119 protein-coding genes, 1 tRNA gene and 1 pseudogene (1 of these 121 only partly in view) are annotated in these 109356 nt (G+C 60.1%); 49 read left to right on the top strand and 72 right to left on the bottom strand.

All coding sequences use genetic code 11. The features are described 5' to 3' along the window. Positions 1-103: 103 nt before the first annotated feature. The 5 genes from AC1Q6D_RS02930 to AC1Q6D_RS02950 form a co-directional block, all read right to left on the bottom strand. Complete coding sequence (locus AC1Q6D_RS02930) at positions 104-1522, bottom strand: ABC transporter substrate-binding protein (protein WP_103404806.1); 1419 nt, start codon at positions 1520-1522, stop codon at positions 104-106. A gap of 215 nt (positions 1523-1737) precedes the next feature. Beyond that, positions 1738-1983, bottom strand: coding sequence for a 4Fe-4S dicluster domain-containing protein (locus AC1Q6D_RS02935; protein ID WP_008060065.1), 246 nt, complete (start codon positions 1981-1983; stop codon positions 1738-1740). 26 nt (positions 1984-2009) lie between these two features. Further along, the gene (locus AC1Q6D_RS02940) at positions 2010-3740 is read right to left on the bottom strand and encodes a fumarate reductase/succinate dehydrogenase flavoprotein subunit (protein ID WP_103404805.1); all 1731 of its coding nucleotides are present in this window, start codon (positions 3738-3740) and stop codon (positions 2010-2012) included. After that, positions 3737-4489, bottom strand: coding sequence for a GntR family transcriptional regulator (locus AC1Q6D_RS02945; RefSeq protein WP_103404804.1), 753 nt, complete (start codon positions 4487-4489; stop codon positions 3737-3739). Before AC1Q6D_RS02945 ends, AC1Q6D_RS02940 begins: the two co-directional genes overlap by 4 nt. A 164-nt stretch (positions 4490-4653) precedes the next feature. Continuing rightward, entirely contained in the window at positions 4654-5541 is an 888-nt protein-coding gene (locus tag AC1Q6D_RS02950; protein WP_103404803.1) for a Dyp-type peroxidase, read from the bottom strand. Positions 5542-5867: 326 nt separating this feature from the next. Between AC1Q6D_RS02950 and AC1Q6D_RS02955 the strand changes: the two genes are divergently transcribed. After that, positions 5868-7493, top strand: a complete 1626-nt coding sequence (locus tag AC1Q6D_RS02955) for an NADP-dependent glyceraldehyde-3-phosphate dehydrogenase (RefSeq protein ID WP_103404802.1) — start codon at positions 5868-5870, stop codon at positions 7491-7493. Between the two features lie 44 nt (positions 7494-7537). Next, entirely contained in the window at positions 7538-8581 is a 1044-nt protein-coding gene (locus tag AC1Q6D_RS02960; protein ID WP_178083138.1) for an FUSC family protein, read from the top strand. A 7-nt stretch (positions 8582-8588) separates the two neighbouring features. Here AC1Q6D_RS02960 and AC1Q6D_RS02965 read toward each other — a convergent pair whose 3' ends face one another. Continuing rightward, positions 8589-9482: a DMT family transporter gene (locus AC1Q6D_RS02965; RefSeq protein WP_103404801.1), complete on the bottom strand. Its 894-nt coding sequence runs from the start codon at positions 9480-9482 to the stop codon at positions 8589-8591. Between the two features lie 136 nt (positions 9483-9618). Between AC1Q6D_RS02965 and AC1Q6D_RS02970 the strand changes: the two genes are divergently transcribed. After that, positions 9619-10056: an Lrp/AsnC family transcriptional regulator gene (locus AC1Q6D_RS02970; RefSeq protein WP_010461024.1), complete on the top strand. Its 438-nt coding sequence runs from the start codon at positions 9619-9621 to the stop codon at positions 10054-10056. A 66-nt stretch (positions 10057-10122) separates the two neighbouring features. Here the strand turns inward: AC1Q6D_RS02970 and AC1Q6D_RS02975 are convergent, their stop codons facing one another. Further along, on the bottom strand, positions 10123-10794 hold the full coding sequence (locus tag AC1Q6D_RS02975; RefSeq protein ID WP_103404800.1) for a Bax inhibitor-1/YccA family protein: 672 nt from the start codon (positions 10792-10794) through the stop codon (positions 10123-10125). Between the two features lie 123 nt (positions 10795-10917). On the opposite strand from AC1Q6D_RS02975, the gene AC1Q6D_RS02980 reads away from it, so the two are divergent. Next, a tRNA-Ser gene (locus AC1Q6D_RS02980) sits at positions 10918-11005 on the top strand. 492 nt (positions 11006-11497) lie between these two features. Here the strand turns inward: AC1Q6D_RS02980 and AC1Q6D_RS02985 are convergent. Together AC1Q6D_RS02985 and AC1Q6D_RS02990 are read right to left on the bottom strand one after the other, a co-directional pair. After that, positions 11498-14017: a DUF4214 domain-containing protein gene (locus AC1Q6D_RS02985; RefSeq protein ID WP_103404799.1), complete on the bottom strand. Its 2520-nt coding sequence runs from the start codon at positions 14015-14017 to the stop codon at positions 11498-11500. Between the two features lie 523 nt (positions 14018-14540). Further along, entirely contained in the window at positions 14541-14741 is a 201-nt protein-coding gene (locus tag AC1Q6D_RS02990) for a DUF2514 family protein (protein ID WP_103404798.1), read from the bottom strand. A gap of 36 nt (positions 14742-14777) precedes the next feature. Here AC1Q6D_RS02990 and AC1Q6D_RS02995 point away from each other — a divergent pair, with 36 nt between their 5' ends. Beyond that, positions 14778-15551, top strand: coding sequence for a hypothetical protein (locus AC1Q6D_RS02995; RefSeq protein WP_103404797.1), 774 nt, complete (start codon positions 14778-14780; stop codon positions 15549-15551). Positions 15552-15706: 155 nt separating this feature from the next. On the opposite strand, the pseudogene AC1Q6D_RS03000 reads toward AC1Q6D_RS02995, so the two are convergent. Further along, a pseudogene (locus AC1Q6D_RS03000) lies at positions 15707-15882 on the bottom strand (cell wall hydrolase); the annotation flags it as partial. Between the two features lie 680 nt (positions 15883-16562). Here AC1Q6D_RS03000 and AC1Q6D_RS03005 point away from each other — a divergent pair. The 5 genes from AC1Q6D_RS03005 (at position 16563) to AC1Q6D_RS03025 (ending at position 20929) form a co-directional block, all read left to right on the top strand. Beyond that, the gene (locus AC1Q6D_RS03005; protein WP_047538758.1) at positions 16563-16766 is read left to right on the top strand and encodes a hypothetical protein; all 204 of its coding nucleotides are present in this window, start codon (positions 16563-16565) and stop codon (positions 16764-16766) included. A 279-nt stretch (positions 16767-17045) separates the two neighbouring features. Beyond that, positions 17046-18905 carry an ABC transporter ATP-binding protein gene (locus tag AC1Q6D_RS03010; protein WP_103404796.1) on the top strand — a complete coding sequence of 620 codons (1860 nt, stop codon included), beginning with the start codon at positions 17046-17048 and terminating at the stop codon, positions 18903-18905. A 232-nt stretch (positions 18906-19137) separates the two neighbouring features. Continuing rightward, positions 19138-19659, top strand: coding sequence for a cupin (locus tag AC1Q6D_RS03015; protein WP_047529870.1), 522 nt, complete (start codon positions 19138-19140; stop codon positions 19657-19659). A 208-nt stretch (positions 19660-19867) separates the two neighbouring features. Further along, positions 19868-20539 (top strand): class I SAM-dependent methyltransferase, encoded by a 672-nt coding sequence (locus AC1Q6D_RS03020; RefSeq protein WP_103404795.1) that lies wholly within the window; start codon positions 19868-19870, stop codon positions 20537-20539. A 189-nt stretch (positions 20540-20728) separates the two neighbouring features. Next, entirely contained in the window at positions 20729-20929 is a 201-nt protein-coding gene (locus tag AC1Q6D_RS03025) for a hypothetical protein (protein ID WP_146041502.1), read from the top strand. Positions 20930-21128: 199 nt separating this feature from the next. Here the strand turns inward: AC1Q6D_RS03025 and AC1Q6D_RS03030 are convergent, their stop codons facing one another. The 4 genes from AC1Q6D_RS03030 to AC1Q6D_RS03045 all read right to left on the bottom strand — a co-directional run bounded on the left by AC1Q6D_RS03030 (position 21129) and on the right by AC1Q6D_RS03045 (position 24613). Further along, complete coding sequence (locus AC1Q6D_RS03030) at positions 21129-22178, bottom strand: NAD(P)H-dependent flavin oxidoreductase (protein WP_103404794.1); 1050 nt, start codon at positions 22176-22178, stop codon at positions 21129-21131. A gap of 106 nt (positions 22179-22284) precedes the next feature. Then, positions 22285-23802: a CoA-acylating methylmalonate-semialdehyde dehydrogenase gene (locus AC1Q6D_RS03035; RefSeq protein ID WP_103404793.1), complete on the bottom strand. Its 1518-nt coding sequence runs from the start codon at positions 23800-23802 to the stop codon at positions 22285-22287. A gap of 139 nt (positions 23803-23941) precedes the next feature. After that, entirely contained in the window at positions 23942-24364 is a 423-nt protein-coding gene (locus AC1Q6D_RS03040; protein WP_256590282.1) for an MOSC domain-containing protein, read from the bottom strand. Between the two features lie 27 nt (positions 24365-24391). After that, entirely contained in the window at positions 24392-24613 is a 222-nt protein-coding gene (locus AC1Q6D_RS03045; protein ID WP_256590281.1) for an MOSC domain-containing protein, read from the bottom strand. Between the two features lie 113 nt (positions 24614-24726). On the opposite strand from AC1Q6D_RS03045, the gene AC1Q6D_RS03050 reads away from it, so the two are divergent. Continuing rightward, on the top strand, positions 24727-25614 hold the full coding sequence (locus tag AC1Q6D_RS03050) for a LysR family transcriptional regulator (RefSeq protein WP_103404792.1): 888 nt from the start codon (positions 24727-24729) through the stop codon (positions 25612-25614). 129 nt (positions 25615-25743) lie between these two features. Here AC1Q6D_RS03050 and AC1Q6D_RS03055 read toward each other — a convergent pair whose 3' ends face one another. From AC1Q6D_RS03055 to AC1Q6D_RS03075, 5 genes are all read right to left on the bottom strand, one after another. Beyond that, positions 25744-26745 carry an NAD(P)H-dependent flavin oxidoreductase gene (locus AC1Q6D_RS03055; protein ID WP_103404791.1) on the bottom strand — a complete coding sequence of 334 codons (1002 nt, stop codon included), beginning with the start codon at positions 26743-26745 and terminating at the stop codon, positions 25744-25746. 3 nt (positions 26746-26748) lie between these two features. Beyond that, a complete protein-coding gene (locus tag AC1Q6D_RS03060; RefSeq protein ID WP_103404790.1) occupies positions 26749-27303 on the bottom strand; it encodes a cytochrome b in 555 nt (184 codons plus the stop codon). Positions 27304-27362: 59 nt separating this feature from the next. Further along, complete coding sequence (gene actP / locus AC1Q6D_RS03065) at positions 27363-29036, bottom strand: cation/acetate symporter ActP (RefSeq protein ID WP_103404789.1); 1674 nt, start codon at positions 29034-29036, stop codon at positions 27363-27365. Further along, entirely contained in the window at positions 29033-29347 is a 315-nt protein-coding gene (locus AC1Q6D_RS03070; RefSeq protein ID WP_103404788.1) for a DUF485 domain-containing protein, read from the bottom strand. Before AC1Q6D_RS03070 ends, actP begins: the two co-directional genes overlap by 4 nt. A 128-nt stretch (positions 29348-29475) precedes the next feature. Beyond that, positions 29476-30729, bottom strand: a complete 1254-nt coding sequence (locus tag AC1Q6D_RS03075; RefSeq protein WP_103404787.1) for an MFS transporter — start codon at positions 30727-30729, stop codon at positions 29476-29478. Positions 30730-30977: 248 nt separating this feature from the next. On the opposite strand from AC1Q6D_RS03075, the gene AC1Q6D_RS03080 reads away from it, so the two are divergent. After that, positions 30978-32006: a D-cysteine desulfhydrase family protein gene (locus AC1Q6D_RS03080; RefSeq protein WP_103404786.1), complete on the top strand. Its 1029-nt coding sequence runs from the start codon at positions 30978-30980 to the stop codon at positions 32004-32006. Between the two features lie 214 nt (positions 32007-32220). Here AC1Q6D_RS03080 and AC1Q6D_RS03085 read toward each other — a convergent pair whose 3' ends face one another. Continuing rightward, the gene (locus AC1Q6D_RS03085) at positions 32221-32682 is read right to left on the bottom strand and encodes an HvfA family oxazolone/thioamide-modified RiPP metallophore (RefSeq protein ID WP_047529891.1); all 462 of its coding nucleotides are present in this window, start codon (positions 32680-32682) and stop codon (positions 32221-32223) included. Positions 32683-32978: 296 nt separating this feature from the next. Beyond that, the gene (locus AC1Q6D_RS03090) at positions 32979-34031 is read right to left on the bottom strand and encodes a metallophosphoesterase (RefSeq protein ID WP_256590280.1); all 1053 of its coding nucleotides are present in this window, start codon (positions 34029-34031) and stop codon (positions 32979-32981) included. Positions 34032-34404: 373 nt separating this feature from the next. Between AC1Q6D_RS03090 and AC1Q6D_RS03095 the strand changes: the two genes are divergently transcribed. Beyond that, the gene (locus AC1Q6D_RS03095) at positions 34405-34965 is read left to right on the top strand and encodes a lipid-binding SYLF domain-containing protein (RefSeq protein ID WP_103404784.1); all 561 of its coding nucleotides are present in this window, start codon (positions 34405-34407) and stop codon (positions 34963-34965) included. Positions 34966-35049: 84 nt separating this feature from the next. Here AC1Q6D_RS03095 and AC1Q6D_RS03100 read toward each other — a convergent pair whose 3' ends face one another. From AC1Q6D_RS03100 to AC1Q6D_RS03110, 3 genes are all read right to left on the bottom strand, one after another. Beyond that, on the bottom strand, positions 35050-35922 hold the full coding sequence (locus AC1Q6D_RS03100; protein WP_103404783.1) for a DNA/RNA non-specific endonuclease: 873 nt from the start codon (positions 35920-35922) through the stop codon (positions 35050-35052). A 350-nt stretch (positions 35923-36272) separates the two neighbouring features. Further along, positions 36273-37214, bottom strand: coding sequence for an AEC family transporter (locus tag AC1Q6D_RS03105; protein WP_103404782.1), 942 nt, complete (start codon positions 37212-37214; stop codon positions 36273-36275). Positions 37215-37324: 110 nt separating this feature from the next. After that, the gene (locus AC1Q6D_RS03110; protein ID WP_103404781.1) at positions 37325-38431 is read right to left on the bottom strand and encodes a mandelate racemase/muconate lactonizing enzyme family protein; all 1107 of its coding nucleotides are present in this window, start codon (positions 38429-38431) and stop codon (positions 37325-37327) included. Between the two features lie 261 nt (positions 38432-38692). On the opposite strand from AC1Q6D_RS03110, the gene AC1Q6D_RS03115 reads away from it, so the two are divergent. Next, entirely contained in the window at positions 38693-39427 is a 735-nt protein-coding gene (locus AC1Q6D_RS03115) for a FadR/GntR family transcriptional regulator (protein WP_103404780.1), read from the top strand. 94 nt (positions 39428-39521) lie between these two features. Here AC1Q6D_RS03115 and AC1Q6D_RS03120 read toward each other — a convergent pair whose 3' ends face one another. From AC1Q6D_RS03120 to AC1Q6D_RS03130, 3 genes are all read right to left on the bottom strand, one after another. Beyond that, positions 39522-39755, bottom strand: coding sequence for a hypothetical protein (locus AC1Q6D_RS03120; protein WP_103404779.1), 234 nt, complete (start codon positions 39753-39755; stop codon positions 39522-39524). A gap of 259 nt (positions 39756-40014) precedes the next feature. Continuing rightward, complete coding sequence (locus tag AC1Q6D_RS03125; protein ID WP_103404778.1) at positions 40015-40359, bottom strand: hypothetical protein; 345 nt, start codon at positions 40357-40359, stop codon at positions 40015-40017. Between the two features lie 122 nt (positions 40360-40481). After that, positions 40482-41018, bottom strand: coding sequence for a winged helix-turn-helix transcriptional regulator (locus AC1Q6D_RS03130; RefSeq protein ID WP_103404777.1), 537 nt, complete (start codon positions 41016-41018; stop codon positions 40482-40484). A 97-nt stretch (positions 41019-41115) separates the two neighbouring features. Here AC1Q6D_RS03130 and AC1Q6D_RS03135 point away from each other — a divergent pair, with 97 nt between their 5' ends. Together AC1Q6D_RS03135 and AC1Q6D_RS03140 are read left to right on the top strand one after the other, a co-directional pair. Continuing rightward, complete coding sequence (locus AC1Q6D_RS03135; RefSeq protein WP_103404776.1) at positions 41116-41739, top strand: cysteine hydrolase family protein; 624 nt, start codon at positions 41116-41118, stop codon at positions 41737-41739. Positions 41740-41749: 10 nt separating this feature from the next. Continuing rightward, positions 41750-43315 (top strand): aldehyde dehydrogenase (NADP(+)), encoded by a 1566-nt coding sequence (locus AC1Q6D_RS03140; RefSeq protein WP_103404775.1) that lies wholly within the window; start codon positions 41750-41752, stop codon positions 43313-43315. A 21-nt stretch (positions 43316-43336) separates the two neighbouring features. Here the strand turns inward: AC1Q6D_RS03140 and AC1Q6D_RS03145 are convergent, their stop codons facing one another. From AC1Q6D_RS03145 to AC1Q6D_RS03160, 4 genes are all read right to left on the bottom strand, one after another. Next, positions 43337-44401, bottom strand: a complete 1065-nt coding sequence (locus AC1Q6D_RS03145; protein ID WP_256590279.1) for a GGDEF domain-containing protein — start codon at positions 44399-44401, stop codon at positions 43337-43339. An 82-nt stretch (positions 44402-44483) separates the two neighbouring features. Further along, on the bottom strand, positions 44484-45389 hold the full coding sequence (locus AC1Q6D_RS03150) for a hypothetical protein (protein WP_103404774.1): 906 nt from the start codon (positions 45387-45389) through the stop codon (positions 44484-44486). A 222-nt stretch (positions 45390-45611) separates the two neighbouring features. Further along, on the bottom strand, positions 45612-45809 hold the full coding sequence (locus AC1Q6D_RS03155) for a YbdD/YjiX family protein (protein WP_103404773.1): 198 nt from the start codon (positions 45807-45809) through the stop codon (positions 45612-45614). Positions 45810-45823: 14 nt separating this feature from the next. Then, positions 45824-47881 (bottom strand): carbon starvation CstA family protein, encoded by a 2058-nt coding sequence (locus AC1Q6D_RS03160; RefSeq protein ID WP_047529912.1) that lies wholly within the window; start codon positions 47879-47881, stop codon positions 45824-45826. 345 nt (positions 47882-48226) lie between these two features. Between AC1Q6D_RS03160 and AC1Q6D_RS03165 the strand changes: the two genes are divergently transcribed. Continuing rightward, positions 48227-49588, top strand: coding sequence for a cache domain-containing protein (locus AC1Q6D_RS03165; RefSeq protein ID WP_047529913.1), 1362 nt, complete (start codon positions 48227-48229; stop codon positions 49586-49588). Between the two features lie 33 nt (positions 49589-49621). After that, positions 49622-50254, top strand: a complete 633-nt coding sequence (locus AC1Q6D_RS03170; RefSeq protein WP_047529914.1) for a response regulator — start codon at positions 49622-49624, stop codon at positions 50252-50254. Between the two features lie 70 nt (positions 50255-50324). On the opposite strand, the gene AC1Q6D_RS03175 is transcribed toward AC1Q6D_RS03170, so the two are convergent. After that, the gene (locus tag AC1Q6D_RS03175) at positions 50325-50540 is read right to left on the bottom strand and encodes a TOBE domain-containing protein (protein ID WP_003173733.1); all 216 of its coding nucleotides are present in this window, start codon (positions 50538-50540) and stop codon (positions 50325-50327) included. A 265-nt stretch (positions 50541-50805) separates the two neighbouring features. Here AC1Q6D_RS03175 and AC1Q6D_RS03180 point away from each other — a divergent pair, with 265 nt between their 5' ends. After that, positions 50806-50967: a hypothetical protein gene (locus AC1Q6D_RS03180; protein WP_178083135.1), complete on the top strand. Its 162-nt coding sequence runs from the start codon at positions 50806-50808 to the stop codon at positions 50965-50967. Then, positions 50964-51611 carry a helix-turn-helix domain-containing protein gene (locus AC1Q6D_RS03185; protein ID WP_103404772.1) on the top strand — a complete coding sequence of 216 codons (648 nt, stop codon included), beginning with the start codon at positions 50964-50966 and terminating at the stop codon, positions 51609-51611. Before AC1Q6D_RS03180 ends, AC1Q6D_RS03185 begins: the two co-directional genes overlap by 4 nt. Positions 51612-51681: 70 nt before the next feature. Here the strand turns inward: AC1Q6D_RS03185 and AC1Q6D_RS03190 are convergent, their stop codons facing one another. The 3 genes from AC1Q6D_RS03190 to AC1Q6D_RS03200 form a co-directional block, all read right to left on the bottom strand. Next, positions 51682-52191, bottom strand: a complete 510-nt coding sequence (locus tag AC1Q6D_RS03190) for a hypothetical protein (RefSeq protein WP_178083134.1) — start codon at positions 52189-52191, stop codon at positions 51682-51684. A 574-nt stretch (positions 52192-52765) separates the two neighbouring features. Then, positions 52766-53107 carry a hypothetical protein gene (locus AC1Q6D_RS03195; protein WP_103404771.1) on the bottom strand — a complete coding sequence of 114 codons (342 nt, stop codon included), beginning with the start codon at positions 53105-53107 and terminating at the stop codon, positions 52766-52768. 89 nt (positions 53108-53196) lie between these two features. Further along, positions 53197-53415 (bottom strand): hypothetical protein, encoded by a 219-nt coding sequence (locus AC1Q6D_RS03200; RefSeq protein ID WP_103404811.1) that lies wholly within the window; start codon positions 53413-53415, stop codon positions 53197-53199. A 163-nt stretch (positions 53416-53578) separates the two neighbouring features. Between AC1Q6D_RS03200 and AC1Q6D_RS03205 the strand changes: the two genes are divergently transcribed. Continuing rightward, positions 53579-53821 (top strand): hypothetical protein, encoded by a 243-nt coding sequence (locus AC1Q6D_RS03205; protein WP_047529928.1) that lies wholly within the window; start codon positions 53579-53581, stop codon positions 53819-53821. A gap of 13 nt (positions 53822-53834) precedes the next feature. Beyond that, on the top strand, positions 53835-54185 hold the full coding sequence (gene osmE / locus AC1Q6D_RS03210; RefSeq protein ID WP_090462424.1) for an osmotically-inducible lipoprotein OsmE: 351 nt from the start codon (positions 53835-53837) through the stop codon (positions 54183-54185). 59 nt (positions 54186-54244) lie between these two features. On the opposite strand, the gene AC1Q6D_RS03215 is transcribed toward osmE, so the two are convergent. Beyond that, the gene (locus tag AC1Q6D_RS03215) at positions 54245-54436 is read right to left on the bottom strand and encodes a hypothetical protein (RefSeq protein ID WP_047529932.1); all 192 of its coding nucleotides are present in this window, start codon (positions 54434-54436) and stop codon (positions 54245-54247) included. 216 nt (positions 54437-54652) lie between these two features. Here AC1Q6D_RS03215 and AC1Q6D_RS03220 point away from each other — a divergent pair, with 216 nt between their 5' ends. Further along, positions 54653-55015: an NUDIX hydrolase gene (locus AC1Q6D_RS03220; RefSeq protein ID WP_103404770.1), complete on the top strand. Its 363-nt coding sequence runs from the start codon at positions 54653-54655 to the stop codon at positions 55013-55015. Positions 55016-55026: 11 nt separating this feature from the next. On the opposite strand, the gene AC1Q6D_RS03225 is transcribed toward AC1Q6D_RS03220, so the two are convergent. From AC1Q6D_RS03225 to AC1Q6D_RS03260, 8 genes are all read right to left on the bottom strand, one after another. After that, positions 55027-55800, bottom strand: coding sequence for a 1,6-dihydroxycyclohexa-2,4-diene-1-carboxylate dehydrogenase (locus AC1Q6D_RS03225; protein ID WP_103404769.1), 774 nt, complete (start codon positions 55798-55800; stop codon positions 55027-55029). 183 nt (positions 55801-55983) lie between these two features. Next, a complete protein-coding gene (gene benC, locus AC1Q6D_RS03230; RefSeq protein WP_047529938.1) occupies positions 55984-56997 on the bottom strand; it encodes a benzoate 1,2-dioxygenase electron transfer component BenC in 1014 nt (337 codons plus the stop codon). A gap of 10 nt (positions 56998-57007) precedes the next feature. Beyond that, on the bottom strand, positions 57008-57496 hold the full coding sequence (gene benB, locus AC1Q6D_RS03235; protein ID WP_103404767.1) for a benzoate 1,2-dioxygenase small subunit: 489 nt from the start codon (positions 57494-57496) through the stop codon (positions 57008-57010). Beyond that, complete coding sequence (benA, locus tag AC1Q6D_RS03240; RefSeq protein WP_103404766.1) at positions 57493-58857, bottom strand: benzoate 1,2-dioxygenase large subunit; 1365 nt, start codon at positions 58855-58857, stop codon at positions 57493-57495. Before benA ends, benB begins: the two co-directional genes overlap by 4 nt. Positions 58858-59131: 274 nt before the next feature. Continuing rightward, positions 59132-60091: an AraC family transcriptional regulator gene (locus AC1Q6D_RS03245; RefSeq protein ID WP_103404765.1), complete on the bottom strand. Its 960-nt coding sequence runs from the start codon at positions 60089-60091 to the stop codon at positions 59132-59134. A gap of 181 nt (positions 60092-60272) precedes the next feature. Beyond that, the gene (gene catA / locus AC1Q6D_RS03250) at positions 60273-61202 is read right to left on the bottom strand and encodes a catechol 1,2-dioxygenase (RefSeq protein ID WP_103404764.1); all 930 of its coding nucleotides are present in this window, start codon (positions 61200-61202) and stop codon (positions 60273-60275) included. Between the two features lie 55 nt (positions 61203-61257). Beyond that, complete coding sequence (catC, locus tag AC1Q6D_RS03255) at positions 61258-61548, bottom strand: muconolactone Delta-isomerase (protein WP_007978984.1); 291 nt, start codon at positions 61546-61548, stop codon at positions 61258-61260. A 10-nt stretch (positions 61549-61558) separates the two neighbouring features. Continuing rightward, on the bottom strand, positions 61559-62707 hold the full coding sequence (locus AC1Q6D_RS03260) for a muconate cycloisomerase family protein (protein WP_178083133.1): 1149 nt from the start codon (positions 62705-62707) through the stop codon (positions 61559-61561). A gap of 127 nt (positions 62708-62834) precedes the next feature. On the opposite strand from AC1Q6D_RS03260, the gene AC1Q6D_RS03265 reads away from it, so the two are divergent. Next, entirely contained in the window at positions 62835-63722 is an 888-nt protein-coding gene (locus tag AC1Q6D_RS03265; RefSeq protein WP_103404762.1) for a LysR family transcriptional regulator, read from the top strand. Between the two features lie 43 nt (positions 63723-63765). On the opposite strand, the gene AC1Q6D_RS03270 is transcribed toward AC1Q6D_RS03265, so the two are convergent. The 3 genes from AC1Q6D_RS03270 to AC1Q6D_RS03280 all read right to left on the bottom strand — a co-directional run bounded on the left by AC1Q6D_RS03270 (position 63766) and on the right by AC1Q6D_RS03280 (position 66124). Further along, positions 63766-64005 (bottom strand): DUF1652 domain-containing protein, encoded by a 240-nt coding sequence (locus AC1Q6D_RS03270; RefSeq protein ID WP_103404761.1) that lies wholly within the window; start codon positions 64003-64005, stop codon positions 63766-63768. 113 nt (positions 64006-64118) lie between these two features. Next, positions 64119-65018 carry a polysaccharide deacetylase family protein gene (locus AC1Q6D_RS03275; protein ID WP_103404760.1) on the bottom strand — a complete coding sequence of 300 codons (900 nt, stop codon included), beginning with the start codon at positions 65016-65018 and terminating at the stop codon, positions 64119-64121. Positions 65019-65176: 158 nt separating this feature from the next. Then, positions 65177-66124, bottom strand: coding sequence for an ABC transporter substrate-binding protein (locus tag AC1Q6D_RS03280; RefSeq protein WP_090462434.1), 948 nt, complete (start codon positions 66122-66124; stop codon positions 65177-65179). A gap of 287 nt (positions 66125-66411) precedes the next feature. Here AC1Q6D_RS03280 and AC1Q6D_RS03285 point away from each other — a divergent pair, with 287 nt between their 5' ends. The 5 genes from AC1Q6D_RS03285 (at position 66412) to AC1Q6D_RS03305 (ending at position 69924) form a co-directional block, all read left to right on the top strand. Continuing rightward, positions 66412-67398 (top strand): aliphatic sulfonate ABC transporter substrate-binding protein, encoded by a 987-nt coding sequence (locus AC1Q6D_RS03285; protein WP_103404759.1) that lies wholly within the window; start codon positions 66412-66414, stop codon positions 67396-67398. A 64-nt stretch (positions 67399-67462) separates the two neighbouring features. Beyond that, complete coding sequence (locus AC1Q6D_RS03290) at positions 67463-68299, top strand: ABC transporter permease (protein WP_103404758.1); 837 nt, start codon at positions 67463-67465, stop codon at positions 68297-68299. A 3-nt stretch (positions 68300-68302) separates the two neighbouring features. Continuing rightward, positions 68303-69016, top strand: a complete 714-nt coding sequence (locus AC1Q6D_RS03295) for an ABC transporter ATP-binding protein (RefSeq protein ID WP_103404757.1) — start codon at positions 68303-68305, stop codon at positions 69014-69016. An 81-nt stretch (positions 69017-69097) separates the two neighbouring features. Next, positions 69098-69778, top strand: a complete 681-nt coding sequence (locus AC1Q6D_RS03300) for an SOS response-associated peptidase family protein (protein WP_103404756.1) — start codon at positions 69098-69100, stop codon at positions 69776-69778. Then, positions 69775-69924: a hypothetical protein gene (locus tag AC1Q6D_RS03305; protein WP_158249396.1), complete on the top strand. Its 150-nt coding sequence runs from the start codon at positions 69775-69777 to the stop codon at positions 69922-69924. The genes AC1Q6D_RS03300 and AC1Q6D_RS03305 overlap by 4 nt, the downstream gene beginning before the upstream one ends. 63 nt (positions 69925-69987) lie before the next feature. Here the strand turns inward: AC1Q6D_RS03305 and AC1Q6D_RS03310 are convergent, their stop codons facing one another. The 3 genes from AC1Q6D_RS03310 to AC1Q6D_RS03320 form a co-directional block, all read right to left on the bottom strand. Next, a complete protein-coding gene (locus AC1Q6D_RS03310; protein ID WP_178083132.1) occupies positions 69988-70143 on the bottom strand; it encodes a hypothetical protein in 156 nt (51 codons plus the stop codon). 66 nt (positions 70144-70209) lie between these two features. Further along, entirely contained in the window at positions 70210-70521 is a 312-nt protein-coding gene (locus AC1Q6D_RS03315) for an AzlD domain-containing protein (RefSeq protein ID WP_178083136.1), read from the bottom strand. Then, positions 70521-71219 (bottom strand): AzlC family ABC transporter permease, encoded by a 699-nt coding sequence (locus tag AC1Q6D_RS03320; protein ID WP_103404754.1) that lies wholly within the window; start codon positions 71217-71219, stop codon positions 70521-70523. Before AC1Q6D_RS03320 ends, AC1Q6D_RS03315 begins: the two co-directional genes overlap by 1 nt. A 161-nt stretch (positions 71220-71380) precedes the next feature. Here AC1Q6D_RS03320 and AC1Q6D_RS03325 point away from each other — a divergent pair, with 161 nt between their 5' ends. The 4 genes from AC1Q6D_RS03325 (at position 71381) to AC1Q6D_RS03340 (ending at position 74898) form a co-directional block, all read left to right on the top strand. Further along, entirely contained in the window at positions 71381-72316 is a 936-nt protein-coding gene (locus AC1Q6D_RS03325; RefSeq protein WP_103404753.1) for a sensor domain-containing diguanylate cyclase, read from the top strand. A gap of 285 nt (positions 72317-72601) precedes the next feature. Continuing rightward, positions 72602-73477, top strand: coding sequence for a 4-hydroxy-tetrahydrodipicolinate synthase (gene dapA / locus AC1Q6D_RS03330; RefSeq protein ID WP_103404752.1), 876 nt, complete (start codon positions 72602-72604; stop codon positions 73475-73477). A gap of 60 nt (positions 73478-73537) precedes the next feature. Continuing rightward, a complete protein-coding gene (locus AC1Q6D_RS03335) occupies positions 73538-73912 on the top strand; it encodes a DUF2784 domain-containing protein (protein ID WP_103404751.1) in 375 nt (124 codons plus the stop codon). A 68-nt stretch (positions 73913-73980) separates the two neighbouring features. Continuing rightward, the gene (locus AC1Q6D_RS03340; RefSeq protein WP_103404750.1) at positions 73981-74898 is read left to right on the top strand and encodes a LysR family transcriptional regulator; all 918 of its coding nucleotides are present in this window, start codon (positions 73981-73983) and stop codon (positions 74896-74898) included. 3 nt (positions 74899-74901) lie between these two features. Here the strand turns inward: AC1Q6D_RS03340 and AC1Q6D_RS03345 are convergent, their stop codons facing one another. Together AC1Q6D_RS03345 and AC1Q6D_RS03350 are read right to left on the bottom strand one after the other, a co-directional pair. Continuing rightward, the gene (locus AC1Q6D_RS03345) at positions 74902-76455 is read right to left on the bottom strand and encodes a GGDEF domain-containing protein (protein ID WP_103404749.1); all 1554 of its coding nucleotides are present in this window, start codon (positions 76453-76455) and stop codon (positions 74902-74904) included. A 36-nt stretch (positions 76456-76491) separates the two neighbouring features. Further along, positions 76492-77019 (bottom strand): DUF3087 domain-containing protein, encoded by a 528-nt coding sequence (locus AC1Q6D_RS03350; protein ID WP_103404748.1) that lies wholly within the window; start codon positions 77017-77019, stop codon positions 76492-76494. A gap of 214 nt (positions 77020-77233) precedes the next feature. On the opposite strand from AC1Q6D_RS03350, the gene ppnN reads away from it, so the two are divergent. Next, positions 77234-78607: a nucleotide 5'-monophosphate nucleosidase PpnN gene (gene ppnN, locus AC1Q6D_RS03355; RefSeq protein ID WP_047529980.1), complete on the top strand. Its 1374-nt coding sequence runs from the start codon at positions 77234-77236 to the stop codon at positions 78605-78607. 460 nt (positions 78608-79067) lie between these two features. Continuing rightward, positions 79068-80000 (top strand): cation diffusion facilitator family transporter, encoded by a 933-nt coding sequence (locus AC1Q6D_RS03360; RefSeq protein ID WP_103404747.1) that lies wholly within the window; start codon positions 79068-79070, stop codon positions 79998-80000. 696 nt (positions 80001-80696) lie between these two features. Here the strand turns inward: AC1Q6D_RS03360 and AC1Q6D_RS03365 are convergent. From AC1Q6D_RS03365 to AC1Q6D_RS03415, 11 genes are all read right to left on the bottom strand, one after another. Beyond that, a complete protein-coding gene (locus AC1Q6D_RS03365) occupies positions 80697-82127 on the bottom strand; it encodes an FAD/NAD(P)-binding protein (RefSeq protein ID WP_103404746.1) in 1431 nt (476 codons plus the stop codon). A 14-nt stretch (positions 82128-82141) separates the two neighbouring features. Then, positions 82142-82909, bottom strand: a complete 768-nt coding sequence (locus AC1Q6D_RS03370; protein WP_103404745.1) for an ABC transporter ATP-binding protein — start codon at positions 82907-82909, stop codon at positions 82142-82144. A 3-nt stretch (positions 82910-82912) separates the two neighbouring features. Next, a complete protein-coding gene (locus AC1Q6D_RS03375) occupies positions 82913-84253 on the bottom strand; it encodes an ABC transporter substrate-binding protein (RefSeq protein ID WP_103404744.1) in 1341 nt (446 codons plus the stop codon). Between the two features lie 27 nt (positions 84254-84280). Continuing rightward, complete coding sequence (locus AC1Q6D_RS03380) at positions 84281-85330, bottom strand: branched-chain amino acid ABC transporter permease (protein WP_103404743.1); 1050 nt, start codon at positions 85328-85330, stop codon at positions 84281-84283. A gap of 4 nt (positions 85331-85334) precedes the next feature. Beyond that, positions 85335-86216, bottom strand: a complete 882-nt coding sequence (locus AC1Q6D_RS03385) for a branched-chain amino acid ABC transporter permease (protein ID WP_103404742.1) — start codon at positions 86214-86216, stop codon at positions 85335-85337. Further along, a complete protein-coding gene (locus AC1Q6D_RS03390) occupies positions 86213-86992 on the bottom strand; it encodes an ABC transporter ATP-binding protein (protein ID WP_103404741.1) in 780 nt (259 codons plus the stop codon). Before AC1Q6D_RS03390 ends, AC1Q6D_RS03385 begins: the two co-directional genes overlap by 4 nt. Further along, positions 86989-87894, bottom strand: a complete 906-nt coding sequence (locus AC1Q6D_RS03395) for an AMP-binding protein (protein ID WP_103404740.1) — start codon at positions 87892-87894, stop codon at positions 86989-86991. Before AC1Q6D_RS03395 ends, AC1Q6D_RS03390 begins: the two co-directional genes overlap by 4 nt. 109 nt (positions 87895-88003) lie before the next feature. After that, positions 88004-89407, bottom strand: a complete 1404-nt coding sequence (locus AC1Q6D_RS03400; RefSeq protein WP_103404739.1) for an LLM class flavin-dependent oxidoreductase — start codon at positions 89405-89407, stop codon at positions 88004-88006. Continuing rightward, positions 89407-89883, bottom strand: coding sequence for an acyl-CoA dehydrogenase (locus tag AC1Q6D_RS03405; protein WP_103404738.1), 477 nt, complete (start codon positions 89881-89883; stop codon positions 89407-89409). The genes AC1Q6D_RS03400 and AC1Q6D_RS03405 overlap by 1 nt, the downstream gene beginning before the upstream one ends. A 10-nt stretch (positions 89884-89893) precedes the next feature. Then, entirely contained in the window at positions 89894-91096 is a 1203-nt protein-coding gene (locus tag AC1Q6D_RS03410; protein ID WP_103404737.1) for an SfnB family sulfur acquisition oxidoreductase, read from the bottom strand. Positions 91097-91253: 157 nt separating this feature from the next. Beyond that, complete coding sequence (locus AC1Q6D_RS03415; RefSeq protein WP_047530003.1) at positions 91254-91817, bottom strand: helix-turn-helix domain-containing protein; 564 nt, start codon at positions 91815-91817, stop codon at positions 91254-91256. Here AC1Q6D_RS03415 and AC1Q6D_RS03420 point away from each other — a divergent pair. From AC1Q6D_RS03420 to AC1Q6D_RS03450, 7 genes are all read left to right on the top strand, one after another. Then, a complete protein-coding gene (locus tag AC1Q6D_RS03420) occupies positions 91812-92837 on the top strand; it encodes a DMT family transporter (protein WP_103404736.1) in 1026 nt (341 codons plus the stop codon). The genes AC1Q6D_RS03415 and AC1Q6D_RS03420 overlap by 6 nt on opposite strands. Positions 92838-93061: 224 nt before the next feature. After that, on the top strand, positions 93062-95980 hold the full coding sequence (locus AC1Q6D_RS03425) for a monovalent cation/H+ antiporter subunit A (RefSeq protein ID WP_103404735.1): 2919 nt from the start codon (positions 93062-93064) through the stop codon (positions 95978-95980). Further along, positions 95980-96324 (top strand): Na+/H+ antiporter subunit C, encoded by a 345-nt coding sequence (locus tag AC1Q6D_RS03430; protein ID WP_007986256.1) that lies wholly within the window; start codon positions 95980-95982, stop codon positions 96322-96324. Before AC1Q6D_RS03425 ends, AC1Q6D_RS03430 begins: the two co-directional genes overlap by 1 nt. Then, positions 96321-98003 (top strand): monovalent cation/H+ antiporter subunit D, encoded by a 1683-nt coding sequence (locus AC1Q6D_RS03435; protein WP_103404734.1) that lies wholly within the window; start codon positions 96321-96323, stop codon positions 98001-98003. Before AC1Q6D_RS03430 ends, AC1Q6D_RS03435 begins: the two co-directional genes overlap by 4 nt. Continuing rightward, on the top strand, positions 98000-98488 hold the full coding sequence (locus tag AC1Q6D_RS03440) for a Na+/H+ antiporter subunit E (protein ID WP_047530014.1): 489 nt from the start codon (positions 98000-98002) through the stop codon (positions 98486-98488). Before AC1Q6D_RS03435 ends, AC1Q6D_RS03440 begins: the two co-directional genes overlap by 4 nt. Next, entirely contained in the window at positions 98485-98763 is a 279-nt protein-coding gene (locus AC1Q6D_RS03445) for a K+/H+ antiporter subunit F (RefSeq protein ID WP_047530017.1), read from the top strand. Before AC1Q6D_RS03440 ends, AC1Q6D_RS03445 begins: the two co-directional genes overlap by 4 nt. Next, positions 98760-99122, top strand: a complete 363-nt coding sequence (locus AC1Q6D_RS03450; protein WP_103404733.1) for a Na+/H+ antiporter subunit G — start codon at positions 98760-98762, stop codon at positions 99120-99122. The genes AC1Q6D_RS03445 and AC1Q6D_RS03450 overlap by 4 nt, the downstream gene beginning before the upstream one ends. Positions 99123-99178: 56 nt before the next feature. On the opposite strand, the gene AC1Q6D_RS03455 is transcribed toward AC1Q6D_RS03450, so the two are convergent. From AC1Q6D_RS03455 to AC1Q6D_RS03470, 4 genes are all read right to left on the bottom strand, one after another. Next, on the bottom strand, positions 99179-99616 hold the full coding sequence (locus tag AC1Q6D_RS03455) for a DUF3995 domain-containing protein (RefSeq protein WP_103404732.1): 438 nt from the start codon (positions 99614-99616) through the stop codon (positions 99179-99181). Between the two features lie 117 nt (positions 99617-99733). Further along, positions 99734-100747 (bottom strand): ABC transporter substrate-binding protein, encoded by a 1014-nt coding sequence (locus AC1Q6D_RS03460; protein ID WP_103404731.1) that lies wholly within the window; start codon positions 100745-100747, stop codon positions 99734-99736. Between the two features lie 125 nt (positions 100748-100872). Continuing rightward, positions 100873-101070, bottom strand: coding sequence for a hypothetical protein (locus tag AC1Q6D_RS03465; RefSeq protein ID WP_047530026.1), 198 nt, complete (start codon positions 101068-101070; stop codon positions 100873-100875). Further along, positions 101070-101540: a hypothetical protein gene (locus tag AC1Q6D_RS03470; RefSeq protein WP_047530027.1), complete on the bottom strand. Its 471-nt coding sequence runs from the start codon at positions 101538-101540 to the stop codon at positions 101070-101072. Before AC1Q6D_RS03470 ends, AC1Q6D_RS03465 begins: the two co-directional genes overlap by 1 nt. Between AC1Q6D_RS03470 and AC1Q6D_RS03475 the strand changes: the two genes are divergently transcribed. From AC1Q6D_RS03475 to AC1Q6D_RS03490, 4 genes are all read left to right on the top strand, one after another. Next, entirely contained in the window at positions 101514-101639 is a 126-nt protein-coding gene (locus AC1Q6D_RS03475) for a hypothetical protein (RefSeq protein WP_256590283.1), read from the top strand. The genes AC1Q6D_RS03470 and AC1Q6D_RS03475 overlap by 27 nt on opposite strands. A 312-nt stretch (positions 101640-101951) precedes the next feature. Then, positions 101952-102176 (top strand): hypothetical protein, encoded by a 225-nt coding sequence (locus tag AC1Q6D_RS03480; RefSeq protein WP_103404730.1) that lies wholly within the window; start codon positions 101952-101954, stop codon positions 102174-102176. Positions 102177-102335: 159 nt separating this feature from the next. Then, positions 102336-102566: a hypothetical protein gene (locus tag AC1Q6D_RS03485; RefSeq protein WP_090462473.1), complete on the top strand. Its 231-nt coding sequence runs from the start codon at positions 102336-102338 to the stop codon at positions 102564-102566. 139 nt (positions 102567-102705) lie between these two features. Further along, positions 102706-102945 carry a DUF2789 domain-containing protein gene (locus tag AC1Q6D_RS03490; protein ID WP_047530030.1) on the top strand — a complete coding sequence of 80 codons (240 nt, stop codon included), beginning with the start codon at positions 102706-102708 and terminating at the stop codon, positions 102943-102945. Here the strand turns inward: AC1Q6D_RS03490 and AC1Q6D_RS03495 are convergent. From AC1Q6D_RS03495 to AC1Q6D_RS03505, 3 genes are all read right to left on the bottom strand, one after another. Continuing rightward, a complete protein-coding gene (locus AC1Q6D_RS03495; RefSeq protein WP_047530032.1) occupies positions 102942-103157 on the bottom strand; it encodes a hypothetical protein in 216 nt (71 codons plus the stop codon). The two genes, AC1Q6D_RS03490 and AC1Q6D_RS03495, sit on opposite strands and share 4 nt — an antisense overlap. Before the next feature lie 252 nt (positions 103158-103409). Beyond that, a complete protein-coding gene (locus tag AC1Q6D_RS03500; protein ID WP_103404729.1) occupies positions 103410-105014 on the bottom strand; it encodes a methyl-accepting chemotaxis protein in 1605 nt (534 codons plus the stop codon). Between the two features lie 239 nt (positions 105015-105253). Continuing rightward, positions 105254-105658 (bottom strand): TraR/DksA family transcriptional regulator, encoded by a 405-nt coding sequence (locus AC1Q6D_RS03505; protein WP_047530036.1) that lies wholly within the window; start codon positions 105656-105658, stop codon positions 105254-105256. A 351-nt stretch (positions 105659-106009) separates the two neighbouring features. Here AC1Q6D_RS03505 and AC1Q6D_RS03510 point away from each other — a divergent pair, with 351 nt between their 5' ends. Continuing rightward, positions 106010-106621, top strand: a complete 612-nt coding sequence (locus AC1Q6D_RS03510; protein ID WP_103404728.1) for a glutathione S-transferase family protein — start codon at positions 106010-106012, stop codon at positions 106619-106621. Positions 106622-106796: 175 nt separating this feature from the next. Here the strand turns inward: AC1Q6D_RS03510 and AC1Q6D_RS03515 are convergent, their stop codons facing one another. Continuing rightward, positions 106797-107729, bottom strand: coding sequence for a hypothetical protein (locus AC1Q6D_RS03515; RefSeq protein ID WP_103404727.1), 933 nt, complete (start codon positions 107727-107729; stop codon positions 106797-106799). Between the two features lie 184 nt (positions 107730-107913). After that, entirely contained in the window at positions 107914-108216 is a 303-nt protein-coding gene (locus tag AC1Q6D_RS03520; protein ID WP_103404726.1) for a YdcA family protein, read from the bottom strand. 178 nt (positions 108217-108394) lie between these two features. On the opposite strand from AC1Q6D_RS03520, the gene AC1Q6D_RS03525 reads away from it, so the two are divergent. Together AC1Q6D_RS03525 and AC1Q6D_RS03530 are read left to right on the top strand one after the other, a co-directional pair. Beyond that, positions 108395-109078, top strand: coding sequence for a response regulator transcription factor (locus tag AC1Q6D_RS03525; protein ID WP_047530042.1), 684 nt, complete (start codon positions 108395-108397; stop codon positions 109076-109078). Next, positions 109056-109356, top strand: partial view of a sensor histidine kinase gene (locus tag AC1Q6D_RS03530; RefSeq protein WP_103404725.1) — the 5' end (the start) only. It continues 1094 nt past the right edge of the window; the window shows 301 of its 1395 coding nt (coding positions 1-301); the start codon lies at positions 109056-109058; the stop codon falls past the right edge of the window. Before AC1Q6D_RS03525 ends, AC1Q6D_RS03530 begins: the two co-directional genes overlap by 23 nt.

Here is a 109356-nt window from a genome sequence, read left to right on the forward strand (position 1 = left end):
CCCCCCCCCCCCCCCCCCCCCCCCCCCCCCCCCCCCCCCCCCCCCCCCCCCCCCCCCCCCCCCCCCCCCCCCCCTCCTACAGGGGGACTGCGGTGTTGGTGGATTAGCGCACGGCCACCGCCTGGGTGGTGGCATCGGTGAAGTCGAACACCTTGCCGCCCTGGGCCGTGGCGAACTGTTGGGCCTGGCCCTTGAGCAGGAACGCGCTGAGGCGCCCTTTCGCATCACTGGCAAACAACGCCTGATCCGCCAGCAACTTGATGCCGCTGTCGCTGGCCTGGGCATACACCGCGCGGATGTTCCTGCCTTCCTGCTTGAGGCTGGCCAACGCGGTGAACGCGGCTTCGGCCGATGCGTACTGACGGACTTTCGGTTCGCCACGCACCCAGATCTCGGCCACATGGCTGAAGTCGGTGATGGCTTTGCCGGTGGATGCATCGACCGCTTTGAGCGGGGTTTGCGCGTAGTTGGCCAGTTGCGCGGCGTAGTCCAGGTTCGAGGCCTTGAAGGCAGCGCGGATGTACTGGTCGTCGATGAAGGTATTCAAATCGAGCCCGCGATCAGCCTTTTTCAGCAGCTTGAGGGTGTCAATGGCGGTGCCGACAGCCTGGCGATATTCCGGTTTCCAGCTCAGGTCGCGGGTCTGCACGCCCAGCGGGCCATGGAACAGGTAATTGACCTCGGCATCGACCCCCGTGACCTTGGCGATCAGTTCGCTGTACTTCTCTGGCTCGGCGGCCAGCAACTGATTGGCCTCGAGGCTGGCGCGCAGGTAGGCGACGACGATCTCCGGGTATTTTTTCGCGTAGCTCTGATCGACCAGCGCGCCGTGGAAAGTCGGTGCCCCGGCCTGGGAGCCGTCATAGATCTTGCGTGCGAAGCCCCGGCTCGGGAACAGCTCGGCGAACGGCACGAAGTCGGCATGGGCGTCGATCTTGCCGGCCTGCAAGGCGGAGCCGGCGACTTCCGGTGGCTGGGCAATGATGTTCACGTCTTTGAGAGGGTCCCATCCCTGGGCCGCCACGGCACGCAGCAACATGCCATGGGCGGTCGAGGCGAACGGCACGGAAATGCTCTTGCCCTTGAGCTCGGCCAGCGACTGCACGCCCGAGGCGCTCGGCACCACGATGCCGTTGCCACTGCCCTTGATGCTGCCCGACAGCACGCTGATGAACAGGCTGTGCTTGCCCGCCGTTTCGAACGCCACACCGTTGAACGAACCGGGGAAATCGGCCATGGCGCCGAAGTCGAGTTTGCCGGCAACCATCTCGTTGGTCAGGGGCGCGCCGCTGGTGAAATTTTTCCACTCCACGTCGTACTTCGCGTCCTTGTATTGCCCGTCGTGGGGCAGGTATTTGTCGAGCAGGCCCAATTCGCGGATCAACAGTCCGCCAGCGGCGCAGTTGATCGTGGTGTCCTGGGTGCCGATGGCAATGCGGATGGTTTCGGCCGAAGCCGACAAGGTGAATGAGGCCAGTACCAGACCGGCCAATGCTGCACGCAGCGATGTTGGCAAAACCATGATGAATCCCCTCGAATCATTTATAGGATGTTCGTCTCCGCCACGATCAGGGCGTGGTGGGAAACGAGGGGTGTTTGAAACAGGCGTCCGGTGGTTGCCGGATGGCTTTTGGGTTGTTTGTACCGGCCTCATCGCGAGCAAGCTCGCTCCCACAAGTTTCGTGGGTGCAGACAGAGACACTGTGTGCGAGCTTGCTCGCGATGGCGTCCTGTCATTCAGCGCAACAAATAAGGGATGTCCACTTTCACCGCCCCGGTCGGGCAGTCCTTCTCACAGGGCATGCAGTACCAGCATTCATCGAAAGCCATGTAAGCCTTTTGCGTGGCCGGGTTGATGGCCAGCAAGTCCATCGGGCAAACGTCGACGCACACGGTGCAGCCTTTGTGGGCGATGCAAAGATCCTCGTCGACGGTGACCGGCGCGTTGGAGCGGAAGAAGATTTCCTGGGGTTGATAGGCCATGTTCGGTCTCTCTTTTGTTGACGGCATCAAGCCGCGTCGGCACCGACCCGCAAGCGGTCGTAGGCCTGCATTTCATCGGCGTCGAGCGGGATGATGTAGGGCTCGACGGCTTTCTTGAAACTGGTCATCAGGCCGTTTTCATCCTTCTTCAGGTGGCAATGACAGAACCAGTCGTTGTCGTTGCGTTGCGGGTGGTCGACCCGATAGTGGTAAAGCCCCCAGCGACTTTCGGCGCGGAACAACGAGGCCCGGGCGGCCATTTCGGCGCAGTCGCGGATCATGCTGACTTCCATGGCACGCATCAGTTCGTGGGCGTTGTGGGCCTTGATCTGATCGAGGTCGCGCTGGATATCGCTGAAGCGCTGCAGGCCGATTTGCATCTTCTTCGTCACTTTCGGCGGTTGCAGGTAGTCGTTGACGAAGCGCCGTAATTTGTACTCGACCTGGGCCGGTGGCAGGCCGTGTTCGCGGTCCAATGGCGCGTAGACCCGTTGTTTCTCGGTTTCGATCTGCGCGGCATCCAGCGTCGAAAACTCACGCCCGGCGACGAAATCCGCCGCATTGATCCCGGCAAACCAGCCGTATGTGAACGCGCCGAGCATGTAGTTGTGCGGCACCGCGGCCATGTCCCCCGCCGAGTACAACCCCTTGACCGAGGTTTCGGCTCGCTCGTTGACCCAGACACCCGACGCCGAATGCCCGCTGCAAAAACCGATTTCGGAAATGTGCATCTCGACCATCTGCGTGCGGTAGTCGGTGCCGCGATTGGCGTGGAACTGACCGCGACTCGGGCGCTCGTTGCTGTGCAGGATCTCTTCGATGTTCTGGATGGTTTCCTCGGCCAGGTGATCGAGTTTGAGGAACACCGGGCCGTTGCCGCTTTCCAGTTCCTGGTGGAACTCCCACATCATCTGCCCGCTCCAGTAGTCGCACTCGATGAAGCGTTCGCCCTTGTTGTTGGCGGTGTAGCCGCCCAGCGGGCCGGTGACATAGGCGCAAGCCGGGCCGTTGTAGTCCTTGATCAGCGGGTTGATCTGGAAGCATTCCAGGTTCGCCAGTTCAGCCCCGGCGTGATAGGCCATGGCGTAGCCGTCGCCGGCATTGGTCGGGTTTTCGTAGGTGCCCATCAAATAGCCCGAGGACGGCAGGCCCAGACGTCCGGCCGCGCCGCACGCCAGGATCACTGCTTTGGCCTTGATCACATGGAAGTCGGCCGTGCGGCAGTCGAAGCCCATTACACCGTTGACCGCGCCCTCTTCGTCCTTGAGCAAACGGGTGCAGACCAGGCGATTGGTGATGCTCACCCGCGCCCGCTTCAACTGGCGATACAGCACTTTCTTGATGTCGTGCCCTTCCGGCATCGGCAGCACGTAGGCGCCCATGTGGTGGACCTTTTTCACCGCGTAGTCGCCGGTTTCGTCTTTCTCGAACTTCACGCCCCAGCGGTCCAGTTGCGAGAGGGTTTCGAAGCTGTGGGTCGCATAGGCGTAGACCGCTGCCTGGTTGACGATGCCGTCGTTGGCGATAGTGATTTCCTTGGTGTACTGCTCCGGCGTCGAGTGGCCGGGGATGATCGCGTTGTTCAGGCCGTCCATGCCCATGCTGATCGCGCCGCTGCGCTTGACGTTGGCCTTGTCGATCAACAGCACCCGCAGATCACGGTTGCGCTCCTTGGCCTTGATCGCCGCCATGGGCCCGGCGGTGCCACCGCCGATCACGACGATGTCGTATTCCTGCTCCAACGTGTTTCGGCTCATGCCTGCTCCCCTTTTAGCCGGTCAATCCGCAGGCGGTACTGGAACGCGTCGCCTCGGTAGTAAAGGTGTTCGAAGTCCAGTGGCCGGCCTTCAGCGTCATGGGTCAGACGCTCGATGCGCATGATCGGCGAACCGGGTTCGACGTTCAGCGCCTGGGTCAGGTCGCTGTCGGCCAGCACCGCATCGATGGCCAGATCGGCGTGACCGAGGGCCAGGCCGCAGTCGTTTTCGAGGATCAGGAAGATGTCGCGGGTAACCAGGTCGGCCTTCTCCAGGCGCTCGCCGATGGCTTTGGGCAGGTAGGTGATTTCCAGCGAAATCGGCTCGCGATTGATCAACCGCACCCGTTTGATCTGCGCCACGGTTTCACCCTCGGCGACCTGCAACCGCTCGGCCACCCGTTTGTCGGCGGCAATGAACTTGAAACTGCGCAGGCGGTTGATCACCTCGTAGCCGCGACCGGTCATGGATTCGGCCAGGCCTTGCAGGGTGCTGACGTTCTGGAAGGTCTTGGGCTTGGCGACGAAAGTGCCTTTGCCGTGAATCTTGAAGATCAGCCCTTCCTTTTGCAGGTCACCGAGGGCCTGGCGCACGGTGATGCGGCTGACCTTGAACAGCGCGCCGAGCTCGCTTTCCGAAGGCATCTGGCTGTCTTGCGGGTATTGGCCATCAAGGATGCGGGCGCGCAGCACATCACGCAGCTGGGTGTGCAAGGGAACGCTACTGAGGGATAGAACGTTATCGGTCATGAAGATCACTTGTCATAACGAGTTATGACGTGATCTTAGAGTTCTAAGGAGAGGACTGAGAAATACTGTTTGGGAATAAGGTTAGAGCGCACGATCAATCGTGCGGTGAAACATTTGTAGCGAGGGAGCCAGCTCCCTCGCTACAAAAGCCAGCTCGTGATCTGTCAGTCGATCCGCAGTGCACGCAGGTCCAGTCGACCGTCCTTGAGCGGCGGGCACCAGTAATAGCCGCCGGTAATCGGCCGGCTGATGCGGTACAAACCGTCGGTGATGCCGTCTTCCAGGCCGCTCATGCGCCGCAACTGGACTTCAAAGGCGTCAAGGGAAAAACCGAACGCGAGGAACATCAGGCCAGCGCGGTCGCCTTCGATCCACGGCATCGAGCGACGCACGATGAACGCCTCGGGAGCGAAGCTTTCCTGGGCAGTGCGCTTGACGTGGGCGGAGATCGGCGCGTCATCGAGTTCTTCGTTGTCGCTCAGGCGTCGGCCCATGATGTGGTCGGTTTCGTGGGAAGGCAGCGCGTGGAAGCCCTTCAAATCGTGCTGCCACTGCTGGATCGCGGCAAAGCTGCCACCGACCGTGCCGTCAGCGCCTTCAGCCACCAGCGCGGCAGCCGCAGCGGCCTCATCCTGGGGGTTCTCGGTGCCGTCTTCGTAGCCGGTCAGGTCGTGGCCATCGCGATGGCGGAAGCCTTCGGTCATCTGCACCAGGCGCAAGGCCGGCGCCAATGCCGCTTCAAGGGCGTTGCTGCGATTGAGCAGTTCACCACGGTCAACGCCATGCAACCAGCACCACAGCGCGTGTTGGGTCGACGGGTTATCAACGCCCACGCCGGTCAGCGCCGGGAACACCCGCAGCCCTTCAATGTTGCCGTTCAGGGCCTTGACCAGGGACTCACCGAAGCCGACCACAGCCGACTTGCCGTCCACCAGTTGCATCAAATTGTCGAGCGCCGCCGGCAACGCAGCGGCGGATTCGAGGGCGAAGAACATATGACGAGCTTGAGGCGGAACAGGGGTGGCGAGAATGCCCGGCTGGTAATGACTCATATGAACTCCTTATGAAAGAGCGCGAAGTTTAACCGCAGCACCGGCCCTTGTGTGTGCTCAGGTCAATGTCCATGTACAAGAACTGCGCAAAGCGGTCTACGCTAGAGACACAATATCCAGACCCTCAACCCCTCTACTCTGCCTGTCGCCGCGCGATCGACTCAAAATCCGGGGCATTGAACGTTGAATGTAGGAGCGAGCTCGCTCGCGAAAACCCATAACCGCCGCGGGGCGCCTGATTTTACGCGTTATCGTTCACGACCTTCGCGAGCGAGCCCGCGCCTACCGTGGCCCGGGCTCGCCAACATCTGATACGGGGTAGCGACATGACCACAGCGAATATCCTTGGCAATCTGTTTCCCGAGCCCGGCAGCATCCCGGAAAAATACCGCCTCGACGGCCCGACCGAGCAGCGTGAATACCTGGTCGATGGCGTATTGAGGACCTGGCCAGGCCCCCTCGCCCAGGTCCGCAGCCCGGTGTATATCAGTGGCCCGAATGGCGATGAGCAAGTCATCCTCGGCAGCACGCCGCTGCTCGATGCCGAGACCGCATTGACCGCCCTCGACGCCGCCGTCCGCGCTTATGACCGCGGCCAGGGGTTGTGGCCGACCCTGCGTGTGGCCGAGCGCATCCAGCATGTCGAGACCTTCCTCAAGCACATGCGCCAACAGCGCGAGGCGGTGGTCAAGTTGCTGATGTGGGAAATCGGCAAAAACCTGAAGGACTCGGAAAAAGAATTCGACCGCACCTGTGATTACATCGTTGACACCATCAACGCCCTCAAGGAGCTCGACCGCCGTTCCAGCCGTTTCGAACTGGAGCAGGACACCCTCGGCCAGATCCGCCGCGTACCGATGGGCGTGGCCTTGTGCATGGGACCCTACAACTACCCGCTGAACGAAACCTTCACCACGCTGATTCCGGCGCTGATCATGGGCAACACCGTGGTGTTCAAACCGGCCAAACTCGGCGTGCTGTTGATTCGTCCATTGCTGGAAGCCTTCCGCGACAGCTTCCCGGCCGGGGTGATCAACGTGATCTACGGCAGCGGTCGCGAGACCGTGAGCGCCCTGATGGCCAGTGGCAAGATCGATATCTTTGCCTTCATCGGCACCAATAAAGCCGCCAGTGACCTGAAAAAACTCCATCCAAAACCCCACCGTTTGCGCGCGGCGCTGGGCCTGGATGCGAAGAATCCCGGTATCGTCTTGCCGGAAGTGGATCTGGACAATGCGGTCAATGAAGCGGTCACCGGGTCCCTGTCGTTCAATGGCCAGCGCTGCACGGCGCTGAAAATCCTCTTTGTCCACGAAGACGTGGTTGAGCGCTTCATCGAGAAATTCAACGCCAAACTCGCCACGCTCAAACCCGGCATGCCGTGGGAAAGCGGCGTAGCCCTGACGCCGTTGCCGGAGTCGGGCAAGGTCGCTTATCTGCATGGGCTGGTGGCGGATGCCGTTGAAAAAGGCGCGCAGGTGGTCAACCCCAATGGCGGCGAGACCCGTGCGTCGTTCTTCTATCCCGCGGTGCTGTACCCGGTGACGCCGCAAATGCGCGTCTATCAGGAAGAACAGTTCGGCCCGGTGGTACCGATCGTGCCGTACCGACATCTGGATACGGTGATCGATTACGTCCTGGAGTCGGACTTCGGCCAGCAGTTGAGCATCTTCGGCACCAACCCGGTGGCGGTCGGACGTCTGGTGGACACCTTTGCCAATCAGGTCGGACGCATCAACCTCAACGCCCAATGCCAGCGCGGCCCCGACACCTACCCGTTCAACGGCCGCAAGAACTCGGCCGAGGGCACATTGTCGGTGCATGATGCCCTGCGGGTGTTTTCGATCCGGACGCTGGTCGCCACCAAATTCCAGGAGAGCAACAAGGAACTGATCAGCGAGATCATCAGCGGCCGCAGTTCAAGCTTCCTGACCACCGATTACATTTTCTGAGGAGTGCCGACCTGAGCCAGTCCAGAGCCCTTCAATTGCCACCGCTGCTGCGCCGTTTACTGCGTCCGCTGCTGGACCCGTACCGACGCTATCGTCATGCCAGGGTCATCCACGCCGTACGGGTGTCACTGGGGTTGCTGGCGTCGATCCTGCTGACCACCGGCATCCACCTGCCCCACGGCGAGTGGGCGTCGGTGACGATGCTGGTGGTGATCGGCGGCTTGCAACACCACGGCAACATCGGCAAAAAATCCGCCGAGCGGGCCATCGGCACCCTGGTCGGGGCGGCGATCGGCCTGGTCCTGGTGGTGCAACAGGCGTGGCTTGGCATGCCGTGGCTGACCTATTTCGCCATGGCGGTGATTTGCGGCTTTTTCTCGTACCACGCCATCGGCAAGGGCGGTTATACGGCATTGCTGGCCGCCATTACCGTGTTCATTGTCGCCGGCCATGGTGATAATCCGGTTTCCGATGGGCTGTGGCGCGGGGTCGATATCCTCATCGGTATTGCCCTGGCCCTGGCGTTTTCCTTCGCCCTGCCGCTGTACGCGGTCTATTCCTGGCGCTACAACCTGGCCGATGCCTTGCGTGATTGCGCAACGATCTATGGACGCATCATCAACGGTCAACCGGTCACGGCGGACGAACATCTCAAGCTCATGGGGCGCCTGAACACGGTGATGGTGCAGTTGCGCTCACTGATGCCCTCGGTGTCCAAGGAAGTGAAGATTTCCATGACCGAACTCGATGCCATCCAGCGTCACTTGCGCATGTGCGTCAGCACACTGGAAATTCTTGGCAATACCCGGCCGGATGCCAGTGATCCGGACGCCATGGCCCATCTGCAATCAGCGCTGAAAGCGGAGCACCGGTTGATTCGGGTGCAACTGATCGGCATGGCCCGGGCACTGAAGTCCGGCGTGTCCCAGCGGCTCGGGCGGCCTGTTGAAGGGCTGCCGGATTCAAGCCTGGATACACCGGTCTATAGCTCGCTGGACGGCTATCAATTGCTGGTCCGGCAGTTGGCGGCCAACATCGGCGAGATGCGCCAGCGACTGGCGCAGACTGCGCCGCGCTGGAACATTTGACGCCTGATTACTGGGCAACCGTGCGACGCAACTTCAAGCCCCAGCCCTGTTGCATCCCCGCTGCCGCCAGAAGAATCGCGGCCACGCCGATCCATTGCAGGGGTGCCAGGCGATGACCGAAGGCAAACCAGTCGACAAAAATCGCCGCGATCGGATAGATGAACGACAGCGCGCCGGTCAGTGCGGTGGGCAGTTTCTGGATCGCGCCGTATAGCAGCACGTACATCACGCCGGTGTGCACGATGCCCAGCGTGACCAGGCTGGCCCAGGCACTCGGTGCCTGCGGCAGCGCCGAAAAGTGCGCGAACGGCGCCAGCAGGAGCACGCCGGTGCTGACCTGAATCAGTGCGATCAAATGCGGCGGCGTGCCGGTCAGGCGCTTGATGATCAACGCGGCAATTGCATAAAGAAATGCAGCGCCCAGCGCCAGAACAATGCCGATCAGGTACTCGTTGCCGCTCTCGCCCTGCCCGCCATGGGCACTGACAATCGCCAGCATCCCGAGAAACGAGACGCCCAGCCAGGCCATTTTCTGCAGCGTGATCTTCTCGTTGAGGAACAGCGCGGCCAGGCCCACCAGCATGAACGGCTGCACGTTATAGACGGCGGTGCCAATGGCAATCGAAGCCCGGGAATAAGAGGCGAACAACAGCACCCAGTTGCCGACAATCGCCACGCCGCTGAGCACCGCCAGCAAGAAGGTGGTACGGGTCAGGATACCGCGGCGCAGGAAACCGAATGCGGCGCAAATCAGCAGCAAAGTGCCGGCCCCGAACAGGCAGCGCCAGAACACCACATCCAGTACCGGTTGCCCGGACACCAGCACAAACCAGCCGATGGTTCCGGAGATCAGCATGGCGGCGGTCATTTCGAACGAGCCGCGACGTATTGTTTTGTCCATCATCAGACTCCTGTGTTTGAGCCCAAAGTATGGCAATCCAGGCGGGGGCTTCTCCAGTGCATAAATCAGGCTAAACTTGGATTCTGCCTTTTTTATCAAGGCGACTTTGAAGAGTTGCCTAATCGAGGAATGCGCCATGACCGATGACATCGACCAAGTGCTGATCACGGCATTGATGGACGACTCGCGACGCTCGCTCAAAGCGCTGGCGCAGATCAGCGGCCTGTCATCGCCCAGCGTCGCCGAGCGCCTGCGCCGACTCGAAGAGCGCGGCGTGCTCAAGGGGTATACCGTCGAAATCGACCCGAAATGCTTTGGTTACCAGCTCCAGGCGATCGTACGCATTCGCCCGCTGCCGGGTCAGTTGCAGGAAGTCGAACGGCAGATCCAGGCCATCCCCGAATTCACCGAATGCGACAAGGTGACCGGCGACGACTGCTTCATCGCGCGCCTGCATGTACGTTCGATGGAACAGCTGGACACCCTGCTCGACCGGCTCAATACCCACGCCGAAACCAATACGGCCATCGTTAAGAAAACCCCGGTCAAACGCCGGTTGCCGCCGATGGCCTAATGGCTTGCGGCAAATCACAGGCAAGAAAAAACCCGCCGAAGCGGGTTTTTTCACTCAGGCTGGCGATCAATCATCGCGACCCATGATGCCGAACAGCTGCAACAAGCTGATGAACAGGTTGTAGATCGATACATACAGGCTGATGGTCGCCATGATGTAGTTGCGCTCGCCGCCGTGAATGATGGCGCTGGTCTGGAACAGAATGCAGACCGAAGAGAACAGCACGAAACCGGCGCTGATCGCCAGCTGCAGACCGCTGATCTGGAAGAACATGCCCGCCAGCGTTGCACCCAGCAGCACAAAGAAGCCGGCGGTGATGAAACCGCCGAGGAAGCTCATGTCCTTGCGGGTGATCAGCACATAGGCCGACAGACCGCCGAACACCAGTGCGGTCATCGCGAAGGCCGAGCTGACCACTTCAGCGCCGCCCTGCATGCCCAGGTAACGGTTGAGGATCGGGCCGAGCAGGAACCCCATGAAACCGGTCAGGGCAAATGCCGACACCAGGCCCCATGCGGAATCACGGAGTTTGTTGGTGAGAAAGAAAAGCCCGTAGAAGCCGATCAGCACCACGAAAATGTTTGGATAACCGACACGCATCTGCTGGGCAAAGAAGGCCATCACACCGCTGAATGCGAGCGTGAGTGCAAGCAAGCCGTAAGTGTTGCGCAGGACGCGGCTAACCTCTAGCTGCTCAGCCTGCAAGCTGTTATTAACTGCGTAATCCTGTTCGCGCATGGCGACACTCCTGTTGGTTTGAAACGTTCAGTCGCAAAGATCATAACAGACGCCCTGTAACAAGCTATGCAGAGAGTTTGACAGTGTGTTTCATTCAGGTATTATGGCGCCCGCAACACAAACGGAGGTGTGGCCGAGTGGTTTAAGGCAACGGTCTTGAAAACCGTCGACTGTAACAGGTCCATGAGTTCGAATCCCATCGCCTCCGCCATCTTTATACGACAAAGCCCTGATTATTCAGGGCTTTATCGTTTATGGGGTTTGGATATCGGTCCGTTGATTTCGATGCGTTACAAAACTATTTGGTAAGCGTTACAAAAAAATTCCTGATTTCCCCCTCTCCCGGCCTCCTGCCAATCGTAAAAAAACCTTCATAGAACCTGATGCTAAGCTGACCTCATAACCGAGGATTCGCGATGCCAAGTTCAGACATGCTCTCGGCCGATCCGCTGCCAGTAGCGGCCAACAATCGCCTGGAGCTGTGAGGAGACAATCTCGGAAGGTGTTATCCCCCTGGATATCGGCGCCCCCCCCCTCTCGGCTTGCATTCCCAAGACACCTGGCTTTATCCAAAGTCTCGGACCGATAGATGCCAAGGGCAATCCCCGGCGACTGCTACTGCAGCAGCACCGAGGTGGTACTTCGCCTCTTCAGCCAAAAAAAAGGCCTCTTTCGAGACCTTTCTTCTGAACCTGATTTTTGATTAAACGATGAAGTCCCACTGCGCTGCTGATTGCGCGTTTGCGCTCATTTCGACGGAGGCAACGAACGCGTTCGCTACATCCTGCAGGCTCATGCCGTTATCTTTCATCTGCGTGACCCAATACGCCTTGCCAGAGGCTTCGGAGTTGCGATTGAAGATGGCGTGGTAAAGCACTTCAACATTGTTGCCAATGTCGTTGGTGATGATATTGCCGCGGGCTGTGTTTTCCGTCGAAGCAATCATGTTCAAGGCAATCTGCCCCAGGTTCTGGGTGCCGGTGCTTTGCTGTTGACCCCAGTATTCAAAACCGCTGACGTCAGCTTGGCGACCCAGGATGTTCTGATAAAGCCCAGCGAGCACGTTCAGTTCTGAACGTGATTCGACGCTGACGTTGACATCGTTGAACTGCAGGGTTTCGACGTTGATTAAGCGGGTCTGTTGCGATGGGTCATCAACGCGCGTCACCAGCGTCTGGCCGTCTTTTTGCTCGATGACATAGTCGGAGCGTGCGCCGCTGAGCACCAGGGTGTCGGTATTAGCACCGCCATGAATCAGATTGGGCTGGCCCGCCGTGCCACCGGAAACCGCAGCAGCGTTGACTTCGATCGTGTCATTGCCACCACCGGCGTAAACCTGGCTGTGGCTGTTACCCGTCAGAACGAATGTCTGGTTCGCAGCGTCACCACTGAGCAATTGCCCCGACTGGCTTCCAATCACCTTCACTGCGCCGACAATCGAGGCAAAGTCGACATTGTTCAGTTGCAGTGTACTACCGGCTGGCAGAGAACTGGCATCGATGACCAGGGCTGTGTGCTGGTTTGCATCGGCTGATCCATTGATCACCAAAGGCGCTGTCGGTGCATTGCCGTTGGCGGTCACCGGCGTAATGGTTTGCACCATCAACGCTGCATCGCTCACCAGGCCGTCGAGAAACGCCTTGCCGTTACCGGTCAAGTGCGCCTGATCGTGGCTATTGTTGGCAGCGCTGACGGCCTTGATGGACTCGATCAGGGACGCCAGAGAGTTGCCGGCTGTGCTATTGGCGCCACCCTGCACTTTAAGACCAAAGCCGACCGGCAGCTGAGCCGAAAGCAGTGTGGTGTTTCCGCTCTGCGCCAGCGGAATATCCGCAACCCCGGCAGCCCCGGTTTGCTCGACGCGACCATCGGTGACCACCGGGATGTTGATTTGTTGGCCCAGACCGCCGCCGGGCAACCAGGTGCCCGACGTAGAAATCGCGACACCATCGATCGTGACTGTCGGGGAAACCGCTGGCGCATTGTTAACGGTCAGTTGGTACAGCGTCTTGACCGCTGTATTGGTTTCGTCGGCAACACTGACCTCGATACTGGCTTTGCCCTCTTTGGTCGCGACGAACGTGGCGCCCGCCAAAGCCAGGTTAAGTGCGTCGGCAGTTCCAGTCTTGGACCAGACACTGCCAGTTTGAGTCCAGCCGCTGAGGCCGCCAATCTGCCCGTTGACCGCCGTAAGACTAACCGTCAGCTCGGTGGCGTCGACATCCTGCACGGTAAAGTTATCCAGGGCTGTCGTAACACCAGCGGTAACGACCTGGGCCGAACCTGGCACACCCTGAATCGTCGGCAAATCGTTGCTGCCGTTGATGATCAGTTGCAGGATAGTCTGGTCGCTGCCGCCTTTTCCATCGTCAGCATTGAGGGTGTAGCTCAGGACCAGTTGTTCGCCTGCCTTGAGATACTTGAAAGTTTCACTGCCAGAATTGAACGACCAGGTCAGACTGCCCTGCTCCTGAGTACCGTCGAGCACTGGCGTCGGTGACAGGCTCAACATCGCCAGGATGTCACTGTTGGTCGGCTGCTGGCTACTGGAGGACACGACCGCGCCGCTGCTGTCCTTCTGCTCGATCGTCAGTGCGGTAGCGGTTACGGTGACGACGTCGCTGTCTACGTCGGAAATCGGCAGTTGATTGCTCGATTGCAGGCCAACACTGCCTTGGCTCAGAGTGTAGCCCGATGACAACTCGGCGGAGTATTGCATCGCACGCGGAATCATTTCCGTGACCCAAGCGTTCGTACTGCTTGAGCCAGTCGTCACATCTTGCAAGTACTGGGGCGCTGCAGTCTGGAATCCGGTGCCGGCGATGCCGGCATTGTAGTAATCGTAACCGAGGAAGATAACGCTGCCGGCGCCATGAGAAATCGCCGCGACCGTTGCATTATCGTCCGCCCCGTAAATGGCCTTGAAGTTGGCAACAGTGCCCTTGCCAATAGAGTCAGTCGCGGACAGATTGCTCAAAGTAGCTGGACCACCGGCAAAGGGCGTTCCTGTCGCATTGGTAGTGTTGAGCGACCAGCTCATCCCGCTCTTGCTGGTCAGATCCCAGCCAAACACGGAATTCAGGAAGTCGACATCGTTGGGGCCGGCAGTGCCTGTCATCATGATCACACCGCCCTTGCTCACCCAGCTCTCAAGGGCGGCCTTGGCATCCGCTGGCATGAATGCGGGACTGGTAGGGTCATCAATAGACTCCATGTCAGTCATGAAGAAAAAACCGCTGGCGGCTAGCTTGGTGGCGAGGTCCGGATCAGCGAAGCTCTTGATGGACGTATCAAGACTGTACCGCCCTTGTTGATGATCGACTGAATAATGCTGGCCAAGTTGGCGTTTTCTGTGCCAGAACCAGGCGCGGCATCCGAACCGTTCATGTTCGGTTGGCTGTAAACAGAGACTTGGTTTTTGGTGGACAATATTCCAAACTTAGGAGCGGTATTTAGCATGGTCAAGGGATGCTTCCTTGCTATTTATGATGAGTGAGGAACTCAACGCTTCACTCCCAGAATTGTCGAAAAAATCCGGGAACGTCGAGCGGACAAGCCAAAATGTCGGCATTTAACGCTTAATACATGACCGCCAATATAAAGGCAAGTAGCCATCATCTAAACCACATGCAACCTTTGTACTGAATGCACTGACAACTTCGAATGGGCCAGCTTTCACATGCTCGGGATGGTAAACCCAGCTCTCAGTATGGGGGGGCGGTGACTACTTGCGCGCCAGCAGATTGCTAATTTTCCGAGAGCGAAATATACGCCTGCTCGCAGGTCACTCCCCTGGCCCTGGCTTGGTCAGCAACTTCAGCCAGTTCGCCCGCTCTCTCATCAGCGCGCTTGAGCACATCGGTAAGCACCCCTGCGGTGCGGTAGCTGCCTTGATCCGCTTGTTTACAGGCTGCCCACTCGCCTACGTTCATCAGGTCAGATAGCATTATGCCTCCCTATCTAAGGAATCAAGGACGACCGACTTGAAGCGTTTAGCCTTCGCACTTGCCATACCCCTGATCAGCAACATCGTTTACGCCCAAGATCCTTCGGATCAAGACATTCGATTGATGGCCGCAGCCCAGAAAGCTGTCGAGTCTTATCGCAGCGCCGGAATAACCGGAATGGGGCAGGCAGTCGACGACTGCGAGTCAGGCCTAAGTCGCGCCTCGGGAGAAGAAGACGTTGAGTACTGCGTTGCGCTGAATCTTGCGTCGATGCATGTTGATGCGATTGCTACGAAGGCCGCGAACATCCCCCGGGACAATCGTTTCAAAGATGAGATGGTTGTCGCTCAGTCTGAAGAGGTGCTGAAATTCTTCAGGGTTGTATCGCAATCAGACGCCTTGATGCCCTACATCAATGAACGGAACGCCAAGGTCCACAGCTACGTCCTAGCGGCGATTAATGGTCATCCGGGCGCAGCCGATCAAGCCGCAGCATCCGGTGATGATGAATCTGCCGCTGCAGCAAAAGCATTCACCGATTTTTGGACTTCAACAGATTGTGATGAGCTGCAAGAGTTAAGCGAGTGGCCTCAGCTTGTCGAACAGTTCCGCACTAACGACGAGCAGTTGTGTAATACCTTTGTTCAGATGCATCAACGAGTACAAAAAGTAGACATCATTGGCGTGCAACCGCTGCCTGGCAACCGGGTTAGAGTAAAGGCGAGCCTGGCCCTAATTCCCCAAGGAAGCATGAATCAAGAAGACACTTTCGCTTTGGTTGACGGGAAGTGGGTACTCTCTGCTCGCTAAATAGGCGCTGCTGGTTTATCGACACACCTCTTTGACATACTCCTGCAAAGCCTTCAGGGCTGCTTGATCGGCAAAGATCCCGGCCCTGATATCGAAAACAGTTCGTCCAGCAGTTGGATCGAGATCGATGGCTCCGCCATTGCCCAGGCGGTCAGGTCGTTCTTGTTCCGGCATCTGAACGGGTATGGCTTCTGGCAAACCCCGGCATCCCACTCCCCCCACAAGGACTTGGCATTGCCGTCGTCCACGCGACCACGGATCGTCCAGGCGACGGCGACCTGTCCGGCCAGGCTTTCGCCGCGATCATCCCCCACAGTGGGAGGACGAGGATGTCGCGGTCTTTTTCAGTTGCGGTCCTAACTTTTCTTCAGGCGAAAAGAAGCCTGCTCATGGCGGGCTGGATAGCGGAAATCTGTAGTCCATGGTCGTAGTGATTCATGGTGTCGGCGCGGATATCATGCCGGCCAAGTCCTCCTGAACAACGCCCCGACAGGAGGAAATAGAAACCCCGAAGCCCGCGAAACTTCGGGGTTTTGCTTTTGGATGCTCGCTGGTAGGATTCTGCGCATGCTTGCACTCCCCTTCGAGGAAGCTAGAAGCCCCGAAGGGCCAACCTCGGGGCTTTGCCTTTTCAATCCCCCAGACGAAGAAATCTGCGAACGGGTCGGGGTCTTGGTGAAGTGCCTGGCGCCGCCAATTCAGACGCCAGCCCAGAACAGCCGGGCTCGCCATCGCGCCACACCCTCCACACGCCCCGCCTGTACAGCACTGCGTCTGCCACCTTGCGGGTGAGTCTCCAACATTCAGCACGGATCAGGAGTAGATCCAGCGCTCTCGCGCGGTACCCTCCGCAAACGATCAGTGCAGATGAGACCTTCATTCAGGCGCGCGTGCTACTGGTGTGGAATGCTCATCTGGTCTGAGCTGACGCGACGTGAACTTGTAACCGATCTGGCTTAAGGATTGACCAGGATGGCGCACTCACTCCATTACCCTGCAAATGGTTACTCAATGAAGAAGACGCAGACGGACAGCAAAGCAGCAGTGACTGCTTCAGACATTGAACGATCTATCCAAGCCCTGAACAAAATGGCGGAACGCCTGTGGGGGGATGGTCGGGAAGCTGAAGCGAAAGCCCTCCTCGACGCCCTGGACGCATTAAACCGGGCGCTCGATCGGATCAGGATTGGTGAAAGTCGCAAGACGCTCCATTGAGGTTGCAAATCAGCTGGCGGGTTATGCGGACGAGGTGAAATCAGCAAGGATTGTGCGGGGCGATGCATGCGTCACGTTGAAACCATAACGAAAGGCCCAAAGAGGCCAACGTCTGCAAGGCGGCAATGCCGTCGCACACTCAGAGGGACATGCTGCGGCGCAGGCGGCAGCTGAACCTGGGAGCCCGACCCTTGATGGTGACATACCCTTAACCTGCGAACCCTCAAAGCAAGCGTTAAATGGCAGAATCCCCTCAATTTCATCAATTCGGAGACCACAATGCTTCGCGTGTTTGAACGAAGGCTCGACCCATTCCCCCCCGACGAAGCACCACCACCGCCTATCGGCCTGATGCCGTTCCTGTGGGCCTGCACCCGAGGCGCCCGTGGCTATATCCTTGCGCTTGCCTTTCTGAGTGCCAGTGTGTCGATCTACGAAGCCTGGTTGTTTTCCTTTCTGGGGCAGGTCGTGGATCTGCTCTCGACCTGGCAGGCCGGCGACGGTGTGAATGGACAAGAACGTCGAGTTCTGTGGGGTATCGCAATCGTATTGCTCACCAGCATTGGGCTGGTGGCGCTTCGCACCCTGGTGCAGCACCAGATTTTGGCGATTAATCTGCCGCTGCGGCTGCGCTGGGACTTCCATCGGCTGATGCTGCGGCAAAGCCTTTCATTCTTTTCCGATGAGTTCTCCGGCCGGGTCACGACCAAGGTGATGCAGACTGCACTGGCCGTGCGCGAAGTCCTGTTCACCCTCATCGAAATCGCACCCGGTATCGGCGTTTACTTCATTGCGATCATCGCACTGGCCGGCGGCTTCGCCCTGAAACTCATGCTGCCTTTCATTGCCTGGGTCGCGTTGTTCGGGCTGGCCATGCTGTACTTTGTGCCACGCCTGGGCCAAGTCGGGCAGGAACAGGCCGATGCGCGATCGTCGATGACGGGGCGTATTTCGGATGCCTACACCAACATCACCACCGTGAAACTGTTCTCTCACTCCAAGCGTGAAGCGCACTTCGCGCGCGCGGCGATGGAGGATTTCAAGCACACCGGTTTTCGCCAGATGCGCCTGGTCAGCCAGTTCGAGATCGTCAATCAGGCACTGGTGGTTGCGCTTATCCTCGGAGCAGGCGGCTATGCCCTGTGGCTGTGGCACCAGGGCGAGGTCGGCACGGGGGCTGTGGCAGCGATTACGGCCATGGCGTTACGTATCAATGGCATGTCGCATTGGATCATGTGGCAAATGGCTTCGCTGTTCGAAAACATCGGCACCGTGCAGGATGGCATGGCCACCCTGACCCGCGGCCCCAAGGTGCAGGATGCGCCAAACGCCGGCGTGCTGGTGCCCTCTGGCGGCGCGGTGACCTTTGACAACGTGAGCTTCAACTACAACGGTGAACGCCAAGTGCTCGACGGATTGAGCCTGAACATCCGCCCGGGCGAAAAAATCGGCCTGGTGGGCCGTTCCGGTGCCGGTAAATCCACTCTGATCAATCTGCTACTGCGATTCTATGACGTGGACAGCGGTGAGATTCGCATCGATGGTCAAAACATCGCTCAAGTGACCCAAGACAGTCTGCGCAGTGCTATCGGCATGGTCACTCAGGAAACTTCCCTGTTGCACCGTTCCATTCACGACAACATCGCCTACGGCCGCCCGGACGCGACCGACGCGCAGGTCCGCAGCGCCGCAGCCAATGCCCAGGCCGACGGTTTCATCAGCCAACTGAGCGACCGGCAAGGCCGTACCGGCTATGACACCCTGGTAGGTGAGCGCGGCATCAAGCTTTCCGGCGGCCAGCGCCAACGCATTGCCATCGCCCGGGTGATGCTCAAGAACGCCCCGATCCTGTTACTTGACGAGGCCACCAGTGCCCTGGATTCCGAAGTCGAAGTCGCCATCCAGGAAAGCCTCGATGAAATGATGAAAGGCAAGACCGTCATCGCGATCGCCCACCGATTGTCGACGATCGCCGCCATGGATCGGCTCATTGTCATGGACGAGGGGCGCATCATCGAACAAGGCACCCATGCCGAACTGCTGGGAAGAAACGGCACCTATGCGCGACTGTGGCAGCATCAAAGCGGTGGGTTTCTGGGTGAGGATGAGGGGGTGATTGAGGCGATGGATCAGGTATGAGTGTGAACGGTCGAGAGCGGTGATCGGCGAACAGCTGCAGTCCGGTCGTGCGCAGATCCCCTGCGGCAACAAGGTCCATTGGCCCGGTCTCACGAGATCATCGCAAATCGTGGCGACTGCCTGTCCGGTTTTTGGGGTTGGCTGCTTAAATCTTGAACGATTGAAGAGCCTCCGATGTCACTCCTTAACGGTGACTTTAATCAGTGGCCTGGCAGGTCGCGGAGGATCTCGAATGATCAGGTCAGAAGCTGTCGACGCCCCCTTGCAAACCCTGTTGCTCGAACGCAACGGTTGGGTTCCGAACAACCCTCGCCTGCGGGTGCTGATTTACATCAAGGCCATTGCCGCCAAAGGCAAAGATCCGGCGGCTTTGTTCGAACAAATCTTCAGCGCCCATGGCTGGCCGCCGCAATGGCGTGACGGGGTTTACGACTATCATCACTATCACACCCAGGGCCATGAAGTGCTGGGTATCGCCAGAGGTTACGCTCGCCTGATGCTTGGCGGCCCGGACGGGCGGGTGCTGGAAGTCAGCGACGGCGATGTGTTGCTGTTACCCGCCGGCACCGGCCACTGCAATATCGAATCGAGCGATGATTTTCTGGTGGTTGGAGCGTACCCACCGGGCCAGCACGCTGACATCTGTCGCGAAGCGCCGAATCCTGCGCAGTTGGCGAATATCGACAAGCTACCCTTTCCCGGCCAGGACCCTGTACAAGGCCCCCATGGCGCGGTAAACCGCTACTGGTTGTGAACCGCATGCCAAAGGCCTCAATGGGTTGCTGGAAAGCAACAGATAAATAAGGAATGCCACCTGGCGAGCGCCTGAGCGTTGTGGCCCTCGTGCAGGGTGACACCACCGAACGCCGAGTGACGGTGGAAGTCAGAAACAAGGTGAGGTTCATCAAACCCGACGCACGGCGGTTTGGCCGCCATCCCGACAACCCACATCGGACGACAAAATGCCCGCCCCGCCATCCACACTCCTGCAAAGCTGGAACCACAACGCCCAGGCCTGGATCGAAGCGATCCGCACCGGCGCCATTGAAAGCCGCCTTACCGTCACCGACCAGGCCATCCTGCTCGCGGTACTGGGGCGCCAACCCGAACGCGTGCTCGACCTGGGCTGCGGTGAGGGCTGGTTGTTGCGTGAACTGGAAAAACGGGCGATCAACGCGGTCGGTGTGGATGGCGATGCGACGCTGGTCGAGGCAACGCGGGCGGCCGGCTCTTCACCGGTACATCTGGCAACCTATGAAGAGTTGGCAGAAACGACGGTGAACATCGGCAGTCACTACGATCTGATCTGCGCCAACTTCGCCTTGCTCCATCAGGACATCATTCCTTTGCTCGCCGCAATGAATGCCCTGCTCGCCCCTGGCGGGGCACTGGTGATCCAGACGCTGCATCCCTGGACGGCGGCGGCAGGCGACTATCAGGATGGTTGGCGCGAAGAGCGCTTCGACGGGTTCAAGGGCCAGTGGCAACCCATGCCGTGGTACTTCCGGACCTTGAGCAGTTGGCTCAATGCGCTGGACATGGCCGGGTTTCAGCTGGTCAATCTGCAGGAGCCGCAACACCCGCAAAGCCCTGTACCGCAGTCGTTGCTCCTGGTGGCCGAACCACGGCGATGAGCCTCGGACCTTGCTTGGGTACGCTGGTTGGCGAAAGCCTGATGCGATAGGCCCTGCGGCCAGCCTGTGATCTTTTTTCAATCGGTTACTTTCTTGTCATAAATTGTCTCAGTTAAGCCAGATGAAAGGATTGAAATAGTGGCTGCGTGCCGGTATTGATGACTTTTAAACAAATACAAGGACGTCACCATGTCAGGCGCAAAACGAAACGCCCTAACCGCTGACTCATCCCCGAACGCCCAGGCCGGCAGACGCTTTATCGCGGTATCCGCGGATATAGAACTGATTGCGGCAAGAGGGCCGAGTCCGGCGGATTTGTATCTTGAAGAAGAATCCAACAACCTTGCGAAATACGCTGCACAGAACCGAACGGCCGCGCGCAGCAAATGAGCCATCAGCGCACTGGCCAGTCAAAGGGTTCGAGCTGACCTTTCGTTCATTTCCTCCATCCTTCGTAATACGAAAAAAGCCCTGATTATTCAGGGCTTTTAGCTTCCTACCCGGCGCTCGACGGACCGGCGGGCACCAAGGTGTCGATTCGACCGCTAACCGCGTCGCAGACCAGGCCGGACACGCTCAAACCATCCCTTCAGGACTGCATTGGCGCCGCCAGCCATTTCACCAATGCCGCAGCGGGCATTTCCCGAGCCAGCGGTGCGCCCTGCCCGGCCCATTGCACGGCGAAGTCCGTGTTACCCCTGGCATTTGCCGCCGCATTGAGTGCCTTGTTGGCGTCATAGGTCAGCGGATAGTCCGGCAGCGCCACGGCCCCCGTCGCCAGTGAGGTGAAGTTGCGATTGACCATGCCCCGTGCAGGACGGCCCGAAATGACGCTGGTGACTTGCGTCTGATGCGCGCGCGGACCCTTCAATGCCTCCCGATAGGCACCATTGGCGCAGGATTCAGGACAGAGAATAAATGCCGTTCCCAGCTGTGCAGCGCTCGCCCCCAGCTGCATGACCGCATTGATGCCGGCACCGTCCATGATGCCGCCGGCAGCAATGATCGGCAGTCGGCAGCCCGCACTCAGCACCCGCACCAGGGCGAAAGTGCCCATTTCACTGTCCTGCCGTGGGTCGAAAACCCCGCGATGGCCACCCGCCTCGTATCCTTGTGCCACTAATGCATCTACCCCAGCCCCCTCCGCCATCCGCGCTTCGGCCAGACTGGTCACGGAACACAGCAGGACGATGCCGGCGTCCTTGAGTGCGTCGATGGCCGGTTGCGGCGGCAAGCCGAAATGGAAGCTGACCACCGCCGGTTTTTCTTCCAGCAGCATGTGCAGCATGTCCGGGTCTTCGACGAACGAGGTGTAGATCTCACGCAGCGCCGTCGGTGGGGGCGCATCGAATTCACTAAAAAAAGGGGCAAGAACATCCAGCCACTGCGACTCCCGAACAGGGTCATGCACGGCAGGCCGATGGCAGAACAGGTTCACATTAAAGGGCTTATCCGTCAGTGCAGCCGTTGCTCGCAACATGTCGCGCGCCTGCTCGACGCTGCTCGCCCCGATACCGATGGAACCGAGCCCGCCCGCATTCGATACCGCCGCCGCGAGCCTGGGCGTGGAAACACCCACCATGGGCGACTGGATGATGGGCAGTTCGATGTTCAACAGGGACAACAGTGGATTGGACATAAAGCACACCTTGGAAAAAATCGGGAGCGAGGAGTTCGCCCCCCCGGGACAACGGACGGTGTGCAAGCCCGCGCCTACACGCCCTCCCACCCAAAAACGTCAATCCTTACTTGGAGGTTGGCATGGCGAACTCGGCGCCCTTGGCAATACTGTCCGGCCAGCGCTGCATGATTGATTTCTGCTTGGTGTAGAAGCGCACGCCCTCTTCACCATAGGCATGGGTGTCGCCGAACAGCGAGCGCTTCCAGCCGCCGAAACCGTGCCAGGCCATGGGCACAGGGATCGGCACATTGATGCCGACCATGCCCACCTGAATGCGGCTGGCGAATTCACGGGCGATGTGGCCGTCACGGGTGTAGCACGCGGTGCCGTTACCGAATTCGTGGGCATTGACCAGATCGATCGCTTCGGCAAAGTCCTTGACGCGCATACAGGCCAGCACCGGGCCGAAGATCTCCTCCTGGTAGATCTTCATGTCGGCGGTGACATGGTCGAACACCGTGCCGCCGAGCCAGAACCCTTCGGCGCAATTCTCTCCGGCCAGGGCACCGTCAAAGCCACGACCGTCGACCAGCAACTCGGCCCCTTCCTCGATACCCTGCTCGATGTATCCGGTAATGCGCTGGAGCGCCGCCTTCGAGACAATCGGGCCCATCTCGGCCGCGAGGTTCGTGCCTTCGAGGATCTTCAGCGTGCGGGTACGTTCCACCAGTTTCGGCATGACCTTGTCCGCAACGTCACCGACGAACACCGCCACCGAAATCGCCATGCAACGCTCGCCAGCGGAGCCGAAAGCCGCCCCCATCAGCGCGTCGACCACCTGGTCGATATCGGCGTCGGGCATCACCACCATGTGGTTCTTCGCCCCGCCCAGCGCCTGTACGCGCTTGCCGTGGCGGGCACCGGTCTCGTAGATGTGGTTGGCGATCGGCGTCGATCCGACAAAGCTCACGGCCTTCACTTCCGGATGATCGAGCAGTGCATCGACCGCGTCTTTATCGCCCTGCACCACGTTGAACACGCCATCGGGCAACCCGGCCTCCTTGAACAGCTCGGCGATCAGCAGCGAGGGCGAAGGGTCGATCGGACTCGGCTTGAGCACGAAGGTGTTGCCGCAGGCGATAGCCACCGGGAACATCCACATCGGCACCATCACCGGGAAGTTGAACGGGGTGATGCCGGCGACCACACCCAGCGCCTGGCGCATGGACCAGTTGTCGATGTTGGTCGAGACCTGCTCGGTGTAGTCACCCTTGAGTAACTGCGGAATACCGCAGGCGAATTCGACCACTTCGATACCACGCGTCACTTCGCCCTGGGCGTCGGTGAAGACTTTGCCGTGTTCGCGGGTAATCATCCGCGCCAGGGTGTCGCGGTGCTCGTTGAGCAAGGCCAGGAACTTGAACAGGATGCGGGCGCGGCGCAGCGCAGGCGTTGCCGACCAGGCCGGGAATGCAGCCGCTGCCGACTGCACCGCCGCGTCGACTTCCGAGACATTGGCCAAGGCCACCGTGCCGATGACCGAACCGGTGGCGGGGTTGGTGACGTTCTGCGTACGACCAGAATGACCTGGGGTCGTGCGGCCGTGAATGTAGTGGGCGATCTCTGCTGGCTGGTTGCTCATGGCGGGTGTCCCCTGGTGATGGATAAGAGCCATCTCTTGTTGTTGTCAGGTGCCAGGCAGGTTGTCTGCGTGTCTGGCAGGGCCAAGGTAGGCCTGCCAATGAATCATGTAAAATGATGATTAATGATCTTATGGATCACTAATTGTGAGAGCTTTTCTGCAACCAGTTCGCCCGTTGTGTCAGGCGCCGCTGCCAATCGTCCGCGAGGCCAGGGACTGCCGCCAATGCCAGCAGATCGTCAATCACCGGCCGATGCGACAACTGCACCCGCCAGAACTGATCGATGGAAAAACGTTCGGTGTGCCGTTCCAGCCGTTCGAACCGATCCCCCGCTTCAATGAAACCCGGCTGAAGAACCCGGTAATACCAACCGGTGATTCGCTCCCTGGCAACAAACATCGACAGGTGCTCGGCATCGAAACGGTGATTGATCTTCCAGCACGGACTACGCGGCTGGGACACCTGCACCACGCTGCTGCCGATCCGGAATACATCGCCAATGTGCACGCTGCATTCGGACAGTCCGCGGGCCGAAATATTCTCGCCCAGGCTACCCGCCACCAGTTGTCCGGCACTGTGGGTAAAGGCTTACGCCAATCGCTCGTAATGCTGCGCCGCATAGTGATGCAGGGCTTTTTCCGGGCCGCCGTGCACCCTCGTGTCGCCGTGCTGGTCGCCGACAATGCCGTGCAGCTCCACGCGGGCCGGGCCCGTGATTCGGTGTTTGAACATGCCTGTGCGCTGACCTTCGGGCTGCAACACCTCCAGCCCTCCGGCAAAGACATGGTCGATTGTCGAAGTCAGTGTCATCGTCGAACTACGCTCATCAGTCGGTTTCGATCACTTTACTAATCGTCGTTAAAGGCCGTAAAGTGATCGATAAGCATGTCTGCAATCACTTTTTAAGATGCATGGAGACGTTCATGGAAATGCGCCAACTGAAGATTTTCTGCGCCGTGGCCGAGCTGGGCAGCTTCACCGCCGCCGCGGTGCGTGTGAATACGGTGCAATCCAACGTCACCATGCGCGTGAAAGAGCTAGAGGCCGAACTGAACCGGGAACTGTTCATCCGCAAGAAGTCCGGGGTGGTGCTGACCTCGGCAGGTGAGACGTTCCTCGGTTATGCGCGGCGCATCCTGCAACTGACCGATGAAAGTCGCAGCGCACTGATGGACACCGGTAGCCCGACCGGCCTGCTGCGTTTGGGCTCGATGGAAACCACTGCCGCCATCCGCTTGCCGCAAGTGCTGACCAAGTACCGCGAGCAATACCCCGACGTCCAGCTGTCGCTGCTGACTGGCACGACGGTGGAGCTGATCAAGGCGATTGAAGCCCATCGTCTGGACGGCGCCTTCGTCGGTGGCTTCCACCAGAATTCAGCGTTGTCCCAGGAGGAAGTGTTTTCCGAAGAACTGGTGCTGGTCAGCAGCAACCACTTCGAAACGCTTGCCGCGCTGATCGAGAAAATGCCCCAGCAAACGGTGCTGGTGTTCCGCACCGGCTGCTTCTATCGCTCGACCCTGGAAAACTGGTTCTATCAGGTCGGGCTGGTACCCAACCAGATCATGGAACTGGGCACCCTCGACGGCATCCTCTCGTGTGTTGCCGCCGGCATGGGCGTGACTCTGCTGCCCAAGGCCATCGCTGAAAGTTGCAGCGTGCGGCATGCGATTCGATGCCACACACTGCCGCCAGAGTTCGCCCATGTGTCCACCGTGTTCATCCGCCGCAACGACTCGATGATCACCTCGGCCATGAGCGCCTTCATCGGCCTGGCGCAACAACAGATAGCCCGCCCGGCTGCGGTGTAAAACGTCCCTGTATACCCTCTGCAGGAGCGAGCCTGCTCGCGATGGCCTCAAGCACGCCGCGTTTATCCAGCTCACACGCATCATCGTTAACGACCATCGCTGCGATGCGGCGATCCGACACGCCAGCACCTACACCAATTGGTTGTGTAACCGGATTTCCGGCTCGACCAATGACCAGGGGTGCACTGGACTTGTCGTCACCGGCAACCCGCGCACCAGCTCCGCCACGCGCTCGGCGGCCGGGACGACACCGTGGATCTTGCCCACGCCCTGCCCCGCGTACAGCGACAGCTTTTTCGCCATGCGCGGTTTGTCGATGGCGCGGGCCCCGCCGCCGATGAGGCGCAGCAGGTTCCATTTGTCCCGGTTGGGGATCACCCGGTGTGGTGTGCCCCAGGTCCAGCCGAACGAGTAGCCGGTGCGGTACTCGGTGTCATCGGTGGTCGCCTCGACGATTTTCTGCTTGTACAGCGGATGGGCGTTTGACTCATCGGTGGCGATAAACGCCGTGCCCACCAACACCCCCGCCGCGCCGAGCGACATCAGCGCGCGGACGTCTTCGCCATTGACGATACCGCCGGCGGCCAACACCGGTCGCCCCTCCGAGACCGCCAGGATCGACGTCAACAACGGCATGATGCCAATCGTGCCGCGATTCAAGTGCCCACCACTCTCACTGCCCTGGGCCGCGATAATGTCCGCGCCCTGGGCGATGGCAAGGCGGGCCAGTTCCACCGACCCTGCTTGCACCATGACCACCAGTCCGGCGTCTTTCGCCCGGGCGATCATGTCGGCGCCATACTTTTCGGCGTAGAACAGCGACAGCAGTTTGGGCTTCTCTTTGAGGATCACCTGAAACTGCGCTTCAAACACGTCCGGCCCGCCGAACTGCGGAACCAAATTGACGCCAAAGGGCTGATCGGTGAGCGCGCGGGTTTCCTGAATCCAACGGCGCAAGGCCAACGGCGGCAAGCGCAAGCCGCCAATCACCCCCATGCCCCCGGCATTGGCCACCGCAGCGACCAGTGGCGGGCCGGAAATCGCAGCCATACCACCGAGGAAAATCGGGTACTTCACGCCGCAGAGCCGGGTAATGGCGTTACCGGCAAAATCGAATCTGGCTTCGTTCATGACTCACAGCTCCACATGTTTTCCAAGCATCCGCTTGAGCGTGTCGTTCTTCAGGAGAAAGTGATTCTTCATTGCGCCGAACACATGGAGGGCCAAGCCGGCGAGGAAGGCTGAAGCACCGATGTTGAACAGCACGTCGACGACGTCCTTCAACACCACGTTGACCGGCAGCAATGTCGGAATCGACCATCCGCCCGGCAGTTCCACCCCTTCGCCGGCAGCGGCCCGTGAAGCCCACACGGCCACCGGCAGCAGCACCATGGCCAGGGCGAGCGCCACCGCCACCGAGCGGCTGATAATCACTTCGATGGGATTGGGCGTGCCCACGGGCAGCGGATGGTAAGCGGTGATCCGGGCCCAGAAGCGGTAGATCGAGACGAGGAACAAGATCAGGCCCAACAGGTTTTGCACCCGGCCGAGCGCTGCCCGCAGTGCCTCGCCGGAGGCGTGACCGATGGCCAGCTGAAGGCCGAAAATCCCCAACAGCGCGAATGCGACGACCCAGTGCAGGGCGACGGTGACAGGGGAAAATCTCAGGCCATTGTCTTTTAGTTGCATGGCTGACTCCGTTTGCAAAATGCGCAAAACAGCATAGGTATGGGTTGGGCGAAAACGTGTCAGTGGCTGACCGCCTGCGCGGCACCGAGCCCGGTCCGGGCACGGATCAGTTGATCGTCGAAACGCTCGCGCTCAAGCCCTGCGCCATGACTGCGGTCGGTGACCGAACCGAGCCAGGTGAAGAAGAACGCCACGTTCATCGAGATGATTGCCGGATAGTCATACGGGAAAATCGCCTCGGGATTGCCCAGTACCTTGACCCACACAGCGGGCGAGAGAATCACCAGGCCGACCGCGCTCACCAGGCCGGCGACACCGCCGATTAACGCGCCGCGGGTGGTGAGCCCTTTCCAGTACATCGAGAGCACGAGGATCGGAAAGTTGACCGAAGCCGCCACGCCAAAGGTCAACGCCACCAGAAAGGCGATGTTCTGATCCTTGAACAGAATCCCCAGCGCCACGGCGACGATACCGATGCCCACCGAAGCGATGCGCGACACACGACGTTCGTCCCTGGCATCGGCTCGCCCCTTTTTGATGACCATCACATAGAGGTCATGGGAAATCGCCGAGGTGCCAGCCATGGTCAATCCGGACACCACCGCCAGAATCGTCGCGAAGGCGACGGCGGAGATGAAACCGAGCAGCAGATCCCCGCCCACGGCCTTGGCCAGGTGCATCACCGGCATGTTGCCGCCGCCGATCAGCTTGCCGCCGACAATCCCCGACTCGTAGAAGGCCGGGTCCTGGCCGACGATGACGATGGCGGCCAGGCCCAGCACGGCCACGATCAGGTAGAAGAAACCGATGAAGCCCGTGGCAACGAATACCGACTTGCGCGCCTTCCTGGCGTCCGGAACGGTGAAGAAACGCATGAGGATGTGTGGCAGCCCCGCCGTGCCGAAGACCAGGCCCAATGACAGTGAGATCAGCGACAGCGGGTCGGCCACCAGTTTGCTCGGCAGTAGAATCCGCTCGCCGTCGTGGTGCGCGGCCACCGCTTTCTCGAACAGCACGTCGAAGGAAAAGCCGAACTTGCTCAACGCCAGAAACGCCAGCAAGGTGCCGCCCAATAGCAACAACCCGGCCTTGATGATCTGCACCCAGGTGGTCGCGACCATGCCGCCAAAGGTGACATAGACCGCCATCAACAGGCCCACCGCGATGACTGCATAGTGGTAAGGCAAGCCGAACAACAGCTGGATCAACTGCCCTGCCCCGACCATCTGCACCACCAGGTAGAAGCACACCACCGTCAACGAGCCAAAGGCTGTCAGGGTGCGGATGCGGTTCTGATCGAGCCGGAACGAGGCGATGTCCGAGAGGGTGATGCGCCCCAGATTGCGGATGCGCTCGGCAAACAGAAACAACAGCAACGGCCAGGCCACAAAGAAGCTGATGGAGTACAGCACCCCATCGAAGCCGTTGAAGAAGATCATGCTGGTGACGCCCAGCAACGCCGCAGCCGACATGTAGTCACCCGCCAGCGCCAGGCCATTCTGAAACCCGGTGATGCCACCGCCGGCGTTGTAGAAATCATCCATCGATTTGGTCTTGGAAGCGGCCCAGTAGGTGATGCCCAGGGTCGTCACGACGAAGACCAGGAACATGCTGATCGCGGTGATGTTGATCGGTTGTTTTTCGACGTTCTGCAAGGCATCGGCGGCCATGGCGCGAGCCGCGAATGCGCCGAGCAGGACAGGCAGGACGAGGTTGCGAAGAAGGCGTTTCATACGATCACCCCCGCGCGGATTTCTGCGGTCAGTTCATCGAACTCGCCATTGGCCCGAAGGATGTAGAGCCCGGTGAACAACCAGGCCCCGATGATGAACGCCAGGCCCAGCGGCCAACCGATGTTGATGATGCTGGTTGCCGAAAGCTTGGTCGCCAGAAGGTTGGGCGCGAACGCGGCGACGAGGATGAACGTGAAGTACGGAACAAGGGTGGCGGCGGTCAGGCAAGCGACGAACCGTCGCTGCCTTGAGACCAAATCCTTGTAACGGGGGTGGTTGCGGATTCTGGCTGATTCAGATGCATGGGTCACGTTGACTCCGTGGAGCAGTGGTTGCGTTATTGTTGTTCCACAGCCTCAGATTCGAAGACTCGATCCGCCACCGGCTGCGGTGTATTTGCACCCTCAACCTATGCCCGGCCCATGATCATGTAAAATGATCAATTATGAATCTGTCGATCGTTTTTGGTGAATCTCAATGCCTCCGATTGAAAACGATATTTCACCCAACCATTGATTCCGGCACAGAACACCAGCAGCGCGCCCGTCACCAAAAACACCGGGTGCAATCCAAAGTGCGCACCGACCTGGCCACCGATCAAAGGCCCGATCACCTGCCCCGAAAATTGCGCCGATTGAAGATAGCCGAGGACTTTGCCGGTGTTGTGCTCCTCCACTGAATGGCGGATCAGCTTGGCAATCGCCGGCAGCAGTCCGGCAATGGTCATGCCCATGAGCCCGCGCAGAATCGCCAGTTGCCACCATTGGGTGACAAACGCCTGGGGCACCATGACCGCACCCGTCAACAGCAAACAGCCGATGATGACGTTCCAGCTGCCGACGCGGTCCGCCAGCGCCCCCAGCCGTGCGGCGGTCAAGATACTGCCCAGCGCGGAACAGGCCATGATCACGCCGGCGATGCGCGCCTGGTCATCCAGTGCGACACCCAGGTGGCCGATGTAAACCGTGATGATCGGTTCGATCGACATGTTGGCCAGCAACACCATCATCGCGGTCGACAATAACGCGGCGATGACCGGCCAACGTGAACTCCCGAGCTCAATCCGCGTGCCTCTGTGGCGGCGCGCCCCGTCCGAGGCGCGATCGAAATCCTCACGAATGAGCAGGATCGTGGTGATGGCAGCCACCGCGATCATGGCGCCACCGACGAAGAACGTGCCGCGGATACCGACGAACTCCGGCAAGAACCCTCCCACCAACGGCCCGATCAGATTGCCGGACAACGCCCCCGTCGACAGCACACCCAAAGCCCAACCGGCCTTTTCCTTCGGCACCTGGGAACCGATCATCACGATGGAGGCCGAAGCGTAGCCGCCGATCAGACCCGCGATCAGGCGCAGCACCACCAGATCCGTCACGTCCCGCGCCAGCCCGATCATCGACATCACAACAGCCATGCCAATGGCCGCTCGAACCAACATCGGCTTGCGCCCATAACGGTCGGCCAGACGCCCCCAGATCGGCGCTGTCAGCGCCGTGCCGAAAAACGTCGCCCCGAATGCCACGGCCGACCATTGGACCACCGCCGCCTGCGAAGTGACGCCCAACTGCTGCACGTAGAGCGGCAAAAACGGCAGCAACAGGCTCAGGCTCACCAGCGTGGTGAAGGAACCGAACACGCAGACGGCCAGGTTGCGGCGCCAATATAGAAGATTGCGATCGGCATAACTCATGGGGGCTCCGGTAATGTGCTCGGATTGAAGAAACGGATTCAGGCGGACACTACGCGGGAGAACGCATCTTAAAAAACGAATTAATTTGATCAGAGCAATCTGTATGAGTGATGTGCAGAGCGGGCGTGGGCTCCAGCGCTCATTACATGGTGTATCAACTGTAATTCCCCATGATGCAGTTATCTTTCGTGATGACGCTTAATAGAGTGACAGACCCACTCCATCCTCTACCTCACGAGCACACCGGCATGCCCCATGACTTGAGTCACCTCGAAACCGCGCTCGCCGCCTACCCGCGGGCAACGCTGCTCGAAGGCCCGACACCGATTCAGAAACTGACCCGATTGAGCCAGTTGCCCGAGATGAACGGCTGCAATCTCTACGTCAAACGAGATGACCTGACAGGTCTCGGCGGTGGCGGAAACAAGCTGCGTAAACTGGAGTTTTTACTCGGCGAAGCCTTGGCGCAAGGTGCCGACACACTCGTGACCTGGGGCGGTTTCCAGTCCAATCACGCACGGTTGACCGCGGCTGTCGCGGCTCGCCAGGGCCTGGCCTGCGAACTGATTCTGACCCCGTCCGCCGTGCGCACCGACGATGACTTTCGTCACAACGGCAACGTTGTGCTGGACGCCCTTTTCGGCGCGAAGATCCATCGGCTTCCCCTTGGCGTCGTTCCTGATGGTTATGCCGCCGAACGGGTCGAAAAACTCAGGCATGAAGGTCAAAAACCCTTCGTGATGCCGCTGGGCGGCTCCAGCCCCAGAGGCAGTCTGGGTTACGCCGCCTGCGCGGCCGAGATCCTGCGCCAGGCCGATGCGCTCGGTGTGCATTTCGACCGGATCATCGTTCCCAATGGCAGTGCCGGAACCCATTCAGGCCTGTTGGCCGGCGTCACCCTCGCCCACTCATCAACGCAAATCGCCGGCTATACCGTACTCGTAACCGAAGACCAGGCGGCGGCCACAACCCTGGAAAAAACCCGCCAGGTCCTACAACTACTTGACCCCCGCGCCACGTTGGCCGAAAGCGCTGTCAGCGTTGACGGCAGCCAGCGCGGCGAAGCCTATGGCGCACCCACCGAGGCCATGCTCGACGCGGTACGGCTGCTGGCATCCCACGAAGGCCTCCTTACGGATCCCGTCTACGGCGGCAAAGCCTTTGCCGGACTGCTGGCGGCGGTTCGCGCCGGCGACTATCCGGCAGGAAGCAACCTGTTATTTGTGATGACCGGCGGCCTGCCCGGCATTTTCGCTTACCGCAACGCCTTCGACTGACCGGACGCTCACACGGGATTCGCTGTGCCCCGTATTTCCGGTTCGACCAATGCCCTTTGTGGGAGCTTGCTCGCGATGGCCTCGGCACTGCCAGCATTGATGTTGCAGGTGCTGATGCCTTCGCCGGCAAGTCAGCGCTTGCAAAAAACCAAGCCTGAAAACCAGAAAACCTCCCAGGGTGCGACCCCGGGGAGGTTGGAACGGCGCGATGACATCAGCCTTGGGCTTTGCTCATTTTGGTGAACAGTTCGGTCGGCACTTTCTTGCCGTTGGAGGTGTACTGATTGGTGCGGTACTTGTAGACCTCGGCCTCGGAGAGGTAACCGTCGTTGTTGGTGTCCATCGCCTTGAACTCTTCGCCACCCTGGGGAGCAACGGTCAGCAGCTCCTTGAGCGACACGCGGCCATCGTGATCGGTGTCGGTACGGGCGAAGGATGCATCGCCGCACTTGCCTTCACCGCATTTTCCTTCACTGGTCTTGGTCGCCTTGGCGCCGGTTTCGCTGGCACCACACTTGCCTTCGCCACACTTGCCTTCACTGGTCTTTTCCGCCGACGCGAGTTGATAGCCTTGTGGCAGTGCGTCTGCGGCAAAGGCGGACGAAGCGAGGTTCATGCTGCCGGCCAGTGCAACTGCGATCAGGCCAATGCGGGATTTGTTCGACATACGGGACATGGTGGTTCTCCGGGTACGGTGTGCGGCCAAGCCGCTAAGGTCATTGCCACAAGGCGATAAGCCGTGGTGCGAGGGCGTTGTGCTTTCTCGCTAAGGCAGGGCTATTTGACTGCAACCGTGTATCCCGGATGTATCCGTATCGAGGGGCATTTGTAAGCCAGTCTGCGTACGCCGCGTTCGGATACACAGCGATACACAGGGCCCACGCGCCTGACGTCACCTGTCAAGGACCTGGCCGGATTCATCCTGCCAGGGCGCGTCGGGCGCCCCGACTTTCAACATGGCGAAACTGCCCGTCAGTGCTCCGACTGGGCGATGTTTTGTGGAACGACGCCGGGAAGCAAGCATCCCTTGGCCATCCACGGGCAGTTTCTGGCCCAGCGATAGTCGGACTCCAGATCACCTCGATCGTTGTAATACGCCAGCCGTAACTGATCGGCGTTAAAGTCGAGTTTGGCAAAACCTGCCCGTGATGCGGCGAACGTGCTTTGCTCCGGGGAGATACTCAAGTTGTCGAGCTTCTGACCGCCCGCACCGGAGATGACCCACGCGGGTTCCCCGGCACGCAGCAGCAGCTGCTGATTGTGATTGTGTCCGGACAGGAACACATCAACCTTATTGCGTTGCAACACCGGCAGGAGCCGGGCGATCAAGTCCGACTCTTCACCATGTTCGCCCTCATTGCGCACCGGGTGATGGGACGCTGCAATGCGCCACACCGGTGCCGGGCCGGGTGCCTGGAACGCCTGATCGAGCAAGTCGATTTGCTGTTGCAGGCTTTCACGTGGCGCCGACGTATCGAGGAACACCATTCGCACCAACGGACGCCCATCGACGCTACCGAAATCCTTGGTGTAAAAGTTCATCGGCATTTGCCAGCGACCCGACCCCTTGTGTTGTTGGCCGTATTCGATTTCGACCTTCTGTGACACCGGGTAATCGTGGTTGCCCAGGACCGCGTAGAACGGCACGTGACTGAGCCAGTGTCCCCAATAGACCCGCTCGAATTTGATTTGCCAGCTGAGGTCATGGGTACTGGTCAATGCCTTGCCGTAGAAGTTGTCGCCCAGCAGCACCACCATGTCCAGGCGCCCTTCTCTGGCCGCAACCTGTTCCATGGCCTGCCCGACCCGCCACTGCTGCATGTTTCCGCTGCCTTGATCGCCCAACGCGATCATCGACACAGCGGAAGGCTCCAGACCTGACAACGGAACAAAGGGCGATGGCGGGGTGTACAGCCAATAACCACCACCGGCCAATAAAAGAACGATGGCGATGCCTGCGCAGCGCACAATCCTTCGGAGTACCAAGCGTTTTGCAGACAGCGATGGAGTCGATGTGCGTTTCAATCAGGAACTCACTGGCCAGGGTCTATCAGGGGGGGTTAATAAAGCTCGAACTGTCTTCCCAATAAATCACAGCAGTTGTTCATACTTTGTTAAAAAATGGTGACGCACACCTTTCCAATCGCTTTTCCCCTGTCGGTGGTTGAAAGCCAGGCCCGCCATCGAACGAAAGTGCCGGTCAACGGCGAACCCGGCTCTCGCACAGTGGTCACAACAAATGATGGCATCGCGACAGATCAAGGCCTCCGGCCTCCACAGCGACGCTTGCGATTCACACACTTTAGGGTGCGCCGGATACTTTCAGTGGGTTCCGTTCCTGTCTGAGGCAGGTGCTGACCGCCACTCTCGTCCCTTGCTCCCTTATCGGAGTACGCAAATGACTCAATCAATGCGCTTCTTCCTGTCGATGGTCCTCGCGACAGCATCATTGGCGTCAACAAGCCTCCTGAACACTGCGGGGGCGGCCACCGCCGAAGACCTGAACACCGACTCTCGACAAGCGTTGCAGAGGCTCTACAAGACCAATCCCTTATCCGAGACCCTCTCGCACAAAGCCAAAGCCGTGCTTGTCTTCCCGAAAATCATCAAGGCGGGCCTTGTATTCGGCGGCAGCTATGGTGAGGGAGTATTAATGAAGGGCACGAAAGTCGAGGATTACTACAACTCCGTCAGCGGTTCGTGGGGGCTGCAGGCGGGCGCCCAATCCTATGGCTATGTGGTTTTCCTGATGAACGACAAAGCCTTGAAATACATCACTGAAACCAAGGGCTGGGAAATCGGCGTAGGGCCGACGGTTGTGGTGGTCGATGAAGGGGTTGCGAAGAACCTGTCCAGCTCGACGCTGAAGGACGACGCCTACGCGTTTATCTTCGACCAGCAAGGATTGATGGCCGGGATCAGTATCGAAGGGACGAAGATATCCCTGATCAAGCGCTAGACCCGGCCCCGCGTGATGCCGATCTATGTGCAGCACCCCTGGGTTGCGTGCAACCTTGGGGTGCCACTCATCAAGTCGACGCCATCAACTGCGCCCCACTGAACCCGTGACCGGCAGATTGCCCAGCAATTTGAGTCCGGTACTTTTCACGAAGGCGTCATAGTCCATCGGTCTCTCGATACGGGTTTCCGCGTTGGGCAGCACGTAAGCCCAGGCCCGCTTGGACGATGCGTCATACACCAGCTTGAACAGGCGCGTGGGCACCCAGACCTTGTTGTCGCCAATCGTCGCGTGGCCAGCGTCGAAAAGCGGTCCGGTGAAGACAAAGACATTGCCGTCGGCCCGTTTGGCAAACTTCCTGACGTCAGACTCGACCTTGCTCCAGATCTTGCGGTTATTGGTCGGGTCTTGCGGAACCATGTTCGACAGCGCGAAGGACTGGGCCATTGCATTGGGGCTCGGCGCATCGGCGGCCGGGGATTGATGACCGCGGTCCACGGCCGGATGCTGGCTGCGGTAATCGCTCAATTCTGCCCGCCCACCCTTGGGGATGCGAGGGTCCGGGTAGAACTGGTTAGTGCGTTCCTCCCCTTTTGCATCCTGTAGCTGCGCGGCATTAAGACGCTCTACGACCACCAGCGGCGTCTTGCTGGTTTGCGAGTAAAGCACCGCGAAATTGTCGGAACACAGGGCCAGGGGGTTCATGGTGGAAGGCACGGTGGCCAGGTTGATCGGTCTGGAGGCCGGGAACAGATCCGCGCAGCCATCGAACGACGGTTGCTTCTGTTTGTTTGAGTAGAGGTCCAGTGCCGCGCTCTGGCTGATCGAACCGGAGCGGGACTGCGGCTCCTGATGCTGGGCAGGCGGCTTGATGAAGTCCAGCAGACTGCGGGCTTCTGCCCCGGTCGAGAGCAAAACAAGGGCTGACAGCCCAACTGCAATTTTGCGTAGGTACATGCTTTAGATTCTTCGAATGGAATGGCGGGGAAAGCGTACGGCGAGTGCCGTATCACGAAACCGGGTGGAGATTGTTGCGGTTACATGGCGGCGAGCATGCTTTCACTGTCCTTGATCAAAATACCGATACGAACCCGATCGGCTACGAGCGGCATGACCACTGAAGGGTCGTGCGGGATTTATTGACCGTCACAACTCACATTAGTGCTCAACGGCGCTCGCATTCTACGCGCACGTCGAAGAAGCGATCGACAGAGAACAGCCGTGGATTCATAAAAGACCGCAGCCTGCGGCCGTTCCTGCAGGCTGCGGTATGTGAAGGCGACACCTGTTCAAGCCGTTGGGCATGCTCAGGCTGCGGCAAGCCCTCCATCGATCAGGTAGATCGCCGCAGAAAACGTCACGATCGACAGCACCGTGCTGACCAGAATGGAGGTCGCGGCTTCACTCTGATAAGCACCGGTCTGGTTCGCGAACATGGCCGGTATGGTCGCCGACGGAAGCGCACAAAGCAGAATCATCTGTTGTGCGTAAAGCCCGTGGGTGCCCAGTACGACAGTGGCGGCGAACATCAGTACCGGGTGAATGAACAGCTTGAGCCCGAGATTGCCCCACACTTCGCCGGACATTTTCAGTTTCTCCGACGACATGATCAAACCCAGGCACAGCAGCGATACGCCAGGCGTTGCCTTGCCCAGAAGCGTGAGGGACTCCGCTGCAATCGGTGGCATCTTGACCTGCAGCAGCGAGATCAGAATGCCCAGGGCCGGCGCCCACATCAGCGGACGACGGACCGCTCCCGACAGGCTCGACACGAATGCCTGGGAACCACTGCCCTTTCCATCGGCGATGGTGAGCAACATGGTAGTCAGCGGGATCATCACCAGACTCGCAACCAGGTTCAGCACGAGCACCGAATAAATGCTGCCGGCGCCGTACATCGTCGCGAGGATGGGGATGCCCATGAACGCTGCGTCCGGGTAACCGTTGACGAAGCCCTTGAGCGTTGCAACCTTGAGATTGCGAGTGGTGAACCAGCCGATCGCCAGCGCAATCGTGTACATGCCCATGATGCCGATGAACGTGGCCGCGACGAACTTGAAGTCGAGGAGCTGTTCACGCGGTGTGCTCGCCATCCCGACAAAAAGCAGCGCCGGGAATATCCAGCCGAGTACCAGCCGGCTGATCAGCAGGCTGTCCGAATGGGTGAGTCGACCGCGCTTGCCGGCGATATAGCCCAGCGCGATCACAAAGGCGACGGGCAGAATGGGCCCTACGATCCTGTCTAACATGTCCGCAATCCTCGTATTTATTTTTATCAAGAATGTCGCCATCGCTGATCGCGGCCGACGGCTGTTGTGCCGGCCGCGATCACCCGGCAAAGACCGGGCGGCTTGGGTGGTCAGGGTTTGAAGCGGTAGTCGCGGATGACGTCCTGGTCTGGCTCGATGCCGAGCCCCGGCCCTTGTGGTACGTCGATGCGGCCGTTACGCGGAATGATGGCGTCGCCATACAACTGCGCTTCGAGATCGAAGTAACGCCATTCGACCAGGGATTTCGCACCGCCCAGGGCCGCACTGCCATGCACGGCGGCCAGCAGGCCGGGGCCGTCATAAAAGGCGTGGACCATCACGGTGACGCCGTGGGCGTTAGCCAGCGCATAGACTTTTTGCAGTTCGGTGATGCCGCCCATTTTGGCCGGGCTGGGCTGAACGAAGTCGACCGCGCCGGCTTCAAGCAGGTGCTGGAAGTCCATCAGCGTCGACGCGTTTTCACCGGCTGCAACCGGGATGCCGCCTTGCTGGCGCACCGTCGCCAGCCCCGAATAATTTTCCGGCGGCCACACCGGCTCTTCGATCCAGCGCAGATTCAACGGGCGAAGTTTCTCGGTCATGTCGAGCGCTTCGCGCACCGTCCAGGGGGCGTTGACGTCGAGGGTGATTTCCACGTCGGGGCCAGCGGCTTCGCACGCGGCGCGGATGACCTCGACATCCACCTCGTGCAACTTGAGGTGGCGGAAACCGCTGTTGACCGCGCGCTGTACGTTGATGCGGATGAGTTCGGGGTCGGCATAGCGGATCAGGCTTGCATAGGCCGCCAGCGAAGTGGCCTCACTGCCGCCAAGCAGTTGGTAGATCGGTCTGCCGGCCGCTTTGCCGGCGATATCCCACAGCGCGATGTCAATCGCCGAAAGCCCATAGATGAAGGCACCGCTGCGACCGAAGACGTGAAATTTCTTCTGCAGATCGCCCTGCAACTTCTCGCGCCGAGTGGCATCACTGCCGATCAGTTCGGGCGCAAGGATAGTGTCGATGACGACTTTCACAGCGGGTATCGCGGTAAAACCGAAGGTTTCGCCCCAGCCAACGAGACCGTCATCGGTGGTGATCTTGACCACGAGGGAATCGACCATCTGAAGGTCTTTCGGCCCCCAAACCCCGCCGGCCGACCGCCCTCCCGTGGTAAAGGGGATCCGCAGCGGAATGGTTTCAATACTGGCAATTTTCATAGACGGTGCCTCAAGCAGGTTGCAACGGTGGCGCGGTGTTTTCGGATTTCGCCCGTGCCAGGTTGAGGACAACGTACAAGACATCCTGTTGTCCTTCAACTGAACAACTGCTGCCTTTTGATGACTCCAGATCAAACCAATACTTAAACCATTGTTTTTATTTATTTATTTTACTTATGTCGATAATGAAATTCAGTTTCAACTGTCAGGAACAAGTCTTCTGATGTAGATTAAGTAGACAAGTGAGAGGAATGAATCCGCATGAGTGAAATGAATGTGCAACCCGTGGCGCGGCGCCCTCATCTGGCTGAGCACATCGCCCGCTCGTTGAGTGACGAGATTGCCTCCGGCCGACTGCGGCCAGGCGACCGCCTTCCGACCGAACAGTTTCTCTCGCAAAACTTCGGTGTCAGCAGGAATGTGGTGCGCGAAGGCATCGCCACGCTTCGAGCCCAGGGACTGATCCAGTCGCGCCAGGGCGTGGGCGTATTCGTCTCGGCCGCCGCCCAGTCGCCGGAGCCTTTGGCGCCGCGTGAAAGCACGCCGTTTCTGGACGGCGACAATACGATGCGCAACATGTTCGAAGTACGGGCGGTACTGGAAAGCCAGGCCGCTGCGCTGGCGGCATCGCATATGACGCCCCACACGCTGAAAACGATTCAGGCGGCGGTGCTGCGAATGCAGTACGAAGGGGAACCGACTCTGGACACGGTCAACGCTGACCTCGACTTCCATCGGGCGGTGGCTGCCGCGTCAGGCAACGACTATCTCGAGACAATGATCCGCACGGTGCTCGAACCGATGCGAGCGCTGATCTCCATGACCTTTGCACGGCGGGGTCCGGTGTTCAGCAATATTCCCCATGCAGCGCGCGGCGAGCATGAAGACCTCGTGCAGGCATTCATCAACCGGGATGCGGAAGCGGCGCGTCGGATCATGGGCCAGCACATTGTCAGTGCCGCATCGCGATTCGGCTACGAGATCACGTTCTTCTGAGGCCGCCAGTTGTCTCATTGTTCTACAACAAGCCAGGTGGCTGTGACGCAGTCGCGCCGAGGGACAGGCACCAGGGATCTGTCCCCTGCTTCCATCAAGGCACCAGCAGTGCTTCATGGATCTCGATGGAAGGAACAGCACCGTCCACACGCCGGCTATCAAGCCAGCCCCTGGTTTTGCCGACATCAAAAATCTGTCCCTGCTCCATCAGCGTCAGGATGAGCTCATCGGACACGCGATAGCGGCCGCACTCCGGGCAATCTCTCTCCTCCCAGGGGCCGTGACACTGAATTCGCTGTGCGACGCCGGCACAAATAAGACAACTCATCACGATCACCTTTTTATGGTTGTGCCCGATCTGTCATGGCCCTCACGCTCGAGCGCACTGATCTGGCAGGTGATGGGTCGACCGAAGAAAGGTGGGTAAAGTTCGTGGCCTTGTCGCTTACAGTGCGGAGAGGTCGCATTCGTTGATCCACTCAACGCCCGCGAACGTTTAAGGCAATGCCCATGGCATCAATTCAGGTCCATAGACGCGCCCGCACAAGCGAGCAGATGTCATGGAAACGGAACGACCGGCACCTGGCTTAAAGGCATTCCTGCGCGGCGCGTTCGAGTGGGGAAGGACCGAAAGTCGAAGCCAGCAGCGCACGCTCGTACAAAAACACCTTGCCGCCATTCGATGCCTTGTCCTTATAGGCCTCGAGCACATCGTCCGCGGCGACTTTGCTGGACACGACGATCCGGTAGCTGCGCTGGGTCTCCGATACGGTGGCTTGCAGCGAGTCGTGCTGCAGTTTCGGTAATACGCAGTGTGCGTAATCCGCAGGAGCTTTCCTGGTCTGCAACGTCAGCGTCGGGGCGTTCGGGGCCGAGGCACAGCCGGACAACAGCAAGCATGCGACGAGCGCTTGCCGGGTCAACATATTCATCGCGCAAATTCCTGGGAAGCATTTGGATGTGCGCGATTTTCCTTGTTTTTGGCACACAACAAAACTTGAGATCGGTGATGGTCACTATTACCTGAACGAATAGTCAGCCGCAGTGACCAGGCTCAGTCAGGTTTATCGACTTTCGTTGAGGGCTCCGCGGCGCGGCTGCCCTTGAACGCATCACGCCGCGCCTGTCGCTCCAGGGCATAAGCGGCACTCGGCTCACTGATCAGTTCTTCACGGCGCAACAGCTGGCCGCAATGTTCGCAAAGCGGCCCGAGCCCGGCGGGTTGCCCGCAGGTCTGGTGGGTGTATCGCACCGCCAGGCCCTCCTCTTGCGATTTGCACCAGGTTTCCCCCCAGGCACGCAAGGCAAGAATCACCGAGTAAAAGGCCTGCCCCTTTTCAGTGAGGTGGTACTCGTGACGCAGCGGCCGTTCGCTGTAGGCACGACGTTCGACCAGCCCGTCGGCTTCCAGGCTTTTCAGGCGTGCGGCGACCATCTGGGGAGTGCCACCTGTCTGCGCCTGAATCTCATCGAAGCGATGACTGCGCATGAACAATTCCCTGAGCACCAGCACGGTCCAGCGATCTCCGACGACCGATTCGGCCCGGGAAATCGGGCACAGGGTTTCAGGACTACTCTTTTTTATCGACATACGGTCTTGCCTCTTTCACACTCACTATGATTATCATATCTACAACATGCCAAGGCAAGCCCGTGGCACGGATCAACCCCTTCCCTGGAGAACTGTCATGTCGAACGCTGCCTACCCGCTTGGCCAGACCGCTTACCTGCTGGTCGACCCCTACAACGATTTTCTGTCCGAGGGCGGCAAAGTCTTCCCCTTGATCAAGCCGATCGCCGAGCAAGTCGGCCTGCTCGACAACCTGCGCGCCCTCGATCGTACTGTCCGCTCCCTCGACATTCCGGTGGTCATCGTACCGCACCGGCGCTGGGAAAAAGGCGACTACGAAAACTGGGATCACCCGAGCCCCTCCCAGTGCAAGATCCAGCACATGCACCACTTCGCACGCGGGGAATGGGGCGGGGAATGGCACCCGGATTTCGCGCCAAAGGAAGGTGACATCGTTGTTTCCGAACACTGGGGATCGAGCGGTTTCGCCAACACCGACCTCGATTTCCGCTTGAAGCAAATGGGTGTCACCCACGTGATCATCGTCGGCCTGCTGGCCAACACCTGCATTGAGGCCACCGCCCGTTACGCTCAGGAACTCGGCTACCACGTCACCCTGGTGCGAGACGCCACTGCGGCATTCAAGCCGGAAATGATGCACGCCGCCCATGAACTCAACGGCCCGACGTTCGCCCACGCCATCGTGACGACGGACGAACTCATCGCCACGCTGGCGCAGTAAGGTGCACAAAATGAAATTGACCGGAAATCTGCTGATCGGCGCCCATGAATTCCCTGCCACCGAAGGGACCATGAAGGCGCTGAACCCCGCGACCAACCAGCTCATCGAGCCGGATTTCGCCTTGGGCGGCGTCGAGCAGGTCGACAAGGCCGCGACCCTCGCCGACGAGGCCTTTGACGCCTACAGCCATACCTCGCTCGCCGAGCGCTCGGCGTTCCTCGAACGCATCGCCGACCATCTCGATGCCGCCAGCAAAGAGCTCGCGGCACGGGCAGCGCTGGAGACCGGTTTGCCCGAGGCGCAACTGCAGGGTGAAGTCGCAAGAGCCGCCACCCAGTTCCGCCAGTTCGCCGATGTCGTGCGCAAAGGGCGCTTCCTGCAAGTGGCCATCGACCCGGCGCAACCTGATCGCCAACCCCGCCCGCGCATGGACCATCGACTGCAGAAAATCGCCATCGGCCCGGTGGCGATTTTTGGCGCGAGCAACTTCCCCATCAGCTACTCGGTGGCCGGGGGCGACACCGCTTCAGCATTGGCCTCTGGCGCAACAGTCATCGTCAAGGCCCACAACGCCCACCCGGGCGCCTCGGAAATTCAGGCCCGAGCCATCCGCCAGGCGGTGCAGGACAGCGGACTGCCTGAAGGTGTGTTCTCCATGGTACGCGGCATTGGCAACGCGATTGGCGAAGCCCTGGTCGACCATCCGCTGATCAAGGCGGTGACCTTCACCGGCTCGGAACAAGGTGGCATGGCGCTGTACCGTCGTGCGCAACGGCGCCCGGACCCGATTCCGGTGTTTACCGAGATGACCAGCGTCAACCCCACATTCGTCCTGCCCCACGCGCTGGCCGGGCGTGGTTCGCAGATCGGTGATGGTTTCGCCGAGCGCATGCTGGTCAATGTCGGTCAGGCCTGCCTCAAACCGGCGATCCTGATCGCCATCGAAGGCACCGGATTTGACGCGTTGCGCGCCGCGATGGCCCAGCGCGTGGCCCAAGCAGCTGCGCGTCCGATGCTGACGCCGGGTATTCATGCGTCTTACATCCGCGGCCTCGACGACCTGCAACGCGCCGGCGCCCGACTGGCGGTCGAGGGGGAGCCCGCCCATGGGGATCTGGATGGCCACTCTGCGTTGCTGGAAGTCGATGGCGCGCATTTTCTCAGCGAGACGGCACTGGCGCACGAAGTGTTCGGGCCGGCGGCGTTGTTGGTGAAGGTCAGGGACGCGGCGCAAATGCTCGCCGTCGCCCGCTCGCTTCGCGGTCAGCTCAGCGCTGCCATGCACCTTGAGCAGACAGACATCGAACTGGCCCGGCGCTTGCTGCCGATACTGGAGCGTCGCACCGGTCGCATTGTCGTCAATGCGTTTGCCCACCCACAGGAGGTGTCCTTCGCCACCATCCACGGAGGACCGTTTCCGGCATCATCGGACAGCCGCTTCACCTCGGTGGGCATGACGTCCATTGAGCGTTTCCTGCGTCCGGTGTCGTATCAGGGCTTTCCCGATGCGCTGCTACCGGAGGCACTGCGAGACATCAACGCCCTTGCAGTGCCACGCAGCGTGGACGGTCAGTAGGTGTCAACGAAGGCCCGGTACTCAGGGGGTTGCCGGGTCTTTTTCCAAGGTATGCACCTGGTTCCGGCCATTGCGCTTGGCCTGGTACAACGCGTCATCAGCGCGGGTCACCAGGCTTTCCAGGTTGTCACCGGGTTCAGTGAAGGCGACACCAAAGGACGCGGTGACCGTGTCCAGCACGGTGTCGGTGCCCCGCGCCTTGATCCGCAGCGACTGGACTTTCAACCGCAGTTGTTCGGCGAAGGCGTTGGCCACGGTGAGATCGGCGCAGTGTTCGAGCACCACACAAAACTCCTCACCGCCGTAGCGCGCCGCGAAAGCGTTGGCTGGCAGCGCGTCGCGCAGTACCTGACCCACATGCTGAAGCACCCGATCGCCCAGCGGATGACCGTACTGATCGTTGAACTGCTTGAAATGATCGATATCCAGCATGACCAGCGCCACGTTTTGCGACGCTTTGACCAGCGCCTGCTCCAGCTGGCGGGTGAACGCAGACCGATTGAGCAGCTCGGTCAGGCCATCCAGCGTGGCGGCCCGTTGCGCACGCTCGAGTTTGTCCCGCAGGGTTTTGATTTCACTTTGCGCTGATTGCAACTGGGCAAGGAAGTGTTCCTGCTGGCTCTGCATCAGCCGGGTGCTCTGCTGCAGCTCGCTCAAGATGTCCGGCAGACGAGCGCTGACCGGCTCATCGAGCATCTCCATGCACTGGCCGAGACGGCTCTGAAAAGTCAGATTGCCCTTTACGCTGCGCGAGACATCCCGCTCCATGCCATCCACCAGACTGATGACCTGATGCTGGTCCGCACGGACATCGTCCAGTTCGTCACGGATGATGTGCTCGCGAAACAGCTTGGTGGCGGATTCCGGCGGAAAGTAGTCGAAGTCTCTGAGCACCCGGTCCAGGTGGCGATTGAGCTCCGGGTCCTGGCCCTTGCTGTAGGTGTACCAGAGTGCGTAATGCACAGGATTGGGCGCAATGTTGTGGCGGACCATCAGGGGCACGGCCTGCTTGAGCAAGGCCGCGGCCTCCCGGGTGTCTTCCGGATACAGCGCTAAAACATTCGCACGCGATTCTGATTGGCTCATGGCATCACTGTGGTTATTTGTTTTGGGCATTCGCAGCGTGCGGGGGAGCATACCGATACGCCCGACAAACGGCTATCCATAACTAGCGGTTTTGCGGCCGTCGATAGGGTTCGATGAACCCGCAACCCAGGATTTCGTTCAGCCGCCGGGTATCGCTTATTCGGCGAAACAACCCGGGCGTGCGCCACGGCGCGTGACCATCAATGTTCGGCGCGCCCAACCCGGCCAGCACGTCGTCGATCAGAACGGAGCGGGTTTCGAACGAAATTCGCGTCAATCCGGTGCTGTTACCGACGCCGGCATGGGCATGCGCCCCGGAAAAGGCAATCAGGCTCCCCGGGGCGATATCCACGGCCAACCCCTGCTGCGGGTCGATTGCCTCCAGCAGATGCGGGATGGCCTCGTCGGCATCCACCGCATTACGACCGTCACGATGGGAGCGCTCAAGGATCGCGCGCATATCGAAATCCGCACTGCAATTGCGCAGCGCTTGCTGCCACAGGTGCGGATACAAGGCAAAGGTCCGCCCCGTCGTGATCGGATAGATCGGCGCCCACCAGTTGGTTTGTGCATAGAGATTCGAGCCCCAGGTATCGCGGTGAAAGGCGATGGTGGCGGTGGTGCGGGCGCGCGGCGTCGATTGCCGGGGTTCTCGGTGAGGTTGAAAACGCAGGTGCAGGCGGTCACAGGCCAGGGCATCGGGGGCCAGGCCCAGGCTTTCCACCACGACCCGCCAATGCTCGCGAACCTCTTTCGAGCGGGCAAAGGCGTTCTGGCATTGGGCAAAACGCAGCGTTTGTTCATCATGGCTCAGATAACGGTGAATCTCTGGCGGCGCCCAGGGATGCAGCGCGTCCTCCAGCCATGCACGGGTCAATGCCACCAGTGCCGCCATGGCGGGCAACTCAGTAATACGAATGATGTCGCCGGCATAGATCCGATCGTGAAACTGCCGAGCGCTGCCCGGTATTTGTAGTGAGCTGTACATGACCTGATCTCCCGTAACGTAGCGCTCTTGACTGTAGAGGTCAGCCGATTGCGCCGGGAAGCATCAGGCGTGGCGGAAAAAGGCGGATCAGCTCAAGGTGAACCGGCGCGCCAATGCCTGCCGAGCGAAACGAAAAAAGCCCTGCACGCGTGAACCTGCAGGGCTTCCTGGTCTGACTGACCTTCTCATTTACCCGGCCTGACTGGCCGGTTATTCATTTGCTCAACAACACTTCGGTCCAGCCTTGCTGCCGTAACGGGCTTCCTGGCGTTCGCGGAAGAACGCCTCGTAGTCCATCACCGGTTGGTCCGGATGCTTGCGTTGCATGTGCTCGACGTAGTTGTCGTAGTCGGGCATGCCGACCATCAGGCGCGCGGCCTGACCGAGGTATTTACCAAGACGACTCAGGTCATTGAACATGGTGCAATCCTCGCTTACGCCTCTGGCAGTGCCTGGAAAGGCGCTTCTTTATCCGTACGCTCCTTGGTGCCCCAGGCCGCGACACCGACCTTCAGCGCAAAGAACAGGATGCTGAACACTACGAACAGGAACAGCGCGGTCAGTGTTGCGTTGGTGTAGGCGTTGAAGATCACATGCTGCATCTGCGTGATGTCCTTGGCCGGCGCCAGCACCTGGCCGTTGGCCAGTGCATCGCTGTACTTCTTGGCCAGGGCCAGGAAGCCGATCGCCGGGTTGGCGTCGAACAGCTTGATGAAGCCGGCGGTGGTGGTGCAGATCAGCAACCACACGGCAGGCAACAGCGTGACCCAGACGTAACGCTGGCGTTTCATCTTGATCAGCACGACGGTGCCGAGCATCAGCGCGATACCGGCCAGCATCTGGTTGGAGATGCCGAACAGCGGCCACAGGGTATTGATGCCACCCAGCGGATCGATCACGCCTTGATACAGCAGGTAACCCCACATCGCCACGCAACCGGCGGTCGCGATGAGGTTGGCGGTCCAGGATTCCGTGCGGCGCAGCGCCGGCACGAAGGAGCCCAGCAAATCCTGGAGCATGAAGCGACCGGCACGCGTACCGGCGTCGACCGCCGTCAGGATGAACAGCGCTTCGAACAGGATCGCGAAGTGGTACCAGAACGCCATGGTGTTTTCACCCGGCAGGACGTGGTGCAGGATCTGCGCGATACCGACCGCCAGGGTCGGCGCACCACCGGCACGGGCCAGGATCGTCGTTTCACCGATATCCCTGGCGACCGCTTGCAGGGCGTCCGGGGTGATGGCAAAGCCCCAGCTGCTGACGGTTTGCGCGACGCTCACGGCATCGGCGCCTACGACGGCGGCCGGACTGTTCATAGCGAAATACACGCCCGGATCGATCACCGAAGCCGCGACCATGGCCATGATGGCGACGAAGGATTCCATCAACATGCCGCCGTAACCGATGTAACGGGCATGGCCTTCACTGGCGAGCAGTTTCGGTGTGGTGCCGGAAGCGATCAACGCGTGGAAACCGGACACCGCGCCACAGGCGATGGTGATGAACAGGAACGGGAACAGACCGCCCTTCCACACCGGGCCGGTGCCGTCGATGAATTGGGTCAGTGCCGGCATTTTCAGCTCGGGCATGGTCACCAGGATGCCGATGGCCAGGGCCACGATGGTGCCGATTTTCAGGAAGGTCGACAGGTAATCGCGCGGTGCCAGGATCAGCCACACCGGCAGCACGGCAGCGACGAAGCCGTAGCCGATCAGCATCCAGGTAATCTGGATGCCAGTGAAGGTAAAGGCTTTGGCCCACACCGGATCGGCGGCAATCTGCCCGCCCAGCCAGATCGAACCCAGCAACAGCACCACGCCAATCACCGAAATTTCACCGATGCGGCCCGGGCGGATGTAGCGCATGTAGATGCCCATGAACATCGCGATCGGGATGGTCGCCATCACCGTGAACATGCCCCACGGGCTGTCCGCCAGGGCCTTGACCACGATCAGCGCCAGCACCGCGAGGATGATGATCATGATCAGGAAGCAGCCGAACAGCGCAATGGTGCCGGGAATGCGGCCCATTTCTTCACGGACCATGTCGCCCAGGGAGCGGCCGTTGCGGCGGGTGGACATGAACAGGACCATGAAGTCCTGCACGGCGCCAGCCAGCACCACGCCGGCGATCAGCCACAGCGTGCCGGGCAGGTAGCCCATTTGCGCCGCCAGCACCGGACCGACCAGCGGACCCGCGCCCGCGATGGCCGCGAAGTGGTGACCGAAGAGCACGTGCTTGTTGGTCGGTACGTAGTCCAGACCATCGTTGTTGAGCACAGCGGGAGTGGCTCGATTGGGGTCGAGCTGCATCACTTTATTAGCGATGAACAGGCTGTAATAGCGATAAGCAACCAGATAGATAGCGACGGCTGCAACGACGATCCACAGGGCGTTGATCGCTTCGCCGCGGCGCAAGGCCACGACACTCAGCGCAACCGCTCCCAGGACGGCCACGGCAAACCAGGCAAGGTGTTTAGCCAGACGGGGCATACAAGGTCTCCTGCCGACAGCCAGTGGACTGCGGCGGTAATTTTTATAATTGTGTCCGCAATGCGGAGCTGGCCCAATATCCCCGTATGTCGTCCACAAATAAATCCGCGTTACTACGTACGTGTTTTCTACGTAGTTCTACGTAGACGCCCCTCCCCCAATCCCCTGTAGGAGCGAGCCTGCTCGCGATGTACTTCAGGGCAACGCGGGCATTCAGACAACCCGCGTCATAATTGACGACCCTCCCGAGCAGGAGGTCTGCATCGACCAGCGGACCTTTGGCTATCTCCTACAAGGTGCTTGTTTGGCATATGATCCCGAGCCTTCGCGGGGGCAGGAGTCAAGATGCAGCTCAAACACAAAATCGTCGCGCTCGGGATTCTGCCGCTGGTACTGGCCATCGCCGTCATCTGTGCGCTGGTGATTTCCCTCAATCGCCAGCTGGGTGATCAACAGGCACAGCTGATCGAAGACAGCATTCTGGCGAGCAAGCGTGCCGAACTGAAAAACTACGTGGAAATGGCGCAGAGCCTGATCGCGCCGCTGTACGACGACGGCCACGGTGACGCGCATGCCCAGCAACAGGTGCTCGAAGAACTGCGAAAGCTGAGCTTTGGCATCAACGGTTACTTCTTCGTTTATGACCACGAGGGCCGCAGCCTGATGCATGCGCGGCAATCGGATCTGGTAGGCCAATACCTGTGGGACATGAAAGACCCCCACGGTTTGCCGGTGATTCAGGCGCTGCTCAAAAGCGCGCAATCGGGCGAAGGCTTTCAACGCTACGCCTGGAACAAGCCCTCCTCCGGCCAGGTGACCGACAAGCTCGCTTATGTGGTGATGCTCGACCGTTGGGGCTGGATGCTCGGCACCGGCATCTACCTTGAAGACGTCGAACGCGCTACCCAGCAGGCCCGTGCCGAAGTCGCCCAAGGCATTCGCAAGACGATGATGGCGATTGCCGTGGTCGCACTGGTGGCGGTGCTGTTCGTCTTCGCCACCGGCATGACCCTGAATGTCAGCGAACATCGTCTGGCCGATAAAAAACTGCAGCGCCTGACCCAGCGCATTGTCAGCCTGCAGGAAGAAGAACGATCACGGGTTTCCCGCGAACTGCACGATGGCATCAGTCAGGTGCTGGTCTCGATCAAGTTTCAGTTCGAACTGGCCAGCCATGTTCTGGAGAACGGACAAGACAAAGGCCTGGGCATTTTGAGAGACGCCACTGAACGCCTGGGCCAGGCGATTGGCGAAGTGCGCAGCCTCTCCCACGACCTGCGCTCGTCCTTGCTCGACACCCTGGGCCTGCCGGCCGCCATCGGCCAACTGGCCGCCGAATTCGAGCAACGCAGCGGGCTGACGGTGACGTACAACGACAACGAGTTCGACTGCCAGTTGGTCGATGGCGCCGCCGTTTCGCTGTTTCGTATCGTCCAGGAAGGCCTGACCAACATCGAACGCCACGCTCAGGCCAAAAACGTCTCCATCACCTTGCACGGTTCGGAAGAAAACGTGCGCCTGACGGTGGTCGATGACGGTGTCGGTTTCAACGTCGCTCAGGTCGAGCGTCGTCACGCCGGCATTGGCTTGCGTAATATCCGCGAACGTGTCGAACATTTTGGCGGGCGCTTCGAGTTGATCTCGATGCCGGGAAGAAGCTCGCTGGATGTTCTGCTACCCATGAAGCCCTCGGGCAGCCAACGCTGACTGCGCCCAGAACAACACGAGTGAATGCCTACGATGACCCTGCCCTCCCCGATCCGCGTCGCCCTGGTTGACGATCACTCCCTGGTCCGTGACGGGATCAAGGCGCTGTTGGGCGTGATGGCGCCCCTGGAAGTGGTGGGTGAAGCCGAGAGCGGTGCCGAGGCCATCGAGATGGTCGGGCGCTGCCAGCCAGACCTGTTGCTGGTCGATATCAGCCTGCGGGACATGAACGGCCTTGAACTGACCCGCGTCCTGCGCAGTCAGTATCCGGCGCTCAAGGTGCTGGTGCTGAGCATGTACGATAACTATGAGTATGTGAGTGAGTCGGTGCGTTCCGGTGCCAGCGGCTATGTGCTGAAAAACGCTCCGTCACGGGAGATCATCGCCGCCATCGAGGCCATCACCAGCGGCGGCACCTTCTACAGCGCCGAAATCGCCCAACGGCTCATCGCCGATAAAAACACCGACAATGAGCTGACCCCTCGTGAAAGCCAGGTGCTCTACAAAATGGCCCAGGGCCTGAACAACAAGGAAATGGCACGAGAGCTGGACATCAGCGTGCGCACGGTGGAAACCCATCGCCTGAGCATCCGCCGCAAGCTCAACATCGACAAACCCGCGGCCCTGGTCAAATACGCGATCGATCACGGGATCATTTCGCGCTAACCCCCATTCGTGCCCTCGGGATCGCCGTCGCCGGCAAGCCGGCGCCTTCAGGTAACCGTCGTATCAGGCCTCAGAGCTTGGCAATCGAGACTTCGGTGGATTTCACGAAGGCAATGACTTCGCTGCCCACTTTCAACTCGAGGTCGCGCACCGAACGGGTGGTAATCACCGATGTGACAATGCCGGAGGCGGTTTGCACGTCGATTTCCGAGACCACTTCGCCCAGCAGAATTTCCTTGATGACGCCCTTGAACTGGTTACGGACGTTGATCGCTTTGATAGTCATGGTGAGGCTTCCTGTCTGATGTCGAGTACATCCACATGGATGTGCAGGACCTCAAGGTGCACTGAGTGAATACACATTAAAAGGAATAAATAATTCTTTTATTATTCTTTTTGGAGATATCAAGCCGCTCTATTCAACGGCCTGAAACGCTGACTCCAATAAGAACAAAATAGAATTAACAAATACAAAAACAGTATTTATCGTTATAAAAATATCCACGTACTCTCACTTCATCCCGTCATTCATCTACACAGTGAAGTGCCCCATGAATCCGACTGACAACCTCATCGACTTCGCCAGCTATCGCAAACGCAAACACGCTCAGCAACGGGCTCGGGCCATGTGGGAAATGTATGCACGCAACGCCGGACTCCAGGCGTTTCAATGGGTACAAGCCGCCCGGGCCAGCGAGACGCGTCACGCGTGAACGCGCATCAACCCTCGCGCTTGCTGGTGAGCGCCGATGAACCGGTACTGGATTTGAATCACCTGGACCCACAGGATGAAGATGCCAACTGCGAGCGGGTCGCACAGAATCTTCAACGCCTGCGCAGCAAGCGCCTTCTGTCCCTCGATGCCCTGGCCCGACTGTGCGGTGTAAGCCGGGCGATGCTCGCGCAGATCGAATCCGGCCGCAGCGTGCCGTCGATCAAAGTGCTGTGCAAAATCGCCAAGGGCTTGAAGGTATCGGTGGCCGCCTTTCTTGAGCATCGGGCCTTTGAAGGCGTGGCGGTATTGTCGGCCAGTCAGAGCAAGCGCCTGGTCAGCGCCAGCGGCACTTTTGTCAGTCGCGCCCTGTTTCCCTACGACGTTGCGCGACAATCGGAATTTTACGAGTTGCGCTTGAGCCCGCTGGGCGAGGATCAGTCCGAGGGGCATGGTCCTGGTGTCCAGGAAAACCTGGTGGTGGCTCAGGGGGTGCTGGAAATCAGCGTCAACGATGAGCGCTATCTGCTTTCCACCGGGGATTCGATTCTGTTTTATGCCGACCAGCCCCATCGCTATCGCAACCCCGCCGACAGTGAAGCGGTGGCGTACCTGGTGGTGACTTACCCCGAACGCCTGGACTGAACCGCAGATAGCCAATGAAAAGCCCGGCCAATTCGCATTGGCCGGGCTTTTCAACGCTTGCCGCCAGGGATCAGCAGGTGCAGCACATCAGTGGCATGCCATTGCAGCTCATCATCATCGGCATGCTGCAATCGTTCATCATTTTCATCATCAGGGCGCAGCAGTTTTTCATCATGTCCATGCTCATGCCGGCCATCGGCATGATTTTGCACATCATGCCGTCGGCCATCATGGTGCATTCCATCACGCACTTCATCGATGGCATCGGCATGCCCATCATCGCCATTGGCATCATCATGTTCATCATCGGCATGGCCATGCTCGCCTGAGACATGCACATCATGCTCATGTTGCCGCAGTGCATCATCATCGGCATGCCGCAGTTCATCATCATCTGCATCATTTCAGCGCTGTTCTTGAACATCGCCATGTCCATGCCAGCGGACGGCATCATCTTGCACATCATGCCGTCGTCCATCATTTCGCAGGTCATGGTCGCCATCATCATCGGCATGCCCATCATCGGCATCGTTGGCATGCTGGTGTTCATCGGCATTTGCATCGGCATGGCGTTCATCATGGTGTTGCTCCCTGAAGGATCGGATAGTTGGACGAAGCTGATGGGACGGATTCTATGGAATCGGCCAGGCGCAACAAGCTGATGGTCAAACAGCCAAAGTCGATGTCAGGGCAGCTTTAACGAGGCAGGCAGGACGGATATTTCCGTTATGACAAATGATTGTCTTCGATCACGGACAAGGCAAAAGCGATGACGTGGATTTCGCGGTTATGGATATGCCAGTCGAGTCTAATTAAATAACCGAAGGAAATAATCGTTCTAAACGCGGCTGATTTTCAGGCAAAAAAAATCCCAGGCAGCTGATGGACGCCTGGGATTTAAAAATGCATAAACCGTGGTGGTGAACGCGGCGCGGATATTACGGAATATTTCTCTCTGTAACAAGATATTTTAATTAACCACCTGGTTACTAAGCGTTCTAACCCTCTAAATATCCTGATATTTTTTAAGGCTAAGGTAGAAATCACCTTAACTTGGGCGAAACCTGAGTCATGCAATCGGGATCAGAGGATCCGCTGCCGCCCACACCGGTGACGATCAACTCATCCAGGTCATTGAACTATCCGATTGAATCCTACAGACAGTCGCGCACGCCCTTGCGCAGCGCGTTTGATTTGGCCCAGGGTGGCCCCTGATAAAGTGATACGCGGCTGCCATCCTTGTACTTCACGATATCCAGCACTTCATCGGCAGTGACGATACTCGGCGCGGTAATCCTGTAGCCGTTGGAAATCGAGATCTGAGTGGTGTGGGATACCTCCTTCTGCCACTCGGGCAACACACATGCCGCAAGCTCTTTTGGAGTCTTTTCACTGTACTTGCTGACGTTCGGTTCACCTGGAACCAGGGACGTCGGCAATGAACACCCCGCCAATAACGCCAATCCAACTCCGCCCATCAACATCCGGCTCTGCATAAAGCGCCCTTAATTCCTGAAAACGTGAAATGTAGCGTGTCGTCGCCCTGACATCCATTTCTCACAACGGCATTGGTGAGTCCGGCCACTCAATGGCCGACCGTATTATCGCCGGGGCCGGGGTAGGAGCGCGTGTTGAGATAAGTCATCCACCGCTCATAGGCCTCGTGCTGCCATTGCGTGACCCGCTCCCATTCCGGCCCACTGAGCCGGTGCTCGCAAATGAGTGTCATCATTGCGCTGGTGGCCGCATCCAGATCCACGATCAGCTCATGAGCGTGCGCCCGGAAGTCATCGGTCGTTGTCATTTGCATTGCCCCCGCCCAGGAAATCGATACTCCAATACGACAGCGGATTTACGAGTTCGCGCAAACTTCCCGACCAAAGGAAGCCGCACGGGATCAGACGAACACAACGCCCCGTTGGGAAACGGGTCTAAAATTTCGTAGCGCGGACATTCAGGAGGTCATCATGTGGCTTAACGAGTCGGAACAAGAACTTCGCCGTGATTTGCAGAGTGTTGCGTCGGATCTGAGGTGGTCTGCCGTGGAACTGTTACGCATCGCCGAGCAGTTGCGCCAGGCCGGCAATGACGTAGACGCACAGGCCGCCCTGCGGCTGTGCGAAGTTTTCCAGAGCAATGAAGGACGATTGGCGGGTTACGCCGAAGAAGTCAAAGCCCGGGCCATCAGTCGAACCACCAAAACTCACTGAGCGGAGCGCCGACATGAACAGGCTTCTGTGCTCGCTGGTCGTGGTGCTGACGGCATTGAGTGGCTGTAATACCGAGTCTGGGGCGTTCCGGGGGCAGCCGCTGGTGGCCAAGGTCGACACCGGCATGAGCAAGGAACAGGTCCAGCAGATCGGCGGCCCACCGCTATCGATAACGGACCGCACCGTCGAGCCCGGCACCTGCTTCGATTACACGTTGACCCAATCCGGCAAAAAACAGCCGTACAACGTCAGTTTCGACAGCCGCGGAAAGGTCGACCACACCAGTTTCATGACTTGCGCCGAATGGAGCCACGCACAACAAAAAGCCAGGGAGCCTTCGCACTCCGGTGGCGGAGGCTACTGACCACCGCGTCAACGTCAAAAAGCCCCGGAATGCCGGGGCTTTACATGCAATCAACTGGCTTACTGGCTGTTCGCCTGCCTGCCCGAACGTGCCTTGTAGCCAGGAAGCGACGCTGCAAACGCCAGTGCTTCTTCGCGGCTACCAAATGAGGCAAGACGGTCACCTTTGGTGCATACCCGCCACGGACCGTTGTTCACGCTGATTACGTCATAGCCGTTCATATGCATCTTGTTCAACATCGAAAGACTCATAGTCACCTCCGTTTTGGCAGTGATGTCCACGTTGACGTGCCTACCTTACACCCACCCTTTGTCCGAATGCCGACCAGACGTCGTATCACCACGACCGATTCAATGGCACTTTCAGGTATGACTCGCATCGAACAGCACAGCCACAGGCAAAACGGCACGCGGCGTGAATATTGCATTTTTGTTACAGTTTAATGACAGCAAGCCATCAGGTCACACATGAAAGTACGCGCAACCGTCATTTGCGAGCAGGACCGACACATTCTCCTCGTGCGTAAGCTGAGGTGCCGCTGGGCGCTGCCCGGTGGCAAAGTCGAGCCCGGAGAAACCCGGGCTGACGCCGCCATACGCGAACTGCAGGAAGAAACCGGCCTTTACGCCGACGAGATGCTGTACCTGATGGAACTGGAAACCGGCGATACCCGACACCACGTCTACGAAGCCTCCGTGGTGAATCTGCATGAGGTCCGGGCGCAAAATGAAATTGTCGACTTCATCTGGTTCCCGCTGGATACCGTACAAAACCTGAGCACCAGCGACGCCACGCTGCGCATCATCAAAGCGTTTCAGCGTCGCCTGTAACGGCCTGTGCGTCAGCCCTGATCGCCACCGCCCACGGGCATGACCATGCCGGTGATATAGGACGCTTCGTCGCTGGCCAGAAACAGAATCGCCCCGGCCTGTTCATCCAGCGTGCCATAGCGCTTCATCAAACTGCTGTCGAGGGTTTGATCGACGATCTGCTGGTACCAGATTTTCTCTTGTGCACTCTGCTCGGCACTGTTGCGCGGAATGACCCGAGGTGGCGCTTCGGTGCCGCCCGGCGCGGTGGCATTGACTCGCACGCCGCGCCCGGCGGTTTCGAACGCCAGGCACGCAGTCAGCGCATTCACCCCGCCTTTCGCCGCGCCATACGGCACGCGGTTGACGCTACGGGTGGCAATGGACGAAACGTTGACGATCGCCCCGCTGCCCTGTTCCAGCATGAATGGCAGCGCGGCATGGCAGCACCACAGCGTCGGAAACAGCGAGCGGCGCACTTCGGCCTCGATCTGCGCGGCCTCGTAGTGCTCGAACGGCTTGGCCCAGATCGTGCCGCCCACGTTGTTGATCAGCACGTCGAGCCGACCAAAGCGTTCGACGGCGGTGTGCATCACCCGGTTGCATTCATCGTATTGCTCAAGATCGGCAGTCAGGGCCAGGACCTGGCTGGTCTGTGACAGTGCCGTCTGCACCTCGAACACCAGGTCGGAACGATCGACCAGGATCAACTTTGCGCCTTCGGCGGCCATACGTTCGGCAACCCGGCGCCCGATGCCCTGGGCAGCGCCGGTGATCAGCGCGACTTTTTCGTGGAATCTGTTCATGTGTACCCCATGACTAAGGATGCAGGTCAATGAAGAAGTACCGGACGAAACACAGTTCTGTGGGAGCGAGCCTGCTCACGATAGCCGGCTCACAGGCAACATCGATGTCGAATGTTCTGCCCTCATCGCGAGCAGACTCGCTCCCACATGGGTTCTGTGTCGTGCACGGGATTTGCGCACAACTTACGCCGCGCTGGCGGCGAATTTTTCGTAGTAGAAGTTCGCAGGCTTGATGCCCTGCTCGCCGATGTACTTGCTGACCGCTTCCACCATCGGCGGCGGGCCGCACAGGTAGACATCAACGTCGCCATCGTTCAAATGCTTCGGCTCGATGTGCTGGGTCACATAGCCCTTGAGCGGGTGCTGACTGTCGGGACTGGCCACGCAGGCGCTGTAGCTGAAGTTCGGGATGCGCGCGGCGAAGGCTTCCAGGCGATCGAGCTCCACCAGGTCGAAATCGTGGGTCACGCCGTAGATCAAGTGCAGCGGATGCTCACTGCCCTGCTCGGCGATTTTCTCCAGCATTGCGGTGAATGGCGCCAGCCCGGTGCCGCCGGCCAGCAACAACAGCGGCCGACGGATGTCGCGCAGGTAAAAACTGCCCAGGGGTCCGGCCAGGCTCATGCTGTCGCCGGCCTTGGCCATGCCGGTGAGGAAGCTGCTCATCAGGCCGCCAGGCACGTTGCGAATCAGAAAACTGACTTCGCCGTCGCGCTGCAACGAGCTGAACGAATAGGCACGGGTTTGACCGCTGCCCGGAATGCCGAGGTTCACATATTGCCCCGGCAGGAACGCCAGCTTGTTCAAGGCCTCGCCCTTGATCGACAGCGCGATGGTGCTGTCGGACAACTGGCGCACGGCACTGATGGTGGCGTCGTAGCTGGCTTGCTGGGTGCGGCAGACGTCCGACGATACCGGCACCCGCACCACGCAATCGCTCTGGGCGCGCATCTGGCAGGTGAGGACAAAGCCCTGCTCGGCTTCATCGGCGCTGAGGGCGTCTTCGATGTACTCCTCGCCCAGGTCGTAGCGACCGGCCTCGGCAAAGCACTTGCAAGTACCGCAGGCACCGTCGCGGCAGTCCAGCGGAATGTTGATGCCCTGACGGTACGCGGCATCGGCCACGGTTTCGCCGGCATTGGCGTCGATGAACCGGGTGACGCCGTCTTCGAAGTTGAACGCAATGGAATGGGTCATGACGGCCGCCTCACAGGTGATAAACATCGATGACCTGACGAACGTAGTCGTTCTTCAGGATCACTTTCTTGGCCTTGATCAGCGGATTCTCACCGCGCACATCGAGGGTGTAGAAACTGCTGCCGAAATAGCTGTCGACGGTCTTGTAGCGAAAGCTCAGGGTGTGCCAGTTGAAGCGCACCTTGCACAGTCCGTCGGCCTGTTCGAGCAACTCGATGTTGCTGATGTTGTGCGAAGTGCGAGTGTCCGGAATGCTCGCGCTGGAACGCTCGGTCTTGATGCGGAAGACGCGGTCTTCCAGGCCGGTGCGGTTGCCGTACCAGATCAGCGAGATTTCCCGCTGCGGGTCTTCGGTCAACTCGTCGTTGTCGTCCCACGACGGCATCCAGAATGTAGCGTCCGGCGCGTACATCTCCAGCCACTCATCCCATTGCCGGTCATCGAGGTAACGTGCTTCGCGGTAGAGAAAATCGCGCACGCGGTCATAGGTGATGGTCATTGCACGGTCTCCACGGCAATCAACTCGGACTGCTCGGCCGCCAGGGCCTTGAGCATGGTCTGCTGCCAATATTTGTGTTGCAGCACGAACAAGCCTTCATCTTCGGTGCGCACACCGCTGAGCAGCGGATGCAGGTCGATCTCTTTCGCGGCTTCGTCTGCACCTTCGATCCAGTGCTCGGCACCCCGGGACATGTCGTTCCAAGTGGTGACGCTGCCCTGGTAGCTGGTCTGGCAGGAGCGGAACTCCTCCAGGTCGTCCGGCGTGGCCATGCCGCTGACATTGAAGAAGTCTTCGTACTGACGAATCCGGCTCGAACGCGCGTGGTCGCTTTCGCCTTTGGGGGCGATGCAATAGATGGTGATTTCCGTGCGATTGACCGAGATCGGCCGGGCAATGCGGATCTGCGAGCTGAACTGGTCCATCAGGTACACGTTCGGGTACAGGCACAGGTTGCGCGAGTTCTCGATCATCCAGTCGGCGCGAGCCTTGCCGAAGTCCTGGGCGAGCTCGTCGCGACGTTCGTACAAAGGACGGTCCTCTGGGTTGGCCCAGCGGGTCCAGAGCAGCATGTGGCCCTTGTCGAAGGAATAGAAACCACCGCCCTGCTTGGCCCAGCTGCCGGCGCTCATGGTCGGGTTTTCGTCACCGGCTTCGCGCTGCTTGCGCTGGTTCTGGGTGGCGGCGTAGTTCCAGTGCACGGAGCTGACGTGATAACCGTCGGCACCGTTTTCGGCGGTGAGTTTCCAGTTGCCTTCGTAGATATAGGTGGAGGAACCGCGTAGCACTTCCAGGCCATCGACGGACTGGTCAACGATCATGTCGATGATCTTCGCCGACTCGCCCAGGTGCTCCACCAACGGCACTACATCGGCCTTGAGGCTGCCGAACAGGAAACCGCGATAGGACTCGAAACGCGCAACTTTGGTCAGGTCGTGGGAGCCTTCGCAGTTGAAGCTCGCCGGGTAGCCGGCGTTGGCCGGGTCCTTGACCTTGAGCAGCTTGCCGGAGTTGTTGAACGTCCAGCCGTGGAACGGGCAGGTATAGGAGCTCTTGTTGCCGGACTTGTGCCGGCACAGGGTCGCACCGCGATGACTGCAAGCGTTGATGAAGGCGTTGAGCACACCATCCTTGTTGCGCGCGATGAAGATCGACTGGCGCCCCATGGTGGTGGTGTAGAAATCGTTGATATTGGGAATCTGGCTTTCGTGGGCCAGGTACAGCCAGTTGCCTTCGAAGATGTGCTGCATCTCCAGATCGAACAGGCGCGGGTCGGTGAACATCTCGCGCTTGCAGCGATACAGGCCTTGGGCAGGGTCGTCTTCAAGCAGGGAGTGAATATATTCAGGTCGCAGGGTCATGGCCGCCGCCTCCGTTGTTATTGTTCAGGCAGGGTCATGCTAGGACGGGGGGATATGACGGACTATCCGCGGAATGCAGACCTGTATCCGTTTTGTGCAGGGGGCTGGCGTTGTGTCATGCGCCATCGATGGAGAATGTACGGGCCTCTTCGCGGGCAAGCCCGCTCCCCACAGGTCTAGTGGCTGAACACAAGTTTTGCGTCCAACCGAAATCACTGTGGGAGCGAGCTTGCTCGCGATAGGGCCAGACCAGACAACATCAAGCCTGAAGGTTTCAGTGGCGGCGCTTGAGGGTGTCGGAGGGTAGCTCGCCGAACTGCTTGCGGTAGCTGTCGGAGAATCGACCAAGGTGCAGGAAACCGTAATCCATCGCCACTTCAGTGACGTTGCGCACGTTGCAGGTCGGGTCACTCAGACAGGCATTGATGCGTTCCAGGCGTTTCTGGCGGATGTAGTTTTTCGGTGTGAGCCCGGCATTGCGTTCAAACAGGCCATACAACGAACGCAGGCTCATGCTGGCCTGCCGCGCCAGTTCTTCGCTGTCGATGTCTTGCTTGAGGTTGCGCGCAATGTAATCGGCGATTACGTCGAAGGTGGCCGTCGGCGAACCGAGGCACACGCGACTGACATTGGTCTTCATCAGGCTGAGCATCTTGCTGACGATGATCTGTGCGTAATGCTCCTGCACCCTGGGAATCTGCTCGGTGGCCTCGGCCTCCTGGCAAATCATCGCCAGCAAGCCGACGAAACCTTCCAGCTCATTGAGCTGGTAACGGCTCTCCAGAAACCGCACGCCCTGCCCCGGATAACGCCAGCGCTGCTCATCGCAGACCGACTCGAACAACCGGGTGGGGACTTTCAGAATGAATTTTTCGCAATCGGCCGAGTACGTCAGATCGACCGGATCGTCGGGGTTGATCAGCAGCAATTCACCGGGGGCGAAGTAATGTTCCTGGCCGTGCCCGCGCCACAGGCAGTTGCCGCGCAACAACACTTGCAGGTGGTAGATATCCTCCAGCGCACCCGAGGTCACCCGCACGCTGCCACCGTAGCTGATGCGACACAGATCGAGGCTGGCGAATTTGCGATGGTCGAGACTGGCCAGCGGGCGGCCTGCCCGGGGCATGAGAATACAATGGTTGCCGACATGCTGATTGACGTAGCCAGACACCGCATGGGGGTCGGCGTGGTCGAACACTCTGCTGCGCTGACTCAACAGTTGCGCTTGCATCATCGGGTCACTCTGATTGTTATTTTGGGTTGCATCATTTCATTCTAGAACCGAATCACCTGTAGGAGCGAGCCTGTTCGCGATGGACTCGAGAACACCGCGTTTAGCCAGTAAACACGCGTTATCGTTAACGACCATCGCCAGCAGTCGAGCGTCGACCGGCTGCTCCTACAGGATTTTGCTATCAGTCCTCCAGTGCGCGGACCCGCTCGTGGCGCTGCTGTTCTTCAGGCTGAGCCGACGATTGCAGCGTGAAGTCGAACTCGATTTCCGCAAACCGACCGCTGACACCGTGGGCCGCTGCACGCGCCTGGTCATCACTGAAGGTGATTTTGGCGATCAACTCGTCACGGGTGGCGTAGGCGAAATCGTCATGCAGGTATTGATCGCCATCGAGGTTGATTTGGGTGGTCAGGTGACGATGGTCCGGCGCGGAAATGAAGAAGTGGATGTGCGCCGGGCGCTGACCGTGACGGCCCAGCTGATCGAGCAGTTGCTGGGTCGGACCGTCCGGAGGGCAGCCGTAACCCGACGGCACGATGCTGCGGAAACGGTAGCGGCCTTCGGCATCAGTGACGATACGGCGACGCAGGTTGAATTCCGATTGTGCGGTATCGAAGTACGAGTAGGTGCCGCCGGTGTTGGCGTGCCACACGTCCACCACGGCGCCGACCAGCGGTTCGCCAGCGGTGTTGAACACGCGACCTTGCATGAACAGCGTCACACCGGGATCGACGCCATCATCGAGGCGAGCTTCGCCTTGCGACAGCGGTGCGCCAGCCACGTACAACGGGCCCTCGATGGTGCGCGGCGTGCCGCCGGATTTGCCGGCCTGTTCGTCTTCGGCATCCATCAGCAGGTCGAGGTAATGCTCCAGGCCAAGCCCGGCCACCACCAGCCCGGCCTCTTGGCGCGCGCCCAGTACGTTGAGGTAGTTAACGGCTTTCCAGAATTCCTCCGGGGTCACGGCCAGGTCTTCAATGATGTTCACCGAATCACGCAGGATGCGGTACATCAGGGCCTTGACGCGTGGGTTGCCAGCATCGTTGAACAGGCCGCTGGCCTCTTCGAGAAATTTCTGGACTTCGGCAGTATGGGAAATCTTGATGTTCATTTTGGTAGGTTCCTCATCTTGTAATTATTGGCGTTGCGAGCTGAACGGGCGGAGTTCAGCGGTCATCGTCACGGATGGAAGAAGGATGGCGGCACATCGCATCGATCTCGATGGCCATGTACGGGAACAACGGCAATTGCATGAGCAGGTCGTGCAGTTCCTGAACGCTGTCGACATCGAACACGCTGTAGTTCGCGTAGTGCCCGGCGATTCGCCACAGGTGGCGCCACTTGCCTTGCTCTTGCAGGCGTTGGGCCAGGGCTTTCTCGTCAGCTTTCAGTCTGGCGGCTGCTTCCGGATTCATATCGACCGGCAGGTTCACGGTCATTTTTACGTGGAACAGCATAATGCTCTCCTCAGGCTTGATGGATGGCAGTGGATGTTTTGTCGCGACGGAAAAACGCCAGGCGTTCTTCATCCAGGCTCAGGCCCAGCCCCGGGGTTTTCGGTACGTGCAATTCGAAATCGCGATACACCAGCGGTTCGCTGAGGATGTCTTCGGTCAGCAGCAGCGGGCCGAACAGCTCGGTGTCCCACGCCAGTTTGTTCAAGGTCACAAAGGCATGGGCCGACGCCATCGTGCCGAGGCCACCTTCAAGCATGGTACCGCCGTACAGGCCAATGCCCGCCGCTTCGGCGATGGACGCGGTACGCAGCACGGCGCGCGGGCCACCGTTCTTGGCAATCTTCAAGGCGAACACCGAAGCCGCGCCTTCACGGGCCAGGTTAAACGCGTCTTCCACACACTCGATGGATTCGTCCGCCATGATCGGCGCCGGGCTCATGGCATTGAGGCGCACCATGCCGGCGCGATTGTTGCGCGAAATCGGCTGTTCGATCAGGTCAATGCCATTGGTGCCGAGAATCCGGCAAGCACGCAGCGCGACCGCTTCGTCCCAGGCCTGATTGACGTCGACCCGCACGCTGGCGCGGTCGCCCAAGGCTTTCTTGATCGCGATCACGTGAGCCAGGTCACGGTTGACTTCACCGGCGCCGATTTTCAGTTTGAAGATGCGGTGGCGGCGCAGCTCGAGCATTTTTTCCGCTTCAGCGATGTCTTTCCCGGTGTCGCCACTGGCCAGGGTCCAGGCCACCGGCAGGGCGTCACGCACGCGACCGCCGAGCAACTCGCTGACCGGCAGGCCGAGGCGCTTGCCCTGAGCGTCGAGCAACGCGGTTTCGATCCCGGATTTGGCGAAGGTGTTGCCACGGATGCTGCGCTCCAGGCGCAACATCGCGGCATTGACGTTGCCGCTGTCCTGGCCGATCAACAGTGGCGCGAAATGCGTGTCGATGTTGGTCTTGATGCTGTCCGGGCTTTCATTGCCATAGGCCAGGCCACCGATGGTGGTGGATTCGCCGATGCCTTCGATGCCATCGGCGCAACGTACCCGAATGATCACCAGGGTCTGGTTCTGCATCGTGTGCATCGCCAGCTTGTGCGGGCGGATGGTCGGCAAATCGACGATGATCGTCTCGATCGACTCAATGGCTGTTGCAAGCATTTCGATACCCGTCAGGTTCTTGAAGTTCTGGGATCGATTCTCGTACGGCTTTTTTCGTGAAGCCAATATAGAATTGGTCTGACTTGATACCTTTTAGGTATACAACCGATCGGCGATTGGAGGCTCCATGGAACTGCGTCACCTGCGTTACTTTCAGGTCTTGGCCCAAACCCTCAACTTCACCCGCGCCGCCGAGTTGCTACACATCGCCCAACCGCCCCTGAGCCGGCAGATCCAGCAGCTGGAAGACGAACTCGGCGTGATGCTGCTGGAACGCGGGCGACCGCTGAAGCTGACCGACGCCGGGCGGTTTTTCCAGGAACACTCCACCGCGCTGCTGGAACAACTGAACAAAGTCTGCGACAACACGCGGCGGATCGGCCTGGGGGAAAAGACCTGGCTGGGCATCGGTTTTGCGCCGTCGACGCTCTATGGCGTGTTGCCGGAACTGATCCGCCGCTTGCGCAGCGGTGAACCCCTGGAGCTGGAGCTCGGGCTGTCCGAGATGACCACCCTGCAACAGGTGCAGGCACTGAAGGCCGGGCGTATCGACATCGGCTTCGGTCGAATACGCATCGACGATCCGGCGATCATCCAGACCGTCCTCACCGAAGATCGCCTGGTCGCCGCCCTGCCCGCCGGCCACCCTTTGCTCGCCGGTCCCATCAGCCTGCGCGACCTGGCAAAAGAACCCTTCGTGCTGTACCCCGGCAATCCACGACCAAGCTACGCCGACCACGTGATTGCACTCTTCGAATCCTGTGGCGTGAGGATCCATGTGGCGCAATGGACCAACGAACTGCAAACGGCAATCGGACTGGTGGGGGCCGGAATCGGCGTCACGCTGGTGCCGGCCTCGGTGCAACTGGTGCACCGCGACGACATCGGTTTCACCCCGTTACTGGAAGACAACGCGACCTCGCCGATCATTCTCAGCCGACGGGTGGGCGATGTGTCGCCGGGGTTGAACCACTGTCTGAGGATGATCGATGAGTTGTTGCCGCAGGCCACGTAAAGCGATCGCACGACCAATGGACACCTGCGGCCCTCGATCGGCGTTACCCGGCAAACGCCCGGCGCCCGGCCTTCATCTCGGTGCGCAACTCGCCAATGAAATCGGAAATGGCACGCACGCTGGTCAGGTGTTCGGTCGAGACACCGCTGATCAACAACTCCACTCGCCTGCTCGCGGGTTCGTAGATCTCGATACGCAGAAGTCCGCCGCGCTCCGTGCACTCACAGGCCAACGGCACAAAACCAGACTCGACAATATTGCAAAGGACTGAAATGGGAACCATGGCCGCTGCCTCGTACGGCGATTGATCGGATTGGATCCCACTCAGGATAGATGCACTTTGCCAATCCTGCGCCAGCAAAAAATGTTAGCGGCCTCTCAATTTCGAGCACTTCTTCAATGGGCGTTCGCGCCCCAGATCCAGTTCCAGAAACCGGGCAACTCAACCGGCTGCGAACTGTCGCGCACGGTGCGCGCCATCGCCGCCCGCTGCAGTGCGGCGGTGTCGTCGTAGAACGGCTGTTCTGCGGTGCTCACCCCCGTTGCCTGGGCGCTGTCGAGCAGGATTTGCAGGTACTCGCGGGTGTGCCGCGCGGTGTAGCGATTGAGATCGTGAAACGTCACCACCACCGGAATCACCCCATCCACCACCGGCAACTCTCCCCGGGCGATGCGCTCGCGCACTTCCGACATCGAGCGCAGGAAGTGAGCGCGCCGGCGCGGGCTGGCGTTAAAGCCCCAGATCTTGCCGTCATTGGCACTCAAGTCAGTGAGCAACACATGCATGCCATGCTGCTGATACGCGGCGAAGGTGCGCTTGTCGTAGTTCCAGAATGGCGGGCGTAGCAGCGTCGGGGGAGCGCCGGTGATCGCGGCGATGTCGGCGCTGCCATCGGTCAGTGCCTGTTCCAGTGTTTGCGGGTCGAGGGAACGATGGTTGGTGTGCGAAGGCGTAGCGGTATGAAAACCGAGAATGTGCCCGGCATCGCGCTCGTGATGCATGACCGCGCGCCCTATATCGCTGCCGCCGGCCCGTGAGGCACGGGTCTGCACAAAAAACACGGCCTTGATGTCCGGTTGCAACGAATTGCGCGCCAGGCTATCGAGCACGGTTTCGCTCGGGTTCCAGAAACTCGACGCGCTGGGACCGTCATCGAAGGTCAGCAGAAAGCGGATGGGTGGTTGAGTGCGTAGACGTTGTTCAGTCTGCGGCGTCATTTCGATAGGCGCAGCGATGCACCCCAGCAGGCTGGCTGCCATGGCGATCGCCGATAAGACCTTGACCAACTGTTTCATGTTTTGCCTTGTGCCAGACCGTTTCGGTCACCACTTGATAGGGCAAAAATCCTTCACCCGTTCATCCTTCGCCGGCCCGCAGGTCCCCGCAGGTCGCTGCGGGCCGAGGTTGGATCAGGGTACACAGCGTTTGGTTCCGCCGCTGCCGGAAACAGGGGTTAGTGGTTAAAAGACTGCTGGAACGAGTCGTCGATGATCGGTGCGGTGGCCAATTCGTTCGGCAGCGCCTTGACCTTGAACAGGAAGTCCGCGGTGCTCTGCAAGTCCTTGGCGGCCTGGGCATCCACCGGGCCGACGGACATGTGCGCCTGGCGCAACCAATGCCGGGAAACGTCCTGATCGAGGTTGGCCTTCTTCGCCCAGAGGTCAGCGTATTCGTCGGTGTGGTTGTCGACCCAGGCGCGGGCTTTTTTCAGGCGCCCCAGAAAGTCAGCGATGGCTTCCCGCTTGCTGTCGATCGAAGGCGTCGACGCGGCGATGGCGCTCAGGCCCGGCATCAGGTTCTTGGCCGTGAGAATCGGCCGTGCGCCGGAAAACAGGATTTGCTGGGAAATGTAGGGTTCCCAGACCGGGAAGGCATCGATGCTGCCCTGGGGCAATGCGGCGGCGGCATCGATCGGCATCAGTTTGATGAAGTCGACATAGTCTTCCGGCAAGTCGGCTTTTTCCAGCGCCCGCAAGGTCAATTGCTGGCTCCAGGCACCGGGCCAGTAAGCGACTTTCTTGCCCTTGAGATCAGCGATGGTTTTCACCGGCGAATCCTTGGGCACCAGCAAGGCAATGGTGTCCGGGTTTTGCCGCGAGACACCGATCAGCTTGACCGGCGCCTGCTTGGCGGCAAGGAACAGGAACCCCGAATCGCCAAGAAAACCCAGGTCCAGCGCGCCGGTGCTCAACGCTTCGGCCAGCGGCGCGGCGGCCTGGAAGTGCTTCCAGTCAACGGTATACGGCGCGCCTTCCAGTACACCCGAGGCTTCCACCGAGGCGCGCACGTTGTAGTAGTTCTGATCGCCAATGTGCAGGACGACCGGCTCGGCGGCGTAGGCCAGTGGTGCGGCAAACAACGCGCTTGTCAACAGACCGCGCACGAATCGGGAAAGGTTCATCGGGGGCTCCTTGAAAGTGATTGCGCTAGACCATAACGCTCTTACAAGAAGCGTTTAAATTCTATTTATGCATAAGCTAATGACCCGCATTGCGTACTGTTGGCTCAGCAACAGCAACTCAACAGAGTGTTTTCTGCCGTACATCCCGACGCCCCCACCTCAATGGCAAAGCCCTGATAAAGCGCGACTTCGAGAACATGGCACAGAGCCTGCAATATTCCTTTTATGCAGGATGCATTCGAATAAATTAATTTTTTGGATATAAGAATCTCGCCAGGAGCCGCTACATGAAATCGATCGCCCGTTTTCCCGCCATCCGGTCTCTGCTCAGCGCCTGCGCCCTGGCCCTGAGCCTGCACCCCACGGCCCAGGCATCTGAAGCACCGCCAGCCGAAGTGCATCTGGACTACGCCTATTACTCACCGGTCAGCCTGGTGCTCAAGCATTTCGGTTTTCTCGAGAAAGCCCTGCCGCAGACCAAGGTCAGCTGGGTGCTGAGCCAAGGCAGTAACCGCTCACTGGAATACCTCAACAGCGGCGGCGTCGACTTCGCCTCCTCTGCCAGCCTCGCCGCCGTGCTCAGTCGCGCCAATGGCAGCCCGATCAAATCGGTTTACGTCTATAGCCGCGCCGAGTGGACTGCGCTGGTGGTGCGCAAGGATTCACCGTACACAACCGTGGCCGACCTCAAAGGCAAGAAAATCGCCGCCACCAAAGGCACAGACCCTTACCTGTTCACCCTGCGCAGCCTGCAACAGGCCGGCCTGAACAAAGACGATGTGGAACTGGTGCACTTGCAGCACCCGGACGGTCGCGCCGCACTGGAAAAAGGTGATGTCGACGCCTGGGCCGGGCTCGATCCGCACATGGCCGCCAGCCAGGTCCAGGCCGGCTCGCGCCTGCTGTACCGCAACACTGACTTCAACAGCTATGGCGTGGTCAGCGTCACGGACCGTTATGCCAAGGAGCACCCACACACCATCGACACCGTGCTCAAGGCGTACGAACAGGCTCGGGAATGGGCGGTAAAAAACCCTGAAGAGCTGGCGAAACTGCTCGCCACCGAATCCGGGCTGCCGCTGGAAGTGGCCAGGCTTCAGCTGACGCGCACCGACCTGAGCAACCCGCAACTGACCGCCAGGGACGTGCTTGCCTCCAAGGCCGCCGCGCCGATTCTGGTCTCCGAAGAGCTTGTGCGGCGCGGGGTGAATGTCGATCAAGTCATCGACCAACTGATCGACACCGGCTTCAAAGAAACCGTCGCTCGCCAGTAAATACCTGCCAACGGTCAAGACTGAATCCGCGCCCGCCGCGGATTCGTCATCACCGGAGTATCCCATGTCCAGCAAAACCAAAAACCTGCCAGCCCACTTGGCATTGCCGGCTCCGCGTCGGCTGAACAATGTCTGGCGCCTGCGTCTCAAGGCGCTGGCGCTGCCGGCGCTGATCATCCTCGTGCTGGAAATCGTCGTACGCGTCGGTTGGCTGCCGTCCTACCAGATGCCGGCGCCGAGCGACATTGCCCTGACTTTGCGGGATCTGGCCGAGGGTGCCTTGTGGAAGCACATCAGCGCCAGCCTGTTGCGCGTCTTGCTCGGTTTCGCCATCGGCGCCAGCCTGGCCCTGATATTCGCTGCCTGGGTCGGGCTGAGCCGGGAAGCCGAAGCCTGGCTGGAACCGACATTCGCCGGCCTGCGTGCGATTCCCAGCCTGGCCTGGGTACCGCTGTTGTTGCTGTGGCTGGGGATCGACGAGACTTCGAAAATTGTCCTGATTGCCATCGGCGCGTTCTTTCCGGTGTACCTCAATGGCGTCGCGGCGATCCGCAACATCGACCGCAAACTGGTGGAGGTCGGGCAGATGTACGGTTTCAGCCACCGCCGACTGGTGCTGCGGATTCTGCTGCCCGCCGCCCTGCCCGGCCTGTTCACCGGGCTGCGCAGCGGCATGAGTCTGGCGTGGATGTTTCTGGTGGCCGCCGAGTTGATCGCGGCAACCAAAGGCCTGGGTTATTTGCTCAGTGACGGCCGCGAGACTTCTCGCCCGGACATCGTCCTGGCGGCAATCATTGTACTGGCGCTGCTGGGCAAGCTCAGCGACGGCCTGCTGGCCAGCCTGGAGAAACGTTTCCTGGCCTGGCGCGACACTTTCAACGGCCACAGCGCAGAGGATTGAGCCATGACCGAACACTTGCTGGATATTCGCGTCGAGCGCAAAACCTTCGCCGCCACCACCGTGCTCAACAACATCCAATTGCAGTTGCTGCCTCGGGAAACCGTCAGCCTGCTCGGCCCCAGCGGTTGCGGCAAAAGCACCTTGTTGCGGATCGTCGCCGGACTGGAGAAGGACTTCCAGGGCGAACTGCGCAGCCGCGCCGGCGAGGTAGCGTTCGTGTTCCAGGAACCACGGCTGATGCCCTGGTTGACGGTTGAACAGAACATCGGTTTCAGCGCCGACAACCATTACGACAAGGCCTGGGTCGCGCAGTTGATCGAGGAAGTCGGCCTCGGTGGCTTTGCCCAGACCCTGCCCAAGGCCCTTTCCGGCGGCATGGCGCAACGGGTGGCCATCGCCCGTGGCCTCTATTCGCGGCCGCAAGTGTTGCTGCTCGACGAACCTTTCAGCGCGGTAGACGCCTTTACCCGCATGAAACTGCAGGACTTGCTGCTACAACTGGCCGAGCGCCACGCCATTGCCTTGCTGTTGGTGACTCACGATGTCGATGAAGCGCTCTACCTCAGTGATCGCGTGTTGGTCATGGACAATCGCCCCAGCAGCATTCGCCAGGAGCTGGCGGTAGAACTGGCGCATCCCCGTGACCGCCGGGACCCGCTGCTGGCGCAACTCAAGGCGTTGTCGTTGACCGAGTTGCAGCGGGCGCATGTGATCTGAACCTGCATGCCAAATCCTGAAGGCGCCTGGCGCCCGCAGGAAGCAACTATGCTGAACACTCCAATCCGGAGGGTTCGGTCGATGTGCGGAAGGCTGTCGCAGTATCGAGGCATCCACGATTTCGTCGCTGCGCTGAGCATTCCCGACGCGATGATCAATCACGTTGGCGATGAACCCTTGGCGCGCTACAACGCTACGCCCACCACGCAACTTGCATTGCTGCATCTGGAGAACGACGGCTTGCATGCTGACCCACAGCGCTGGGGCTGGCGCCCGCACTGGGCGAAGGATCGCGCGCCACCGATCAACGCGCGGGTCGAGAAAGTCGCCCATGGCCCGTTTTTCCGGGCGATCTGGCCGCACCGGGCAATCTGCCCGATCGACAACTGGTTCGAATGGGTGGACGCCGGCGACGGCACCCGGCAACCCTGGCTGATCCGACGACGCGACCGGGGACCGATCTACTGCGCGGCAATCGGACAGTTCCCCGTTGGCGGCGCCGCGCCTCGGGACGATGACGGCTTTGTCATCATCACCGCCGACAGCGCCGGCGGCTTGCTGGACATTCACGACCGCCGCCCCGTCGTGCTGTCGGCCGAGCTGGCGCGGGAATGGCTAGACCCGGCCACCCCAAAGGAGCGCGCCGAGCAGATGGTACTTTTGCAGGGTGAAGGCAGCGATGCATTTCAATGGCACAGGGTGAGCAAAGCGGTTGGCAACGTCAGAAACCAGGCAGCCACCTTGATTGATGAAATAACTTGAACCTGTCATTCATCCTTCATTCGGCCTACACCCACGCTTTCCCGCAGCACGAGTTTCAACTGGCTGCACATTCTTCCCTCGAAACGGCGCGCATCGAGGCACGGCAACTGGGAATCACCCAGATTCGCTGGAATGAAGCGGTCTGACAGAATTGAAAAGCCCCGTTCGACGACGCGTTCGACGACGGGGCTGATTTGTACGCGGCCCGCTCAGGGCTTCAATGGCATCTCCATATCGCGCTCCGACAGCTCCCGGCTGTCGTCATGTTTCCATGTCTGCTGCGAGTGTTTCTGCTGTTCCAGCTCTTCTTCCGTTGGTTCATCCGTGTCGTCGTCAAGGTCCGGACGCTTTGGGTCAGTTGTCATGTTCACCTCTCTTCCTGAAGGGATCGGTCATCAATCTTAAGCGTAGAACAATTTCCCGTGCCCGGCTCACAGCCACCCTCGCAGCAAAAAGAAGAAGCCCATGCTCAACAGCATGCTAAGCAAGGTGTTGCGGGTGTACAGCACCAGGCCGATGGCCACCAGCGAGCTGATCAGGTACGGATTGTCCCAATGCAGATTCAGCTGCTTTTCCGGCATGAACACAATCGGCCCGCAGATCGCGGTCAACATGCCCGGCACGGCAAAGCCCAGGAACTGTCGGGCATTGCTGCTCAAGCGCACCGGCAGGCGCGGTTCCAGAAACACATAGCGGTTGAGGAACACCAACGCGCCCATCCCGAAAATCACTGCCCAGACCATCATGTGCGTCCACCGTAGAATTTATTGCAGATAAAACCGGCGCTCATGCCCGCCAACCCCGACAACACCAGCGCCGAGCCCCATTGCCAGTAGCTGAACAGCACCGAACAGAACAGTGACACCGCAACACACACCACCGTCGGCACATTGCGCACCACCGGGGTGATCAGGGCGATGAAGGTGGCGGCGATGGAGAAGTCCAGCCCCAGGTGCTCAAGGCCCGGAATGCTGCTGCCGAGCACGATGCCGGCCAGGGTAAAGAGGTTCCAGGCGACGTAGAACGTCAAGCCGACCCCGAGGGCGTACCAACGGTTGAACTGTTGCTTGTCATGCTGACTGGTCAGGGCGAACAACTCATCGGTGAGCAGAAAGCCCAATCCTGCCCGCCAGCGACCCGGCAGCGGCGAAATTACCGAACGCAGGCTCATTCCATAAAGCAAGTGTTGGGAGGTCAGCAAGAGCGTGGTCAGCAGGATCGAAAAGATCCCGGCGCCGCCCTTGAGCATGCCGATGGCTACCAATTGCGCGGCGCCGGCAAACACGATGCTCGACAAGCCCTGGCCTTGCAGGGGGGTGAGGTTGGCTTCGATGGCCATGGAGCCGGCCAGCAACCCCCAGGGTGCGGTGGCCAGGGACAGCGGCATGATCGCCGCGGCGCCGCGAAGGAACGCACTGCGCGGCATGAGTGAATTGGACATAACGCTCTACAACCAGTGAAGGACGGCAAACTGTGCCAGTACTGGCCGACGTTGGCTTGAACTATCTTGCGCATATTGCCATTCATCGGCTGCCTGCTTGCGTCGGCTCAATAGTATCAACATGATGGCGCTGCATTTTTCCCCTCGAGGTGCGGCCGTCCATGTATTCAGTCGAAACCGAAAGCGACGTTTACAAAACCCTGCTTGAGTCGACCAAGGCAATTCCCTGGCGAATTGACTGGAAGACCATGACCTTCAGCTACATCGGGCCGCAGATCGAAAGCCTGCTGGGCTGGAAGCAGGACAGCTGGGTCGGCGTCAATGACTGGGTCGAGCGCATGCACCCGGACGATCGCGCCTATGTGGTGGAGTTCTGCGTCTCGCAATCCCGTGCCGGCGTCGATCACGAGGCGGATTACCGGGCACTGACCCGCAGCGGTGAATACGTGTGGATTCGCGATGTGGTGCACGTGGTGCGCAAGGACGGCGAGGTCGAGGCGCTGGTCGGGTTCATGTTCGACATCAGTGAACGCAAGAAAACCGAAGAGCACCTGCTACGCCTGCAAAAACAGCTCGAAGAGTATTCCTTCCAGGATGGCCTGACGGGCATCGCCAACCGGCGCATGTTCGACACCGTGCTGGAACGGGAATGGAGCAGTGCCCAGCGCAGCGGCGCGCCGCTGTCGGTGATCGTGCTGGATATCGATTATTTCAAGCAGTACAACGACCATTACGGCCACATCAAGGGTGACGAATGCCTGCGCCGCGTGGCGCGCACGCTGTCGCTGGCGGCGAATCGACCACGGGATTTCATCGCCCGGATCGGCGGTGAAGAGTTCGTCTGGTTGCTGCCGGAAACCGATGCCGAGTCCGCGCGATTGGTGGCCAACAAGTGCCTGCACCTGATTCGCCAGCAGCAGATTCCCCACGAATTTTCCGCGGTATCGCCGCTGCTCAGCTTGAGCCTGGGGGTCGGTACTACCCACGCAACGCAGCACACTACGGCACTGGTGTTCGTCGAGCAGGTCGACAAATTGCTCTATCAGGCCAAGCGCAACGGACGCATGCGCGCAGCGTTCGCAGATTTTCGTGATTGACAAACCCGGCGCCGCCTTTTAAAACTGAGCGCCTCAATCAGGGTGTAAGCAAACATGTCCGCAACCTTCAACCTCAACATTGACGTCATTGGCTTGAATGCCAAGGCGCAAGGTTGCGTTGCGCACGCCCTCAAATCGAAGAAACAGTCGCTCATGTGACCGGGGCGCGCTGTCCCGTCAGATGAGCTGACAGGACATTGAGCGCGACGGACCACCCTCCCCTTGCTTGCTTCCTACTACGCTTCTGACGGTGACGAAATCGGTCAAACCTTCAGGAGTCATCGCATGTCATCGTTTCAAGGTATCTGGGTTCCACTCGTCACGCCGTTCCACAACGGTGCCATCGATTTCGTCGCTTTGCGCCGACTGGTCGGCCACCTGCTGGAAAAAGGCGTCGATGGCCTGATTGTCTGTGGCACCACCGGCGAACCGGCGGCCATGAGCAAACAGGAGCAACTGGCGGTGCTCGATGCCGTGCTCGAGCAAGTACCGGCCCATCGCGTGGTCATGGGCCTGGCCGGCAACAACCTGAGCGAGTTGCTGCAGTTGCAGCGCGAGATCCTGAAGCGTCCGGTGGCCGGTTTGCTGGTGCCACCACCGTACTACATCCGCCCGTCCCAGGCGGGGCTCGAAGCGTTTTTCCAGACCGTCGCCGATGCTTCCAGCGTGCCGCTGATTCTCTACGACATCCCTTACCGCACCGGCGTGACGTTCGAACAGGCGACCCTGCTCAACATCGTCGCCCACGAGCGCATCGTCGCGATCAAGGACTGCGGCGGTAACCTGACCAGCACCCTCGCGCTGCTGTCCAGTGGTCTGGTTGATGTGCTGTGCGGCGAAGACAACCAGATTTTCAGCGCCCTGTGCCTGGGTGCCAAAGGGGCCATCGCGGCGTCGGCGCACGTTCATCCGGAACTGTTCGTCCAGCTGTATCAACAGATACGCGACAACCAATTGGCCGCCGGGCGGGTGACCTTCTTCCAGTTGCTGCCACTGATCCAGAGCCTGTTCGTCGAACCCAATCCCGCCCCGGTGAAAACCGCCCTGGCCCTTGAAGGCTTGATCGAGGATGAACTGCGCGCGCCGATGCAACGCAGCAGCGAGGCCATGGTGACGCGATTGAAGGAGGTGCTCGACGCGCTGGCGCACGACAATCGATAGAGCACCCGCCACCCGCCCGAGTACCATGGAACGATTCGCCTGAAGCGTCCGGGAGTCGACATGCTCTACCGAATCGCCGCCGACGGGCTGGTACTGTTTCATCTGTCGTTCATTCTGTTCGTCGTGTTCGGCGGGCTACTGGTGCTCAAATGGCGCTGCCTGGTCTGGTGGCACCTGCCCGCCGCGCTGTGGGGTATGGCGGTGGAGTTCTTCCACCTGCCCTGCCCGCTCACCGACTGGGAAAACCGGCTGCGCCATGCCGCCGGGCAAAGCGGCTATGGCGCTGGTTTCATCGAACATTACGTCTGGCCGGTCATTTATCCGGCCGGTCTGACACCGGGCATACAACTGGGTTTGGGCAGCGTAGTGCTGCTGATCAACGGGCTGGTCTATCTTCGATTGTTCCGCCAGTGGCAATTACACCGGACGCCCTGAGTCACCGGGTGTGAACTGCCGAGGGTGGCTCCTGCAATAGTGGCGTGCTCGATTGAGGATTGAACAACATGCTGTCGATTGAAGACCTGGCCTTGCTGGAGGCCATCCGCGAAACCGGCAGCCTGTCACGGGCCGCCGCCCACCTCGGCAAAGCGCCGTCCACGGTGTCCTATGCCGCCCGGCAACTGGAAGAGCGTTTCGATGCGCTGCTCTTCGACCGCCGTCGCTATCGCCTGCAACTCACCCCCGCCGGCGAGTTACTGGTGAACGAAGCGGCGCGGCTGATGCAGGATGTCTCGCGCCTGACGCAACGGGTTCAGCAAGTGGCCAACGGCTGGGAGAGTCGATTGTGGATCGTCACTGACGAACTGCTGGAATTCGAGACATTGATGCCGGTGATTCATGAGTTCGACGCGCTGGGTTCCGGTGTCCCGCTGCGCATCACCCAGGAAGTACTGCGAGGGGTCTGGGAAGCCCTGCGTGAAGGGCGCGCGGACCTGATCATCGGTGCCACCAACGAACCACCGGCGATCCCGTCCTTGCGCTGGATGCAGTTGGGTGAAATGGAGTGGGTGTTCGCGGTGTCGCCAAAGCATCCGCTGGCCAAGGCCAGGGAACCGGTTTCTCGCGCCGAGGTGGCCCGACACCGGGCGATTGTCGTGGCCGATTCATCCAGGTCTACCGAGGGCAGTACCTACGGCGTGTCCGGCGGACAACCCATGCTGGCGGTGCCGACCATGCGCGCGAAAATCCTCGCGCAGTGCGACGGATTGGGTGTGGGTTGGCTGCCGAGGCACCGGGTCGGCTCGCTGCTCAAGAGCGGTGCGCTGATTGAAAAGCAGATGGCCGACCCTCGTGAGCCCAACGTGCTGTACGCCGGTTGGCGCGGCGATCATGACGGTCGCGCTCTGGACTGGTGGCTGGAAAAGCTCAAGCAGTCGTACCTGGCCACCCAACTGGTTCAGGGCAGTGATCGCTTTGTCTGAGTGTCAGTTGGCAATCACACTCATGTTGCGCCCACTGGTCTTGGCCACGTAGAGCGCCTTGTCGGCGGCACCGATCAAGTCCTCGGTCTGCGCTTGCAAGGCCGGATTGTAGCCACACACTCCGACGCTTACGGTCACCCTGCCTTCGGGGCTTTCACTGTGCTCGAGGTCGGCCGCCTCCACCGCGCGACGGATATTTTCCGCCACCAGAAACGCCCCCACGTAATCGGTGCCAGGCAGCACCACGGCAAACTCTTCGCCACCGAACCGGGCCGCCAGGTCCCCCGGGCGCTTGATATTGTCGATGATGATTGCACTGATACTGCGCAAGCACTCATCACCGGCCAGATGGCCATACTGATCGTTGAATGCCTTGAAATGATCGACATCGATCATCAGCAGCGCCAGGCCCGCCTCGTTGCGCCGCGCGCGCCCCATTTCCGAGTGGATGAACAAATCGAACTGGCGGCGGTTGGCCAGCCCTGTCAATGCGTCCTCCAGCGCCAGCAACTCAAGGTTGCGGTTGAGTTCAAGGAGCTTGTCCTGGGTGCCGAGCAGCTCGATCCGGGCACGATCCTGCTGTTTCATCAACTTGATCAGGCGATAACCGAGCACGCCGGAAAACCCCAGCAACAGCAAGACGACCCCGGCGCTGAGCAAGGACTGCCTGCGCCAGCCCGCCAGAACTTCTGCTTTGTCCAGCGCGGCAAAAACGATCAAGGGATAACCCTCGACCCGCCGATACCCGATGACTCGCTCGACATCGTCAATGATGGAACTGGTCGAAGCCGTCCCTGATCCGGCAGCGGGCAACAACCGGGTGAACAGTGCGCTTTTGGCCAGGCTGGTGCCGATATCCGCTTCATTGAAGGGACGCCGCACGATAATGCTGGCATCGTCCGCGATCAGGTTGATGACACCGTTATCGCCCATGTCGATGCTGTCGTAGAGCTGCAGGAAGTGGTTGAGATAGATCGTCGCCAGCGCCACGCCAGCAAAACGGCCATCCGGATAATTGACCCGGCGCGAGACCGTCATGATCCATTCGCCGCTGGAACGGCTCTTTATCGACGGTCCAATGTGCGGCCCACGGTCGGGATGGTCACGGTGGTAAATGAAATATTCACGGTCCGAGTTGTTGGCGCCCCCCACTTCGGCGCCGTTCGAATTGACGATCCAGCGCCCGTTTTCGTCATATACGAACAGGCCGTGGATCTGGCTCAGCTCACTGCGCTCGGCGCTGAGCAAGCGTTGCAGGCGATCCAGTTGCCCCGGCCCGACGCCCTCGTTTTCCAGGCGATCGACTAATGCAAACAGCAGCGTATCGGCCTGTTTGATTGACGACTGCGCTTGCGAGGCCAGGGTCTGCGCAAGGTTGGACATGGCCACTTCCTTGTCATGCAGATGGTACCGGCGCGAACTCCAGGCTTCCCAGATCACGATCACCGTCATCGACAGGCACACGGCAACCATCAGCGTTACGGCCGAGCGAATTTTGCGCCTGGCGACGCCGGAGCGGTTTGTTTCAATGTGCTCGTAGATGGAGGGATGCCCCATGCCTCGCTCCTTTAATGCGTGTGAAGACGCCGGCGTCTAACGCGATGCCTGCTTCACGGTCTCTATCCAGACCGGATCCAGCCGCGTCTGTTCGGTATCGATTCCCAACGCGTCCATCCGCGCCTTGTGCTGCTCCATTTCCCGGTTCAATTGCCCATGATCGCTGGAGTTGCCGTCCAGTTGATGCATCTGGCTCAAACCCAGATGATAGAAGCGCAGCAGCTTCATCGCTGTCGGATCGCCCGCCTCCACCGCCGTCGTGACATGGTGCATGACGTTGGTGATGCTCATCAGGCTGCGCTTGAGTTGCCAGCTGTAGACCGCTGGCGCCATCCATGGCCGGGTCCAGAACACTTGGCGCATCAGCGCCGCCATCACCAGCACTGCGGCAAACACGCCGCCAATGTTGAACCGAAGATTGTCCCCGCCAGGTTCACCAAACACCGCCACCGCCAACGTCGACAGCGCCATGGCCAGCGCCAGGAAAATCAAGGCAATCATCACCGTACTGCGCCGCGTTTGTTGACGATAGGCTTCGGCGTTCATCGGCTGGATTTCGAACATTGCGTCGGGTTTCCTTCAGTCGCAGCGAAAAAGATAGCGGGCATTATCGCCTCTGCGCGGGATTTAGCTATGCTGGAGCTCCTTTTCATCTTTTTATCGTCAAATGGGGACGTGGCGAGACCGTGCAATCAGTGCCATCTTCTTTCCTGGATACACACTATTCGGATGTCATTCGTTGTTTCTGTGGGAATGACATCGTTTTAAGGATCATTGAATGTCCCAACGACAAGTAATCAACGCCTCGGTCAGCCCTAAAGGCAGCCTGGAAACCCTCTCCCAACGGGAAGTCCAACAACTGAGCGAAGCCGGATCCGGCAGCACCTACGACATCTTCCGCCAATGCGCCCTGGCCATCCTCAACACCGGCGCCCACGTCGATAACGCCAAGACCATTCTCGAAGCCTACAAGGACTTCGAAATCCGCATCCACCAACAGGACCGCGGTGTACGCCTGGAATTGCTGAACGCCCCGGCCGACGCCTTCGTCGATGGCGAAATGATCGCCAGCACCCGGGAAATGCTGTTCAGCGCCCTGCGCGACATCGTCTACACCGAAAACGAACTCGACAGCCAACGCATCGACCTGAGCACCTCCCAGGGCATCAGCGACTACGTCTTCCACCTGCTGCGCAATGCCCGCACTCTGCGCCCCGGTGTCGAGCCGAAGATCGTGGTGTGCTGGGGCGGCCACTCGATCAACACCGAAGAATACAAATACACCAAGAAAGTCGGTCACGAACTGGGCCTGCGTAGCCTCGACATCTGTACCGGTTGCGGCCCCGGCGTGATGAAGGGACCGATGAAAGGCGCCACCATCGCCCACGCCAAGCAACGCATCCATGGCGGTCGTTACCTGGGCTTGACCGAGCCGGGCATCATTGCCGCCGAGGCGCCGAACCCGATCGTCAACGAACTGGTGATCCTGCCGGACATCGAAAAGCGCCTGGAAGCCTTCGTCCGCGTCGGCCACGGCATCATCATCTTCCCGGGCGGCGCCGGCACCGCCGAAGAGTTCCTGTACCTGCTCGGCATCCTGATGCACCCGGACAACAAGGGCCTGCCCTTCCCGGTCATCCTCACCGGCCCGAAACACGCCGCGCCGTACCTGGAGCAACTGGACGCCTTCGTCGGCGCCACCCTGGGCGAGACGGCCAAACAACACTACGAAATCATCATCGACGACCCTGCCGAAGTCGCACGGCAGATGACCCAGGGCCTCAAAGCGGTCAAGCAGTTCCGCCGCGAGCGCAATGACGCGTTCCACTTCAACTGGCTGCTGAAAATCGACGAAGGCTTCCAGCGTCCGTTCGACCCGACCCACGAAAACATGGCCAACCTGAAACTGAGCCGCGACCTGCCGCCACACGAACTGGCGGCCAACCTGCGCCGCGCGTTCTCCGGCATCGTTGCCGGCAACGTCAAGGACAAGGGCATCCGCCTGATCGAAGAAAACGGGCCTTACCAGATCCGGGGCGATGCGGCGGTGATGCAGCCATTGGATCTGTTGCTCAAGGCCTTCGTTGCCCAGCACCGGATGAAACTGCCCGGCGGCGCGGCGTATGTGCCGTGTTATCAAGTGGTTGCATAAGCCAGCTAATCCAGACTGTTGGATCGCGAGCCGAAGCCATTGCTTCGGCTCGTTGCTTCCAGGCACAGATGAATCAGGCGCCACCGGGTAACGCTGAGCGATCGTGACAACTCGCGATCGCGGCTTGACGGAGGCTTTGGATTGAATAGGAGGAATCGGCAAAGAACGGCCAAAAGCGGTCATTTGCAAACGCTACCAAATCGCCTGCAGCTCATCCCCACTTGGAACATCAAATTTACCCAAACCCAATAAGTTTGAGTACGTGAAATATTAGCATTTACAACTTTATACTCCACGACCCAGTCATATTTCCTGCACGTCGCTTGATTAATACTGCGTATGTTCTTGCGCCAAGATTCTTACAAGCATTATGCTTTTGGGCTATTCAAATAGCGCTATCACCGCGCCCCTGCTGCTCGTGTAATACAACGAGTATCAATCTCAACTAAAGGCATAAGTAATGATTCACGAAGAGTTCTCCAACGAGTCTGAGGACGAGGGTTACAGTCAACTCGCGCGTGCAGCGGCAGCCTCCCGATGCACCTGGGTAAGTGTCATCGTTAATATTGTACTTTCGCTAACCCAGATTGCCGTTGGATTGCTATCTAAGTCCCAGGGACTTGTCGCGGATGGTATTCATTCCTTATCCGACCTGATCGCTGACTTTGTCGTGTTGTTCGCCAGCCATAAAAGCAAGCAGGATGCCGACGAAGGTCATCCCTATGGGCATCTGCGTTTTGAGACCGCTGCGTCCATGGTATTGGGACTGCTGCTGTTGATCGTGGGTGTCGGCATGATTGGTTCTGCGGTATTAAAGCTTGAAACCCCCGAATCCATTCCGACGGTGCATGCGACTGCGTTGTGGGTTGCCCTGGCAGCGTTGGTGGCCAAGGAGTTGTTGTTTCGCTTTATGCTGAGCGTCGCCAAAAAAGTTAAATCCAGCTTGTTGGTTGCCAATGCCTGGCACGCGCGCTCCGACGCCGCTTCCTCCTTGGTGGTTGGGATAGGCATTGCCGGAAACCTGGCGGGCTACCCGATTCTTGACCCCATTGCTGCGCTGGTTGTCGGTGGCATGATTGCCAAAATGGGCTGGACCTTCACCTGGGACTCATTGCACGACCTGATGGACCGTGCTGCGGATGAGCAAGAGATCGCAGCTATCCGCGATACGCTCCAACAAACATCAGGTATTAAAGGGGTACATGATCTACGTACTCGAAAAATGGGCGACATGATCATTGTGGACGCTCACATAGAAGTAGATGCCTCGATTACCGTTGAGCACGGTCATGCCATCGCCGTTGCAGCCCGGGAGAACGTCATGCGAAGGCACCGCGTTTTGAACCTGATGACGCACGTTGATCCCTGGCAGCGCCCGGACCTCGATCATTGATCACTGACAGCGCATCTTTGAATAGTGACGGCCTGGCGAGCACTCAAGTGTTTGTATTAAAGCCGTTACAACAAATCCCCCATTATTCACAGAGGCATCACATTTTTTTCACACCTCACAACTTTCCAACATACACAGGCCAACTAATGACTGGGAACCGATCTCACTTGTTTTAATTGAGTGGATCTCGTGCCAAATACCCTGAATATTTAAAATAAGATGCCGATAGTACCCACTCAAACTACTGCTCCTTAAGGGGATTAACATGACATCGGCAATAAGTTCTTCGACCCATATCACCCTGCCACAAACCCCAGCCATCAAACACCAAAAGCCCCCGACGGTACAAATCGATAGCGACGGCGATCATGACGGGAGCAAACCGGGCGAAGTCGAGCAGACCAAAGCGACCTCAGGTTCGATCGGCACACGTATAAATACCACGGCGTAACAAGCCGCAGGCGCAGGCCCCACGGGATGGGGCCTGCGTCGCTTTTTACCGCCCTCAATGCTGGCAGGCTCACGCCTATTCCAGATCAAACCTCGCTTCATGGCCCTGCGCTCCGCCTTCCCCTCTTGACTCGCCGTACCCCACGCCCCTCCAATTCATCCCGCTTAGCCCATTTGCGGAACAACGTTTCCCTGACCGCTTGTTTTTATCTCGCGTCAAAAGCCGACATGGTTGGGTTTCTTCGTTTAGGGTGCAGCCAGTCGTGCGGCCAGGGCTTTGGCCTGGCTGGCGACGTCCGTCACCGCGGTGCTTTCCCACCACATCCCGCGCAATGGGGGGCCCATGGCGAACAGACGGCTGGCAGGCAGGCCGTCGGCATCCAGCACCGCACCATCGGCCTGCGCGGCGATTCCCAGCGCCAGAGGCCCCGGCCGGATCAATCCCCGCGCGAGCAATTGCTGTGGCAACGGCCGAGCCACCCGTCGCCAGTCATATTCGATGCCGCTGGAGTTGATCAGCGCGGCGCCGCTGACGACCGTAGTGCCAGCCTCGCCCCGGCGGCGAATGTGGATGCTCACCTCACCGCCGCGGGAAGGCGCAAGCCCTTTGAACGACGCCGCCTGGATGCGCAACCGCCCTTCCCTGTGCAGGCGCGCCACCAGTTCGGCGCTCAAGGGTGGCGAGCGGTGGTGATGGCTTTCCCACCAGGGGCGCACGTGCCGCACGAATTGCCGGCGCTGTGCATCGGTGGCCTGACTCCACAAGCGGCCGATATGCGCTCGCACCGTGTCCAGTGGCGCTTGCCAATCGATGCCCTGGGCGATCGCATCGCGGCAATGCCGACGCAGTTCGCGGACCAACTGTCGCGGTGTACGAATGCTGTGATCCTCGGCCAGAAAATCGACCCAGGCCGGTGGTTGTCGCCGCACATGGGGCAGCAGGCCGTGCCGGGAAAACACCTCGATCGGCCCGCGATGCCCCGCCTGTTCCAACGACACCACGGCATCGACCATGGTCAGGCCCGAGCCGATGATCAGGACCGTCGAATACGGATCGAGTTGTCCCATGGCCACCACATCCCAAGGATCGAGCGCCGCCGCATTCAAGCCGCTGGATTCAGTCTGCGGCGTGCGCGCAGCCGGGAACATTCCGGTGGCCAGCACCGCGAAAGCGCCCTGCAAGCGCTGGCCATCGCTCAAGGTCAACCGCACCGAATCCGCATCGGTTTGCAGATCCATCACCTCGGCCCGCACATGTTCCACCGTTGAACCGTTCAACGCGCCCACCGCCTGCGCCTCGGCCAGGCGCTGTTGCACGTACAGACCGAACAGGCCCCGAGGCGGAAACAGTTCGCTGATCGGCACATGTTGCTCGTCCGATTCCGGCCAGCCACCGGCGGCGATGTAGTCGGTCAGCCATTGGGTCAGGTCGTCGGCATTGTCCGGGTCGACACTCATGCGCGCTGCGTTGCCGTTGAGGGTATGGCCCAGCTCCACGGCGCTGTAGGCCTCGCCGCGACCGAGCTCGGCGCGGGGTTCGATCACCAGCACCCGACGCTTGCCCGGCAGGCGCAACAGTTGCGCCGCCAGCATCGCGCCGCTGAGGCCGCCGCCGATGATCAGGATGTCTGCGTGGCGGATGGCGTCGGTCGCCTGTCCGCTTGGGGTTTCGCTCATGCCGTTCTCGCTGATCAATGTTTGCCTAGATAGAAGTCGTGCAGATCGTCCCGCGTGCGCAGGGTTTCGGCGCTGCCGGACAACACCACCCGGCCGGTGTCGAGAACACAGGCCTGTGAGGCGTACTTGAGCGCGACATTAATATTTTGCTCGGCAATCAGGAAGCTCACCTGCGCCTCGCGATTGAGCTGGGCGACGATCTCGAAAATCTCCTGGACGATAATAGGCGCCAAACCCATGGACGGTTCATCGAGCAGTACCAAAGTAGGACGCGTCATCAGGGCACGGCCGATGGCGACCATCTGCTGCTCGCCGCCGGACGTCAGCCCGGCCTGGGTCTTGCGCTTGGTTTTCAGGCGGGGAAACCAGGTGTAGATGCGCTCCAGATCCCGAGCCATGTCCTGGCGGCCGAGACCACGGACAAAGCCGCCGCTGCGCAGATTGTCCTCGACCGTCAACTGCGCGAACACATGGCGTCCCTCCAGCACATGCACCATGCCTTGGCGCACCCGCAGGCTCGGGTCGACGCCTGCGGTATCGCAGCCCAGAAACTCGATGCTGCCGCGGCTGACTTGCGCCCGCTCCGCGCGCACCAACCCGGAAATCGCCTTGAGCGTGGTGCTTTTGCCCGCGCCGTTGGCCCCGAGCAAGGCGACGATGCCGCCCTTGGGCACGGTCAGCGACACCCCGGCCACGGCCAGGATAGCGCCGTCGTAGATCACTTCGATGTCGTTGACCCGCAACAGGTCAGGGGCAGCGATGTCGCTGGTGGCCTGGTTCATGGCTTATTCATCTCCGGTGCAGGTGCGTGGCGTCAGGCCTTTTTCCTTGGCGAACGCGGCGGATTTTTCGTCGATCAACGGCCGCAGCAACGCGCGGTCGGCGGCGATCCAGTCGCTGATCAGCGTCCAGTTGGCGCCGTCCCACTGCTGGACCCGCGCCGAACCACCGCCCTCGTGATCCTTGCAGGACAGCTTGAGGTTTTGCATCAGGCCGAAGTAGCCCATGTCCTTGAGCCGCGCATCGTCGATGTTCAAGTGTTCCAGGCCCCAGCGCCCTTCTTCGCCGTTGAGCGGGCGCTTGCCGAATTTGGCCTGGGCGGTGCGAATCGCTTCCACCGCCACCGCCGCGTTCACCAGCCCGGAGTTGTAGTAGACGCTGCCGAAATTCTTCAGGTCCTTGAGGTCGCTCTTGCCCTTGTCGAGGATGTATTGCTTGAGACGTTTATGAATCTCGAAATCCGTGCCGGCCGGGTATGGCGTCAGCGCCAGGTACCCCTTGGCGGCAGCGCCGGCGGGCAGCACGTCTTCGCTGGAACTGGCCCAGATGTCGCCGACGATGTGGTCCACCGGGAAGCCGAAACGCGCGGCGGTCTTGACCGCGACGGGCGTCGACACCCCCCAGGTGCGCAGGAACACCCAGTCCGGGTTGAGTTGACGGATCTGCCGCCATTGCGCCGATTGCTCGTTGCCCGGATCGGCCACCGGAATCTGGATGTTTTCGAAGCCGTACTTCTCGGCCAGCAACTTCAACGGGCCAAGGGTTTCGCGACCGTAGGCCGAGTCGTGGTAAACCGTGGCGATCTTCTTGCCCTTCAGCTTGTCGAACCCGCCTTCACGCTGGGCGATGTAATTGATCAGGCTCGACGCCTCGCTGTAGAAGGTCAGCATCACCGGGAAGTTATAGGGGAACACCGTGCCGTCGGTGGCTTCGGTGCGGCCGTAGCCCAGGGTGATCAACGGGATCTTGTCGACTTCCGCCCGCTCGCTCAGGGCGTAGGCCGCCGGGGCGCCGTTTGGCTGATAGACCGCCACGGGCGCGCCATCCAGGCCTTTCTTGAAGCGCTCGTAGCACTCGATGCCCTTCTCTGCCGTCCACTCGGTTTCGCATTCCTGCCAGACCAGTTTCACCCCGTTGATGCCGCCTTCCACCTCGTTGATGTAGTTCAGGTAATCGATCATCCCGGCCCACACCTGCACGCCGCTGGAGGCGTAGGCGCCGACCCGGTAAGTGGCCAGCGGGAAGAACTGCTGGTCCGGCGAGGCCATGGCCGGCGGTACAGCACTGCCGAAAACCGCCAGCGTCAGCGCGGCGCCGATCAGGGAACGCTTCAAGGATGCACGCATGTTGTCTCTCTAATTAAGGGGTGGGATTCAGAAGCGCAGCGGCCAATGGCTCAGCCGTTCACGAAGGTTGCCAAGCAGGCGGATCAGGCCTTCCGGTTCCTTGATCAGAAACAGGATGATCAGCACGCCGAAGATGATTTTTTGTAGGTTCTGCAGTTGCCCGGCGTCCACCGCGCCCCCGAGCAAGGCTTGCCCGGCGTGGCTGAGCAGGATCGGCAACAGGCTGATGAACGCCGCGCCGACGAAGTTGCCGGCAATGCTGCCCATGCCGCCGATAATGATGATGAACAGGATCTGGAACGACCGATTGATATCGAAGCTGCTGGCACTGGCCGTGCCCAGGTAGGCGAAGGCCCACAACGCGCCGGCAATGCCGAGGTAGAACGAGCTGACGGCGAACGCCAGGTGTTTGTAGCGCGCCACGGGAATGCCGATCACGGCAGCGGCGGTGTCCATGTCGCGGATGGCCATCCAGTTGCGGCCGATCTGGCTTTTCACCAGGTTCAGCGCGACCCAGGTCAACAGCAGCACCGTGCTCAGGGTCAGCAGGTAGCGCCCCAGCGGTGTGTTCAGGTCATGGCCGAACAACGCCAGTCTCGGCGCGGTGATCGTTCCCGAGGAGCCGTAGTTGTAGAACCAGGGGAATTTGACGAACAGCCACTCCAGGAAAAACTGCGCCGCCAGCGTGCTGACCATCAGGTAGAAACCCTTGATTCGCGAACTCGGCAGGCCAAAGACGAAACCCACCAAGGCACTGATCAAGCCGCCGCCGAGCAAGGCCACGGGCAGACCCACCTCAGGCAAACGCAGGAGAAACCCGTAAGTGGCAAAGGCACCGACCGCCATGAACCCGGCCGCGCCCACCGAAGTCTGCCCGGTGTAGCCGGTGAGCAGGTTCAAGCCGAGCCCGGCCAGGGACAGCACCAGAAACGGAATCAAAATGGCGTTCAGCCAATAGTCATTGCCGGTCAGCGGCACGACGACAAACGCGATCAACAGCAGGCCCATCAGTGCGAACGGCAGGCGCCGCTGGACCAGTACCGCCGGTGCGGTTTCGCGGGTAAGGGAAATTGACATGGGTTCAGACTCGCTCGATGGCGCGCTCGCCGAACAGGCCGGCGGGACGCAGGTAGAGGAAGGCCAGGGCCAGGAAGTAAGCGAACCACGGGGTGATGCCGCCGCCGATCAGCGGGCCGATGTAGACCTCGGCGAGGTTTTCCGCCGCACCGACAATCAGCCCGCCGACAATCGCCCCGCCAATCGAGGTGAAGCCGCCGATGATCAACACCGGCAAGGCCTTGAGCACCACCAGCGACAGGGAAAACTGCACCCCTTGCCGCGCGCCCCAGAGCAACCCGGCCACCAGCCCGACGACCCCGGCCACCGCCCAGACGATCTGCCAGATACGGTTGAGGTTGATGCCGATCGACAACGCGGCGGTGGTGTCATCGGCCACCGCACGCAAGGAAACGCCGATACGGGTCTTGTTGAACAACAGCGCCAGCACCGTCACCAAGACAATGGCGGCAGCAGCGGCGATCAGGTCGAACTGGCTGACCATCATCCCGCCGATAAACAGCGGCACATCATCGATGCCCAGATCCAGCGCCCGCACCTGCGAGCCCATCAGGCCCTGCGCCAGGCCTTCGATGATGAAGGACAGCCCCAGCGTGGCCATGAACAGGGTGATCTGCGAGCGATTGACCAGTGGCCGCAGCACCAGCCGTTCGATCAACAGCGCGCCGATGATCATCACCACCACCGTCAGCGCCAGCGCCAGGGCGAACGGCACACCTTGATCGTGCAGGCTGACGAAGGTCAGCGCGGCAAACAGCAGCATGGCGCCCTGGGCGAAATTGAACACACCGCTGGCCTTGTAGATCAGCACGAAGCCGATGGCGACCAGCGAATACATGGTCCCGGCGAGCAAGCCGCCGAGCAGGGTTTCGAAGAAAAACGTCATCCGTGCACCACTCCCAGATACGCCGCGATCACCTCGGGGTTGGCCTGCACTTCGGCGGGTGTGCCGTCGCCGACCTTGCGCCCGTAATCGAGCACCACCACATGGTCGGACAGACCCATCACCACGCTCATGTCGTGCTCGATCAACACCACAGTGGTGCCAAGCTCACGGTTGATATCGGCGATGAACCGGGCCATTTCCTGTTTTTCTTCGGCGTTCATCCCGGCCAGCGGTTCGTCGAGCAGCAACAGGGTTGGGCCGGCAATCAAGGCACGGCCCAACTCCACGCGTTTTTGCAGGCCGTAGGAAAGATTGCCCACCGGCACATCGCGCTGGGCCTGCAGTTCGAGGAACTCGAGAACGCCCTGTGCCTGCTGGCGCAACTGCTGCGCTTCACGGCGGGCTCGCGGCAGACCCAGCGCCTGCTCGATGAAGCTGCTGCGCAGATGCCGCGACAGGCCGGTGAGCAGGTTGTCGATCACGCTCATTTTCTTGAACAGCGCGTTGTTCTGAAACGTGCGGCCAATGCCCCGGCGGGCGGCGCTCAAAGGGTCGATGCGTTTGAACGGTTGCTGTTCGAACACGATCGAACCGGCATCGAAGCGATACACGCCATTGAGCACATTGAGCAATGAACTCTTGCCCGCACCGTTGGGGCCGATCAAGGCGCAGATCTCGCCACGGCGAACGTCGAACGAGAGCTCGTTGATCGCCTTGACGCCTTTGAAGGACAGGGAAATGCCGCTGACTTGCAGAATGGAATCGGTCGAGCTCATGCGATGTCCCGTTTGAATTCAGCGAGCCAGGTCGGCTCGGTTGGAGACTCGGCGCTGCGTGTGGCTTGCCAGATGAAGTGCAGGTTGTGAAAGCCCAGCAAACGGCGAACGCGGTGCTTGATCAGGCGTTGCGGACCGCTTTCCGGATGGGCAATGGCCCAGTCGCACAGACGTCGGCGCCAGGTGCCCAGCGGGGCGAGACGGCTGTCGATCTCAGCGGCCAGCACGTGCAAACGCCCGGCGGACAGCAGCAAGCCCGACGGCGCCACTTCGCGACGGTCGCGGCTGGCACTGCCGGGGCTCTCCGGGAAGGCCAGGGTGTGGCCACGGCTTAACCATTGCTCGAACAACACCGTCAGGCCGGCCTGCCACTCGGTGCCCTCTTCGCTCCACCATTGCGCGCCGAATACCCCCAGGCGAAGGCGTTGCGGGGTTTCCACCGGGCCAAGCAACTGGTCGAAGTCGAGCAGTGACTGGCCCTGGTTGAACCAGAGTTGCTGCGCCTGCCGGCCCGACACAAAGGCGTGAGTGGGACGCGCGCGCCACAGAACGTTATGCAGCGCCTGTGCATCGAGGTTGTCCGCAACGACCAGCACCTCACCGCCCACCTGTCGGGTGGCCAGGGCCAGCAGCAACAGGTTTGGCTCGAAAGCCCCGCTGACGGCCAGCCGCGAGTCCTCATCGACGCCTTGCCGACGCAGGCCATCGGCCAGACGTTCGACATCCCGCAAGACGTCGATCCAGCGCCAGATGAACCACTGTCCGTGCCGTTTGTGCCGTAAGGCCGGCTGCAAGGGGTTGACCTGCGCCCAGTGACGCAGATGCTCCAGGGCCTGGGGCGCATTGACCTGCCATTCCCTGGTGTCCGCAATCGGCGGACGCTTGAGTTCGAGCACGCTCATGGGTTGACCTCTCTGTCATGGGCAAAAGCGTGCGGTGGTCCGCTGGGCTGAAGAATTAACGCAATCTCTAAAACAACACTGTCCTTTTGGCGGGTGGCGTGCTCGGGCGCTAGGCAGACACGACTTTTTTCTCCTGCTGACGCAACGCCGCCAGATCGCGATAGCCACTGCCTGGATGGATCTCGGGCAATCGCGGCCCTTCACCAAACAGCTTCTCGCGCAAGGTGCCGGGGGCGTAATCGGTCTTGTAGACCCCGCGCTTCTGCAACTCGGGCACCAGCAATTCCACGGCATCGATGAAGGTTTCGTGGGTCAGCGCGTACGCCAGGTTGAACCCGTCCACGTCCGTCTCTTCAACCCACTCCTGTAACAGGTCGGCCACGGTTTCCGGGCTGCCGACGAACAACGGCCCAAAGCCGCCGATGCCGACCCAGTCGGCCAGTTCGTTGGGGGTCCAGATTTTGTTCGGGTCGGCACTGGAGAACGCCTCCACCGCAGATTGAATGGCGTTGGTGTGCACATGCTTGAGCGGTTCATCGGGTTTGAACTGGCTGAAATCGATACCGGTCCAGCCGGAAATCAAGGCCATGGCGCCTTCGTAACTGACCCAGGTCTTGTACTCTTCGAACTTGGCCTTGGCCTTGGCGTCGGTCTCGCCGAGGATCACGGTCTGCAGGTTGAAAATCAGGACCTTCTTCGGATCGCGTCCCGCCTCTGCCGCACGCCGGCGGATATCGGCAACGGTTTTCTTCAGCAGCACTTTCGACGGTGCGGCGACGAACACGCACTCGGCATGTTCAGCGGCGAATTGTTTGCCGCGACTCGAAGCGCCGGCCTGATACAGCACCGGGGTCCTTTGCGGCGAGGGCTCGCAGAGATGAATACCCGGCACCTGGAAGTGTTTGCCGACGTGCCGGATTTCATGGATCTTGCTCGGATCGCTGAATACCCGCCGCGCACGATCGCGCAGGATGGCGCCCTCTTCCCAGCTGCCTTCCCACAGTTTGTAGCAAACCTCCAGGTATTCCTCGGCGTAGTCGTAACGGGCGTCGTGTTCGGTCTGGGATTTCTGCCCGAGGTTCTTCGCGCCGCTCTCCAGGTACGAAGTGACGATGTTCCAGCCCGCGCGCCCCTTGGTCAGGTGATCGAGGGTCGACAGGCGGCGGGCGAACGGATACGGATGCTCGAACGACAGCGACGCGGTCAGGCCAAAGCCCAAATGTTCGGTCACCAACGCCATCGGCGGGATCAGTTGCAACGGATCGTTGACCGGCACTTGCGCGGCCTGGCGGATCGCCGCATCACCATTGCCGTTGTACACGTCATAGATGCCCAGCACGTCGGCGATGAACAGACCGTCGAACTTGCCACGCTCGAGGATTTTCGCCAGGTCGGTCCAGTACTCCAGGTCCTTGTACTGCCACGAGCGGTCCCGCGGGTGCGCCCACAATCCCGGCGACTGATGGCCGACACAGTTCATGTCAAAGGCGTTGAGACGAATTTCACGGGCCATCAAACGGCTTCCTTTGTGGAGATTGGAGAACTTGGGGGGTGAATGCCATTGAGGCGGAAGTTGCCGATGACCTGGAGCTTCCAGCGCAACGGGTCGTGCAGCGAACCGGGCAGCGCAGTGCGTTGACCGGTGAGTTCGAATTCGGCGTTGCTCGCGGTGCTCAGGGCTTCGGCGCTGGCCAGGTGCGCTTCGGCAATGGCGATGCGTGTTTCGGTGGCGTCTTCATGGCTGTTCACAAAGTCTTCGGCGCGTTCGAGCAGTGCGGCAGCGACTTCGATGCGGATCTGCACGTCGCCGAAACGGCTGATCACGTAAGGATCTTCGCTGGCGTTGGTCAAGCCGCTGCCGGCCCAGGGTTGGGCCTGCGTGCGGACGAAACGCAGGGTGGCCTCGAGCAGGCTGCGGGCGTTGTGCAGATCATGCTGACTTTTGGACAAGGGTTGTTCGGTAGCAATCGGTTGGGTCAAGGCGTTCATGCTGAGCTCCTCAGTTCCAGGCGTGGCGCGCAGGTTTCACGCCGTTGAGCAGGTAGTTGCCGATCAGGTGGTATTTCCAGCGCGCCGGGTCGTGCAGGGTGTGGGTCCGGGCGTTGCGCCAGTGGCGATCGAGGTTGTATTTGCCGAGCACCGAGCGGGTTCCCGCCAGCTCGAACAGCTTGCTGCTGGCGAGCAAGGCGATCTCGGCGGACAACACTTTGGCCTGGGCCACCACCACCGAGGCGTGGGCCACGGTGTCTTCATTGGCGTCGAGCAGCGCGGCATCGATGGCCTGGCCGGCTTTTTTCAGGATTGCTTCCGTGCCATGCACGCGCCATTCGAGGTCGCCGATGGCAGCGATGCTGTACGGGTCCTGCCAGCCGTGATCCTGGCCGCTGTCGATCCAGGGTCGCGCCTCACGGGCGTAGCGCTTGGTTTCTTCCAGGGCGCCGACGGCGATACCGGTGTCGACGGCCGCCTGGATGATTTGCGAGATCGGGCCGTCGGCGGTGGGTTCGTCGAAGGCTTTATGGGCCGGAATCACCGCGCTGAGCGGAACCTTCACCGCGTTCAGGGTCACTCCGCCGCTGGCGGTGGTGCGCTGGCCAAAACCGTCCCAGCTGTCGATCACGCTCAAGCCCGGGTTATCACGCTCGATGAAGGCGATGAACGCCTGGTTCTGTTCGTTGACCGCCACGGCCGGCACGATGTGCGCGAACAGCGCACCGGTGCAGTAGAACTTCTCGCCATCGATTTGCGCGCTGTCATCGTTGAAACGAATCCGGGTTTCAAAGGCGCCGGCGGTTTTGCTTTTGGATTCGGAAAAGGCATTGCCGAAACGGTAGCCCTTCAGCACTTTGCCGAAGTAGTAGCGCTTCTGCTCTTCGCTGGCGGTTTGCAGCAGGATGTCGAGCACGCCGAGGTGGTTTTGCGGGATCTGGCCGAGGGACGAATCGGCGGCGGAAATGATCTTGATCACTTCGGCCACGGTCACATAGGAGACGCCGGCACCACCGTAGGCTTTTGGCACGGTGATGCCCCAGAGGCCGCTGGCAGAGAACTCGTCGAGTTCGGCGACGGGCAGGCGTCGCTCGCGATCCCGTACGCTGGCCTCGACGACGAAACGCGCGGCGAGCTTGTGAGCGACGGCAATCGCCTCGGCGTCCGAGCGGATCACATGGGCGGTATGAAGGGGTTGGGCTGAGGCTGTCATGGGCCGACTCCAGGTTCTGGGTGAGTGCACCAGAGCTTTTGCAGGAGTCGTGCCTGAAATTTAATTACTTATTTTTCAATGAGTTAACCAATTAACCGAGAAAGCCTCACAACTTGAGAACAGCAAAATGTTTATCCAGTGTTGATGGGCAAACAGTTCAGATCACCACGTTGCGCACAAAACGTACCGCCACCGGCCCATCGTTGCGATAGGAATGTGGCTGGTTGCTGGCGAACATGAAGAACTCGCCGGCGCTGATACGATGCGGCACATCACCGACCATCAGGGTCAGGCAGCCTTCGAAGACGTAGAACTGTTCGCTCCAGCCATCGGCATCCGGTTCCGACGGATAATGCTCGCCCGGTTCGAGGCGCCATTCCCAGAGTTCGACTTCACGGGTGGCGTTGGCCTTGGCCAGCAATACCGCCTTGCTACCGGGGATCGTCCCTGCCCAGGCCAGCTCATTGATGCGGCTGTGATCGCGGGCGTCGGGGGCCTGGATCAGGTCGCTGAACGCCACGTCCAGTGCTTCGGCCACGCGATCCAGGGTGGTCAGGCTGACGTTCTTTTCGCCGGCTTCGATGGCCACCAGCATGCGGCGGCTGACACCGGACTTTTCAGCCAGGGCAGTCTGGCTCATGTCGGCGGCATGGCGCAGGCGTCGGATATTCTGGCTGACGTGCTGCAGGACCGAAGCCCGGGGCGTGGAATCTTTGTGCACTATATTGCTCACTTGGTGGTGTTGCGCAGTATACTGCCCAACTTCGGGCGCATTGTGCGTCCCCCTCAGGTAGTGCGCAAGATCATGACGTCGCCGAACGCTCCCCTAGCTTCCTCCCGTTTCCTGCGGCTCAGCAAGGCCGAGTGCGTGCTGGTGCTGATCACCATGGTCTGGGGCGGGACCTTTTTGCTGGTTCAGCATGCGATGACCGTCAGCGGGCCGATGTTTTTCGTCGGCCTGCGCTTTGCCGCCGCCGCAAGCATCGTGGCCCTCTTCTCCTGGCGCACCCTGCGCGACCTGACCTTTTTCGAATTCAAGGCCGGCGCCTTTATCGGCGTGGCGATCATGCTCGGTTACGGCCTCCAGACCGTCGGGTTGCAAAGTATTCCCAGCAGCCAGTCGGCGTTCATCACCGCGCTTTACGTGCCCTTCGTGCCCTTGCTGCAATGGCTGGTACTGGGGCGTCGTCCGGGGCTGATGCCGAGCATCGGCATCATGCTGGCTTTCACTGGCCTGATGCTGCTGTCGGGCCCGGCCGGGGCGTCTTTCCACTTCAGCCCCGGTGAAATCGCGACCTTGATCAGCGCCATTGCCATTGCGGCGGAAATCATTCTGATCAGCACCTATGCCGGCCAGGTCGATGTGAAGCGGGTGACCGTGGTGCAACTGGCCGTCACATCCCTGCTGTCGTTCTTGATGGTGGTCCCGACCCAGGAACGGATTCCGGATTTCTCCTGGCTGCTGCTGTGCAGTGCCCTGGGCCTGGGCATGGCGAGCGCCGCGATTCAAGTGGCAATGAACTGGGCGCAGAAGAGTGTTTCGCCCACCCGCGCCACGCTGATTTATGCCGGTGAGCCGGTGTGGGCCGGGATTGTCGGGCGGATTGCCGGGGAACGCTTGCCGGCGATTGCGCTACTGGGGGCGGGGTTGATCGTCGCGGCGGTGATTGTCAGCGAGTTGAAGACCAAGGGTAAGGTGGCTACGCCTGAAGAAGCCCTGGAGCGCGAAACTCAAGGTTAAGCGATGAAATCGGTGGCGTTTGATAAATCGCCATCGCGAGCAAGCTCGCAGCACAGGGGCCAGTGCGTGCTCGCGATGGTGTCAGTCCGGTCAGACACCTTCTCTGAAACAATGAAAAACGGGCTTTTTCCGTCTACCTTGTAGGATTCTGCGACAGCTTGGCGTTTGGCGATCCGGGAGCTGGCACGTATGATGCTTCACAAACTTCCGCAGATTAGAAGCCTATGTCCCTGATAGTTCTACTGCTTCTGCCTTTCATAGGCAGCTGTCTGGCAGCGGTGCTGCCACACAACGCGCGTAATACCGAATCCCTGTTGGCTGGCCTGGTGGCCTTGATCGGCACCCTTCAGGTCGCGCTCCTGTACCCGCAAATCGCCCATGGCGGCGTGATCCGTGAAGAGTTCTTCTGGCTGCCCAGCCTGGGCCTGAACTTTGTCTTGCGCATGGACGGTTTCGCCTGGCTGTTCTCGATGCTGGTACTGGGCATCGGCACGCTGGTGTCCCTGTACGCCCGTTACTACATGTCCCCGGACGATCCGGTGCCGCGCTTCTTTGCGTTTTTCCTGGCGTTCATGGGCGCCATGCTCGGGCTGGTGATCTCCGGCAACCTGATTCAGATCGTGTTTTTCTGGGAGCTGACCAGCCTCTTTTCATTCCTGCTGATCGGCTACTGGCACCACCGGGCCGATGCCCGGCGCGGAGCCTATATGGCGCTGATGGTCACCGGCGCTGGCGGTCTGTGCCTGCTGGCGGGGGTCATGCTGCTCGGCCATGTGGTCGGCAGCTATGACCTGGACAAGGTCCTGGCCGCCGGCGATCTGATTCGCGCACATGCCCTCTACCCCATTCTGCTCCCCCTGATCCTGATCGGCGCGCTGAGCAAAAGCGCGCAATTCCCCTTCCACTTCTGGCTGCCCCACGCCATGGCGGCGCCGACACCGGTGTCGGCCTATCTGCACTCGGCGACCATGGTCAAGGCCGGGGTGTTTCTGCTGGCACGGTTGTGGCCGTCGCTGTCCGGCAGCGAAGAATGGTTCTACATCGTCAGCGGGGCCGGGGCCTGCACCCTGTTGCTCGGCGCCTATTGCGCGATGTTCCAGAATGACCTCAAGGGCCTGCTGGCCTACTCGACGATCAGCCACCTGGGCCTGATCACGCTGCTGCTGGGCCTGAACAGTCCGCTGGCGGCCGTGGCAGCAGTGTTTCACATCCTCAACCATGCCACCTTCAAGGCCTCGCTGTTCATGGCCGCCGGGATCATCGACCACGAAAGCGGCACCCGCGACATTCGCCGGCTCAACGGCCTGTTCAAGCTGATTCCGTTCACCGCGACCCTGGCCATGGTCGCCAGTGCCTCCATGGCCGGCGTCCCATTGCTCAACGGCTTCCTCTCAAAAGAGATGTTCTTCGCCGAAACCGTGTTCATCAACGCCACAGCCTGGGTCGAGATGACCCTGCCGATCGTCGCGACCATCGCCGGCACCTTCAGCGTTGCCTACTCTCTGCGCTTCACCGTGGACGTGTTCTTCGGCCCGACCGCCACCGACCTGCCCCACACCCCGCACGAACCGCCACGCTGGATGCGCGCGCCGGTCGAGTTGCTGGTGTTCACCTGCCTGGTGGTGGGCATTTTCCCTGCTCAGGTGGTGGGCCCGCTGCTCGCCGCGGCCGCGCTGCCGGTGGTGGGCGGCACCTTGCCGGAGTACAGCCTGGCGATCTGGCACGGCTGGAACGCGCCGATGATCATGAGCCTGATCGCCATGTCCGGCGGCATCGTGGTGTATCTGCTGCTGCGTAATCAGCTCAAGCGCGGGCGCTTCCGCTACCCGCCGCTGATTGGACGGTTCAACGGCAAGCGCCTGTTCGAACGCATCCTGGTGATCAAAATGCGCCTGGCCCGGCGCCTGGAACGACGGATCAGTACCAAACGCCTGCAGACCCAGCTGTTCCTGATGGTGCTCGCCGCCGTGCTGGCCGGCTTGATTCCGATGTTGCACAGCAGCCTGCACTGGGGCGACCGGCCGAAGATTCCCGGCTCGATCGTGTTCGTCATCCTGTGGTTGCTGGCGATTGCCTGCGCCCTTGGCGCCGCCTGGCAGGCCAAGTACCACCGTCTCGCCGCCCTGACCATGGTCAGCGTCTGCGGCCTGATGACCTGCGTGACCTTTGTCTGGTTCTCGGCGCCGGACCTGGCCCTGACGCAGCTGGTGGTCGAAGTGGTGACCACGGTGCTGATCCTGCTGGGCCTGCGCTGGCTGCCCCGCCGGATCGAAGAAGTCTCGCCCTTGCCGAGCAGCCTGCGCAAAGCGCGCATCCGCCGTATCCGTGACTTGCTGCTGTCGACCGTGGTCGGCGGCGGCATGGCGTTGCTGGCCTACGCGATGCTGACTCGACAGACACCGAACGACATTTCCTCGTTCTACCTCAGTCGCGCCCTGCCTGAAGGCGGTGGCAGTAACGTAGTCAACGTGATGCTGGTGGACTTCCGCGGCTTCGACACCCTGGGCGAAATCACCGTGCTGGTGGCCGTGGCCCTGACCGTGTTCGCCTTGTTGCGACGTTTCCGCCCACCGAAAGAAAGCCTGCAACTGCCGGCGCAACAACGCCTGCTGGCGCCCGACGTGGTTACTGACCTGGTCAACCCGCGCCACGCCAGCGACACCGCCCTGGGCTTCATGATGGTGCCGGCGGTGCTGGTGCGCCTGCTGCTGCCGATTGCCGTGGTGGTGTCCTTTTACCTGTTCATGCGCGGGCACAACCAGCCGGGTGGCGGTTTCGTCGCGGGCCTGGTGATGTCGGTGGCGTTCATCCTGCAATACATGGTCGCCGGCACCCAGTGGGTCGAGGCGCAAATGAGCCTGCGACCGCTGCGCTGGATGAGCACCGGCCTGCTGTTCGCCACCGTCACGGGCCTGGGTGCCATGGCGGTCGGGTATCCATTCCTCACCACTCACACCTGGCATCTGGACCTGCCCGTGCTGGGCGACATTCATGTGGCCAGCGCGCTGTTCTTTGACATTGGCGTGTACGCCGTGGTGGTGGGCTCGACGCTGCTGATCCTCACCGCCCTCGCCCACCAATCGGTTCGGGGTCACAAAACGGCTGCGCAGCCAAAACCCGTCGCCATGAAGGAGACCGTCTGATGGAAGAAGTCATTGCCATCGCCATCGGCGTACTGGCCGCGTCCGGCGTCTGGCTGATCCTGCGGCCACGGACGTTCCAGGTGGTCATGGGCCTGTGCCTGCTGTCTTATGGCGTCAATCTGTTCATTTTCAGCATGGGCAGCCTGTTCATCGGCAAGGAGCCGATCATCAAGGACGGCGTGCCGCAGGACCTGCTGCATTACACCGACCCGTTGCCGCAGGCGCTGGTCCTCACGGCGATCGTGATCAGCTTCGCCATGACCGCGCTGTTCCTGGTGGTTTTGCTGGCCTCCCGGGGCCTGACCGGCACCGACCATGTGGATGGCCGGGAGCCTAAAGAATGAATGCAATGACGCACCTGATCGCGGCGCCGATTCTGCTGCCGCTGCTGACCGCCGCCATCATGCTGATGCTTGGCGAGAAACATCGACCGCTTAAGGCCAAGATCAATTTGTTCTCCAGCCTGATGGGCCTGGGCATTTCCGTACTGCTGCTGCAATGGACACAAACCACCGGCGTGCCCGGCTCCATAGGCGTCTACCTGCCGGGCAACTGGCAGACGCCGTTCGGCCTGGTGCTGGTGGTCGATCGCCTGTCCGCGTTGATGCTGGTACTGACCGGCATCATCGGCGTCAGCGCGTTGCTGTTCGCCATGGCGCGCTGGGACAGTGCCGGTTCGAGTTTCCATGCGCTGTTCCAGATTCAGTTGATGGGCCTGTATGGCGCCTTCCTGACGGCGGACCTGTTCAACCTGTTCGTGTTCTTTGAAGTGCTGCTGGCCGCTTCCTATGGCCTGATGCTGCACGGTTCGGGTCGCGCGCGGGTGTCGGCGGGGCTGCACTACATCTCGATCAACCTGCTGGCCTCGACCCTGTTCCTGATTGGCGCGGCGCTGATCTACGGGGTCACCGGCACCTTGAACATGGCCGACCTGGCGTTGAAGATTCCGCTGGTGCCGCAGGCCGATCGCGGCCTGCTGCATGCCGGTGCAGGCATTCTCGCGGTGGCGTTCCTGGCCAAGGCCGGGATGTGGCCGCTCAACTTCTGGCTGGTGCCGGCCTATTCCTCGGCGAGCGCGCCAGTGGCAGCGATGTTCGCGATCATGACCAAGGTCGGCATCTACACCCTGCTGCGCCTGTGGACCCTGCTGTTCTCCGGGCAGGCCGGGGCGTCGGCGTACTTCGGCGGCGACTGGCTGATCTACGGCGGCATGGCGACCATCGTCTGCGCGGCCATAGCGATCCTCGCCGCGCAACGGTTGGAGCGCATGGCCAGCCTGAGCATTCTGGTGTCGGCGGGCATTCTGTTGTCGGCCATCGGTTTCGCCCAACCCAACCTGATCGGCGCGGCGCTGTTCTATCTGGTCAGCTCGACCCTCGCACTGAGCGCGCTGTTCCTGCTGGCAGAATTGATCGAACGTTCGCGCTCGGCGGTCGAGATCCCGCTGGAAGATGAAAACGAGATGCTGCCGCGACCACTGCAAGCTTCGGTGCCGGTCAAGGACAACCTCGACGACGATCTCAAAGCCGTGGTCGGCCAGGTGATTCCCTGGACCATGGCCTTCCTCGGCTTGAGCTTCATTGCCTGCGCGCTTTTGATCATCGGCATGCCGCCACTTTCCGGCTTCATCGGCAAGCTCAGCCTGCTCAGCGCCCTGCTCAACCCAATGGGCCTGGGCAGTGCCGGTGACGAGCCGGTGTCGAACGCGGCGTGGGGGTTGCTGGCATTGCTGATCCTCTCCGGGTTGGCCTCGCTGGTGGCTTTTTCGCGCCTGGGCATCCAGCGTTTCTGGACGCCGCAAGAACGACCGTCGCCGGTCCTGCGGCGGCTGGAGTGCGTGCCGATTTTCGCGCTGTTGGGTCTGAGCATCCTGTTGACCTTCAAGGCCGAACCGCTGTTGCGCTACACCCAGGCGGCCGCCGATACCTTGAACAACCCGCAGCAGTATGTGATGGCCGTGCTCGGCACCCGGGCAGTGCCCAGCCCGGAATCCAAGGCCGCGCTGCTGGAGGTGCAACCATGAAGCGCCTGTTTCCTGCACCGTGGTTGTCGCTGGCGCTGTGGCTGTTGTGGCTGGTGCTGAACCTGTCGATGAGCCCCGGCAATTTGTTGCTGGGTGCAATGCTGGGGTTCTGCGCACCGTTGATGATGCGCAAGTTGCGCCCGCTGCCGATCCGCATCCGCCGGCCGGGGGTGATCCTGCGCCTGTTCCTGATGGTTGGACGCGATGTGGTGGTGTCCAACCTCGCCGTGGCCTGGAGCGTGCTCAACGCCGGGCGCCGGCCACCGCGCTCGCGCTTCATCAAGGTACCGCTGGACCTGCGCGACGCCAACGGCCTGGCGACGCTGTCGATGATCTGCACCGTGGTGCCCGGCACGGTCTGGTCTGAACTGGCGCTGGACCGCAGCATTCTGCTGTTGCATGTCTTCGATCTGGAAGACGAAGCACTGTTCATTGAGCACTTCAAGGCGACCTACGAGCGCCCGTTGATGGAGATATTCGAATGAGCGCCCTGCTATCGAATGCAATTATGCTGAGCCTGTTGCTGTTTTCCGTGGCGATGATTCTGACCCTCATCCGCCTGTTCAAGGGCCCGTCGGCCCAGGACCGGGTACTGGCACTGGACTACCTGTACATCATCGCGATGCTGATGATGCTGGCACTGGGCATTCGCTATGCCAGCGACACTTACTTCGAGGCAGCGCTGCTGATTGCGCTGTTTGGCTTCGTCGGCTCGTTTGCCCTGGCGAAATTCCTGCTGCGTGGCGAGGTGATCGAATGAGCGCGCAACTGTCTGTGTGGGTGGAAATCCCGGTGGTCATCCTGCTGGTGCTCAGCAGTCTGTTTGCATTGGTCGGCGCCATCGGCCTGGTGCGAATGAAGGATTACTTCCAGCGCATGCACCCGCCGGCGCTGGCCTCGACCCTGGGCGCGTGGTGCGTGGCACTGGCCTCGATCATCTACTTTTCGGCACTCAAGTCCGCGCCGGTGCTGCACGCCTGGCTGATTCCGATTCTGCTGGCGATTACCGTGCCGGTGACCACCTTGCTGCTGGCCAGGGCGGCGCTGTTTCGCAAGCGCATGGCGGGGGATGATGTGCCGGCGGAGGTGTCCAGCCGCCGCAGCGAAAGCGGTCGCTAGTTCAGCGTTTTTGTATTGGCCGGGCTGGCGCTGTCACGAGCCTGCTCGCGATGGATTCAGACCCAGGCCACCGCCAACAATCCCGCCCCCAGCACCACACACAACGGCGAATAAACCCAGGTATCCAGCCGGGCAAACTTCGAGCCCTTGACCTCTTTGAAAAAGCCCACCAAGTCCGAATCCCCAATGGCCCGGGCGAACATCATGATCGCGATGGCACTGATCAGCCATTGCAGCGACCAATGGGACACCGCCGGCACCCACCACCCCACGCGCAAGCACACCAGCAATGAAATCAGCAACAACGCACCGGCCACCATCAACGTGATCCAGCCCCGCGGTCTGAAGGCCGGTCGCAATTTCAGCCCGCCTTCCACCGGCACTTGCGGCACCACCGCCACGGCGGCCCACTCGCCACCCAAAGCCCAGTAGACATGCATCAGGCTGATCGCGGCGAAGATCGTCACCAGCCATTGAGCCAACACCAGAGTCATGGTCAGAAATCCTTGAAAGGGATTTGAACAAAATCATCCTAGTTGGCATTTCCTGAACTGCACGAACTTGTCGGTCCGACCCGACCAACGCCACCGCCAGCGATCGCCGAGGCGGCATTAGAGCCCGGCCGAAACCTTGTCCGCCACCTCCTTGGGCAGCCAGGCTTTCCACACATCCGGGTGCGCCTTCATGAACGCTTCGGCGGCCTGGCGCGGCGCGGTGTGTTTCTCGCTCATCTCGGCCAGGGCCTTGTTCAACGGGTCGATGGGCAGATCGACCTTGGTGAAGAACTCGGCAATCTGCGGGTACTGCTTCTGGAACGGCGTGGACACACCAATGGACAGTTTCGAAGCCAGCGAACGGGTCGGTTTCGGATTGGGATTGTCAGCGTCGGTCAGGGTTTTCCAGGCTTCGGCGTCGAACGGAGGCTCTTGCAGTTGAATCAATTTGAATCGACCGAGCAGCGGCGTGGGCGACCAATAATAGAACAGCACCGGTTTGCCGCGACGGATCGAGGAACTGATCTCCGCGTCCAGTGCCGCACCGGAACCACTGCGGAAGTTCACGTAGCTGTCTTCCAGCCCATACGCCTTGAGCTTCTGTTTATTGACCACTTCCGACGTCCAGCCGATGGGGCTGTTGAGGAACCGTCCCTTGGTCGGGGCCTCCGGATCCTTGAACACCTCTTTGTAGCGCGGCAGGTCAGTGACACTGCGCAGATCCGGCGCCAGCGGCTTGATGCCCCTGGCCGGGTCACCCTTGATCACATACTCCGGCACCCACCAACCTTCGGTGGCGCCCTTGACCGTATCCCCCAGGCTCGCCACCTTGCCTTCGGCCTCCGCCTTGACCCAGACCGGACTGCGCCCGGCCCATTCCTCGCCAATGACCTGAATGTCATTGTTGGCCAGGGCGGTTTCCAGGGTAATGGTGGTGCCCGGCAAGGTGTCGGTCGGCAACCCGTAGCCCTTCTCGACAATGATGCGCAGGATATCGGTGATCAGGCTGCCACTCTCCCAATTCAGGTCGGCGAAGTGGATCGGTGCCTGGGCAGCCGATACGGGAACCGATGACGCCAACAACCCGAAAGTGGCCAGGGCAGCGGCCAGCAACCGTCGAAAACCTTTCATGCTTTACACCTCGTGCTGTTCACAGCAATCGCAGGATGGCCTGGCAAAAGGCCGCGAAGCCTCTGAATAGTCAGTCAACTGACTGTAGTAGAGGTTCCCGCTTTCGAGGGGGGCATGCCCTGGTTTTAGGAAGTTTCCTGCAAGCGCGCCAGTTCTCTCCTGACCATGCTGGCATACGCTGCCGGGCGCAACGCGTAGATCTGCGAGGCCACCCAATTCAGCCAGGCTCCCTGCAGCACAGCCTTCTGCCCGAATAGCCGTTGGGCCTCGGCTTGAGCGTTGGCGAGGTTCTGCTCATGGAAGTCGGCGCGGGTCAGGCTCATTACTCGCTGGCCTTGAACGTCACCAGTTCACCCTTGCGCCACTTGGCGGCCTTGGCGGTCACGGCCTTGAGGGTTTTGGTCAGGCCTTCCTGCAACTGCTCGTGGGCGGCGAACACCGTCACCACGTTGTGACCCTCCTTGAACACGATGGCATGACCGTCGGCGGTGGTGACAAAGGCATAATCGCCCAGGCCGTAGACCGTCAGTTTGATATCGCGGAATTTGATTTCCAGTTTGCCGCCTTCGCGACTGGGCAAAACCGAGGCACTGAAATGATCGCCAACCTTGAGTTTGAGCCCGGGTTTATCGTCCACCACCAGCGCTGACTCGGTGTCGATTTCGGCAACGTAAATGCCTTCAGCGTTCTGTTCGGTGATGTAAACGAAACGTGACTGAAACTGTTTAACAAGCTTTGCGCGCAAATCACCCAGCACGAACAAAGCATGCATATCGAGATTACTTACTGCCAAGGAAACATCCCCACATCTGAAAATGACGCTGCACGCGAAAACAGCGCACAGCCAAAAAAAGCGGCAATGCCGAAGGTGAAGCCAGATAACCCGAATTGAAATCCTGAGATGAGCAGGAGGCTCATCCATCACGACGTTTGAGCAGACTACTGGATGTCGCTCACATCGTCTTGCCTGACGTTCGTCAAAGGTTGAAGGAAAACGCCCTTCGTACCGCCAGAGAAGTACGGACTATCAACTTCGAGGAAAATTCTCTCAAAAAAAAGCACTTTTCTGACATATCGCCAGAAAGAAATTGCTTTAGATAAACATCGATCACCCACCAGTGGGGGTGATTCTAGAGCAGCGACGCTCATCGAGACTACCCATACCGTCGTACATACGTCGGTAAAACAATGAAAAGGACTTCATATGTGCACACTGACACACTTCGCTCATCCCCAAACGCCGCATCCGGCGGTGTTACAGCACCCTGAACGGGTCACCCACATCCCCGGCCCACCGAGGTTCCAGGTGATATTGGCCGGCAATGCCTTCTTCCATATCAAAGAAATTTCCACAGGACATGTAAGAGGTTTCCGCGGCGATCACAACGAAGCCTGCGCACTCGCCCGGTCACTTGAGTCACGTATCTGACCGGGTCGCTCCTTGCCTTTGGATAGACGTTTCGTCACGCCGGCGACTTAACTCAGCCGCCGGCCTGCAACAACTGCCATACTGGCCGGCCAACGACACGCACCCCTCTCTGGGTGGGCAGCGTTAAACAAACAGTTATTTCCAAGGGAAGGCAGCTACGTGACGGAATTTGATATCGGCGAATTTTTTATTTGGGGCGAAGCCAGAGAGGTCGACGGCGAATTCCAGGCTGTCATTGTCATGCGCGCCAAGCCACCGCTGAATACCGTGAGCTACCATCAGGTCGAAAAAGATCGCTGGTTCAAAACCTCGGACGTCGCCGCCACCGCGGCCCAGGAATCCGCCAGGGAGTTGAAAGCGGCCGTCGACGCAGGTGCATTGAAAGCCTGATGTTCGAGTTTGCGGTCTATGCTCACTGCTGCGTTTGAACATCGCTTTCGAACTCCTGACGCGCGGCCCCCTCAGATGCAATGTAGCCGCGCCTCAGATCTCGTACTCGACGTGACCGACCCGCTGCAAGGAGATGAAGATGGAATCACCGACACACGACTTGAAAGGTTTGTTCGACCAGCTCGGCCTGGACTCCACCCAGAAAGCTATCGACGATTTCATTGCCAGCCATTCACCGTTGCCCGACGACAAGAAACTCATCGACGCCGAGTTCTGGACGCCGCAACAGGCAGGCTTCCTGAAAGAACAATTGCGTGAAGATGCCGACTGGGCGCGGGTGGTCGACGACTTGAACCTGCGTATGCATCAAATTCACTAACCCCGGGCGTAACGCAGGCTGCCAGGTGTTGCAGTATTTAATTGCGCCAACCAGGCAGCCTTGCACTCCTCCGCTTCATCGCGACTGGAAAACGCCGTCCCCCGGCGCTCACCGTTGAGCAGCACCACCCAGCAGACACTCTGCCCCAACGCCCGCAAACTGGCGGGCACACCGCTGCCAATCATCACCGCAACATCAACCTTACCGTGCATGCTGACCTCTCGAGCTCAGTTAGCAACCTAACTATGCCGGCATGTTAATCAGCGGATACGAGCGGAAAAAGCAGCGACCCCGCACAGCAGAGTTGCCAATACCGTAACAATAAAGCACCTCATCCCACCTGCTGGAACCGGTTTGACGGGCCCCTGCGAAAGACGCCATTCAAGACGGCCACTGTATCTGTGGCGAGCACGCTTGCTCGTCATAGCAGAAGTGGTCGGTCTTATCTGAACAGCATCAAGCCGCTAGCGAGGATTTTCCGGCTTGTAGCCCAGGCGCAAACCGCCCCAATGACGCCCCTTGAGCATGATCGGCACCGACAGGTCGTGCATGAGCTCTCCAGTATCGCGAGTGTAAGTTTGCAGCAGCACCGCCTGCTGGTGGCTGCCGCAACGGACGCCGGTGCGATCAGCGAATTTGCGTTTGGTGCGGTTTTGCAAGGTATCGACCTGCACATCGCCGGTCAGCGGCTGGCTGAAGACTTTGTTATGGGTCGGCACGTAGCCTTGAGGGGTGCAGGCAATGGCGAACACCAGGCCTTCATGGCGCGGCAACAGCGGCTCCTGAATCGCCGGCAATACCTGATCGGTGTAGCGGTCGAAGCGCGTCTGGTACTTGGGCGGACTGGTGTCGGGGATTGCCTGATAGTTTCGGTCGAACAGGTCATCGAGACTGATACGTCCGGCATCGATATCCGCTTCGAATCGTGCGGTAATCTGGCTCGCCCCTTCACGGGCCAGGTCGTAAATCCGCTGGTGATAGTCATCCAGCCCGACTGCCGCCAGGCGCTCACTGATGGTTTCGGCCTGACCTTCCATCTGCACCGCGGCCTGGGCCAGACGCTGAGTCTGCTGGTCGCTGATGGCCAGGTCGCTGCGCATCTGTTCGATGGCATGAAACAGGCTGTCGAGCTGTTCGCGATTGGTCTCTGCGCCTCGGGCAATTTCCCCGACCTGGTGTTCGACACTGGCCGCCAGCCGCGCGATGTTATCCAGGTGCTGCCCCGTGTGCTCGACCTGCTGGACGCCGGTGTCGAGGTCGCTGGACAGTTGACGGATCTGCTCCACCACTTGCGCGGTGCGTTGCTGGATATCGGCCACCATCTCCCCGACTTCACCGGTTGCCGTGGCGGTGCGCGCGGCGAGGCCACGAACTTCGTCGGCCACCACTGCAAAACCACGCCCGTGCTCACCGGCGCGCGCCGCTTCGATGGCGGCGTTCAACGCCAGCAAATTGGTCTGGCTGGCGATGGACTGAATCACCAAAGTGACCCGCTGAATGTCATCGCTGCGCAGGCTCAGGGCCTCGATCAGCTCGCGGCTGTTACTGGCGCGCTGACTGAGCTGATGCATGCGCGCTATCGACTCGATCAGTTCGGTTCGCCCGGCCACGCCACTCTGATGCGCCTCGCTGGCAGCGCTCAGGGCTTCGCGGCTGAGGGTCGAGGTGGCTTGTTCGGTGGCAATCATCACTTCGGCATTGCTGACGATCTGCGCCGCCGCACCGAGTTGCGATTGCAGCTTGTCCGCCAGTTGCTTGACCGAGAAGGCCACGCCTGCGGCCGACAAGGCGTTATGACTGGTGGTGTAGGAAAGATCGCGTGTTAACGCGGAGATGGCGCTGGACGTTTCCGCTGGAACCGCTTCAGGTGCCGCACGCGAACGCAGACGAGGCAGCCAGATAATGAGCACCGCCAATGGCAGGCTCAGGTAAAGCGACCAGCCCCCCAGCGTCATGCCACACAGCAACAGCATCAGGGCGATGCTCTGCAGCGACGGCGTCAGCCAGCGGTGTTTCGGCAATAGTACTGGTGCAGGCACTGCCGCAACCAGAGATCCGTCTCTCGTCATCGTTATCACCCCGCCATCTTCTAATTGTTGTCATCGCATTAAACGCCAGCAGAAAGCCATTATCCATGGGCCTTTAGTCGTGGTCGTTGCAGCAGATCAATAGAAGTGCGGGGCTTTACGCAGGCGTCGAAAAGCAAAGATCGCAGCCTTCGGCAGCGCCGACCGGAAGGAAGGCAGGCGCTGACGAAGGCTGCGATCTTTTCACAGGCTACCCGAGTTAAACGGGCGGCCTTGCAGAATCACGCTTGACGCTGGTGCTTGTCGATCTGCTCGTGACGCTCTTGAGCTTCGATGCAGTACTTGGTCGTCGGGCTGATCAGCAGGCGTTTCAGGCCGATGGGCTCACCGCTGTCATCGCACCAGCCGAAGCTGTCTTCCTTGATGCGTTCCAGGGCTTGTTCCAACTGAGGCAGCATGCGCTGATCGCGATCGATCGCGTTCACCAGCCAGGTGCGCTCTTCTTCGACGGAAGCCGCGTCAGCCGGGTCGGCCGGGGTGTCCAGGCTCTCGATGGCAATGCGGTTCTGTTCGATGCGCTCATGGGTTTCGACTTTCATGTTCTGCAACAGCTCGGCGAAAAAAGCATGTTGCTCGGCATTCATGTAGTCATCCGCCGGCATGGCCAGCAACTTGTCCTTTGTCATTGATATCTCTATAAAAAAACGTGCATTAAGGCGAATAAGGGAGCTTTCCGGCGGACCTGGGCAGGCCATCGGAAAGGCGCCGTTTGTTCCAAGCGCCACCCGGCACTCAATTTACGAGGGGCGGCAGTCTAAGGCCGACTTGAGGCCTCAGCAACTGAAAAGACAGCGAATTTTCCCGGCAAAGCCTCGAAAATGATCTAAGGCGGGCATCGGAGTGCGTTTATAGCAAGAAATTCAATCCAGCGGAGGTATATAGAAGACAAATGGCTACCGGCACGCCCCCCATTTTCACGTCAGGCAACCTCAGCTAAGGTTGTCCGTCCCGAAGTGGCTATTTCAAGGAGCGGTTAAATGAAGCTGATCGGCATGCTGGATTCGCCTTACGTACGACGCGTCGCCATTTCTGCCAAACGCCTGGGCATTGCGCTGGAGCATGAATCGGTTTCGGTGTTCAGGCACTTCGAGCAGTTCCAGCAGATCAACCCCGTGGTCAAGGCCCCCACGCTGGTGCTGGATGATGGCGAAGTACTGATGGATTCGACCCTGATCATCGATTACCTGGAGGCACTGGCCGAACCTGGCCGCAGCCTGATGCCCAAGGGAATCGAGCAACGTGTGCGCTCGTTGCGCCTGATCGGGCTGGCGTTGGCAGCCTGCGAAAAATCGGTGCAGCTCTATTACGAGCGCAACCTGCGGCCGGCGGAGATTCAATACGAACCCTGGGTTGAGCGGGTCGAAGGACAACTGGCGGCGGCTTATTCAGCCCTGGAACGGGAACTGGAAAAACACCCGCTGAAAACCGACGGTTCGATTGATCAGGATGGACTCATCCTCGCCGTGGCCTGGAGCTTTACCAACCTGGTGGTGCCGGATCAGGTCGCCGGGGCGCAATGTCCGCGAATCGCTGCATTCACCGAGTATGCCGAAGGGCTTGAGGCGTTTGTCAGTACGCCGATTGACTGACAGACAGGCGGCGCCTGATCTGGCCTCCAACCAAAAGGCCGCTTCTGCCAAAGGCAGAAGCGGCAGAGGCACAGGCCCCAGAAGATCAGTGCATGAACAGCGCGATCAGAATGATGATCGGGATGGGTACACCAAGAAAGAACAACAGTAATGAGCGCATGGTGTTTCTCCTGAGTTAACGAATGGCTGTGGTGGTGACGTAGGTGTCGGTTTCCAGATACACCACGGCATCCCGGCGACGACCGCCGAAAGTCGCGGCAAGGCTGGCGAAAAACGCACCGGCCAACAGTGCAACGAACATCCACAACGTGGTCCAGGCAGCGACTTTGGCGGCCGTGTCTGCCGCTTGTTGTGCCTTCAGCCTGGCGTCGGCCACGGCCTGTTGGGTGCGGGCATAGACTTCATCGACACGACGTTCAGCGTCCGCCTGGGTAAGATTGGTCCGCTGCGCCACCAACTGCGCGAGATAAGTGCGATCTTCGGCAGCCAGTTGCCCGTTGTTACTCAAGGAGCGGACGAAAATGCGGGTGACGGTGCCGCGGGCGGCGTCATCGCTGACGGCGGCCGGACGATCATCGCGAAACAGGCTGTCGACGAAGTAACCGTATTGATCGCCGCCCGAATTGACGGCAGCCGAACCGGCCACTTGCGTCATGGCACTGGCCGCGCCACCGGCGACAGTCGCCCCGGCCTGCACCCCGCCGCTGATCAGGCTGCTGACCGAACCGGCCACCAGCGTCGCCGTCACGAGTGTCGCCACGCACCACGCCAGGAAGCCATGGGCGGTGTCGCGGAAGTAGACTTCATCGCCGTGCATATACGCCCATTTCACCCGCAGCCGGCCGGCGATGTAGCCACCGGCCCCGGAGGCGATGATCTGGGTGGCGGCCAGCCAGACAATGGTTGAAATACCCAGGCCTTTGGCGCTCACTCCCTCATTGGCCCAGGGCGAAACCGCCGAAAATCCAAGGCCGAAACCCAGTAGCACGAGGATCAGCGATAACGCCGCCGCAGCCGCGGCCCCGGCGAAAATCGCCCCCCAGGACACACCCGAGAGCGTGCTCGACTCATCCGCGGCGGGATAGAAACCATCAGAGGATCTATTCATCGTTGTATCGCTCCAGGCAGAAAGATGGTGTTACAACTCTTCGAATGAACAATTGCAGTGACCATGCCAGTCGCGAATTCCAGATAAGTCCTTTAACTTCAGAGGGTTACAAAGAAGGAACTTCCGAGGGTCATGCAAGATGCAATAAAGGGCCAGCCCGGGCGGGCTTTCTGCATTGCGAAAACTACTTGCGCCTATAGCTTTTATTGCCTGCCGGCGTGAGGCAGTAAACGCCGTCTCTGGGGCCCGTGCAGAACGAACCGGTTCCGCAAGCACAGCCCTCGGCGTCCTGCACACGTGCTTGTGGCCGGGCCTGGCTTTTGCTGCCATATATAGATGAACAACTTTTTTTCGAGGCACTGATAGAGCCGTCGTTACACAGGAACAGATCACCGTCACAACGGGCGACACCGCCCTTCTTTCCCGAACACGGTGTATTGGCGGCCCATGTCGATGAGCAGACAACACTCAGCAACAGCAGGCACATCGGCATCCAGCCAGACTTTAGAGTACGCAAGGTGCAACTTCCCGTTGAAATTATGGCCCAATGATATCAACGTTCCTTAAATGCGCCGCGATCACATGAAAGTTAATTTATTAAGTCACTGGCAATTCTTGGCAAAATGCTTCGAACTCAGACTTGAACCGATTTATCAGGCCAGCCTATGACCCGAATCTTGACCATCGAAGACGACGCCGTAACCGCCCGGGAAATTGTCGCCGAACTGAGCAGCCACGGCCTCGAAGTCGACTGGGTCGACAACGGCCGCGAAGGGCTGGAGCGCGCAGTCAGCGGCCACTATGACCTGATCACCCTCGACCGCATGCTGCCCGAGCTGGATGGCCTGGCCATCGTCACCACACTGCGGACCATGGGCGTGGCGACCCCCATCCTGATGATCAGCGCCCTCTCCGACGTCGACGAACGCGTGCGCGGCCTGCGTGCCGGTGGCGACGATTACCTGACCAAACCCTTCGCCACCGATGAAATGGCCGCCCGCGTCGAAGTCCTGTTGCGCCGCCAGAACACCGTGACGGCGCACGTCACCACGTTGCGGGTGGCGGATCTGGAACTGAACCTGATCAGCCACGAAGCCAGCCGCAATGGTGAGTTACTGACGCTGCTGCCCACCGAATACAAGCTGCTGGAATTCCTTATGCGCAACACCGGGCAAATCCTGTCGCGGATGATGATTTTCGAAGAAGTCTGGGGCTATCACTTCGATCCGGGCACCAACCTGATCGACGTGCACATTGGCCGCCTGCGCAAAAAAATCGACCCACCGGGCAATGTTCCACTGATTCGAACCGTGCGAGGCTCGGGTTATGTCATTGCCGAACCCGTCTAAAGGCTGGCGTTCTTCCAGCAGTCGTCTGCTGGCGCTCTACAGTGCGCTGTTCGTGACCTGGAGCGGGATTCTCATGGGGGTCATGTACTACGAGGTGTCCGCTTACCTGGACAATCTGGCCAAACATTCGCTGATGCAGCGTCAGCACCTGTTTTCGCGCTTTCAGGGCGAACAACTGGTGGATGCCCTCGCGGTCAGCATGACCTTCGACATTCGCGGCATCGACGCCTATGGCCTGTTCGATGATCAGCAGCGTCACCTCAGCGGCGCCCTGCGCC

It is taken from the genome of Pseudomonas sp. MT92, assembly GCF_058792515.1.

Coding starts and splice junctions, on each gene's coding strand:
- AC1Q6D_RS02950 (WP_103404803.1), bottom strand. CDS start 5,541: ATGAGTCATTACCAGCCGGGCATTCTCGCCACCCCTGTTCCGCCTCAA.
- AC1Q6D_RS03140 (WP_103404775.1), top strand. CDS start 41,750: ATGAAATTGACCGGAAATCTGCTGATCGGCGCCCATGAATTCCCTGCC.
- AC1Q6D_RS02930 (WP_103404806.1), bottom strand. CDS start 1,522: ATGGTTTTGCCAACATCGCTGCGTGCAGCATTGGCCGGTCTGGTACTG.
- AC1Q6D_RS03145 (WP_256590279.1), bottom strand. CDS start 44,401: ATGAGCCAATCAGAATCGCGTGCGAATGTTTTAGCGCTGTATCCGGAA.
- AC1Q6D_RS03165 (WP_047529913.1), top strand. CDS start 48,227: ATGCAGCTCAAACACAAAATCGTCGCGCTCGGGATTCTGCCGCTGGTA.
- AC1Q6D_RS02975 (WP_103404800.1), bottom strand. CDS start 10,794: ATGCGCGAACAGGATTACGCAGTTAATAACAGCTTGCAGGCTGAGCAG.
- AC1Q6D_RS03445 (WP_047530017.1), top strand. CDS start 98,485: ATGAGCGCCCTGCTATCGAATGCAATTATGCTGAGCCTGTTGCTGTTT.
- AC1Q6D_RS03055 (WP_103404791.1), bottom strand. CDS start 26,745: ATGAACGAAGCCAGATTCGATTTTGCCGGTAACGCCATTACCCGGCTC.
- AC1Q6D_RS03075 (WP_103404787.1), bottom strand. CDS start 30,729: ATGAGTTATGCCGATCGCAATCTTCTATATTGGCGCCGCAACCTGGCC.
- AC1Q6D_RS02970 (WP_010461024.1), top strand. CDS start 9,619: ATGACCGATGACATCGACCAAGTGCTGATCACGGCATTGATGGACGAC.
- AC1Q6D_RS03080 (WP_103404786.1), top strand. CDS start 30,978: ATGCCCCATGACTTGAGTCACCTCGAAACCGCGCTCGCCGCCTACCCG.
- AC1Q6D_RS03045 (WP_256590281.1), bottom strand. CDS start 24,613: ATGACACTGACTTCGACAATCGACCATGTCTTTGCCGGAGGGCTGGAG.
- AC1Q6D_RS02940 (WP_103404805.1), bottom strand. CDS start 3,740: ATGAGCCGAAACACGTTGGAGCAGGAATACGACATCGTCGTGATCGGC.
- AC1Q6D_RS03265 (WP_103404762.1), top strand. CDS start 62,835: ATGGAACTGCGTCACCTGCGTTACTTTCAGGTCTTGGCCCAAACCCTC.
- AC1Q6D_RS03465 (WP_047530026.1), bottom strand. CDS start 101,070: ATGAGCCTGACCCGCGCCGACTTCCATGAGCAGAACCTCGCCAACGCT.
- AC1Q6D_RS03475 (WP_256590283.1), top strand. CDS start 101,514: ATGCATATCGAGATTACTTACTGCCAAGGAAACATCCCCACATCTGAA.
- AC1Q6D_RS03430 (WP_007986256.1), top strand. CDS start 95,980: ATGGAAGAAGTCATTGCCATCGCCATCGGCGTACTGGCCGCGTCCGGC.
- AC1Q6D_RS03440 (WP_047530014.1), top strand. CDS start 98,000: ATGAAGCGCCTGTTTCCTGCACCGTGGTTGTCGCTGGCGCTGTGGCTG.
- AC1Q6D_RS03405 (WP_103404738.1), bottom strand. CDS start 89,883: ATGAACGCCTTGACCCAACCGATTGCTACCGAACAACCCTTGTCCAAA.
- AC1Q6D_RS03505 (WP_047530036.1), bottom strand. CDS start 105,658: ATGACAAAGGACAAGTTGCTGGCCATGCCGGCGGATGACTACATGAAT.
- osmE (WP_090462424.1), top strand. CDS start 53,835: ATGAACAGGCTTCTGTGCTCGCTGGTCGTGGTGCTGACGGCATTGAGT.
- AC1Q6D_RS03260 (WP_178083133.1), bottom strand. CDS start 62,707: ATGCTTGCAACAGCCATTGAGTCGATCGAGACGATCATCGTCGATTTG.
- AC1Q6D_RS03220 (WP_103404770.1), top strand. CDS start 54,653: ATGAAAGTACGCGCAACCGTCATTTGCGAGCAGGACCGACACATTCTC.
- AC1Q6D_RS03175 (WP_003173733.1), bottom strand. CDS start 50,540: ATGACTATCAAAGCGATCAACGTCCGTAACCAGTTCAAGGGCGTCATC.
- AC1Q6D_RS03005 (WP_047538758.1), top strand. CDS start 16,563: ATGAAGAAGACGCAGACGGACAGCAAAGCAGCAGTGACTGCTTCAGAC.
- AC1Q6D_RS03025 (WP_146041502.1), top strand. CDS start 20,729: ATGTCAGGCGCAAAACGAAACGCCCTAACCGCTGACTCATCCCCGAAC.
- AC1Q6D_RS03050 (WP_103404792.1), top strand. CDS start 24,727: ATGGAAATGCGCCAACTGAAGATTTTCTGCGCCGTGGCCGAGCTGGGC.
- AC1Q6D_RS03365 (WP_103404746.1), bottom strand. CDS start 82,127: ATGAGCGAAACCCCAAGCGGACAGGCGACCGACGCCATCCGCCACGCA.
- AC1Q6D_RS03490 (WP_047530030.1), top strand. CDS start 102,706: ATGGAATCACCGACACACGACTTGAAAGGTTTGTTCGACCAGCTCGGC.
- AC1Q6D_RS03385 (WP_103404742.1), bottom strand. CDS start 86,216: ATGACGTTTTTCTTCGAAACCCTGCTCGGCGGCTTGCTCGCCGGGACC.
- AC1Q6D_RS03160 (WP_047529912.1), bottom strand. CDS start 47,881: ATGCCCCGTCTGGCTAAACACCTTGCCTGGTTTGCCGTGGCCGTCCTG.
- AC1Q6D_RS02935 (WP_008060065.1), bottom strand. CDS start 1,983: ATGGCCTATCAACCCCAGGAAATCTTCTTCCGCTCCAACGCGCCGGTC.
- AC1Q6D_RS03170 (WP_047529914.1), top strand. CDS start 49,622: ATGACCCTGCCCTCCCCGATCCGCGTCGCCCTGGTTGACGATCACTCC.
- AC1Q6D_RS03180 (WP_178083135.1), top strand. CDS start 50,806: ATGAATCCGACTGACAACCTCATCGACTTCGCCAGCTATCGCAAACGC.
- AC1Q6D_RS03410 (WP_103404737.1), bottom strand. CDS start 91,096: ATGACAGCCTCAGCCCAACCCCTTCATACCGCCCATGTGATCCGCTCG.
- AC1Q6D_RS03325 (WP_103404753.1), top strand. CDS start 71,381: ATGTATTCAGTCGAAACCGAAAGCGACGTTTACAAAACCCTGCTTGAG.
- AC1Q6D_RS03015 (WP_047529870.1), top strand. CDS start 19,138: ATGATCAGGTCAGAAGCTGTCGACGCCCCCTTGCAAACCCTGTTGCTC.
- AC1Q6D_RS03295 (WP_103404757.1), top strand. CDS start 68,303: ATGACCGAACACTTGCTGGATATTCGCGTCGAGCGCAAAACCTTCGCC.
- AC1Q6D_RS03340 (WP_103404750.1), top strand. CDS start 73,981: ATGCTGTCGATTGAAGACCTGGCCTTGCTGGAGGCCATCCGCGAAACC.
- AC1Q6D_RS03460 (WP_103404731.1), bottom strand. CDS start 100,747: ATGAAAGGTTTTCGACGGTTGCTGGCCGCTGCCCTGGCCACTTTCGGG.
- AC1Q6D_RS03155 (WP_103404773.1), bottom strand. CDS start 45,809: ATGTTCAATGACCTGAGTCGTCTTGGTAAATACCTCGGTCAGGCCGCG.
- AC1Q6D_RS03435 (WP_103404734.1), top strand. CDS start 96,321: ATGAATGCAATGACGCACCTGATCGCGGCGCCGATTCTGCTGCCGCTG.
- AC1Q6D_RS03215 (WP_047529932.1), bottom strand. CDS start 54,436: ATGAGTCTTTCGATGTTGAACAAGATGCATATGAACGGCTATGACGTA.
- AC1Q6D_RS03115 (WP_103404780.1), top strand. CDS start 38,693: ATGAGTGAAATGAATGTGCAACCCGTGGCGCGGCGCCCTCATCTGGCT.
- AC1Q6D_RS03205 (WP_047529928.1), top strand. CDS start 53,579: ATGTGGCTTAACGAGTCGGAACAAGAACTTCGCCGTGATTTGCAGAGT.
- AC1Q6D_RS03200 (WP_103404811.1), bottom strand. CDS start 53,415: ATGACAACGACCGATGACTTCCGGGCGCACGCTCATGAGCTGATCGTG.
- AC1Q6D_RS03125 (WP_103404778.1), bottom strand. CDS start 40,359: ATGAATATGTTGACCCGGCAAGCGCTCGTCGCATGCTTGCTGTTGTCC.
- AC1Q6D_RS03060 (WP_103404790.1), bottom strand. CDS start 27,303: ATGCAACTAAAAGACAATGGCCTGAGATTTTCCCCTGTCACCGTCGCC.
- AC1Q6D_RS03360 (WP_103404747.1), top strand. CDS start 79,068: ATGATTCACGAAGAGTTCTCCAACGAGTCTGAGGACGAGGGTTACAGT.
- AC1Q6D_RS03120 (WP_103404779.1), bottom strand. CDS start 39,755: ATGAGTTGTCTTATTTGTGCCGGCGTCGCACAGCGAATTCAGTGTCAC.
- AC1Q6D_RS03480 (WP_103404730.1), top strand. CDS start 101,952: ATGTGCACACTGACACACTTCGCTCATCCCCAAACGCCGCATCCGGCG.
- AC1Q6D_RS03335 (WP_103404751.1), top strand. CDS start 73,538: ATGCTCTACCGAATCGCCGCCGACGGGCTGGTACTGTTTCATCTGTCG.
- AC1Q6D_RS03150 (WP_103404774.1), bottom strand. CDS start 45,389: ATGTACAGCTCACTACAAATACCGGGCAGCGCTCGGCAGTTTCACGAT.
- AC1Q6D_RS03030 (WP_103404794.1), bottom strand. CDS start 22,178: ATGTCCAATCCACTGTTGTCCCTGTTGAACATCGAACTGCCCATCATC.
- AC1Q6D_RS03315 (WP_178083136.1), bottom strand. CDS start 70,521: ATGGTCTGGGCAGTGATTTTCGGGATGGGCGCGTTGGTGTTCCTCAAC.
- benC (WP_047529938.1), bottom strand. CDS start 56,997: ATGACCCATTCCATTGCGTTCAACTTCGAAGACGGCGTCACCCGGTTC.
- AC1Q6D_RS03510 (WP_103404728.1), top strand. CDS start 106,010: ATGAAGCTGATCGGCATGCTGGATTCGCCTTACGTACGACGCGTCGCC.
- AC1Q6D_RS03285 (WP_103404759.1), top strand. CDS start 66,412: ATGAAATCGATCGCCCGTTTTCCCGCCATCCGGTCTCTGCTCAGCGCC.
- actP (WP_103404789.1), bottom strand. CDS start 29,036: ATGAAACGCCTTCTTCGCAACCTCGTCCTGCCTGTCCTGCTCGGCGCA.
- AC1Q6D_RS03020 (WP_103404795.1), top strand. CDS start 19,868: ATGCCCGCCCCGCCATCCACACTCCTGCAAAGCTGGAACCACAACGCC.
- AC1Q6D_RS03450 (WP_103404733.1), top strand. CDS start 98,760: ATGAGCGCGCAACTGTCTGTGTGGGTGGAAATCCCGGTGGTCATCCTG.
- dapA (WP_103404752.1), top strand. CDS start 72,602: ATGTCATCGTTTCAAGGTATCTGGGTTCCACTCGTCACGCCGTTCCAC.
- AC1Q6D_RS03310 (WP_178083132.1), bottom strand. CDS start 70,143: ATGACAACTGACCCAAAGCGTCCGGACCTTGACGACGACACGGATGAA.
- benA (WP_103404766.1), bottom strand. CDS start 58,857: ATGACCCTGCGACCTGAATATATTCACTCCCTGCTTGAAGACGACCCT.
- AC1Q6D_RS02985 (WP_103404799.1), bottom strand. CDS start 14,017: ATGACTGACATGGAGTCTATTGATGACCCTACCAGTCCCGCATTCATG.
- AC1Q6D_RS03195 (WP_103404771.1), bottom strand. CDS start 53,107: ATGCAGAGCCGGATGTTGATGGGCGGAGTTGGATTGGCGTTATTGGCG.
- AC1Q6D_RS03190 (WP_178083134.1), bottom strand. CDS start 52,191: ATGATGAACGCCATGCCGATGCAAATGCCGATGAACACCAGCATGCCA.
- AC1Q6D_RS02990 (WP_103404798.1), bottom strand. CDS start 14,741: ATGCTATCTGACCTGATGAACGTAGGCGAGTGGGCAGCCTGTAAACAA.
- AC1Q6D_RS03035 (WP_103404793.1), bottom strand. CDS start 23,802: ATGAGCAACCAGCCAGCAGAGATCGCCCACTACATTCACGGCCGCACG.
- AC1Q6D_RS03380 (WP_103404743.1), bottom strand. CDS start 85,330: ATGTCAATTTCCCTTACCCGCGAAACCGCACCGGCGGTACTGGTCCAG.
- AC1Q6D_RS02955 (WP_103404802.1), top strand. CDS start 5,868: ATGACCACAGCGAATATCCTTGGCAATCTGTTTCCCGAGCCCGGCAGC.
- AC1Q6D_RS03225 (WP_103404769.1), bottom strand. CDS start 55,800: ATGAACAGATTCCACGAAAAAGTCGCGCTGATCACCGGCGCTGCCCAG.
- AC1Q6D_RS03495 (WP_047530032.1), bottom strand. CDS start 103,157: ATGCACGGTAAGGTTGATGTTGCGGTGATGATTGGCAGCGGTGTGCCC.
- AC1Q6D_RS03525 (WP_047530042.1), top strand. CDS start 108,395: ATGACCCGAATCTTGACCATCGAAGACGACGCCGTAACCGCCCGGGAA.
- AC1Q6D_RS03095 (WP_103404784.1), top strand. CDS start 34,405: ATGACTCAATCAATGCGCTTCTTCCTGTCGATGGTCCTCGCGACAGCA.
- AC1Q6D_RS03350 (WP_103404748.1), bottom strand. CDS start 77,019: ATGTTCGAAATCCAGCCGATGAACGCCGAAGCCTATCGTCAACAAACG.
- AC1Q6D_RS03425 (WP_103404735.1), top strand. CDS start 93,062: ATGTCCCTGATAGTTCTACTGCTTCTGCCTTTCATAGGCAGCTGTCTG.
- AC1Q6D_RS03110 (WP_103404781.1), bottom strand. CDS start 38,431: ATGAAAATTGCCAGTATTGAAACCATTCCGCTGCGGATCCCCTTTACC.
- AC1Q6D_RS03085 (WP_047529891.1), bottom strand. CDS start 32,682: ATGTCCCGTATGTCGAACAAATCCCGCATTGGCCTGATCGCAGTTGCA.
- AC1Q6D_RS03010 (WP_103404796.1), top strand. CDS start 17,046: ATGCTTCGCGTGTTTGAACGAAGGCTCGACCCATTCCCCCCCGACGAA.
- AC1Q6D_RS03270 (WP_103404761.1), bottom strand. CDS start 64,005: ATGGTTCCCATTTCAGTCCTTTGCAATATTGTCGAGTCTGGTTTTGTG.
- AC1Q6D_RS03100 (WP_103404783.1), bottom strand. CDS start 35,922: ATGTACCTACGCAAAATTGCAGTTGGGCTGTCAGCCCTTGTTTTGCTC.
- AC1Q6D_RS03300 (WP_103404756.1), top strand. CDS start 69,098: ATGTGCGGAAGGCTGTCGCAGTATCGAGGCATCCACGATTTCGTCGCT.
- AC1Q6D_RS03105 (WP_103404782.1), bottom strand. CDS start 37,214: ATGTTAGACAGGATCGTAGGGCCCATTCTGCCCGTCGCCTTTGTGATC.
- AC1Q6D_RS03395 (WP_103404740.1), bottom strand. CDS start 87,894: ATGAGCGTGCTCGAACTCAAGCGTCCGCCGATTGCGGACACCAGGGAA.
- AC1Q6D_RS03500 (WP_103404729.1), bottom strand. CDS start 105,014: ATGACGAGAGACGGATCTCTGGTTGCGGCAGTGCCTGCACCAGTACTA.
- AC1Q6D_RS03245 (WP_103404765.1), bottom strand. CDS start 60,091: ATGATGCAAGCGCAACTGTTGAGTCAGCGCAGCAGAGTGTTCGACCAC.
- AC1Q6D_RS03520 (WP_103404726.1), bottom strand. CDS start 108,216: ATGTGCCTGCTGTTGCTGAGTGTTGTCTGCTCATCGACATGGGCCGCC.
- AC1Q6D_RS03390 (WP_103404741.1), bottom strand. CDS start 86,992: ATGAGCTCGACCGATTCCATTCTGCAAGTCAGCGGCATTTCCCTGTCC.
- AC1Q6D_RS03370 (WP_103404745.1), bottom strand. CDS start 82,909: ATGAACCAGGCCACCAGCGACATCGCTGCCCCTGACCTGTTGCGGGTC.
- AC1Q6D_RS03135 (WP_103404776.1), top strand. CDS start 41,116: ATGTCGAACGCTGCCTACCCGCTTGGCCAGACCGCTTACCTGCTGGTC.
- AC1Q6D_RS02965 (WP_103404801.1), bottom strand. CDS start 9,482: ATGGACAAAACAATACGTCGCGGCTCGTTCGAAATGACCGCCGCCATG.
- AC1Q6D_RS03345 (WP_103404749.1), bottom strand. CDS start 76,455: ATGGGGCATCCCTCCATCTACGAGCACATTGAAACAAACCGCTCCGGC.
- AC1Q6D_RS02945 (WP_103404804.1), bottom strand. CDS start 4,489: ATGACCGATAACGTTCTATCCCTCAGTAGCGTTCCCTTGCACACCCAG.
- AC1Q6D_RS03275 (WP_103404760.1), bottom strand. CDS start 65,018: ATGAAACAGTTGGTCAAGGTCTTATCGGCGATCGCCATGGCAGCCAGC.
- AC1Q6D_RS03290 (WP_103404758.1), top strand. CDS start 67,463: ATGTCCAGCAAAACCAAAAACCTGCCAGCCCACTTGGCATTGCCGGCT.
- benB (WP_103404767.1), bottom strand. CDS start 57,496: ATGACCATCACCTATGACCGCGTGCGCGATTTTCTCTACCGCGAAGCA.
- AC1Q6D_RS03400 (WP_103404739.1), bottom strand. CDS start 89,407: ATGGCCCGTGAAATTCGTCTCAACGCCTTTGACATGAACTGTGTCGGC.
- catA (WP_103404764.1), bottom strand. CDS start 61,202: ATGAACATCAAGATTTCCCATACTGCCGAAGTCCAGAAATTTCTCGAA.
- AC1Q6D_RS03280 (WP_090462434.1), bottom strand. CDS start 66,124: ATGAACCTTTCCCGATTCGTGCGCGGTCTGTTGACAAGCGCGTTGTTT.
- AC1Q6D_RS03375 (WP_103404744.1), bottom strand. CDS start 84,253: ATGCGTGCATCCTTGAAGCGTTCCCTGATCGGCGCCGCGCTGACGCTG.
- AC1Q6D_RS03455 (WP_103404732.1), bottom strand. CDS start 99,616: ATGACTCTGGTGTTGGCTCAATGGCTGGTGACGATCTTCGCCGCGATC.
- AC1Q6D_RS03320 (WP_103404754.1), bottom strand. CDS start 71,219: ATGTCCAATTCACTCATGCCGCGCAGTGCGTTCCTTCGCGGCGCCGCG.
- ppnN (WP_047529980.1), top strand. CDS start 77,234: ATGTCCCAACGACAAGTAATCAACGCCTCGGTCAGCCCTAAAGGCAGC.
- AC1Q6D_RS03130 (WP_103404777.1), bottom strand. CDS start 41,018: ATGTCGATAAAAAAGAGTAGTCCTGAAACCCTGTGCCCGATTTCCCGG.
- catC (WP_007978984.1), bottom strand. CDS start 61,548: ATGCTGTTCCACGTAAAAATGACCGTGAACCTGCCGGTCGATATGAAT.
- AC1Q6D_RS03515 (WP_103404727.1), bottom strand. CDS start 107,729: ATGAATAGATCCTCTGATGGTTTCTATCCCGCCGCGGATGAGTCGAGC.